Here is an 85,208-nt window from a genome sequence, read left to right as displayed (position 1 = left end):
AGGAGTAAAGCATATACCCTATTTTTTATTTAGATTAACGAATATTTATGCCTAGTCCACAACTTTTAGGGAAGAGCCCTTTTGAGTAGTTTTGAATTAACAGGTCCACAGTTCGATATTCTATCTGCAATTTATCAATTTTCAATTCAGAAGAGAGAAATCATTCAAATAGACCTTTCAAACACAACCGAAATAGATCCGATGACTACTTCGACAATATTACGCAATCTACAAAGAAAAGGCTTAATAACAAGAAGTCGCGGTGTTATTAACACTCGAACTGTAGAGATAGAATTTACTCCCAAAGGATTCGAGTTGTATAAAAAAGCTTCTGTCAAGATTAAATCAATGAATGAGTCTCTTTTTCAAAATATTGATAAAGAACATCTGGTATCCATCTTAGATATACTATTAGAGAGGCTGGTATAGAACAAATTAAATTATTAATTATATGAAGCTCACTAAAATTACAACAGGAATACTTATTCTAGTCCTATTTTCTTCATGCGGGAAGAGGCAAAACCCATTCGGAGAGGAAGCGGAAGTGCGGACATATTCAACTTTAGTTATGCAAAAGCAAGATGCAGAATTATTGTCTGTTTATCCGGCTACAATAAGAGGGCAGGAAGATATTGAGATCCGTCCCCGGATCGATGGTTTTATAGAAGCCATTTACGTTGATGAAGGTTCTGTAGTAAGAAAAGGGCAGTCTTTATTTAAAATTAACTCCCCGCAATCCGAACAGGCTTTAACTACAGCAAAAGCTCAGGTGAGTAGTGCAACTGCTCAGGTAAATACGGCTAAGATAAACGTAAACAGGGTAAGACCTTTAGCCGAAAAGGGGATTGTCGGAACGGTACAGTTAGAGACGGCAGAGAACTCTTATGAGACAGCTTTGGCGGCTTTGGAGCAGGCTAACGCGGCTTTAAAAAATGCACAGGCAACCATTAGCTGGACAAATGTAACAAGCCCTGTAAATGGTATTGTAGAATCTATTCCATTTCGTAATGGAAGTCTGGTAAATCCTGCAAATGTATTGACTACCGTTGCTAATACAGAAAATGTGTATGTCTATTTTTCGCTAAACGAAAAAGCATTGAGTGAGTTTTTGAATACATTGGAGGGAAAGACACAAGCCGAAAAAATCAAAAATGCGCCTAAAGTTATATTAACCTTAGCCAATGGCACTGAGTATGAAGAAAGAGGAAAACTCGAAACCATAACAGGAATTGTAAACATAACTACCGGATCAGCAACATTCAGAGCCGAGTTTCCGAACAAGGATGGGGTGTTAAGAAGTGGGACGAGTGGAAAAATAGGTATTCCCCGAACACTTCAGGATGTGTTTGTAATATCTCAAAAATGCACATTCACCCAACAAGACAAAACTTTGGTATATAAGGTGCTGGGAGACTCCGTTGTGCAAACCATTGTATCGGTTATATCTACACCGGATGGAAAAGATTATGCAGTAACTCAAGGTCTGAATGTAAATGACCGGATTATTGCAGACGGTGTTGCCACCTTAAGCAACAAACAGAAAATAAAGATACAATAATAGCTCATAATATTAAAAAGAAAATATAATGTTAAAAACATTTATAGAAAGGCCTGTATTGTCCACCGTTATTTCTATCATATTTGTAGTATTGGGAATAATAGGATTGGCAACATTGCCGGTAGAACAATATCCGGACATTGCCCCACCCACAGTTCAGGTAGTGACAATATATCCGGGCGCGAATGCAGAGGTTGTAATGAATAGTGTTATTATACCTCTCGAAGAACAGATAAACGGAGTAGAAGGGATGACTTACATGACATCTTCGGCATCGAATAATGGTATGGCAAATATCCGTATCTTTTTCAAGCAAGGTGTAAATCCCGATATTGCAGCTGTAAATGTACAAAACAAGGTAGCCAGAGCAACTCCTGTTTTGCCTCAAGAGGTGAATCAGAATGGGGTTATTGTAGCTAAACAGCAGAATAGTACGATTCTGGGGCTTACCATATCCACCAGCAATAAAGAATATGACGGGCAATTTCTGCAAAATTATGCCAACATCAATATACTGCCTCAAATCAAACGTGTGTATGGGGTGGGGGATGCCGGAGTATATGGTGCGCAAGACTACTCGATGCGTATCTGGCTAAAACCCGATGTTATGGCATCATATAAGCTATCTGTGCAGGAAGTTATCGGAGCGCTACAAGATCAGAATATAGAAGCTGCTCCCGGAGAACTGGGGCAAAACAGCGATCAGTCGTTTCAGTATACCTTGAAATATACAGGCAGGCTAAAGTCACCCGAACAGTTTGGTGATATTATTATCCGTTCCATCAAGGGACAGATATTAAGGGTAAAAGATGTTGCCGACGTCGAACTGGGATCAGAGAATTATACGGTTACTTCCATGGTAAATAAAACAGAAGAAGGTGTTTTTATATCCATTAGTCAAACCGCAGGATCTAATGCTCAGGAGGTTATTGAAAACGTAAAAGCGGTACTCAATGAAGCGGAAAAATCATTTCCGGAGGGAGTAAAGATCAATTATTTTATGGATTCGAGTGAATTCTTAAACGAGTCTATCAAAAAAGTAGTAACCACTTTGCTTGAGGCATTCGTATTGGTTTTCTTGGTTGTCTTTGTTTTCTTGCAGGATTTCCGTTCCACTGTCATTCCGGCTATTGCTGTGCCGGTGGCTATTATCGGCACATTTTTCTTCTTGCAGTTGTTCGGATTCTCCATCAACCTACTCACGTTATTTGCTTTAGTTTTAGCTATCGGTATAGTGGTAGACGATGCCATTGTGGTGGTTGAAGCCGTTCATGCTCAGATGGAAAATGGAGAGACAGATCCTAAGGTTGCAACACTAACCGCAATGAAAGAGATCGCTCCTGCTATTGTATCCATCACGTTGGCAATGGCCGCAGTGTTCATCCCGGTTAGTTTCATCGGTGGGTCGTCCGGTATTTTCTTCAAGCAATTTGGGCTCACCCTTTGTGTGGCTATTCTTATATCGGCGGTTAATGCCCTTACACTAAGCCCGGCTTTGTGTGCGATGTTTCTAAAAGTAAATAATCATGATGATGAGAGGGGAAAGAAAAGTCTTTTCCGCCGTTTCACTTATACATTTAATACCGCATTCAACTTCGGGACTCAAAAATATAAATCGGCATTGCATTTCTTAGGAAAGAGGGGACATCGCTGGATAACTGTTACCATTATCCTCGTGGCTTCAGCAATTTTATTCGGATTGATGAAAGTTATCCCAACAGGATTTGTGCCTCAGGAAGATAGCGGGGTAGTAATGGCTTTCGTAACCTTACCTCCGGGATCATCGCTCGAGAGAACCGATTCTTTAGTTAACGAACTTGTAGATATAGCTAACGAGATTGAAAGTATAGATAACATAACCAATATAACAGGGGTTAATTTTATTGGCGGCCTGGGTAGTTCTTATGGTACTGTTATATTAAAAATGGATCCGTGGAGCGAACGTAAAATATCTACCAATCAGGTGGTTAGTATCTTGGAGGAAAAAACAAAGAATATCAATAATGCAGAATTTTTCTTCATGGCAACTCCTACTCTTCAGGGATTTGGCTTAGGTGCCGGAGTTGAGATGCAGCTTCAGGACAGAATGGGTGGAGACATTCATGCCTTCTATGATGTAACAACTAATTTCATATCCAAATTAGAGGAGAGGGACGAAGTGATGATGGCCATGACCAATTTCAACCCCAACTTTCCTCAAAAAGAAATTGAAGCGGATGTTGCAAAAATAAAAGAAGCGGGACTTACTCTCAATCAGGTGATGGGGACATTGCAAGCCTATATCGGAAGTGCTTATATCTCAAATTTCAACCTGTACGGAAAACAATTTAAGGTGATGTTGCAGTCCAGCCCTGAATATAGGAGTAAGTTAGATGACCTCGATGGTTTGTTTGTCCAGACAGGGTCGGGAGAGATGGCTCCTATCACCGGGTTTATAAATATCAAAGACGTAACAGCACCTCAGATGCTCAATCGCTTCAATATGTTCCAATCGATGAATGTTATCATCGTTCCTAACATGATTGACGGATACAGTTCGGGCGATGTGATGAGGGTCATTGAAGAAATGAGTGAGGATAAAACTATATTCCCAAGCGGATATAGCTATGAATATTCGGGAATGACACGGCAGGAAGCCGAATCGGCTAGTCAGATAATACTCATATTCGGCATTTCGTTGATTTTCGTATACTTACTTTTAGCAGCTCTGTACGAAAGCTATATTCTGCCGTTTGCCGTATTGCTGTCATTGCCTGTCGGTTTGGCCGGAGTATTTATATTCCTCGTACTCTTTGGGGTATCTAACGGTATAGTAAACAATATATATGTACAGATATCGCTGGTTATGCTTATCGGTCTGTTAGCCAAAAATGCAATCTTGATTGTAGAATATGGTATACAACGGCGTCAGCAGGGAATGTCTATTGTGGAAGCTGCTATTAATGGGGCAGTAGCCCGTCTGCGTCCTATTCTGATGACATCTTTTGCATTCATCTTCGGGTTGCTTCCATTGGCTTTTGCCTCGGGAGCAGGAGCAATCGGAAACCAGTCTATCGGGATCAGTGCAATAGGCGGGATGCTTTTCGGAACATTGATAGGTATATTGGTGATACCGACATTATACATTGTATTCCAGAGCTTACAAGAACGATTTAGTGGAAAAATGCAGATGTCAGAAACAAATAAATCAGTAAAGCAATGAAAAGTAGATATGTAAAAATAGTATTACTGGGATTAATCATCCCGGTAATATTAACATCTTGCCAAGTGTTCAATAAATATAAAGCTCCGGAAGTAGATACCGAGAATTTATTTAGAGACAGAGCCGTTGAGGATTCTACTACAATTGCCAATATCCCTTGGCGGGAATATTTTAAAGATCCTATATTACAATCTCTTATAGATGAGGGTCTCGGTAATAATTTCGATTTGCAGATTGCAACTACAAGAATCCGTCAGGCAGAAGCTGCGCTGGGCATGGCAAAGGCGGCATATTTTCCCGATGTGGCATTGGTAGGACAGGTCGACCATAAGCGTCAGAGTGTAGATCAGACAGGCAAGAATAAAGATGTTCTTGGGTATCATCAGGAAGTTTATAGCTTGGGAGTTGCTGTGAGTTGGGAAGCAGACCTTTGGGGTAAGATGAATCGGCAGTCGAAGGCAAGGTATGCACAATTCCTCTCAAGTCAATCGTATCGGAATCTGGTACAAACTTCGCTGATTTCCAACATCGCCACTTCGTATTATTCGTTATTGGCTCTGGACGAACAGCTCAAGGTTACAAACGAAACTATCGCTTTGCTGGAAGAAAGTACCGCAACCATGGAAGCTCTGAAAGAAGCAGGGATGCTCAATGGTGCAGCGGTAGAACAAAGTAAAGCGATGCTATACAATACACAAATAAGTGTTCCTGATTTGGAAATTCAAATCCAGCAATTAGAGAATTCGCTTTGTTTGATGTTGGGAAGGAAGTCGGGTAGTATTCAAAGATCGAGTTTTGCAGAGCAAAGTACCTCAGATATGAGTTATGGTGTTCCTGTACAAATGCTGGCAAAACGTCCTGATGTGCAACAGGCCGAACTGGGATTTAGGAGTGCATTTGAACTGAAAAATGCTGCACAGGCAAGCTTTTATCCGTCTATTACATTAAGTTCGGGAATGATTGGGTATGGCGCGTCGTCTTTGTCTGGCTTTTTCAAGTCTGAGAATATCTTTGCCAATATCATAGGAGGTCTTACTCAACCATTATTTGCAAGAAAACAACTTATCTCAAATCTAAGAATAACGAAGGCGCAACAAGAAGAGGCATTGCTAAACTTCGAAAAAATAGTGCTTTCTGCAAGTAAAGAGGTCTCCGATATCCTTTTCGGCTACGAATCGTCTCTCAAGAAAAATGAAACACGTAAGATGCAGGTAAGATCTTTATTAACAGCTGTTGATTTTACACAGGAATTACTGAAATCCGGTGAAGCAAATTACATAGAAGTGCTTAATGCTGAACAAAACTTACTTCAAGCACAACTTGGACAGGTGGGAGACAAATTAGAACAATTACAATATTGTGTATCTCTTTACAGAGCACTAGGCGGAGGATCTGAGTAAGCCGCTTTTTCAAATTTGTACCTAAATGAGAAACTACAGGTTGTGAAACCTGTAGTTTTTTTGTCTCAACAATGTTATAGATCGGTTGATTATTTACTGATAGTATAGCCTTTCTTGTTTGCAAAAGCAAGGATAGATTCGTTGATAGCTTTGCCCAGATCGTCGCCTGTGGTATTGTCCTTTTTTGCTTGCTGGTCGATATATTCCTGACGTTTTTTTGCAAGGTCGGATATCTCTTTCTGTATCGTGGCGCGTTCGGCTTCTTTCTCTGTGATTGCCTTTTTAATTTCAGCTTTCGATTTGTTTTGTAATTCCTTAGGCAATTCCGATTGCTTGATTTCATTCAATGCATTCTGGTCTTCTTTTACTTTGTCTACCAAGTCCCACGAACTATTGTTATAGACCTGTTTGGATTTGCTAACAGCACGTTCGGCAAAGTTAGATTTAGATATACCCATTGCATTTCTATCCTGACGCATTTGATTCTCTGCATTTGCAGATCCTTGTAATCCATAGCTGATGTATGTTTTATTGAGGCGCTCGTTACATGCGCTGATACGGTCGTCGTAAGGAGTATCGTAGTAACGGACACGTGCATTGTGGTCTATGTTGAAGAATTTTCCCTGACCTTTTACAGCTCCGTCGCGCCACATGCCTCTAATGCCGCTTTCTGCATCTCCGCAGTGAATTGTATTTACGTAAATTCCTTTAGCCAAAGCCCTTTCTATAGCTGTTCTGTATGTCACACGTCCTTGAGTGAACGGTTCATTTCCGGCAATGTATATCAGTTTCATGTCAGATGAATTAGTTCCCCAATTGAGCATCTCCACAGCTTTGCTGATTACCGTACCGCAATATTCGTCTCCTCCGTAAGTGGTTAATGCAAACAGCCTTTCGGAGATATTATCAAGGTTGGTCGTTAATGGGGTAACCTGTCTGATATATCCATCCGACTTGCGCAGATTGTCGTTTCCGTATTCGAAGATGGCTATTTCGATTTTTGGCGAACGTCCGTTATACTTTAGTGTAGTCAGTGTGTTTACAATATTCCATAGGCGCGACTTGGCTTGTTCGATAAGCCCGTCCATACTGCTCGATGTATCCAGAAGGATAGCGACTTGGATTTTTGTCTCGCGGTTCATTTCATCATTGGTTGTGTTAGTGTTGCAAAGTGTAATTGCCGAAAAAGCTAACAACATTGTGGTTAATAGTATAAACTTTTTCATATCATTGTAATTTAGTTGGTTGTGATGTTCAAATGTATAATGTTCAGAAATAGTATTTTGGGCAGAATGGGTGAACTCAGACTTTGAGTTGGTAAAACATAGTCTATAAATGTTTTAAAAGTATTTACTTTACAATCAGAAGTTAAGCAATATAAAAAGGCTGATATGTTTCTAAAATACATCATCATACTACTTTTTGGGTTGTCTACAGTAATCTGTCAGGCACAGACTCCCGTAAGCAAAGAAGTCGAGCAGAAATCAAAAGGGAAGGCTTCGAAAGAACAGGTTTCGGGTAGTTCTGTTCTTATGGAAGTGTCGAAAGCTATAGAAGAAGGCAGATCCGACGAGGAAGTAGCTCAAAGCTATGAAAAGCTAGCAAAGGAATTGGCCGATAAGAAGGAATATGCCAAGGCCGAAGATTACTTGACCCGCGCTAAGAAACTTTATGAAAAAGCAAAGAATAAAGAAAAAATTGCCGCTGTAGATAGAGAGCTGGCAAAAGTACAGGAAGCCCAGAACAAAACAAGTGCGGCTATTTCGAGCTTGAATTTCGCGCGGAGGAACACATCCAGCAAAAAACAACAAAAAATAGATGATCATAATATAAGCAGGCTATCTAATCAGGGCAGCCCTCAGACGCAGGCATACTATATACAGCAAAATCTCGATTTGGTCACAGAGCCGGAAGAAAGAGCGCTTGGTTATCAGCAGTTGGCCGAAGTTAATATGAAAATGGATAATGCCCCCGAGGCTATAAAGAATCTGGAAAGAGCCTTGGTAACGGTCAAAGATCAGCCTGAGGAGGCTTTTAAGATAAAGAAGGGTATAGCCAGTGCCCTCGTTGCGGACAATCAGACTGAGAAGGCGATAGAGGTAAATAAACAACTGGTAGCCGAGGCACGTAATGTGAATACACGTGCAGAGGTACAACAACTGCAAACACTTTCTAATGCCTTGCTCGAAGCCAATAAGAAAGAAGAGGGTATAAAAACATTGAAGGAAGCTTATGAGTTAGCGATAGATAACGGACAAACTATAGATGCTAAAAATAGTCTCGAACTTCTGGTGCAACAGTATAAGAAAGATAAGCAGCCACAAAAAGCATTGGAGGTCTATGCCGACTTTATGAATAAGCTCGAACCGCTGGTAAGAGCAGACAGTACACTGATTGATGAAAAATTCTTTCAAGTGCAGGAAGATAAAATCCTGCAATTGGAAAAAGAGCGTGAACTCAAAGATGCACTTATTGTAAAACAGAATAAATTCAACTATGTCCTTTCGGGCGTCGTGGTGCTTATCTTCATATTCTTACTTTTTATAGCAAAAGCGCTATATTCGATAAAGAAAAAGAACAAGCGCATTGCATTACAGTCGTTGCGAAGGGAAATGAACCCGCATTTTATTTTCAATAGCCTGAATAGTGTGAATCAGTTTATTGCACAAAACAACGAGTTGGAAGCCAACAAATATCTTTCATCCTATTCCAAGCTGATGCGTAATATTATGGAGAACTCCAATAAAGATTTTATTTCCCTCACAACGGAAATAGAGCAAATGAAAGAATATCTCGATCTTGAATATATGCGTTTCCACGATAAATTTGAGTACAAAATAGAGGTGGATGAGGGGATAGACAGTGATGCTCTCTTCATACCAAATATGCTGATACAGCCACAACTCGAAAATGCTATTTGGCACGGTTTGCGTTACAAGGAAGGGATAGGCTTGCTGACCTTGAAGGTCGTACAAGGGAATAACTGCCTTTATGCCATTGTTGAGGATAATGGTATAGGTCTCACAAGGAGCAAAGAACTGAAAACGAAGCATCAGCGGGAACATAATTCGCGTGGATTGACTAATACATATGAGCGTATCAACCTGCTAAACAGCCTCTACAGTACAAATATATCGATAGACATAACCGAAAAAGAAGGGGAGGAGACAGGTGTAATTGTCTCCCTGCGTTTTCCTATAATGAATAAGAATAAGCAATGAATACCTTACAAAAAATAAGAAGTGTAATTGTTGAGGACGAGCCCGCCGCACGTGAAGCCCTGAAAAACTATTTAGGCAAATATTGCCCTCAGGTAGAAATAGTAGGGGAGGCGCATAACGGAAAAGATGCCATTCCTTTGCTGCATGAGTTGGAGCCCCAACTTGTATTTCTGGATGTGGAAATGCCATTCGGAAATGCTTTTGATGTATTGGAGGCTTGTAAGAATTTGTACTTTGAGACAATCTTTGTTACAGCATTTTCCGAATATTCGTTGCGTGCGCTCAATCAGAGTGCCGCGTACTATCTGCTCAAACCGGTGAGTATTGAGGAGCTCATTATTGCCGTAAATAAAGTGCAGCAGCATATTATAAACAAGGAAATATTTAACCGGAACAAAATCCTTGTTGAAAATTTCCGCGAGCCCAAACCCGAAAAACAACAAGTGATCCTGCCCACTCTCGAAGGCTTCGAAGTAGTGAAAATGGAAGATATAATCCGCTTGCAGGGTAATGGTAATTTTACGGATATCTACCTCAACAACAAGACTAAGAAGATGGTATGCCGTTTTCTCAAGCACTTTCATGAGATATTGCCCTACCCATTTATACGTGTGCATAAGTCACACATTATAAACTTCAACTATGTGAAATCTTATCATAAAAATTCAGGTGGATACGTAACTCTTTCGGACGAAACAGAAATAGAAATCTCAACCACTTACAAGGAAGAATTTCTTAGAATATTCAAAGCCTGATGGAGACTAGGGTTTGGGAATTATCTTACAGGTTATTGATTCTGATGTTTTTGTATACTTTTTTTGCTAAATATTACGTTATATTACAACGTAAAACTTAATTTATTGTTCCCATGAAAAAGTATTTATTTTCTATTCTGATTGGTATTTCGTTCCTCATAGCCTGTACTCCTGCTTCTCAACAAAAAGCTGTACTGGAAGCAACAATAGAAAATTCGCCAACCGATACCGTTACTATATACTACCGTACATTAGAAAACAATCAATGGATAAGTTTTTCGGATACATGCCGGATTGTAGACGGGCACTTTTCATTCGATCTGCATATAAATGATCTGACCAAAGCCTATATTAAGTTTGATAACTCTAATGTAATAGAAGTATATGTAGAACCTAAGCAAATGAAGATGGACTTTTTCGGTGTAAGTGTTTTTAATTACAATTTGGAAGGTACAGATTCGGAGAAAATATATAAACCACTGAGAAAACAATTGGCAAACTTCGAAGATAGCATTCAGATACAATTTACCGATATTATAGATCCTCTTATGAAAAAATTCAACCAAAATCAAAATGAGGAGACTTACCGGACTTTAAAAGAAAATATTGACAGACTGAGACCTATTAGTGTACATTTTAGAAATAAGATAAGGAGGCTTAAGATAGATTATATTCAAGATAATCCTAACTCTTTGATAGCTGCGGGACAATTGTTAGATATAATAAGATGGGCTGAGCTTGAATCTTATCCGTTGGACAGTACTAAGATGCTATATACCCACCTTTCCGATGAAGTGAAAAGTTCGCAATTAGGACTACTCGCAAAAAAAATAATACAAGATGTTGATGACGAAAAGGCTCTGGCACAAAAAACAGAAGTTGGGCAAAAAGCGTCGGACTTTTCTACTTATAGCCTTGTTAGTGGCGATACTATAAGGTTGTCAGACTATAAAGGGAAATCTTATGTTCTGCTCGATTTCTGGTCTAGCACATGTGGAAATTGTATCAAAGGTTTTCCATCTCTAAAGGAACTGTATAAAAAGTATAGAGATAAAGGATTCATGATTATCGGTATATCTTCCGATTCGGACAAAAAAAGGTATATGTCTGCTATAGAAAAATATAACCTGAAAGAATGGCCTCAGGTATTGGATGTTCAGGATTTGGAAAAGGCACGGCAAGAAATAGCAAATCAGGAAGATATAAAAAAGAAGTATTATATTGAGGGTGAATCGAAAGATACTAGTTTCTTGGGAGGTGTAAAAAGATTTGGTAAGAATGTTATTACCGGAGGGAAGTCTTCTAAATTGGAGAAGAAGATGGATCGGTTACGATGTCTTTCTGCTTCTTGTTCTGATCTAAAGGAAAATCTAAAAATTTTAGCAGATTTTAACAAGAGATTAAGTGACTATCTGGAAACTGCCAGAATAACATCTTATAGAAACTTATTCCTTGCTAAAGAATTGATTTTTATAGGGAAGAAAAAAGTAGAGGGCAAAAAGCAAGTGGTTCTAGTAGACAAAAGTCACGAAATAGCTGAAGTGATGGATCTTAAAGTAGATAAGGTTGAAGATGTTAATTATCAGTCAGATTTGTTCTTTTCAAATATGGGATTAAGTTTAAGCAATTCTTTGGATAAACTTAATAAATCTATTGAAATTAAGGGCGGAGTCTCTAAAGGGGACTTAACCGATGTAGCGATAGATTTTGCCATAGATGCTCTTTTTCATTCGATAGAACAGATTATTGATGTAAATAAAGAAATGAAAGAGGCATTAATCAAAGCAGAATATGGTATTAATAGTGCTATAAAATATATAGATCAGAGTATTCATGCTATTCTGATATATAAAGCAAGTTTATTAAGGCAGTCAGAGATATTAGTAGCTCTGGTTGTTTGTAACAAAGCCTTTATTGCAGCTTATGAACCACTAAGAGAAAAAATATTTGGGGAACCTAGTCTAAGTAGATATATATTCAAAAATAAAGCAGAGGAAGATTTCATACAATCAATACAATTTAAGGAAGATATTAAACATTTAATGATATTGTGTTCGGAATATAATAAAATCAATCAATCAAAAGTAATAGAATAATATGAGTGACGATTCAAAAAAAAACACTTTAAAAAAGGCGAGCCTTGTAGTTGCTACAAGGTTAGAGAATCATTTAAAAGACAACCCTGATGCTCTAAATAAAATACAAGAAGCTTGGAGAGAACATAATCGAATGTCATTTCAGCTAAAAGCATTAGAAAAGCAGAATGATAAAGAGATTCGATTAATGACAATGAAATATGAACAAACAAGGGAAATACTACAAATGGTATTTGGGGAGCGTCAAACTGCTCTGAATGCACATTATGCTGCTCTTGACGATGCACTAAAGAGTGATGATAGGGAAATAATTTTAGCATCTCTTCGAGGAATAAGTTCCATTGTCTCACAAAATCCATTAGAAAGTTTCTCCGAGTTTTGCAAAGTTTGGGATAATAAAGATGAAACTTTATATCTCGATTTTTAAAAAAACAACACATTCTTCCTTCACTGACAGCTCTTGGCAACAAGGGCTGTTATTTTTGCCATATCATTCATTATAAATAAAAATCAAAAAGCAGAATGTTATGGAAAAAATTAAAGTATCCGAAATTAGAAAAGAATTGGTTTGGAAATTCGAAAAAAATCGGATATCTGTACTCGCAGACAAAGACAACCTTATTATCACAGTATCCCAAAAGACTTTCCTCGCAACTATACCTATTTGCAACATTGTAGAGAAAATAATAGGCGATACAGAACTGTCTGTTACCGAAGCTGGCTCTGCATTTATCCTGACATACAACAACGAGCAAAAGAGTCTGAGTATAAAGGACGACAAAGTCTATCTACTCAACACTACAGATGATTCTGGTATTCAAATAGAGATAGTATAATGGATAAGAAAAATATAGCAAGTTGGATATCCATAGTGATATGCCTTCTATCTTATTCAATCCCATCTATTTTTGCACTCTCAGGTTTAGCCGGATTACGAGAATCGATAGGTCTTATCGGGGCTATATTGGTTGTCGTTATTATCGGATTTACCTTGTTCTATCTTACATATTTAGTTTTAAAATATATTGTTTATTTTATCATAAAATAGAGTCTTATGAAAGGAATTATTACATTTATCATATTTTGCTTAGTATTGACTGGCGGTTCGGCAATTCTTTTTTTTATACCTATGCTTCTATTAATTCTATTAGAAGGGAGTGGTGCAACAACAGCTACAACGCCTCTTGAACTTGAATGGTATTGGATTGTGGGTATTATAATTTATTTTATACTAAGTTTAAAACTGATTTACAAAGCGAGCAAATTATTAACTAATAAGATTTTTGAATTTTTCAAAATAGATTGACTGTATGAACTTTAAATATAAATTCTGCATTTGGTTAATAGATACCTTATTGCTAAACAAACAAGGACTAACCATTGACGAAATTCAACATAAATGGAGAATTTCTTCTTACAATCCTGATGGAGGTTTGTTAACCGAGCGAAGCTTCCACCGTTACAGAAACGAAACAGAATCACTCTTTAACATTGATATTGTATGCGAGAAAAGCAATGGAGGTATCTATAAAATATCTTCAACGGAAGAATTGGATAGAAATACAGCTATTCAATGGATGCTAAGTGGTTTACGCATTTCTAACTTGGGAGAATTATGCCAAAAACATCAGAATCTAATTTTAGAAAATGCTCCTTTGGGATTAGAGCGAATTCAGATCATAATGGATAGCATAGAGCAGAATAAATCTTTAAGTTTGACCTATAAGTCTCACTACAAAGCCTCAAAGAATTATACCTTTCAACCTGTCTTTATCCGTCTGTTTAAGCAACGTTGGTATGTAATTGGTGCAGATATAGAACAGAATAGGTGTACGACATTCGCTCTTGAAAGAATTCTTGACGCGTCTATTATAGAAGATCAACATAAATTACCGAAAGAATTGAAACGAACTCTTAATCCTAATACATATTTTGCTCATTGTTACGGTATAATCCGTCAGTATGATCCTATCTCAATCCGATTTAGGGCTTTCTTTCCTCAGAATTTATACCTAACAGATGTACCAATGCATGAGTCTCAGGAATTGATCAATGAAACAGAAGATTATACTGATTTCGAAATATTTGTCAGACCCACTTATGACCTTAAACAAGAGTTCTTATGGAATAGAGATAAACTAGCTGTATTATCACCTGAGTCGTTCCGTTTAGATATGATTAAGGTTCTAGAAGCAACACTAAACGGATATAAAACAGGAGAGAGCTTTGCGATAGACGAATAAAAGAGGAAAGGTTGTTAGTTTTCAAATATTCCTTTGTGAAAAAACAGAATAGAAAATATAATTTTTACCTTTGTAATCGTTATCTGGCACTATGCAAAGTAACGAAAATTTCAGTCAAAAGAACCGTTGCCAAATCGTTACCTCTCTTAAATCCACTCTTTGTAATCGATTGATAAAGAGTTAGTAAGTCTAATAATGCTGCTATCTAAATGAAATAACCCATATCCCAATTCTCTAAAAACCTCTTGGGAGTTAACACGCGAAGTATGTATTGACTGTCCACATTTACTACAAAACTCACCATAGACTTTATTATTACAGTTGAGACAGTACTTTATTTCTTTATTCATATTCTGAAAATGAGTTACTTTTCAAATATAAAACAGAATTCTTTGCTTATTAGTTCTATTCGACAATCTTAATTTTAATGCAATCCAATAGTAATAGTTTTGTAACCCCTCTTACTTATTTTTGCCAATAAAAAAAGCTTATGAATGTTAGACGCTTAGGAGCAATCGATATCGGCTCCAACTCTGTACGCCTTCTTATTACAGATGTTCTCGACTATAATGGACGTGCAGTATTTAAAAAAGATTCATTAATCCGTATCCCTTTAAAATTGGGAGAGGATACATTTTCCACAGGATATATAAGTGAGCAGAAGAAAGAAAAGCTCGCCATCCTAATGCAATCTTTCCGTGGACTAATACAGGTAAATGATGTAGAAATATGGCGTGCCTGCGCAACGTCTGCCATCAGGGAAGCCTCTAACGCACAAGAAGTATTGGAGTACGTAGTTGCCAAGTCGGGCATCGAAATCGATGTAATTGACAGCAAAGAAGAGGCTCGTTTTATTCTTACAAACAGAATAGACGAATTACTGGAAGAGAACAGAGTGTATATATATACGGATGTAGGTGGAGGAAACACAGAGCTCATTATTTTTTATCAGAACAAAGAGATCGCATCCGAATCGTTCAAGCTAGGCACTATTCGTTCACTACCGTTGGAGGAAGAAAGAGCCGAATGGGACAGAATGAAAAATTGGCTGATAGAACACAGCAAAGATTATATAAAGATATCCCTCATTGGGTCAGGAGGAAACATAAATAAGCTGGATTCACTATTACGTCGTTCCGGACGCATACGCAGAGAAGAGTTAGTGAGCTTTGCGGCTAAAATGAGAAAAATGAGTTACGAAGAAAGGCTGGTGAATCTTAAAATAAACCTCAACCGGGCAGAAGTCATATTACCTGCAATCGGGATATACCTTAAAGTAATGAAACTAGCTCGGGCACTTGTCATCGAAACACCCATAATAGGTGTCGCCGATGGCATTATCAAAGACCTGTACATGACCCACTTCTATCAACCGTCTGCCCCTGCACTTTCTATCGATAAATAAAAAACTACACCATACTGATGAATGGCAAACAGAGAGATATCTACCATCTGTTTGCTCGTCATTTATATTATACATAAAACTTCCGTCTGAATCTTAACCATTTATTCATAAATACTTAACAGTGTTGTCATAATGTATTTATTCTTTTGATATGAAAAAAAGAGAAAAATATGACAAACAAAAAACATCACAAAACCATTGTTCTTTCAGATATCCATCTGGGATCTAAATGGTCGAAAGCGAAAGAAGCAACAAGATATTTAAAAGACAACACATGCGATACTCTTATTTTATGCGGAGACATTATTGATGGGTGGCAATTGATGCGAGGAAGAAAAGCAAAGTGGAAAAAGAGACACAGTAATTTCATTAAACTACTATTGGATATACAACGTAAAACAAAGATAATCTATTTGAGAGGGAATCACGACGACTTCATGGACAGGATACTTCCTTTCAAGTTTCAGAATATAGAAATTGTAAAAGATTATATCTACAAAAGCGGAGACAAACGTTTCTATGTCCTCCACGGAGATGTATTTGACCTTGTTACATCCCGCTACAGCTGGTTATCTAAAATCGGAGATGTTGGTTACTCTCTACTGATGCTGATCAATAGATACTACAACAACAGACGAGAAAAAAAGGGTTTGCCTTATTACTCCCTTTCGCAAGAAGTGAAGAAAAAAGTAAAAGCATCGGTATCATACATTAGCGATTACGAGAAACATATTGTAGATATAGCACGCCACAAAAAGTGTGACGGGGTTATATGCGGTCACATACATCAACCCGAAAAAAGATATTATGGCGATATTCTTTATTTGAATTCGGGCGATTGGGTCGAATCTTTATCTGCTCTAACCGAAGACTATGACGGCAATTGGGAGGTTGAATATTATGTACCTGAGCCACAGGCTAACAATTCGGTATTTGAAGACAAGAAAGATATAAGATTTGCAATATGAGATATTTATTTATTGTTCAAGGAGATGGACGAGGGCACATGACTCAGGCTATAGCCTTGTCTGATATCCTTCGCCGCAATGGTCACGAGGTTGTAGAAGTTTTAGTTGGAAAAAGTAAGGTTCGGGTCATACCCGATTTTTTTTATCAGAAAATCGGAGCTAAAGTAAGAACTTTCGACACCTTGTCTTTTGTATTCAAAAAAGATAAAAAGCGGATTCACTTCTTAAAGACTTTGCTTTTCAACATATCTCCTAAGAGATTAAGAAAATACAAAAAAAGCATAGAAAAAATACACCGGCGTATACAGAAAAACGAACCCGATGTTATTGTCAATTTCTACGAACTGCTTACCGGGCTCACCTATTTGCGATTTAGCACCGATATCCCGATTGTAAATATCGGACATCAATACCTGCTAAAACATCCCGGCTATTTACATGGAAAAGGAGACGAACAAGGAATGATGTTCTTGAGGCTGCACATGCTGCTATGTGGTGTAGGTGCAACCAAAACCTTGGCTTTATCGTTCTACCCACTAAAAGATTATATACCTGAACGTATTGCAGTGGTTCCGCCTCTGCTCCGATCCGAAATATTATCGCTACAGCCTACAAGCGAAGACTATATTTTGGGATACATGCTTAATCATGGGTATGAAAATGAAGTAAGGGCATGGCACGAGCAAAATCCTGACGTAAAATTACATTTCTTCTGGGATAAGCAAAATGTACTGAAGGAACTAATAGTAGACGAAAATTTAACACTCCATACGATCGATGATGAAAAATTCCTTAACTTTATGAGCAGATGCTGCGGATATATTACAACAGCGGGGTTCGAATCGGTTTGTGAAGCTCTCTATTTAGGGAAAGCCATCATGATGATCCCGGCTCATATAGAACAGGAAGTAAACGCAGCTGATGTTATCTCTTTTGGAGGAGGCATTATTGGAAACAATTTTGATATGAGCGTGTTATTAAACTATATGAAAACAAAGCAACAATCGGATGACTCTTTTCGTGAATGGGTAAATTCGGCTGAGCAGACTTTTTTAAGGCATCTAACAACACTGGCATAAATGATAAACAACAGAGATTTAAGCTGGCTAACCTTTAACGAGCGGGTACTGCAGGAAGCTCAGGACAAAAGTGTGCCTCTGATGCAGAGGCTTCGTTTTCTTGGTATCTTCTCAAACAATCAGGACGAGTATATAAAGGTAAGGATAGCCAATATTGTTCGCCTTAGTCAGATTAGAGGAAAGAGCGCACCTCTCCTTTCGGGAGGATACACTGCTAAAGAATTACTGCCCCTTATCAACAGTCAGGTCTCTGAAGGGCAAAAGAAATTTATGCAAACTTATATCGATGTTCTCTCCGAAATGGAGAAACATAATATTTATGTAGTGAATGAGAAAAAACTGAACCAGAAACAAAAACAGTTCTGCCACGAATATTTCTCGAGCGTTGTCAGCCCGCTTCTTGTTCCACTTATAATTCGCAAATCTACTCAATTACCCTTTTTGCGGGATAACAATATCTACCATGCGGTTAAGATGTGCTCCGACAAAAACGATTCCAGATATGCAATTATTCAAATTCCGGTAAGTTCTTCATGTCCGCGCTTTGTCGTATTGCCATCAGTAAAAGGTAGACACGATATCATATTTTTAGATGATATAATTCGCTTATGCTTAGACGAAATATTCTTTATGTTTAACTATAAAAGTATTTCGGCATATACATTCAAACTGATGCGTGATGCTCAACTCACAATAGATGACGACATATCTAAAAGCTTGATAGAGAAGATGGAAACCGGATTGCAAAATCGTCTGCACGGACAGCCTGTTCGCCTCATCTACGACAGAGAAATGCCCGAAGACTTGTTAGATATCATATCATCAAAGCTCCAGCTAAAAAGGCGGGAGGAATTAGATGCGGGAGGGCGATATCATCTTATGAGGGATTTAATGAAATTCCCTAAAGTGCGTCCCGATCTTGAAAGCAAAAGCTTGGCTCCGCTAAACCATCCGCACATAAAGCCTTTTTCGAGCATATTGAAAACCATTGCTCGTAAAGATGTATTACTTAATTATCCATATCATACATTCAACCACTTTATTGATTTCCTTCGGGAAGCAGCGATAGATCCTAAAGTAGAAAGTATCTACATCACTTTATATCGTGTAGCAGAACGTTCGAAAGTTATTAACGCCCTGATCAATGCAGCTAAAAACGGCAAGAGAGTAGTCGTATTAATGGAATTGCTGGCACGTTTCGATGAAGAACAAAATGTAGAATATTCGGAGATACTGCAAAAAGAGGGAGTAAAAGTTATACATGGCGTCACAGGACTAAAGGTACACAGCAAAATCGTTTTGGTAGAACGCAAGAATAAAGATTTTGCATATATCGGAACCGGCAACTTTAATGAAGCAACAGCTCAGATATATGGCGACTTCGGCTTGTTTACATCAAATCCTCAAATAGTAGCTGATACGGCTATAGTATTCGATTTTCTGATCAATACACACAAACACTTCTCGTGCAAGCAACTGCTTGTTTCCCCTTATTATATGCGCAATCAATTCGTCAACCTCATCAAAAAAGAAATAAAAAATGCGCAGAACGGAAAACGGGCTTATATATTTGCTAAGTTTAACAGCCTTACCGATGACGAAATGGTGAAGCTGCTTTACAAAGCAAGCCAGGCTGGTGTCGAGATACGGCTTATCGTGAGAGGTGCATGCTGCTTACAGCCTCAGATGAAAGACCTAAGCGAGAACATATGGGTAATAAGCATTGTAGACCGCTATCTAGAACATGCACGTATAGCTATATTCCACAATGACGGAGACGAGAAAGTTTACATCATGAGTGCAGACTGGATGACACGAAATCTAGACAGAAGAATAGAGGTGGGAGTTCCTATCCTCGACAAAGAAATAAAACAAACATTGAAGAGCTTCTTTGATATACAATGGTCGGATAATGAAAAAGCAAGAGATCTCACTGTCTTTGGGAGCAACAATTATGTAAAGAGAGGAGACAATCCTCCTTGCCGCTCTCAGACAGCTTTATACGATTTTTATAAGAAACTGAATGATAAAAAATGAATACAGATATATTTGCAGCAATAGATATAGGCTCTAATGCTATTCGCCTACTTATAAACAACATCGAAGTAAACGGAACAACACCCGACTTCAAGAAGGTAGCTTATCTCCGTGTACCTATCCGTTTGGGTGACGACGTATTTACCTCTGGAACAATAAGCAAAGATAAGGAGTGGCGGCTTATACATGCAATGCAGGGTTTCTCACATATAATGAAAGCCTATGGTGTGATGAACTACAGAGCATGTGCAACCAGCGCCATGCGTGATGCTACCAACGGAGCTAATATCGTAGAAGACATACGGCGCGAAAGTGGTATAAACATAGACATCATAACCGGCAGGGAAGAAGCCGAAATTATATACGAGGCCGGAGAGTTGGACAACTTTATGGACAAAAGGAAGAACTACCTCTATGTTGACGTTGGAGGAGGCAGCACAGAAGTGATCGTATACAGCAATCAACAAAAAGTAGACTCTAATTCTTTCCAGATGGGAACTGTGCGCTTACTGGTAGATGCCGTAAAAGAAGATGAAGAAAAACGATTTAAGTCTTGGCTAAAAGATATCTCTAAAGACAATAACTCATTCAGTATAATTGCATCGGGTGGAAACATAAATAAGATACACAAAGTATTGGGGAAAAGAGAACGGGAACCTATCAGCTATGACGAACTGAAGAAACTCTATGACAGTCTAAAATCATTGAGTTATGAAGAGCGGATTCAGTCTTATAAGCTTAATACTTACCGTGCTGACGTTATTGTTCCTGCTTTGAAGATATTCTTATCGATTAGTAAGATTTGTAAAGTCAATGAAATATTCGTTCCTAAGATCGGACTTTCGGATGGTATTATATATCATTTATTTCATGAGCATCAAACATCTGGAATCCTTGGTAAGAAATAATATATCTAAATAGCAATGCCCTTGTCTTTAATATGGGTAGCAGCCTCTTCTTTCAAGTCTTTCACCCAGTCAAATCGCAAGTAAGGAATTACTGCTCTGGCAATGTTGATAACAGTATGATAAGAATAGGCATTCTCACGCACATCCTCTTTAATCAGATGCTTATTTTGGTCTAATTCAACAACAAGGTTTATCACAATACTGAATACTACAAGCCATTTAGCACAACAAAATAAAGCTCCGGCCAGCCGGTTGAGAGCACTCATTTTTATGGCTTCCACAAATGACTCGAGTAGCTTCCCCGCAAAGAACAACGCCACTATAATAAGCAGAAAGGCCACAATATAAGATAATGGCCCGATAATGTGAGGAGACGCCTCGGTTAGCTTTATCAACTTGGGAACTATAAAGCCTGACAACTGACCCGCAAAAACCGCTCCTAATATCAATCCGGCTAAAGATGCTATTTGCATAACAAGCCCCGAAAAGAACCCCTTAACAAGGGTTATCGCAATCAATATAACTACAAGCAAGTCGAACCAATTCATACAAAGTGAGGCTTATATAAAAAACAAAAGTAAGAATTATAATAATTCTTACCTTGTATATCTTTAGCAAAATGCCTTTAAAAGATCTTATTTGCTGTATTCGTCAGAGACAGTTAGTTTAGCTCTTCCTTTTGCTCTGCGTGAAGCAAGTACTCTGCGTCCGTTTGCAGTAGCCATTCTAGAGCGAAAACCATGTTTGTTTTTTCTCTTTCTGTTTGATGGTTGAAAAGTTCTTTTCATTGCTATATATTATTTTCTGTTATAATTTCAATTATCTTCCAGATATTCGGGTTGCAAAAATAGGATGTTTATTTAATATAAGCAAGTATATTAACGTTTTATTTTCTCTAAATTGATGAAACTGTATCTGTATTTATGTTTCTCATCTGTATCATGATCTTCTCGCGATAGCTCCTTCCACTCTTCCTGTTTTATTTCGGGGAAGAAGGTGTCCGCTCCTTCAAATTGATGATGAATACGGGTCAGATAAAGCCTGTCTGCAAAATCAATTGCTTTCTTGTATATGGTTCCTCCTCCAATAAAAAAGATCTCTTGTTCGCCTTTACAAAGCTCTATTGCCTTATCGATAGATGAAACCATTTCGCAACGATCGAATTGTAAATCCTTATTATTAGTTATCACGATATTCCTTCTGTTGGGCAATGCGCCTTTAGGCAACGACTCAAACGTTCGACGCCCCATTATAACCGGATAACCCGCTGTGATAGCCTTAAAATGCTTCAGATCGTTAGGCAAATGGCAAAGCAGGTCATTATTTTTACCGATGGCATTTGCTTCGTCAACCACAACTACAATTGATTTTATTGTCATAATTTCTTTATCTATAATTTTAGAACCGGAATCCGTAGCCTAAACGTATGAGACTATAATCCGTATACCACGCATTCTTTTTTTTATCTATCAGATTATATCTATAATCAAAATTCAAGAATCCTTTCTTGCTTACACTATACTCAACCCCTGCACCAAAACTAAGACCAAATCCTGTTTCATTTACATTATTCGGAATTCCTGAGAATGAATGATTAGACATAATACCTCCAGCAAAAGGATATATAGACAAGTTATTACACACATGTAATTGATACTGTAAATTAATTCCGAAATCCAACCCGAAACTACTTTCTTCAGGAAAATAGGCTACGAAATCGGCTGCTGCTCTAAAATTAGCAGGCAAATTATATTTATACTGTAAACCTACGCCCCAATTCGTATAATTAAATTTATTCCGATAAGCGAGATCCATTATTAAAGCTGATTTTTGAGCTTGCACACTCATACAGCAAATTAAAAACACAACGAGCGCAAATAAATTCTTTTTCATATTATTATTTTATTGGTGTCAGTCCTATCTTCTTCGCTTTCTCTATCAAATAATTGTAAGCAGCGTCATATTCATTGGGAATCACCCCATCTAAGATGGCGTCTTTGATGGATGCCTTAAGCCGTCCCACTTCCACTCCGGGCCCAAGACCGAACATTTCCATAATTTCTTCACCTTTGATCGGCGGTTGAAAATTCCGTACCTGATCTTTCTCTTCTATATCTCTTAGTTTCTGACGTACAATCTCAAAATTACGAAGGTAACGACGAACCTTATCGGGATTCTTTGATGTAATATCAGCTTCACACAATGTCATCAGATCATCAATATCGTCACCTGCCTCGAAAAGCAAACGGCGAATGGCTGAATCAGAAATTTCCTCGTCTACCAATACCTGAGGACGCATATGCAAAGTAACCATTTTTTGCACATACTTCATCTTTTCATTCAACGGCAGCCTCATCCGTCTAAAGATTCCCGGAATCATCTTCTCGCCTATGAAGTTATGATTGTGAAAAGTCCAACCGAATTTATTGTCCCAGCGTTTGGTTGCAGGCTTGGCAATATCATGAAGTATAGCCGACCATCGGAGCCACAGATTATCTGTTTTCTTCGAAATATTATCTAAGACGACCAAAGTATGATAAAAATTATCCTTATGCCCGACCCCTTCTTTTGTTTCAGCACCTTTCAAAGCCACTAATTCAGGGAAGATAATAGAGAGTAATCCGGTCTGATCGAGTTGAAGAAAACCAACCGAAGGCTTAGGCGAAAGTACTATTTTATTCACCTCATCGATTATGCGCTCTCTTGATATGATCTCTATACGATCCTTATTTCTGCTGATTGCATCAAAGGTTTTAGGTTCTATATCAAAACCTAGTTGTGAAGAAAAGCGTATTGCCCTGAGCATCCTCAGAGGGTCGTCGCTGAATGTAATATCAGGATCGAGCGGAGTACGAATAGTCAGACTATCCATATCTTTGAGCCCACCGAAAGGGTCTAGCAATTCTCCAAAACGTTCTTTATTAAGACAAATCGCTAACGCATTTATTGTAAAATCTCTACGATTCTGATCATCTTCGAGCGTACCATCCTCTACAATCGGTTTGCGCGAGTCTCTATTATAAGACTCCTTGCGTGCCCCAACAAATTCTATCTCCGTATCTTTGTACTTAATCTGTGCTGTACCAAAGTTCTTAAAAACCGAAAGTTTTGCCTTCCTCCCCAGAGCCTTAGTCACAGCCTCTGCCAGCTCGATACCCTTACCGATAGTAACAATATCTATATCTTTGGATGCACGGCGTAGAAATATATCACGTACATAACCGCCTATAGCATAGCATTCAAGATTCATCTCATCTGCCACACGTGAAATAGTATCAAATATTTCTCCCGAAAATTTCTTCTTTATTATATCGTTAAATTCGTTATTTAACATTTTATGTAGATAACTCTTTATTTCTATCAATCAGGTTACAAAAAGTGACAAAATAAAATATTCACAAATACATAACAATCAAAATATTAAACATTAAAAAGTGACAAAAGTGACACTTCTTAATCTATTTCGAATTGTTACTTTTTCGCTTCTCTTAATTCAAAAGGAATATATTTTTTTAAATCTTTATAAACCTCAATATCTCTATCTGCTGCCTGTCCGTTCAACAAGTTTCCCTCACTATTAAGAATATAGTTAAACTCATTTTCCAATTTCATGCCATCTTTAGCCCTATACAAATCAGTCTTATATTTATATATTTTATTATCAATCTTTACAAGATTATCTATAAAATTATATATGATGTTAGATTGACCTGTCTCTCCATATATGTTTAGTAAACATTTCGCTATTTTCCCCTTTTTATAAGTTACAATAGCCTCAGCTCCTTCGGAACTCAATCCATATATATTATAAGAAATTATTGTATCTTTTTCTTGCAAACTCCCTTTTGAATCATTAAGAATATCCTTATCACCAGATATAACTTCTATTGATATACTATCCTTCAATTTCGAAATTGTATCTTTTATCTCTATCATTGTATGTAATTTTAAATCTTCATCTATAGCTTTAGATGGAGAATTTTTCAAATTACACGAACAGAATAATAATAAAGAAAAAAATAAGTGACTCTTTCTCATCTATTTCGAATTGTTACTTTTTCGCTTCTTCTTTTCAGCCTACTTCTCTCTATATAAGATAATTTGAAGCCAGAATAACGAACCGACTAAAACCCAATCACTCTACATATAATACCAATCCTTTCAGGTATTCGCCTTCAGGATGATAAATATTGATCGGATGATCGGCAGGCTGACTTAACTGGTGCAATATTCTCACACTACGACCCGACAAAGCAGCAGCACTGAATACAGCCAAACGGAAAGCGTCTTTACTGATAACCTGCGAGCAGGAAAAAGTAAACACAATACCTCCGGGTGCTACCTTTTCGAATGCGGCAGCATTTAAACGCTTGTAACCTTGCAATGCATTTTTTATAGCTCCTCTGTGTTTTGCAAAAGCCGGAGGATCAAGAATGATAAGATCATAGTCTCCTTTATTGATACCGCCCAAAAACTTGAATGCATCTTCGGCAAAAGCCTCATGTCGTTTATCATCGGGGAAATTCAGCCCCACATTCCTATTCGTCAACATAATTGCCTTAGATGAGCTATCCACAGAGTGAACCAGATTTGCACCACCACGCAAAGCATAGAAAGAGAACCCTCCTGTATAACAAAACATATTTAGTACAGACCGGCCTTTTGAATACTTTTCGAGCAATGCTCTATTATCTCGCTGATCGACAAAGAAACCAGTCTTCTGCCCTTTTACCCAGTCAGGATAAAACTTCAAACCATTCTCAAGTGCTATTTCGTTGACAGAATCACCTTTGTACAGATATTCATTTTCTGCTCCCAGATTGGCTTTGTATGGCAAGGTGGTTTCCGATTTGTAATATACATTTTTTAGATTATCTCCTAACACGGCCTTCAATGCATCACAGATCATCAGGCGTGACTCGTGCATCCCTACCGAATGAGACTGAATAACAGCCGTTTCGGCATAAACATCTATAATAAGACCGGGAAGAAGATCCCCTTCTCCATGTACAAGACGATATGAATTATTATTATCAGATAATAAGCCTATTGATTTTCTCAATTCCAAAGCTGAAGACAAACGCTTCTTCCAGAAATCAAGATCAATATCTTCTTCTTCAAAAGATAGTACCCGAACCTCTATACTCCCAATCTGATAATGACCGACAGCAATAAATTCATCGTTGATTGTATATACGTTAACGACTTCTCCTTCTGCAAGACTTTCATCTTTAGACTGTACTGCTCCCGAGAATATCCAAGGATGAAAACGCTTAAGCGATTCTTCTTTTTTAGGCTTTAGCTTGACCTTTTTATAATTCATAATTAAATAGCTGTCGAAATGAAGCTACAAAATTACAACTTTATTATCAAAGATGCACCCCAACGCATAGGTTTTCCTTTCTGAGCAAAATATTTACTATCTGATCCAAACAAAAATGTATTGTAATCACGATCGAGAATATTTTTACCCCAGAATTCTAATGAGAATATATTTTTTTCTAAAGTGAGGTTAGCATTTAATGTTCCGTAAAATCCTTGCGACATCACATTATCTTCAGCCCAATAAGTTTTTCCGATTCCTGCAAAATTGGTATCGAAGGTTATTCTATCCAGCAATGTATTCTGTTTGAAATCATACGAAACACTGCCGCCGATGCTGAATGTAGAACCGGGAGCAAAAGGAATATGATTGCCTGTATAGTCTTTTACAACTTCTCCCGCACTATTCCTTACTTTATTATCCTTGAATGTAGCATCAGCCAAGCCATAATTCGCATAAAGATAAAAACCTTTACAAGGGCGGGCCTTCAAGCCTATTTCAAAACCTTTACTTTCTGCTTTACCGGCGTTGCTTACCATACGTCCACCCCGGTTGTTTACAAACTGGGTAATCTGTACATCACGTATATCCATATAATATACGGCAAAGTTTGCCTGCAATGAATTTTCTATAATATCAACTTGTCCGCCAAGTTCATAACTCCAGCTATATTCAGGATTATAAGAGATACGGTTGTTAACTGGTGTACCGGCAGATGCAGAATGACCGCCACCCATACTCGGAGGTAGCATACCCATCATTTTAGCTTCGAGGGCTTCTTGTAGAAGATCGGCAAATATCTGAATATTATGTCCTCCTGCTTTGTAGCCACGCGACGCTGAACCATATACAAATGAGTTTTCATTTATCTGATATTTTAATACGGCTTTAGGCAGAAACTCCAAAAAATCTTTAGAATTAGTACCTACAATGGCTGTATCCGCTGCAAAAGACATTGGAGGCATTGGTGAGTTAGGTATCTTCACATCAAAATTAGCTACAGTTTCGGCATTGTAGTCCAGCTTTGTTTTTTCATAGTCGATACGTAAGCCTAAAGTAAGGGACAGTCCCTTTGCTTTAAACAAATTATTGAATGTTGACTGATGAAAAGCAGCTAAGCCATAAGTCGGACGTTTATATTGTCCATTCAGGTCTATCTGATCATCCGTAAAAGTAATTGGAGCCCCAACAGCCGTTAATGGAGCCTGCAAATACTTCTGAATTCCATCCGACATCATATATACAGGAGGAGTGGTATGCAAGTAGTCATAAAACCCATATCCGCCAAACGACCATTGATAATCAGAAGGCTTAGTAGATTTTATTGTGACCTCCTGGCTTAGTGAATTTTGTCTTTGTTTCTGATTAATTTGAAACATAGATAATCTTGTATAATCCTGATCCATGTTCATATCATCGTTCAGATACTGATAGCCCGTTGTAGAGTTAATCTCATAACCCTGACCCGTATAGCGAAGCGCTAACCCGTTTGTCAATAGTTTTCTTTTGTAATAGCTATCAGAATTATAATCAACCTCTTCTGTCTCTATATTGGCATACGGAAATGCTCCCTGATCTACATAGTCGAAACTTACAGAATAGGTAGCAGACAAACGTGGATTAATATCCCAAACTAACTTGGCACGTCCTCCCGCATTTTTCATATCATCGACCTTCTTACCGGTAAAGAGATTCTTAAAATAACCATCATCTTGTTTGTAGTAACCTCCTACAGAAAATCCCATCTTACTATTTATCCGCTGATAGTGTGAAGCGTTTCCCGAAAACTGGCCGTAATTACCACCCCCTATTTTTATTGTCGTACCCTCATAAGTCAGAGGAGAATAGGTATAAACATTGATAATTCCACCCATCGCATTACGTCCATACAATGTACCTTGTGTTCCCCTTAATACCTCTACACGCTGAATATCAAACAATTCAGAGTCAAACGAAGTTGTATTGAAATAAGGAATATTATCCACATACATACTTACTGTTTGCTCACCCGAACGTGCGCCGACACCTCTTATATAAAGCGGGGCAGTCATTTTAGAACCATAGTCAGCAGCAAAATAATTCGGTACTATCGCACTGAGGTCTTTGATAGAATGCACTTGCAAGCCGTCGAGATTCTTAGGCGAGAAAACCGAGACTGCTGCCGGAAGCGATTTCAAACTATTTGTCTCTTTTGTAGATGAGAGAACAACAATATCATACTTCAATTCTGTATAGAGCGTATCTTTGGGCATTTCACCTTTGCCTAGCACAAATAAGAAAGAGAATAATAAAGATACAGTAAGAAATAATTTTTTAGTAGAGTTATATAATTTCATAGATTCTATTTATAAAAAAAAACAAAGAAACATATTTTTATAATATCCTTCAATCACTACTTCTAGTGATTTGGAAACAAATCCTTATCTTGCACAAAATTTCCAAACCTTCCATTTCGAGAAAGAAATTATAAAAATGAGTACAGCTAAATATTATACACGTGGAGAAGAAATCGCAAATACCGTATCTCACGGATTAGGCATACTAATGGGAATTGCAGCGGGTTTCGTACTACTCTCCGCCGCCATCAACAGTGGGAACAATTGGGCTATCGGTAGTGTTATCGGTTATTTGTTCGGGATGCTGGCATCTTATATCACATCCACTTGCTATCACGGATGCACACATGAAAAGCGAAAAAGTCTACTTCGTAAATTCGATCATAGCGCTATCTATTTACATATAGCGGGCACCTATGTTCCTTTTACACTAATCGTGCTTCGCAATGAAAGCGCATGGGGTTGGAGCCTTTTTGCCTTCATCTGTATTGCCGCTATTACAGGGCTGATCATGAGCTTTACCAACTTAAAGAAACATAGCAACTTAGAAACAGTCTGCTTTGTACTGATGGGTGGTGCTATCCTGGTTGCATTTAAGCCTCTTTACGATGTACTATCTCAAACAGGTCAAATCGATGCGCTATATTGGCTCATTGCGGGAGGCGTATCGTATGTGATAGGAGCATTGTTTTATTCGTGGACAAAGAAAAAATACATGCACACTGTCTTTCATGTATTCGTTCTGATGGGAAGTTTATGTCACATCATTGCCATATACACTATTCTATAGGTCTTATCTACCATCAAGATATTTAATGTAATTAATTACCGCTTTTATATCCAGGTATGAGCATTCTTTGGGTAACTTCTCCTTGATTTCCGACAGAGAGGATTTTACTCCCATCTTTTTGATTACAGGAAGCATATATTGCACTTTGTTATCGGGAACTAACTCTAAAACATCCAACTCTCCGGTAAGGATAAAGCTCACAAGATGCCCTTCTACCGTAGTTGGTGAAAGATTTCTGTCTATGGCAATCTCTTTCACCGATTTTCCTTCGGTAAAGAGAGACAATGAGAGTCGGTGGCTATCCCCTTTTTGAGGCTTCACTTTTTCCGATGAAGCTACATTTTCGGAAGGAACTTCTACCTTCGAGAAGATTAATTCCTCAGTTAGGTTAATATTTCCATAGTTGATATGCTCTATGCGTGATAGCAGCTTGAGCAATGTATTGTATACATCGTTGGCTTTATTTAAGTATGCCTTTACTTTCGACTTCGTTTTGAATCTCTCCAAATGCAGCATCAATGGGGAAATAATACATTCAGAAACATCTTTATGGAAATATACAGCTGCTTTCTGCACTCTATCTTTCAATCTTGTCAGATCAGGATTGGGAGCAGATAATATATAATTCAGCTCTTTTATAAAGCTCTGTGCTATCTCTTGCTCCTCAATCGCTTTACTACACATTTGAGCAATCATAGACTGTACCTCTTCTTTTTCAGGGATCTTCTTTTCAGCAGCCAGCTCATTCAATGAATGAAGGCTTCGAATAAAAGGCGTCCAGTCAAAATATCTGACTAATTGCTTCGCACAGTAACGAGGTTTCTCTTTTTGCAGTATTCCGTCCAGATAGACTATATCCTGTTCTTTTTTTGCAAACTCTATAGCATACGGATCGGTACTTATGCTCTGCTGAGTTATAGGAGAATATAGTACAATACCATCCAAGGACGTACAACGGCTAAGAGCCACATACACCTGTCCGGCTGCAAAAGCCTGTCCGGCATCAATTATTACCCTATCGAAAGTCAACCCCTGGCTTTTATGAATGGTTATCGCCCAAGCCAAACGTATAGGATATTGTGTGAATGAACCTAATTCCTCTTCCTCTATTTCGCCCGACTCCTCATTCAACGAATAACGAACATTCACCCACGAGTCAGGCTCCAGTTCCATTTCGTCTCCATTTTCGAATCTGACAAGGATATAATCTTCTTTCAATTGCGTCACTGTAGCCAGCTTACCATTATAATATCGACGATTTTCGCCAACATCGTTTTTCACAAACATAACCTGAGCTCCTTCTTTCAGAAGAAGTTCACATTCGGTAGGTAAAGAATTTTCAGAAAAATCTCCTTTTATCTCTCCTTTAAAGACATACCCTTTACCCGGTAGCTGTGCCAGTTCTTCATTGTTAATGCGGTCAGTTTTATAGTTATGAGTACATAGTGTAACATAGCTATCACCTTTAGCTGGTCTGAAAGCAGGGTTATATTTTTGGTTTAATATGTGTAAATCTTGCGAAGTGGTACAATTATTCCTCACACGATTGAGGATATCTATAAACCGCTGGTCTTGCTGCCGGTATATCTTTTTTAACTCGATATAAAGTAATGGATAATTATCCAGTACCTGCGCGTGAAAGAAGAAAGGTGATGGATAGTAATGCTTCAATTGTTCCCATTCTGCGGTTTGTACGACAGGAGGAAGCTGAAACATATCTCCGATAAAAAGTATTTGAACCCCTCCGAATGGCTCCTTATTGTTACGGTACCTGCGAAGCATGTAGTCGATAGCATCCAACATATCGGCACGAAGCATACTTACTTCGTCGATAATCAACAGATCGAGTTCTCGCAGCATCTCTATTTTCGATTTGCGAAGCTTGAAGTGATAATCAAGCTTCTTTTTCCCTTCGAAGTTCGGAATAAATGGCTCGAACGGGAGTTGTAGCAATGAATGCAAAGTTACACCTCCCGCATTGATGGCTGCAACACCTGTTGGGGCTGCAACGATCACATTCTTATCTATTGTTTTACGTATATGATGCAAAAAGGTGGTCTTTCCCGTTCCGGCCTTTCCTGTGAGGAAAACCGACTGAGATGTATGTTTGACAATATCACTTGCCAATTCAAAGACCTTGTTGACAGACACATCCATTATTTGGTAATATTTTCAATCGTATTTACAAATATAACTCTTATTTTTGTATCACTAGTTCATAACTTAGACTGCTATGACAAAATATATATTCATCTTTTTTTGTATTATTCTTATTCCCTCTTGCACGGTGACGAACCTTGTTTCAATCGAAGTACGTGAACCTGCACTAATTTCTTTCGAAAACCCTCAACAAAAAAACATTGTGATAGTCAACAATAGTGCTTCACAATCGAGCGAGGGAGTAGAGGCAAACGGAGAGGCTCTTAAAGATTCTTCTGTAATGCCCACAGATACAGCAAAAGCCATATTCACAAACTCTTTGCGGCAATATCTGAGTGAAGAAAATTATTTCTCGAAAGTAGAACTCTATCCATACCCAACCAATGGCGGTGCAGCAAATGAAGTCAGATCATTATCGGCAAGGAAGGTACAAACGATATGCAAAGAACAAAATGCAGATGTTTTACTTTCACTTGATTTATTCATTGCATCGGCATCATTAGAATCGGTGAATGTAGAATACTTTAATAATTACAGCATCTTGAGTTCACAAATCGGAGTATTGCTCAAAGCCTACAGTCTGGATGGCAGTCTACTGGCTCCTCCTATAGCATATGTAGATAGTCTTTTCAGAGAGTCTTCTGTTTCTTGGAATAACATGAAAAACAATATTCCGGAAATTAACGATCTGGTAACCGAGATAACCATGAAAGCGGCCGACGCAGTCACCTCCTCTATTGTTCCTTCGTGGAAAACAGATAACCGTTGGTATTATTCGGATAGCTCTAAAGGGATGAGAGAGGCGACCAACATGGTTTTAGCCGGAAAATGGCAAGAAGCAGCTGACATTTGGAGTGAATTGTATGACAAGGAGAAGAATACGAACAAAAAAATACGACTTGCATCGAATATAGCTCTGGCCAATGAGAACCTCGATGATATAGAAAATGCATTAGCATGGATCAATATAGCCTACGATCTCTTACCCCAAAAAAGCAATTCAGATCTTGCCTCACAAGTCTTTTTTTATAAGGAAACTCTGACAAAAAGAAATTTAGACAAAAACAAGCTGTATAAGCAATTGGGAATAGATCCTCCGGTGAATGAGGATTATGATATAGAAAAAGAGGCTACTGAATAAGTAACCTCTTTTTAGTTTCGTTTTTATCTTGTCAGCTTTACATTCTGTCGGGAACTTCAATACCCAAGAGAGACATTCCACTTTTCACTACACGCCCTACGTTATCGGAAAGTATCAGCCTGAAATTCTTCAAATCTGCATTTTCTTCTTTTAGGATAGTATAGTCATGGTAAAACTGATTGTATTCTTTTACCAAATCATATATATAATTTGCTATCAGAGCCGGATTATATTCATCTCCCGCCTGTTTTACAATTGATGCGTATTCAGCAACTTGTTGCACAAGCCCTTCTTCTTTTACACTTAGCGAGATATCAGCAGAGAGTGTTGTCGGAATAGAGATTCCTTGTTCTGCAGCCTTACGCAGTATCGATTGTATACGAGCATGTGTATATTGAATAAACGGACCTGTATTACCATTAAAATCAATCGATTCTTTTGGATTGAAAGTCATATTCTTTTTAGGGTCTACTTTCAAGATAAAGTATTTCAGAGCACCCATACCCACCATACGGGCAATATTATTAGCCTCTTCTTCACTTACCCCATCAAGCTTACCAAGCTCTTGCGATGTTTCTTTTGCTGTTGCAATCATTTCATCTACCAGATCGTCGGCATCTACAACAGTACCTTCGCGCGATTTCATTTTGCCCTCGGGCAATTCCACCATTCCATAAGAGAAATGCACAAGGCCTTTTCCAAACTCAAAGCCTAATTTATCTAAAAGGATAGACAGTACCTGAAAGTGATAATTTTGCTCATTACCTACAACATATACCATTGTATTGATCGGAAAATCATCGAAGCGCAACTTAGCCGTACCTATATCCTGTGTCATATACACAGAAGTACCATCGCTACGGAGTAGCAACTTGTGATCTAATCCATCTGCGGTAAGATCTGCCCATACAGAACCATCCTCTTTCTTATAAAAGATATTCTTTTGCAAACCTTCAAGTACGGTTTCCTTACCGTCTAGATAAGTTTGAGATTCGTAGTATATCTTATCAAAGTCTACGCCCAGACGCTTATATGTTTCGTCAAATCCGGCATAAACCCAACTATTCATATTTTCCCACAACGAAACTACTTCAAGGTCTCCGGCTTCCCAAAGACGAAGCATATTGCGAGCCTCGGCCATCAATGTAGACTGAGCCTCGGCCTCTTCTTTAGACAGACCTTTAGATTGTAGTTCGGCAAGTTCTGCTTTGTAATGTTTATCGAACATTACATAGTAATCACCAACGAGGTGATCACCCTTCTTGCCTGTGGATTCAGGAGTTTCTCCATTTCCCCATTTCTGCCAAGCGAGCATCGATTTACAGATATGGATTCCCCTGTCATTTACTATATTTGTTTTTACAACTCTGTTTCCATTTGCTTTTAACACTTCGGACAGAGCAAATCCCAACAGGTTGTTTCGTATATGCCCCAGATGTAGAGGTTTGTTTGTATTTGGAGATGAATACTCTACCATTACCAAAGGAGAATTATCATCAGCCTTTGTTATGCCATAATTTTCTGCGGTATGAACTTCATTTAACACATCAATCCAGCAAGTAGTAGCAATGGTAAGATTAAGAAATCCTTTGATCACATTAAAGCTACTTACCTCCGATGCATTCGCTTTAAGCCACTCTCCTATCTCCTGTGCTGTTTGCTCAGGTCCTTTCTTCGACATTTTCAGAAAAGGAAATACAACTAAAGTATAGTGACCTTCAAACTCTTTCTTTGTTTTTTGTAAAGAAAGCTGTCCTACTGTCACCACTTGTCCATAGAGTGAGTCTATGGCATTAATTATTACCTCCTGTAATCTTATCTCTAGCTTCATATATGATTTTGAAAATTACTTATTCAGGTTGCAAAGCTAAGAAAAAAGTACCCTATAAGGTAGTTTTAGGGCATAAAAAAAGTAGGAAAGATTATTCCCTACTTCTTTTTTCTTTTTTTTAATCAATTATAGTGCAGCTAAATCAGCACCAGCTTTAAACTTAACAGTTTTCTTAGCCGGGATATTGATAACAGCTTTAGTTCTAGGGTTAATTCCTTTTCTTGCTGCTTTTTGAGTTACAGAGAATGTACCGAAACCAACTAGGGCTACTTTGCCATCTTTTTTCACTTCTTCTGTTACTGATTCAATAAAGGCTTCAAGAGCTTTTTTAGAATCAACTTTGCTCAATCCTGATTTTTCAGCAATTGCATTGATAAGTTCTGTCTTGTTCATAATAATTGAATGTAAATGATTTAATTAAACATTATATAACCGAATTGTTTTTTGAATACATTTCTAGTTCTGGCACTCAAATATAAGTGTTTTATTTAATAATCATAAAAAAAAATAGGAAAAACTCATTAGAATTCAGAAAATATCTAAACGTAAAGTGATTTTCCTCAAGAAAAACAAAAAATATCTGTAATTTTGGGCTTTTGAAACAAAAAAACAAGATATCAAGATGAATCAAAATAGCTCGGGATTCATGAGTTCGATTCCGGTAGTTACCCGAAACCTTCTCATCATTAATATACTAGTATGGCTAGCTCAGTTTTTATTAGGTAGGGTTATAGAAATAGATAAATATCTGGCGCTACACTTTTTTGAGTCAGATCTTTTTATGCCTCATCAAATAATCACATACATGTTTCTGCATGATCCATCTAGCCCCGCCCATTTATTTTTTAATATGTTTGCTGTTTATATGTTCGGTAGAACACTTGAAATGGTATGGGGGCCGAAGAGATTCCTTGTATACTATTTATTAACTGGAATAGGAGCAGCAGTAGCACAAGAGTTGGTATATGCAATAGAATACAGAGAAATTGTATTTAACTCAGCAATAATAAATGTAAATATAGGAGAACAAATAATTAACAAACAAGATTTCTACAACATACTGCCCCCAACATTAGGAGCTTCCGGCGCAGTATTCGGAATATTGGTTGCTTTTGGTATGTTATTCCCTAACGTTGAGCTGATGATGGTTTTCTTACCTATACCGATAAAAGCAAAATGGTTTGTTATAGGTTATGGTGTGATGGAATTATTCTTAGGTATTGCTGATAGCGCAGGAGATAATGTCGCACACTTTGCGCATTTAGGGGGATTGATCACCGGATTTTTCATAATACTTTACTGGCGTAAGAAAGGAAAAGCAAATGGGCACAATTTTAGAGAATATTAAATATCGATTTAAGCAGAAAGATATACTCATAGAGCTTATAATCATTAATATCGCTGTATTCTTGATTCTTTCTGTTATCGGGATTATAGGTAAGTTATTTAAGATTGAAACATTTAACTTATTACCTTACATTGCGGTAACATCAGACCTCACTCTACTGATAAAACGTCCGTGGACATTATTGACCTATATGATTGTCCACCTCGACTTCTTCCATATACTGTTCAATATGCTTATGCTCTTCTGGTTTGGGCAGATATTCCTGAGTTATTTCAATCCTAAAAATTTGGGAAGCCTGTATTTGCTGGGAGGTTTGGCGGGTGCTATATTGTATATGATATCATTCAACACGATACCATATTATCTGGAAATGAATCATCCCCCAATGATAGGGGCATCGGCTTCAGTCATGGCTATTATTTTTGCTTCTGCCTTTTACAGACCGAATGCCGAAGTAAGCCTTTTCATGGTGTTCCGTGTAAAGATTATCTATATCGCACTTTTCCTTTTCGTTATTGATTTTATATCGCTAGACAGCAATACAAATCCCGGAGGACATATCGCTCATATAGGAGGAGCCCTGATGGGTTATCTATTCGCTAAACAATACCTGAAAGGGAAAGACATAACCCGATGGATAAACAAAATAATCGACTCTGTTGCTAACCTAACCAAACCAAGCTATAAAAAGAAGATGAAGGTTAAATATAAAAGACCTGAAACCGACCAGCAATATAATCAACGTCGCCATAAAGAAACAGAGGAGATAGATCGTATTCTGGACAAAATAAAAGCTTCGGGTTATAGCAGCCTTAGCTCAGACGAAAAAAAACAGCTATTTGATGCGAGTAAAAAATAAATTATCCAAGATTAGAGTTGGTCGATTTATCAAATATACAGTATTCGCTACCAACCTAATCGCTATTATCATACTCATCTTGTCAACTCTTGCATGGTATGTAGTTCCATCTCGAGTTACATTTATTGCTTATCTGGGACTCGGCTTTCCGATTATCCTATTTATCAACATCCTGTATCTGATACTTTGGGTTATTACCTTCCGATGGAAATATGCATTGGTTCAACTTATTGCAATATGTGCATTCTGGCAACCGATATTAACATGCTATCCAATTCATTTTAAAACAAAAGAGAAAGACATTCCCCAAAAACATATAAAAGTTCTCACTTACAATGTGCGTGCTTTCAATTGGGCGAAAGGTGAAGCTGCAAGAAACAATCCTATATTGGAATACTTGGTGAACAGCAATGCAGACATAATTTGTTTGCAGGAATTTGCTGTATCGCCTTCCAACAGTAAGAACAAGAAAAGTATAATATCGGAAGCGGAAATAAAACAAAAGTTGAAAGATTATCCTTATAGCAGGATAATAAAGCTGGGTTCATCGCGAGGAAACCTCATATATGGATTAGCCTGTTTTTCTAAATTCCCGATAGAGAAAGCGGAGTCTCTCCCGTTAGAAAGTTCATACAATGGATCTGCTATGTATGAATTAAAGATCAATAAGAGAAAGGTAACACTTGTAAATAATCATTTGGAGTCGAACCGAATAACATCTGAAGACAAGAAACTATACAAAGAATTCTTCAAAACGAGAGATAGAGAGATGATCGGAGAGGTAGCTATGAATGTACAAACCCGGTTAGGTGCAGCTTATAAGATAAGAGAAACACAAGCTAAAATAATACGCTCGATCATAGACAAACAAGAAACAGATGCGACTATTGTATGCGGAGATTTTAACGACTCACCCATCTCTTACGCTTATTATACAATCAAAGGAGATAACCTTGTAGACTCTTATGCGAACACCGGTTTTGGACAAGGCATCACCTATCATGAAAACAAATTCTGGTTCCGAATAGATTTCATCATGCACTCCATGGCTTTTCAGTCTTATAACTGTACGGTTGACAAGATTAAATATTCCGATCATTATCCGGTTTGGACTTATCTGGCATTTAAAGAAAAATAATTATCGACTTATTCTATTGCGAAACAGAGCATAAAAAAGGTTGATCCGTAAGAACCAACCCCTTGCATTTTATAGAAAATCATATATCTATCTGACTGTCGATACCGGATGTTTATTTCCTTTATAACTCTTTAGAATTGCTCTTGTAGAACCGATATTCAGCTTCGAGTCAAGGCGTACAGGCATACGGTTGTTATCGTTTGTAATATACACCTTCATGGCTTCTTTTTTATCGCTAAAGGCGTCATCCATGATACTTAATACAAGTTTTATACAGCTGTATTTATTTTTATCATTCGCTTCAACGGTTTCTATACCATCGTATTCTATAATCATATTTACTTTTTTCTTTCCCGAGATAAAGTCTGTTTTTGTTGTTTGCCCTTTTCTCATCGAAGAAAAATCTAAAGTTCGAGCATAAAAAACCACACTCATCATATCATATATACACGACGAAGATGTCAAGGTCTCATCAAAACGGAAAGATCCATTTTTGTGGCGCTTTGCTCTTATAATAACATTGTTTCCGGCATATGTATAGCGTACCTCCTCTTTTGTATAATCCTTCCCTTCAAAAGCATCCTTGATATATGCCAACGGCACAAGGTCTTTGGTTGTATAACACGACAAAGTATCGTTTAATGCAAATACTTTACGGACAGTCCCCGTAGACTGAGCCATCAATGTCATTTTGTAAGCATCAGTGCCGTTATACTTTTCCGAAATGGTTTTCAGTGAGGAAGTACCGGCTTTTGTATAAATGATTCCATATTTGAAATAAAGATCATAAGACAAATCCTCTCCTGCCTGAAAAAATGTATTATTTAATTTACATTGAGCATTTGCGTTCAAGCCGAATAAAGCTGAAAGCATAATTATGATTCCTGTAATTTTTTTCACCATAACTGTTATTTTATAGTTTGCCAAGTTTTTAATTAAAAGCTATTCGTATTGTTATAGCTATTATTAGAACTATTCCTATTCCTACCTGTCGCATTTCCTTGCTGGGTAGTAGTATTATTTTGGTTTCTAGTCCGCTGATTTTTAGCGTCTTTTTCTTCTAGTTTTTTCTTGCGCGCTTCTTTATCCTCGGGTTTCTGTTTCGTTATATCCAACGGTTTCTGACTATCCATGCTATTCGGATTAATCCTCCAAGCCGGGTTATTCTCTTCAATCTCAAAGTTAGCCTTTACTTCGATTGCTTTGCCAAGATAGTAAACCTGCTCGGGTTGAAGTTTCATATCATAATCTCCCGTATCCCAAACCCCATTATTATTTCTGTCGAGAACAATACGGGCATAATATGTTCCGGGATCAACGTCTTTAAAAACCGCAACGTTATCTATGACTCTGGATTTACGAATTGGTTTATCCGACTTATCTAAAATTTCCATAAAAGAAGGAATGCTATCTACGCCTTCCACCCATATGGCGAGCTGTCCGTACTGATCTTCATTCTTTACCTTAAAGTTCTGTTCCAACTTATTATTCCACAATCCATATATACTATAAATAGTGGCCGAATCTATCCTCATCTGGTATTCTGAGCCATACGTCCATCTATTCTTGATAGAATATTTTCGTGGATTCACAGAATCTACAACAAGTTGAACAGGAATGTCGCTATATATACTATCTTTCTTCTGGCGAAGTACGATTTTACTTATCAGAGAATCTGTTGTAATAGGCTCATTAAATTCTAACTGAATATTTTTATAGGTATCCCACGAAGAATTCAAATTATTATTAATCGTTAAGAAGGTAATTGGGAGTTCCTCACCTTCTTTAAGCTTTTTCTTCTCTTTCTCCTTTTCTTTTTCTTCTTTCTCTTTATCTTTCTTTCGAGTACGGTCTATAAACTTCAATGTATCCGTTGTTGGGATTAACTGGTTTAAAGAGTCTGTCTTCATATAAGATACACGCAGCATAAGAGTATCATGAGCCATCAGAGCTTTATCTTTCATCCAATAGATTAACGTATCATTCTTGGCTGTTTTTTCTAATATAGCCCAATTTTCTTTGTTAAAATTGAGAGGCTCTACTTCCGGCATTGTTGTTGGTGCACCAAAGAACAGTGAAAGCTGATTTGGTGTACGCTCATGTTTTTGCAGATATTGTCGCTGAAAACCCGATTTAAAAGATCTCAAAACGATATTATCGGGTAAGAAGCGTGTATATTCTACTGTCTTAATAGTATCTATCTCTTTCTTGGGTGCTTGTTTCTGATTCTTTGCCGTTTCAGCTTCATGATCGTGATCATGATCATGCTCTATAAATATAGTATCAGTTCTTAGAGCCCTTTCTGATGTAGGTTCGATTATAGTTTCCATAAAAGCTATCGCTTCAGCAGGATTATCATACATATAATCTCTGTTGGCATCAGCCAAAGCGTATATCTTATATTTCCCCGGCGCTACACCCTTGATAGAAAATACCCCGGCACTATTGGTACGCCCGATACGATCAAATTTCAGCTTGGTAAAAGCTGAATCTTCCAAATTGGCATGTAATCCCACATAAATTCCTTTCACCGGCTCAAGGTTATCTGCGGTTATCACCTTGCCCGAAATTGCTAAAGAATCGACAACATCTCCTGTAGAAAAAGAATATGAAAAGTTTTCTAAAGGATTCTCCTCATTATTATCTACAATGGCATCTGTAAAATCTACTGTGTAAGTAGTATTCGGCATAAGAGTATCCCGCAATTCTACTGTTACTCGCCTGTTTACGGAGTGTATAATAGGAAAAGCTTTTTGCGGAGGGGTGATAATCACATTCTCCGAAGGATTCTTTATTGTTACATTCTCATCGAAATCTATCGTTATTTTTCCTTTCGCCACACGAGTTGCATTAAAACCCGGCGAACTACGTACTACTTTCGGAGGGTCGAGATCAACCGGTCCTCCTGTTGGCGTAGCCATATTTGCACAGGCAACAGCGATCAAAATAGTGACTACTAAAACAAGTGATAATGAGATATATTTCTTTATGGACTGTACCATGTTTTATTTAATTTAACGCAAAAATACGATGTTTTATAGATAAATAGGTAAATAGGGTTATAAAATACTTTAACAGAATGCTTATCTGTGGAAAGAGTTATTCAAAATCAATTGACTTTCATTTCCCATATTAAAAAGCAAATCCACAATACTCATATTTTCCACGAACCCTAGTTTTTGTTCAAAAACCTGATAATAAGGAATTGACACAAAGGAATGATCAAGCGACAAATCTTTCTTTGGGTGAATCACATCCCGCATATCGAATTCATAGTCTTCAAATGCCGTCTTATATTCGGAGGTGTATTCTATCACAGGCAATTCTATATTGAGCAAACCCAGAATAAGACCCCGAAGTTCTTCATTAAAATCGAACAGGAAAGAATATTTCTTATGATAAAACGGATAAAAATCATCCTGATAGTATTCAAAAAAAGGAGTTGAATTGTAAGCCGATACAATCGCATTCCAATGCATATGCTGCCAATTGCCATGATCAGCAATACGAATATCCTTCGTCAATGTTTTTTCGGAAGATGAATGAACGACAGGAATAGATAAAGGAATAGGCCCATTAGCCGAAACAATCATAGAGCGATTGCGATACGACTGTTTTGTGTAATTCTCATTCTGCTCAATAAATATATGGTCTCCCTGCACAAATTTTGCATAATACTGAATAGGCGCTAAATAAGCAGATGAAAGATATATATTCATTACAGGATCAATTTACAGAAGTTAAACAACGTTCTTTTCTTAAGTTTCCATTATGGGTGCTATACCAGATAAAACGAACTTTGCCTATTATATTCTTAAAAGGGATAAAGCCCAACATACGAGAATCTAATGCATCTTTCGCATTGTCTGACAACATCCAATAGTAATCGTCTTGAAACGTATAAGTTGTCTGCTCTTTTCCCCCGATGTATAACTTATCATTAATAACATGGGCATTACCTTCCTGCTCTTGCAGTATTAGCTGCTTATACATATTAATATTCAGACTATTAAGACTTATCACTTTACCCTTCGACGGTACTATCAAATGATAATTTTGAGTTGTATCGATCTTACAACATATAGATCCAGTGGAGTCTTCTATATTTTCATTAATAATAAAAGTCTCTAATTTATTCAGGAGAATACTTATTGTATCTGCTCTATGCTTCAAGCTACGAATAGGAATATTATGCTCTTCCATTATAGCCTGTATATCCTTTAAAGCGAGAATATGCATAGAATATTCATTCATAAGGTCGGGAGAAGCAATATGACTTATACGATTAAGGGATAGAAGTCCTTTTTCTACTGAAACGGTATCGCCGGGCATTGCAATACAACGGCTGACGATGAGATCCCTCTTATCTAAGGGCTTACCAATATCCATCGGATTATTGAACAAGACAATATCGTTTCTTTCAATCTTCTTTTCCAATATTCTTTTGTAAGGAGCTTCTATAGATGTGAGATATGAACGAACTCCAAATATTTTATCAAAAGTAAACGGAATAGTTAATATTGTAATAGGCAAACGAACACCGTATGATGTTTTATCAATAAGTACTTGATCTCCTTCCAGAAGAGAGGTTTGCATTTGAGACGAGGATATAGTATATGACTCTACAAAAAAAGTTCGTATAAATAACACAATGAGCAAAGTAATCAAAATCACTTTGCCCAAATATGTATAGATATTTTTCTTTTTTGAAGACATTTTTCAATCCCCAATTTTAGCTTATTATTTTTTGTTGCCGGATGTGAAAAGTCTGTTCCAGCGTATTCCGTTCTTATCTTTATCCAAAGAGAGCCATATAAACAAAGGTTTACCTACAACATGATCTTCGGGAACAAATCCCCAAACACGCGAATCGGCCGAATTATCTCTGTTGTCTCCCATCATAAAGTAATAATCCAATTTGAATGTATAAGAATCGGCCTGCTGCCCATTAATGTAAACTTTTCCATCACGATAGTCAAAATCGTTTAGTTCATAATTCTTTATACAACGTATATATGTTGCTACCTTACGATCTACATCAGTATCAAACTTAATTGTTTCACCTTTTTTAGGTATCCATAGAGGATGCAAATCTCCGGGTTGTGTTTGCATGTCATAAGTGATAGGATAAATAGTAGGTTGTACAAATTTTTGCCCCATTCTATTAGCCAACTTATAAAACTGGTTTAGAGGAATTACTTTTTCTACAAATGGCTTTTGTTTCATTTCCTCCACCATTTCTTTAGTCATATTTACACCGGTATATAAGAGTCCCGGATTTCCATTTTTAGCCTTAGGGAAAATTGACCTCACATACGAAAGGCTATCCACTTCGCTCAAATCCTGATACATCCCTATTCTCTTTTTGTCTTCCTGGCTTAAGCCCAAATCATCGAAAGCAGCCGAAGATATATCTGTACCATTGGTTTGCACACAATACAACAATTGCATTTTCTCAGGGCTTTGGATTGGTTTTCCGTTGATATAAACAGTATCACCTAAAATAGAGATCGTTTCTCCCGGTAATCCTACACAACGTTTTACATAATTTTCGCGTCTGTCTACAGGGCGATAAAGTATGTCTCCGTATGTATTCTTATTTGTCCAAACTTGGCTTCTTCCAGCTTCTTTGCACAAAACATAGTAATCTACTTCCTGAAATTTTGAAGCCACAGTATCTCCCGATGGATAGTTGAAAACAACTATATCATTACGCTCAATATGTCCTGTTCCCTTGAATCGCTTGTATTCTAGCTGAGGTTTTTCAAGATAGGACTTAAATCCGAAGAAAGGAAAAGTATGCTGCATCAATGGTAACGAAAACGGGGTCATTGGAGAACGTGCCCCATAACTCAGTTTGCTTACACATAGAAAATCACCGACCAAAAGAGATTTCTCTAAGGATGAAGATGGAATCTGATAGTTTTGGAAAAAGAAAGTATTTATAAAATACACCCCTACCAGTGCAAAAAGAATAGCATCGACCCAATCGAGGATACTCTTTACTTGGCGGTTGTTAGATTGTTTCCATCTACCCCAAGGAACAAATTTAGTGATGTATATATCTATAAAAACAGGGATCAGGATCAATACAGCCCAATACCCGGTCCAGATAACAAACGCAACACAGCAAACACTTGCTAGAATGGCATATATCCATTGCTTCATTCCCCGTTTGCGACGTTCTCTTTTATTTTGCTGATTCGAAGAGTTCTTTTCCATATCTTATTTTAAAATTTGAGCATATCATCCATTCCTAAGAATCCTTTTTTACCATTGGTGAATTCGGCAGCCAACACTGCACCAAGAGCAAAACCCACACGGCTTTTAGCATCGTGCTTTATACTTATAATATCTGCTTCAGACTCGTATATTATTTCGTGTATTCCGGGAACTTCTCCTTCACGAATACAATGTATAGGCAAGTCTGTTTGTTTTTCTTCTACTTCCAGGCTCCAACGTTCTTTGCGGTTAACTTCCTTTATAAGATCTTCAGCCAGCGTGATAGCGGTTCCACTCGGTGCATCCAATTTATGGATATGATGCACTTCTTCCATCTTTACTTCATAGCTTGGATAGTTATTCATAATCTTTGCCAAATATTTATTCAGGGCAAAAAAGATATTAACACCAAGACTATAATTAGAAGCATAAAAGAAAGTTTTTCCCTGTTCAGCACAAGCTCTCTTTACTTCGTCCAAATGTTCTAACCACCCTGTTGTTCCTGCAACAACAGCAACACCAACTTCAAAACATTTACGATAATTTTGTATTGCGCTATCAGGTGTAGAAAACTCGATTGCAACATCAGCACTTTTGAATGCGGGAGAATTAAACTCCTCCAGATTGTTCATATCAATGATTGATACAATATTGTGACCTCTTTTCAGGGCTATCTTTTCTATCTCATGCCCCATCTTACCATATCCTATAAGTGCTATATTCATTCCGAGAGTTAATTTAATGAGTAACTAAAGCCTACAAATATACATAAAAACTTATTTCCATGAGATTGGATTTCTAATTTATCCCTGACTATTAGTCTATTTTATGCTAAGGAAATTACAGTTGATAAGAAATATAAACATAAATTATCTATTATTTTCATTTAACTAAATTTCAAGGCGAAAACAATAAACATAATCAAAAAAATAATGTTCTAATAAATATAGAAACTTTATCTGCTTCAACATACTAGGAGCAGGCAATATTGAACTTTACATTTATATATTTTTCTAAAAAGAGGATAACTTTTTTCTAAGGTTATCCTCTTCTTATTTTGGATAACAATTAAGTTCAGTCTTAAATAAAAATTTGGCTTATTCACAAAATCATAAAGTATGTACCAAACTATCTTGACAACTCAACAAAAAAAGACTGTCTAGGTTTATCTAGACAGTCTTTCAGTATTATAAGATTATTATTTTAATCAATAAAATCTACAGTTTCTTCTCCAATCATTTTACGAAGTGTATTTTTCAACTTCACATATTGGATAAACAAATCGTGCTCTGCAATCTTACTTGGTTCATGCATTGGGCTCTTGAAGTAGAAAGACAACCAATCTTGTATTCCGCTCATACCTGCACGTTTCGCCAAATCGGAGAACAATACTAGGTCAAGACATAAAGGAGCAGCAAGGATAGAGTCTTTACAAAGGAAGTCCACTTTCATTTGCATTTTGTAGCCCAACCATCCGAATAGGTCAATGTTATCCCATCCTTCTTTGTCATCATTGCGAGGAGGATAATAATTGATACGTACTTTGTGATAAACATTTCCATAAAGTTCAGGATACAATTCAGGCTGAAGAATATTGTCTATAACTGAAAGTTTCGACTCTTCTTTCGTTTTGAATGAACCCGGATCATCGAGTACTTCTCCGTCACGGTTTCCAAGAATATTGGTTGAGAACCATCCGTTAAGACCCAACATACGAGTTTTGAACATTGGAGACAATACAGTCTTCAACATAGTCTGACCAGTTTTGAAGTCTTTACCACAGATAGGAGTCTGAGTTTTAGCTGCTAGTTCCCACATAGCAGGAATGTCTACTGTAAGGTTTGGCGCCCCATTGATATATGGAATACCCATCGACACTACTGCATAAGCATATACGTTTGAAGGAGCCAAATCTTTATGATTTTCCTTAAGTCCTTTTTCGAATGCTGCTAATGTTTTATGAACTTCACCAAGCGGAGTGAAAACTTCAGTACTTCCGCACCAGATAACTACGATACGATCGCAATTATTTTTTGTTTTAAAATCTTGGATGTCTTGTTTTACTTGTTCAGCCAATTCCCATTTAGTAGGAGCTGATTTTACCCATGTACCGTGTAGACGTTTAACAAAGTCTTGATCGAAAACAGCTTTCATTGGTTTGATTGCTTCCATTTCGTCTTTCACCTTGTTCAGGTCGTCTTTTGTCAACACATCTGCGTGTACTGCAGCTTCGTATGCGTTTTCTTCGAAGATATCCCATCCACCGAAAACAACATCGTTAAGATCTGCCAAAGGCACAGCGTCTTTAATCTTCGGAAAGCGATTTTCTTCCCTTTTTCCCAGACGCATTGTAGCTAACTGTGTAATTGAACCTACAGGAACACCTTGTCCTTTACGTGTTAATAACGTTCCTGCCATGAATGTTGTAGCAACAGCTCCAACACCAATTGTTAGAATACCAAGTTTACCCTTGGCTTCTTTCACTTGTACTTTTTCCATTTTTAATTAATTTTTAAAATACACTGCAACCCGCAGTAATCCTTTAAACCGGAGACTTTATTTCATCAGGATATTATCTCCCGAATTCATAAAATCCTATATAATAGTATAGTTTCAGTGAAGATCTGTTTTACTTTATTCTCCCAACCCGGGCTTTTCTACCATACAAACGGTATCCATTACTAAAGCAGATAGTCAGACTGACTCTATAGTATTATTAATGTATTCAAGTATTGCCTTTCAATCTAATTGAAAGATAGATTTCAACTCCATGAAATCCGTTATAATTATATCAGCCGTAGCATTTTCGTCATCGTCACCCCAGCCCAAGCCTTTGAGCCAAATAGTTTGGCATCCATTTTTTGTAGCTGGAACAATGTCTTTCGTATAAGAATCTCCAATAACGACAATGGAAGAACCAGGAAGACCAAGCTTCTCAACGCCTAATCCAAATATAGCGGGATCGGGTTTTCTTATACCTACAACAGCCGATTCTATAATATCATCAAAATATTTAAGTAAGTCAAAATCTCCTAACACAGACTGTACATTTCCATAGAAATTAGATACCAGAACCATTGGATAACGGTCTTTTAGTGCTGTAAGTATATCAACTTCCTTTCTAATTAAATCTTTTACAAAGTTATAACATTGATCTGAAATTGCAAGGCTATACATCTTTGTCTTATCATTTTCCTCCAAAAAGCCCTTCTCCAAAAGATATTCTATTTGAAGAGTTACTTTCTTTTTCAGTAAAACATGAAAGTTATCTTCGGGTAATATAACAAGGTTAGCAGCCAGATAACGTTCTACATATACAAACGCCTCACGGAACTGTTCTCTGGTTACAGGAACTTTATTATCCAAATATGATTCCCATAAAACTTCAGCCCAATGCTTACCATTGCTATCTATAGTACCTCCGTAATCGAAGATAATCCCTTTTACTTTTGACAAATCAAACATGCTAAAACTTATTTTAATTGTATTTTCCACTCTTTATATCCAGAACAAAGCCTTTGCTTATCTTCTCATGCCTTGTTACCATATATACAAGCAGTATATTCAATACAGTTAATTCAAATACAAAATACAACCAAGGCCACCCCAACAATATAGACACAAACAATGCGATAGATCGTGTATTGAAAGAAAGAATATTGGTATATTTCATCAAGGGGAGGCTTTTCTCTCTGAAATCGTTGCGGAAACTTTCAGGAGCAACATCTCCAAATCTTTCTCTGAGTAATCGAAATAAAACCTGAAGTCTTGGAGATCGATTTTCCTGATCGGTGGTATAATTACGATAGAAAAACAATACGATTTTTGCTCCGAAGTTTTTACTCCAAGTTAGTTCCTTAAATTTGGCAGTAAGCTCAGTCGAATTATCTAATTCACTCCCTGCTTTCCCTTTAAGGAAGAGTAGATGCACATTACGGTAATAATCCGCCATCTCCGCTTGTTTGGAATGAAAATAACCTGTAACACAAGCTAAAACCCATATCCATCCGCCCCATTCAGGATAAAGACGTAAGCAAATACCTACATAAATGGAAGCGAACCACAGATTACCGGCAAAACCATCCAAGACACGACCCAAAGCAGAAAACTGCTTTGTCATGCGAGCCAACTGTCCATCTGCACTATCATAAGAGTTTGCCCATACAAGTAAAAATATCCCTAACAGAGATATCCATATATTGTCAAAATAAAAACATATCCCAGACCCTATACCCAAGAAGATACTTGCTATGGTGACAGCATTAGGAGTAACACCTAATTTCTGAAACAATAGAGCCCAACGATAACCGATCGGACGATAGAAATGAATATCTATAAACTCTTCTGTATCCGTTGATTTTAGAGTAGATTCAAGTGTCGGTTGTTTATTATCCATTTAATTTATTGATACTACTTTTATTACAAACTACTTTTCGTATAATGCAAATATAACCTTATTATAATTATCCTTGCAAATCTCTCTGAATCTGCTTATGAACACATTCTGCAATCTTAGGTGCTGCATCACTTCTACAAGGAGCAAAGCTCGGCCAATCGTTAAAGTCAATAATTTTAAAAGAGCCATCCTCGTCTACAACGCAGTCTCCTCCATATACTTTAACATCTAATATCTCACCGGCCTTATCACATGCTTTCTTCAATGCCTCTACATCAAACGGAAACTCATGCGCTTCACCATTTATTGCTTCAAGTCCGAATTTACTATGGCTTAAATCGTAAGGATAAAACCAATAGAAGAAATCAGTATCTGCCACCCCATAAAACTTTACAAGATCTCCGACAAGATGTTCGTTGATCACAGCATTTGGAATATCACGCAAAGCGAACTCTTTTAATATTGATTTCACTTCGGGTATATTACGTGCATAGGTTACATCTTCTCTATGAATGGCATGCGAATCACCTCGTTTGATCCAATATGCATCCGCTGTCATTTTCTTCAGTTCTTGACTCGGATCATCGGTTACATCTACGATAAGGCTGGTTGGATATGGTATGTCGTTTTCCAACAACAAGCGAGTCATTGCCTCTCGTGTGCAGTTTTCAATACCGGTTCCCGGATTTATTATAACAGCTCCATCCTCTTCTCTTTTCTTTAGTTTGCGGATGGTTGTTTTATCACGAGCCATATTGAAGATATACCGCTCATTCTCTTCACTTAAAATAAATTCGTCTTCTGTATATTCTCTTACATCATATCCCATATTTCTTAAACATTCGGCTGTCTCACTGAATATCATGCCATCATTGCCTATATGATTGGGAGAGAATTTTGTTTTCCTTTTGATTCCTGCTACTTTTATCTTTGACATAGTGTTTATAATGTCCCTATCTCTATTTATATTAATTGTTTAAGAATTTCTCTGCTTTAACAATATCGCCTGCATGATCCACATCTACTATTTTCTCAAAAGGATATGCTTTTAATTGTAAATTGTCAGCAACTAATTGTCTCTGAAAGTTGCGCATACGAGCTTGCCCGGAGTCTAAACAGGCCTCAAGCGTATCAATCGCCTTTGGTGTCAAACCGTAAATACCTCCGGAGATGTATTTACAATTATCAGAATGATCGAGAAAGCCTTTTATTGCCATACGATCATTTACATCCACATAAAGCGGTTTTTCGTCATCTATGAAGTCTGTCACAGCCATCATACCATCACTATCCGAATCATTTATGAATGTTTGAATATATTTAGAAAACTCGTCTTCTTTAAAAATCGTGTCTACTGTTGTTAAGCAGAATTTTCCGTCTCGAAGAAAATCTCTTAACTCAAAAAAGCTATGCATTGAGCTGGGTGTCGACTTAATCACAACATTAAAAGGAATACCCAATTCGAGATTAGTCAGATAGTCTTGTACTTGAGTCATTTCTTCATTCACAATAATACTTATTGAAGAAGCATTATTTTTGAGAAATATATCAATCAGCCGACGAATCATTTCCACCCCATTTAGCTTTACTAATGGTTTTGGCAAAGTAACACCTTCCTGGACAAGCCTAGAACCTTCTCCCGCAGCAATTATAGCGTAATTCATTTTTATTAACTAAATTTTAACTAAGAGGTAAATATACTATTCTTCTGCTTCTTTTATCAGGTCAACACTATCATCACCGCCTTTATCCACATATAACTTTCTCAGTGGATTAGCATAAGCTTTATCATATTCTATACGATTGCCATAAGTATCAATAGCCATATATATTGCCTGACGGAACGACTCTTCTGAAGCTTTATTTTGCCCTGCAATACTGTATGCAGTACCATGAGCAGGTGATGTGCGCACAATAGACAGACCGGCAGTAAAATTAACGCCGTCTTCCATCGCTAAGGTTTTGAATGGAGCTAATCCCTGATCGTGGTACATAGCCAATATACCATCAAAATGAGTATAATCGCCCGAACCAAAAAATCCATCAGCCGGATATGGTCCAAAGCAAAGTATCTTTTTATCTTGCAACTCATTCAGAGCAGGAATTATAATCTCGTTTTCTTCATTTCCTAACAATCCATTTTCTCCGGCATGAGGATTCAGTGACAAAACAGCAATACGAGGTCGCCCCACTCTAAAGTCTCTTTTAAGACTTCGTTCGAAGCGAGTAGCTGTTTCCACTATCTTTTCCTTTGTCAATGTATTAGGAACCTCCGACAATGGGATATGCCCTGTAACAAGAGCTATCCGAAGAGAGTCTTTTACCAGAATCATTAAACTTTTATCCTGATCTTTCCCAAAACGTTCTTCCAGATATTCTGTATGTCCCGGGAATTTAAAGTCTTCTCGTTGTATGTTATGCTTATTGATAGGAGCTGTTACAAGAACATCTATTGCGCCATCCCGAAGGTCGGCAACAGCTCTTTCGAGCGATTGGTATGCAGCTTCACCTGCAACAGGAGTAGCTTGCCCTAGCTCTACTTTAGTCTCTTCATTGATACAATTGATGATATTAACCTTATTTACAACAGCGTCTTTTACATCACTTATCTGATTGAAAGCAACTGTCTGCAACTCCATCGCCTTACGATGATAAGCGGCAACTTTGGCTGATCCGTATATTACGGGAATACAGATTTCAGCCATACGGATATCTGCGAAGGTCTTTAATATAACCTCATAGCCTATTCCGTTTATATCACCTTGTGTTATTCCTACTTTAATCATAGCTTTATATTTAGGCCTCTCAACTTCCATAAAGGAAGACTACACGAGGGTCATTTTTTTATTTTGCCTGATAGATTATTCTAAATTCTTTTTAGGAGCAGCTAAAGCATCCCCTTTTATTGTCGACAACATACCACAAGCCGCAAAAATATCTTCTCCTCGAGATGCACGAATCGTACTGGTTACTCCCTTTTTAGTCAAATAATCGCGGAATGCCTCCATTTTCTCTTTAGTAGAAGTTTTCAAGTCGACATTAGGTATCGCATGAAAGCGGATAAGATTTACCCTACATTCAATTCCCCTAAGTATCTGTGCCAACTCTTTTGCATGAATTAAAGAATCGTTGAAGTTGTCAAACATTATATATTCGAAAGACAATCGTCTCTGTTTTGTCCAATCGTATTGCCGCAATAAATCCATTACCCCTGTAATAGGAAATGCTTTTTCGGCAGGCATTATCGATAATCTTTGTTCTTTTTCAGGACTATGTATACTGATAGCCAGATGAGCGTTACTCTCGTCCAAGAAACGTTTCAACTTGGGTGTTACACCTGTTGTAGAAACCGTTATACGCTTCGGACTCCAAGCCATTCCATAATCAGCAGTCATTATCTCGAGTGTCTTTTTCAGTTCTTCATAATTATCCAAAGGCTCACCCATTCCCATAAAAACCACATTCGTTAAGCTCTCTGCCTCGCGAACAGAATAGAGCTGATTCAATATCTCGTTTGCTGTTAGATTTCCATTAAACCCTTGTTTTCCAGTCATGCAAAACAAGCAATTCATTTTACAACCAACCTGAGAAGACACACAAAGCGTTGCCCGATCGTCCTCAGGTATCATAACGGCTTCTATCAGCTTTTCTTTTTCCGTTCTGAATAAATATTTTACAGTACCATCTACAGATTGCTGAAATTCGAGAGAATTATACCGCCCTATATCATATTTCTCTGACAGCAAAGCTCTGTTTGCGACAGAGAGATTCGTCATTTCATCGATAGATGTTATCCTTTTTTTGTAAACCCAGTCTGCTATTTGTTTGGCAGAAAATCTGGGTAAACCACACTCACCCACTACACCATAGAAATCTTCCATAGTCATACCCAGTAAGTGCCTTTTATTTTCCATATTCTAGTATTTAGCTTTTAGCAAACAGCCCTTAGCAAATTGCTAAAGGCTATCGGCTAACAGCTTAATTTTATAATCTTTTCTTAATTGCTTCGCTTTCCTTTTCAAAACCCGGTTTATCGAGAAGAGCAAACATATTCTTCTTATACGCCTCTACTCCCGGCTGATCGAATGGATTTACGCCAAGAATATAACCGCTTATACCACATGCTTTTTCGAAGAAATAAAGTAACTGTCCGATACTATATTCATCCAGTTTAGGCAACTCTACTTTTATATTCGGAACACCTCCGTCAACGTGAGCAATCTGAGTACCCAACTCTGCCATCTTGTTTACAAAGTCTATTCTTTTACCTGCAAGGAAGTTCAACCCATCAAGGTTTTCCTCATCAGTCGGTACTGTCAAAGTTTCGTTTGGCTGAGCCACAGAAACAACAGTTTCGAAAATAGAACGCTCACCTTCCTGAATCCATTGACCCATCGAGTGAAGGTCGGCAGTAAAGTCTACAGCAGCATTAAATATACCTTTATTTTCTTTGCCTTCACTTTCTCCGTAAAGCTGCTTCCACCATTCTGCGATGTAGTGCAATTTAGGATTGAAGTTTGCAAGGATTTCTATCTTTTTGCCTTTTTTATACAGCTCATTACGAGTAACGGCATATATTTCAGCGATATTCTTCTCGAATGACACACTTGGTGCTGTTTCTTTCTCCATATAAACCGCACCCGCCACTAACTGACGAATATCAATACCAGCCAATGCTATCGGAAGTAACCCAACCGGAGTCAATACAGAGTAACGTCCTCCTACATTGTCAGGAATTACGTATTTCTTGTAACCTTCTTTTGTTGCCAACGTATACAAAGCTCCGCGAGCCGCATCTGTGATTGCAACAATACGGTTTTTAGCTTCTTCTTTACCTACAGCTTTTTCTAATTCTGCCTTCAGTATACGGAAAGCCAAAGCTGGTTCTGTAGTTGTTCCCGATTTGGAAATATTGATAATTCCAAAAGCTTTACCTTTCAGGTAGGCTAAAAGCTCAACTAAGTAATCTTCACCTATATTATTTCCTGCATACAAAATAACAGGATTTTCACGATCTTTCTGTAACCAGTCAAATGCATTTGATAAAGAATCGATAACTGCCCTTGATCCAAGATAGCTACCACCAATACCCACCAATACAATGACTTCACATTTGGCTTTCAACGCAGCTGCTGTATCTTCAATATCTTTCAATTCTGCATCTGTAATAGCAGATGGCAAATTGAGCCAGCCTAGAAAATCATTTCCTTTGCCTGACCCATCGTGAAGAGCCTCATTGCATTTTTTAGCAAGAGCTGCCTGACTGTTGATATCAGCTTGGCTTATAAAGCCTAATGTTTTGCTAATGTCTAATTTGATAACCTTATCCATATTGTTTCTTTATTTTAGTATCTGTTCTCTTAATGTTTTCACTTCTAAATGTGCAGGAGAATTTTCATACAATATACGATAAACCATATCTGCAACAGGAATATCCACATTATATTTTTCATTGATCTCTCTTACACACTTTGTGCCATAATAACCTTCCGCTATCATTTCCATCTCTACCTGAGCAGCTTTTACCGAATAACCCTTGCCAATCATTGCACCGAAGGTACGATTGCGGCTAAAGCTAGAATAACAAGTTACAAGAAGATCTCCTAAATAAGCAGAATCCTGTATCCTTCTTTCGATAGGAGAAACGATATCAACAAAGCGCTCCATCTCTGATATAGCATTGGAAACCAACACCGCCTGAAAATTATCGCCATACTTCAGCCCGTGGCAAATACCGGAAGCTATTGCATATACATTCTTCAGTACTGCGGCAAGTTCAATCCCCGCAACGTCATTCGACACCGAAGCCCGTACAAATCTATTATTGAAGACTTGAGCAATCGCATTTGCCTTCTGAATATCGGCACAAGCGATAGTAGGGTAAGTCAATCGTTCCAAAGCTATTTCCTCGGCATGACAAGGCCCTCCCACAATCGCCATATTTTGAGGCGATACATTATAGTATTGCTCCAGATAATCTGTCACAAGCAAATTTTCCGGAGGGACGATACCTTTAATCGCTGAAATAATAAATTTATTCGCCAAACTTGTATTCAACTTTTCAAGATGACTTTTCAAGAAAGGAGAAGGTACAGCAAGAACTATTGTATCCGAATCTTCCACTGCTTGTGTAATATCCGAATAAAATGTAATTCTATCCAGATTGAACTCAACATTTGAAAGATAAGAAGGATTATGTCCTGTTTTCTTAAAATCCTCTATTTGTTCAGGGCGGCGCATATACCAGTTTATATGCTTTTCGTGATTAAGCATAATTTTGGCAAGGGCTGTAGCCCATGTACCACCTCCAAATATTGTTATTTTACCGGGAAAACTCATTCATTCATACTTTAATTAGACACAAGGGGATTAGCTAAGCTTTTTCACCCATCCTTCTACTTCGTCCACAGAAGGTAGTGCTAAATCCAGTTTATATTTTTTATTGACTTCGCCTATATCTTGTCTTATCTTCTGTGAATTGACATCTTTCATGCTTTCGACAGTAAAATATCCTGCTTTTTGTAGTACAGGGACAAGATCTTCAGCTATTCCTAATTCTTTATATTTTGATACAACATCTTTCTTTGGTGCTTTTTCGGGACGCATCTGAGGGAAGAACATCACTTCTTGTATGCTTTCCTGACCGGTCATAAACATCACTAAACGATCCATACCGATACCGATACCACTTGTAGGAGGCATACCATACTCTAATGCACGCAAGAAATCCTGATCGATAAACATTGCCTCATCGTCTCCTTTTTCAGACAATTTGAGCTGATCTTCGAAACGAGCACGCTGATCAATCGGATCATTCAGCTCAGAATATGCATTCGCCAATTCCTTGCCATTAACCATCAGCTCGAAACGCTCTGTTAGTTCCGGATTATTGCGATGCTTCTTTGTAAGCGGAGACATCTCTACCGGATAGTCTATTATAAATGTAGGTTGTATATAGTTTCCTTCACACTTTTCACCGAAGATAGCATCTATCAACTTCCCTTTGCCCATAGTTGCATCTTGCTCTATATCTAACTGTTTACAAACATCACGTAGCTGATCTTCATCCATGCCACTAATGTCAAAACCTGTAAAATGTTTAATAGAGTCAATCATCGTAACACGAGGATATGGAGCCTTATAGTCTATCTCCTTATCGCCCATCTTCACCTTAGTTGTACCATGAACATCTGTACAGATCTTCTCCAACATCCTCTCGGTGAAGTCCATCATCCAGTTATAATCCTTATAGGCGGCATAGAATTCCATTACTGTAAATTCAGGATTATGCGTACGGTCCATACCTTCGTTGCGGAAATTACGAGAAAACTCATATACTCCATCAAACCCGCCTACAATAAGGCGTTTTAAATATAGCTCGTTTGCAATACGCAGATATAGAGGAATGTCTAGTGCATTATGATGTGTGATGAAAGGACGAGCTGTAGCTCCTCCGGGAATGCTTTGCAGCACAGGCGTATCAACTTCTATATATCCATGTCCATTAAGGAATTCACGCATAGAGTTGAACACTTTTGTTCTTTTAAGGAATACATCTTTAACGTTGTCGTTAACAACCAAATCAACATAGCGTTGACGATAACGTTGCTCAGGATCGGTAAAACCATCATAGGTAACACCATCTTTTACTTTTACGACAGGAAGAGGACGAAGCGATTTCCCCAAAACCGTTAATTCTTCGGCATGTACGGATATTTCGCCCATCTGAGTGCGAAAAACAAATCCTTTAACACCAACGAAATCGCCAATATCGAGCAATTTCTTGAAGACAGTGTTATAAAGCTCTTTATTTTCATCCGGACAAAGATCATCTCGAGAAATATAAACCTGTATACGTCCTTCCGAGTCTTGCAATTCCATAAAGGAAGCTTTACCCATAATACGACGCCCCATTATACGTCCGGCTAAAGACACATAACGCTTATCTGCATCATCCTGAAAGCTCTCTTTGATCTCTTTCGAATATGCATTTACCTCATACAATACAGCCGGATAGGGTTCTACTCCCAATGCTCTTAGTTCATCTAAACTTTGTCTGCGAATTATCTCCTGTTCGCTTAATTCCAATATATTCATTATTAATCTATCCTCAGATTTTTATTATTTTAATAATATTTTCGCACACGAATAACCCCGCAAAGTTAAGAAATATAATGGAAAACAAACATCTTATTTTTCACTTAAATTTGAGAGACAACACATTCCAATTCAAAATTTAACAAGGATATAAAAATCAAGAGACAAAACACGGGAAAAGAAAATTATATTTTGTTTCTTTATTCTTTCTAATTTTTACACATAAAAACCTGAAAGAATGTACAACAAAAAGATATTATTTTCTCTGCTTCTATTGTTCTGTGCCATATCGTTGACAAATACTGCATTTTCTCAAAACCGGAAAATTGTCATTTTAAAGCTAGATGATGTAACTGCAGGAGGCACAGAAGGAGTTGTTACCTCTCGTTGGCAACGTGTCGCAGATTATATAGAAAACAAAAAGATAAAAGCAGGTTTTGGTATAATTGGATTTTCTCTTGCCGAGGACAACCCGGCTTACTTCAAATGGATTACCGACCGTGCAGAAAGAGGTTTCATTGAATTCTGGAATCATGGTTATTATAACCGCACCAAAGGCGATACAATAGGCGAATTTGAAGGCACTTACGAGCAACAGTTCAAAGCTCTACAGTTGACAGACAGCCTTGCAAAAGCCAAACTCGGACTTCAGCTTCGGGTATGGGGGCCTCACTGGAGCAGTACAAACACGAACACAGATAAGGCCTTAGCTCAACTTCCTCAAATAAAAATGACATTAGGCAGTCCTATATCTCCCGTCTACTACAAAGGATATGTATTACCCAACACCCTAGATATGGAATACCCGGTACACAACCCGAATTATGATGAATTTCTTAAAGCTTATCGCGAAAAATCGAAAGATTTAAACTACTTCTACCTACAGGGGCATCCAAATAGTTGGAACGAAAACCAATGGCAAAATTTTGTAAAAATAGTAGAGTTTTTAGAATCGGAGAATGTAAAATTCGTCACCCCATCAGAATTTCTAGAAATAATAAAAGGTAAATAAACACTAGATAGGCTTAACCTCAAATTAACAAAGTTAAATACTTAATTATGTAAAAAACAATACCGATGGTAGTGTTTTTTGTACCTTTGCTCGCTCAAAAGATGGGAGGAATCACTCCTTAACAGTTAAATGCTTTTTAGATGTCAAAAACAGCTAACATTGATGAATTACAAAACAAAAAAATAAGTAAACTTCTTTGGCAGTACGCATTGCCGGCCATAGTAGGAACTATGGTGAATGCCTTGTATAATATTATTGACCGTATTTACATCGGACACGGGCCCAATCTGGGAGACCATGCCATTGGCGGACTTGGTATTGTTTTGCCGATAATGAATCTTACCGCCGCCGTGGGTATGCTTGTAGGTGCAGGTTCAGCCAGCCGTATTTCAATATGCTTGGGTAGCGGAGATAAAGAAACCGCAGAAAAGATAATAGGAAATTCGTTCCTTATGACTCTTTTATTCACAGGAGTACTTGTTACTACGTTATTTATTTTTCTCGATCCTATATTATTAAGAATTGGAGCCACAAAAGAAACGTTTCCGTATGCGAAAGAATTCTTACTCTATTACCTGCCCGGCAATATATTTCTGACCATGTGCTTCAATTTCAACAGCATGATGCGCGCTTCGGGCTATCCTCAGAAGGCAATGTATACAATGCTGATCGGCGTTATAGCCAACATTATAATAGCTCCAATTTTCATCTTCTGGTTCGAATGGGGAATAAAAGGAGCTGCGATAGCTACTATCATTTCAATGTTTATAGGGCTATGTTTTGTCATGTACCACTTCATGAACAAAAATAGCATGTTGCGTTTGCGCAGAAAACATATTGGCTTAAACAAAAAAATAGTATGGGCGGTGGCAAGCATAGGTATGTCTCCGTTTTTCATACAAGTTGCAGCGTCTATTGTCGTATTCTTCATCAACAATAATCTGAAAACCTACGGGGGAAACATTGCTATCGAAGCTTATGCCATAGCAAACACCCTGATAATGATTATCGTAATGATTATGGTCGGACTTACTCAGGGAATGCAGCCTATTGTAGGATACAATTATGGAGCCAAAAGAATACAGAGAGTTAAAGAAACCTTGTTTTACACAATAAAAGTCGGCGTGGCTATTGGCTGCATAGGTTTAGCTATAGGCGTGTTGTTGCCGGACATGATAGTTAAACCGTTCAATCCTTCGCCACCTTTAGCTGCCGAAACAGCAAAAGCCTTACGGATTGTAACAATTATGCTACCACTAGTCGGATTCCAGATTGTGGTTACAAATTTTTTCCAATGTATAGGTATGGCAGGAAAATCAATTCTATTGAGCCTTACCCGCCAGTTCCTATTATTATTACCAGCCTTGTTTATATTACCGCAGTTTTTCGGAGTAAACGGAGTATGGTATTCATTGCCAACAGCTGACTTTTCGGCAACTTTACTGACCGCAGCTTTGTTTATATGGCAGATAAATAAATTTAAGAAAATAGAATCCGCAGAGAGATTATAATATGATAGATCATTTGAACAAACAAAATATATTAGATCATTTCTCCATAACGGAGAATAACTTGCTTAAAGTAATAAACGAAGCTCTAGGTAAAGGTGCTGACTATGCCGACATATTTTTTGAGCACACTTTCAGCAACAGCATATCACTCCGTGATGGAGAAGTAAATCGTGCTGCCTCGAATATAGATTTTGGGGTAGGAATACGAGTTGTCTCGGGAGATCAGACAGGGTATGCTTATGTAGAAAATACCGAAATAGCAGAACTACTGAAAGCTGCAAAAACAGCCGCAGGAATAGCCTCTATACCATCAAAAGGAATAACTCCGATAGAGATAACAGAAAAACATTTCCGAAACCACTATAAAATAGAAAGGCCGTGGCTTGACATTTCTGTAGCAGACAAAAAATCATTTGTTCAAAAATTGAATGATCGAATTTTCGAGTTAGACGCTCGGGTCATCAAAGCGTCTGTCAGCCTGAACGATTCTACGTCTTATATTCTATTCTTTAACTCAGAGGGTATCCTTACCTGGGATTATCGCCCAATGAGCCTTATGTCTGGATCTTGTACAATGGAACAGGGTGGCAAGATAGAAAACGGATATGCTTCACGTGCCTACCGAAAAGGTTTTGAGTATTTAAACAATGATCTGATAGAGACTTTAGCAAAAGAAGCCGTTGCACAAACCTCTCTGATGTTTGAGGCCATAAAACCCAAAGGCGGTGAGATGCCTGTAGTGATGGGTGCAGGAAGTTCGGGAATCTTATTGCATGAAGCGATAGGCCATACATTCGAGGCGGACTTTAACAGAAAGAATATCTCTATATTTTCCGATCAACTTGGAAAACAAATCTGTTCATCCGACATAAATGTTGTGGATGACGGCACCATAGACAATGCCCGAGGCACAATCAATTTTGATGATGAAGGAGTGGAAACTCAAAAAACGTATATTGTGAAAGATGGTGTCTTGGAAAGCTATCTTCACGACCGAATAAGTGCCAAGCATTACAACGTATCACCAACAGGAAACGGACGAAGACAATCGTTCCGTTATGCTCCCCTACCCCGTATGCGGGTAACATATATGGAAAACGGAAGCATTCCCGAAGCTGACATTATAGCGTCAGTTAAACAAGGTGTATATGTAGATAATTTCACCAATGGACAGGTACAAATCGGAGCAGGAGATTTTACCTTTTTCGTAAAAACAGGTTATCTGATTGAGAACGGTAAACTTACTCAACCGATAAAAGATATAAACATCATTGGAAACGGAGCCAAAGTCCTCACCGACATTACAATGGTGGGCAATAATCTGAAGATAGATGAAGGCACATGGACTTGTGGAAAAGACGGACAGAGTGTACCTGTAGGACAAGGGCTACCTTCGGTTTTAGTACGCAAGCTGACTGTAGGTGGAGAATAATATCAGAAATTTACAGCATAAAAAAACAGGATCGATATTCACGAAGAAATCGATCCTGTTTTATTTTAAATATCAGCTACTGCAAATTATTCATTGATAATACTGAAAAGCTCTTCAGCCGCTTCACGTGGCCCTTCTTTGCTTTTACCATCAATCGCCAGAGAAGTATGCATCTCTCCTATTTTTGCATCACTTTCGTCTAAAGCCAAGAAGAATTTACGCACAAGCTTTTCGGCTTTATCTCTTTCTTGCACAGGGCCAAAAGGATTTGCGAAATAAGACTTAACAAGCCCTTTCTCGGTAGTTGTTCCTTTTGCCTTTCTTGCTCCGTCTTCAAAAACCTCTATTGCTTTATCGACATCCTCAAAGAAACTGATCTTTGTTTCCGATTCGGCATAATTATTAGCATATAGCATATAGTCAATCGTATACCCTCTCGATATAACCTCATAAGTAGATATCGGAATGGTTACTCGTGCATTTATTCTATCGGGGTTGGTGTAGATACCTCTATCAAGCTGAGCGAAAGCATAAGCAGGATCTAAGTCGTCGGTACGGACAAAGGCTCCTATCTCAGTTCCATATCCTTTTATCTGTCCATCAGCTTCAAATTGCAAATATCCCATATCATCGAATATTACACGCATGTGACGTATATATTTTTCGTTGAGCGTGCGGAAAGCTTCAAGACTTTCGGATTTACCGGCTCCACTATCTCCCATTATGATAATATTTGCTTCTTTACCATTCTTCAGAGCAATATTCACCATAGCCCCATGAATAGGCAGATTGCCTCTTTCCATTTGCTTGATATTATGCAGCGTAAGAAGCATCTTCTTCATATAACCAAAATAGTCGATATCATCGCAATAATTAGCATAACCGATCAATATATCATTCTTCTTATCCTTATGATAGAAAGTACGTTTTTCTTCATAGCCGTCAGGATATCCAAATACGTAAATCAAATCGGGTTTTTTACCTACATAATCATTGCCTTTAGCCAGCTCAAACAAGTTAGCAAGACCTAAACCATGACACATAAAATCTTTATGGAAATAGACAAAAGCTAACAAGTTACCAACTTTTGCAGGGTACAAAAACCACTCATCCTCATTCAGGATCAAATTAGCCAATGGATTTGTTTGATGTTCCTGGAAGATACCATCTCTGGTGTTCTTCTTCGTATATGAAATATAAGGAGGGTTGATAACTACTGTTCCTATAAATGGTATAGATGCAAGCCCCTTATACTCAATCGGGCAATTCCATTGCATATCGTTAAGCATCAAGCCTGCATTCGCCCCTGCGATAGTCTGACGGTATACGCTATGACTGTATCCCATTACGGTTTCTTCTGTACGTCTGTAGATAGATAGTATCAACTCATTAAGAAGTTGGTTTGCTTGCACAAATCGCACATTTTGAAGACCATCACCCATGCGATTGTTGTGAACAACAGTAACCCTTTCCAGCCTTCTCCAATAGTTATACAGCATTTCTATAAGTTCTATAAACAAGCCTTTATCCTTAAAGAATGGAGCAAATTTATTATTTACCACCAAAAGCTCATCTATTTCACATACAGTCAAAAGCTTCATAACCTCTATCAAAGACAAGGTTAGCTCTTCATCAGTTTTGAAATCTTTAATAAAATAATCGTAAATAATCTGGTTATCTTTCTTTATTCTGAAAATAAAGGATTCAACCACCCGATGAAACGCGTAACTACTTAAAATTTTCTGTCTGTTATCACAATACTTCAAAGAGAAATTGATGATAGCACGACCCCTGTTTAATGTAAATTCTTGCAGCATCTTTGTTATTAATTAGTTAATATATTAGTATCAAAATATTTTTATCCCTAAATCTTTTATCTTCTTTATTTTCTTTACACTCTTTTTCCGAAACAATAATGCGGCAATACATATACCGATTGCCAGAGAAAAGAGTAAAGAAGATGTCAATATAAAATTGTAAACCGTGTCATGCAATAAAAATGCTGTTTTTGCACCGGTCGTTCCCTCTTCATATATTCGTATACATCCCAGCATCGTCTTGTAGGCATATAAGCCCGGTATCATGGTTATACAAGCCGGCAATGTAAATACAACCGGAGGAGTGTGTATCTTATGAGCACAGTAGATACCCAAAAGCCCTATCACAACAGTGCCACTCAACGTAGCTGAGATCAAGCCAAAGTCGAAATACAACAACGTAAAACGAATAGCATGACCAAGCCCTCCCAGCAAACCGGCAACCAACAATCCCTTCTTTGGCGTTTCGAACAATAGTGCAAAGCCTATAGCAACAAAAAAACTAAGAAGAGCGTCTTTTAATATATCTATTAGCATAATCAAAAGTTATTTATTCCTATTATTGTCATACTAATAAACATCCCCACAGCGATACATAAAAGAATAAATCCGCCGAATGCTCCACGGGCTATACCTGTAGGAATATACCCTTCAAGCAAATCGATTATACTATTTATCAGAGGAACTCCCGGAATAAGAAACAATACAGAAGTAGCAATAGATGTTTGAGGCGAATAACCAAATCCAGATAAGATATTCAATCCTGATATGGTTGTTGTCACAAACGCTGAGCAGATTACAATAACCATCAGGTTAAACTTTCTCTTAATCATCTCCTGACGCACCGCAAGCCCGACAAAAGAGGCTACAAAAGCAAAAGCCCCATCTATTAAATTCCCTCCGGCCAGTAGGCATAACGATCCGCAAGCTATTCCAATAAACAGGCGAACAAGCCAAACGGAATAACGAGAGGTATCCTTCAACCTTTTTATACGCTGGTGCAACTCCTGCAAAGAAATCCGATCTTCGGCAAGTTCCCATGTCAGCAAACTGGTATTGGTGAGTATTCCAAAGTGTACCCCATGATGTATTATCTTTTTATTGGCCGTTACTATGTTTTCCTCATTACCCATATCGGTTACTGATACCGATACAGCAGTAAATGATATCAGCATTTCTACTTTATAGTTTGTCTTCTGTGCTATACGTTGTACATTCCTATTAATTCTTTCACAGTGGGCTCCCGATTCAAGCAACAGGGTACTGACCTCCAATATGATGTCTACAAATTCTTTCAACGACAACTCTTTGTCTGAACGTGTGTTTTCTACATCTGCACATCGATCATCAACATGCGAATAATCAAGAACGTTTGCGCGCATTTCTTTCTAAACTTTTTACGATTAAACATAAATGTAAAAAGCTCTTTTGAACTTCACAATGCTGCAATAAGAACACACCTGGATAATAACATCTCCTCCGACAAGAGGGATGAATGAAATTATTAGACATAACACTTTTATCGCGAAGCATTGTCAATCCGATTTAAGGCAGGTATCCTGGCTTTCACCATTTCTATTTTCCTTCCCATCTCTGCACGAAACAGTGGATTTTTAAATAGAAACTTTCGCGGTGATTACAGTTGCGCGACAGCTCAGGACTTTCACCTGATTCCCTATTCTCCTCAATATCTGAGGCACCTTAGCGGTTGAAGAATAATGATAAAGAACTTTCGGGAGGCAAAGGTATAGGAAAAAATAATAAATAGCACATCTTTTTTATTTTTTCCTATACAAAAAGATATAAAAGAAAACAAAAAGAGAAGAGTCTCAATCAATAAGCATTTTTGCATTAAATGTTTATTTTTATGCTTAAAAACATATAACTTTGTCACAGGTTTTGGTGTCATTTACTATATCCATAGAAAATGATGAAAAGGGAATCAGGTGAAAATCCTGGACAGACCCGCTGCTGTAAGCTCCTCCAAAGACTTTGAACAATACTCTATCCACTGTTCTTACACTGAATGGGAAGGATGCTCAAAGATAAAGTAAGTCAGAAGACCTGCCAAGACCATATAGTTGGAAGCTTTCGAGGAATAAAGCTGAAGATTTAGGATGGGATTTTTTCAAATAGAAAAAGCCTTCTCTATTTTATTTTTATTCTGTTACATTTATTTAAATACGTCTGTATTTATTTCTTATTCTATTCCACGTAAGCTCTGAAAATTGAGTACTTAGAAATTTATTTTATAATCAAATGGAAGCATATAAAAACTTTAAAGGCACACGGTGGCAAGAGGAAATCAATGTAAATGATTTTATACTCCAAAACTATAAAGAATACACAGGAGACGAATCTTTTCTACAAAACCCTACTGAAGCAACAATCAAGCTATGGGAAAAGTTAAGCACAATGTTTATTGAAGAAAAAGAGAAAGGCATATATGATGCCGAGACTCGAATACCTTCTCAAATTGATGCTTATGGACCCGGATATATAGACCAAGAGCTGGAAAAAATTGTAGGGGTTCAAACAGACAAACCGCTAAAAAGAGCAATATTCCCTAACGGAGGTCTCCGTATGGTGAAACAGAGTTTGGCCGAATATGGTTATAAACTCGACAAAGGGACAGAAGAAATATTCTCAAAATACAGACGCACACACAACGAAGGTGTATTCGCTGCTTATACCGACAGCATCCGCAGAGCCAGAAGCAATGGATTGTTAACGGGCCTACCCGATGCTTACGGACGTGGACGTATTATCGGCGATTACCGCAGAGTAGCTCTTTACGGTGTAGATCGATTAATCTCAGAGCGAGAAAAACGTTTCCAAGAATGTGACCCAATTGTGATGACAGACGATCTGATTCGTCTTCGTGAAGAGCTAAGTTCGCAAATAGAAGCATTACTAGCCTTGAAACGTATGGCTGCTTCGTATGGCTTCGACATTTCTCAACCGGCGAATACAGCCCAAGAAGCTATCCAATGGACATACTTTGGATACCTGGGTGCTATCAAAGACCAAAATGGTGCAGCGATGAGCCTCGGACGTGTAACTACTTTCCTCGATATATATATCGAAAGAGATTTACAAGCAGGCTTAATAACCGAGATAGACGCACAAGAGCTTATTGATCATTTTGTAATGAAGTTACGCATAGTCCGTTATCTTCGCACCAATGAATATAATGAACTATTTTCGGGAGATCCTGTATGGGTAACCGAATCGATCGGAGGTATGACAAACAACGGAAAGTCGATGGTTACGAAAAATAGCTACCGTATGCTTCATACACTATACAACCTAGGGCCTGCACCCGAACCTAATCTAACAATATTATGGAGCGACCGTTTACCCGAAAGCTGGAAGCATTATTGTGCCAAAGTTTCTATCGACACGTCATCACTCCAGTACGAGAATGACGACCTGATGCGTCCTCAACTAGGCGATGATTACGGTATCGCATGTTGTGTATCGCCGATGCGAATAGGGCACCAGATGCAATTCTTCGGGGCAAGAGCGAACTTACCAAAGGCTCTACTATATACAATCAACGGAGGTAAAGACGAAATAACCAAAGCGCAAGTATTACCAAAGCACTGGGTAGAAAAGGTATCAGGAGAGTATCTTGACTTTGAAGAAGTGTGGGAGAAATTTGACCGCACCTTAGATTGGGTTGCCGAAACTTACGTAAAGGCATTAAATATCATCCATTATATGCACGATAAATATTCATACGAGGCTTTAGAAATGGCTTTGCATGATGTTGATATCGTCCGGACACAAGCTTTCGGCGTTTCGGGGCTGTCCATTATCGCCGACTCTTTTGCTGCTATCAAGTATGGAAAAGTACGCATCGTAAGAAATGAAGAAGGTGACGCAGTCGACTATATTATAGAAAAAGATTACGTTCCGTTTGGAAACAACGACGACAAGACCGACAGGTTTGCTGTGGAAATAGTAGAAAAGTTCATGAGCAAAATCCGTAAACGTAAGATGTATAAAGATGCGATACCTACACAGTCGGTATTGACCATCACTTCAAATGTTGTTTACGGAAAGAAAACAGGAAACACCCCTGATGGACGACGTGGAGGAACACCTTTTGCTCCGGGAGCCAACCCTATGCATGGGCGTGATACCAGAGGAGCTGTAGCATCACTTTCATCTGTAGCGAAGCTTCCGTTTGCTCATGCAAATGATGGCATTTCATATACTTTCGCTATCACACCAAATACATTGGGTAAAAACAGAAAAGAAGAAGCTCAAAACCTCAGCGGACTTCTTGATGGCTACTTCTTACAAACAGGTCACCACCTCAACGTTAATGTATTTGACAGGAATCTGCTTATCGATGCGATGGAACATCCTGAAAAATATCCTCAGTTGACAATACGTGTATCAGGTTATGCTGTTAATTTCGTAAAACTTACAAAAGAGCAGCAATTGGATGTTATAAACAGAACGATTACTACATCATTCTGATACTCCGTTAATAAATAAAAAGTTGCTCCAAAACAAAAAAAACACTTTTGGGGCAACTTCACTTAGCTGGAAGAAAATAAATAATGAAAGGTTTAATTCATTCTTTCGAATCTTTTGGAACTAAAGACGGCCCGGGTATAAGATTTGTATTTTTTATGCAAGGCTGCCCTCTTCGTTGCCTCTATTGCCATAACCCAGACACATGGAATATGAACGATAAGAAGTACGAACTAGCTCCGGAAGAGGCTTTTGAAGAAGTAAAGAAGGTAAAAAACTTCATACGCAATGGGGGCATAACCATTTCGGGAGGAGAACCCCTGCTACAACCTCAGTTTATTATCGAACTATTTAAGATGTGTAAAAATGAAGGTTTACATACAGCTATAGACACATCAGGATATATATTAAATGATAAGGTAAAGGAAGTTTTAGAGCACACAGATCTTGTACTACTGGATATTAAACATATCAATCCTGATAAATATAAAAACCTCACAGCAAAACCTCTGGAGCCAACACTTCGCTTCATGCAGTACCTCACAGAAATTGAAAAACCTGCCTGGCTAAGATATGTGCTCGTTCCGGGCTTCACCGACGATGAAAAAGACCTGAATGACTGGGCAAAACAAGTTTCTGAATATAAAAATGTACAGCGAGTAGATATTCTACCTTTTCATCAAATGGGATTACATAAATGGGAGCAATTAACTGAAGACTACAAGCTTAAAGACATTGCACCTCCCGAACAGTCGGAAATAGAAAAGGCTGAAAATATTTTCCGAAATTATGGACTTAAGGTCTGACATATAGATTATTCATAAAGCATTTCTCTTTACAAAAACAAAAAAAGATCATCGATAAGAATATAAAATTTTATTTTTAGAAAACTTTTCAACAATAGCAAAATCACAACAAACTCATAAAAAGCTAATTAACAATAAACAGAGAAAACTTAAATCAGAAAACACTTAAATAAAATATCCAATCAAGTCTTTTATTAAGTAAAATCATATAACTTTGTTAACATATACGGTTCCGAATATAATCGGATGAAAAGGGAATCAGGTGAAAGACCTGAACTATCCCCGTAGCTGTAAATTTCAGAAAGGTAGTTGGACTCTCACACCACTGTCAACGAATACTGATGGGAAGGTTACCAACTGCGAAATAAGTCAGAAGACCTGCCGTATATACATTCTAGCTTTCGGGAGAAAAGCAGCAGAATTATACAACATATTAACTCCAAATAAGTCTGTGTACTTCCCTGCTCCTGTCAGTTATATTTTAATTGATACAATAAAAGTATAAACGATAACGAATATGATTCAGACAGTTGTAAAAAGAGACGGACGTATCGTCGGTTTTAATGAGGAAAAAATCATGGCAGCAGTTCGCAAAGCCATGCTACACACCGAACAAGGAGAAGATTCCACTTTAATCAGACGCATTACAGACTATGTATCCTGTCAGGGAAATGAGCAGATGACAGTGGAGCAAATACAAGACATGGTAGAAATGGAGTTGATGAAAAGCCCCCGCAAAGAGGTGGCAAAAAAATACATTGCCTATCGTGACAAACGCAGCATTGCCCGCAAAGCAAAAACGCGAGACATGTTTCTGGAAATTATAGATACTAAATCGAACGATATCACGCGAGAAAATGCAAACATGAACGCCGATACACCTGCCGGTATGATGATGAAGTTTGCTAGCGAAACCACTAAGCCTTTTGTTGATGATTATTTATTATTGCCGGAGGTAAAAGAAGCTGTTCGTCTCAACTATCTGCATATACACGACAAAGATTATTATCCGACTAAAAGTCTTACTTGCGTACAACATCCTTTAGATAAAATATTACAAAACGGTTTTTTTGCAGGACATGGAGAATCTCGTCCCGCAAAACGCATTGAGACTGCCAGTATGCTAGGTTGTATCTCTCTGGAAACAGCGCAAAATGAGATGCATGGCGGACAGGCTATTCCTGCTTTCGATTTTTATTTAGCTCCATTTGTACGTAAGAGCTTTATTGAAGAAATAAAAGTTCTCGAACAAGCTACAGGAATAGAATACAAACATTTGTACGAAACAGAAATAGAAGATTATATCCCTTGTTCAGTCAAAGATTTAGCAGGAGACAAACGAATTATACAGCATGCTATAAACAGAACAGTGAGCAGAGTTCACCAATCGATGGAGGCCTTTATTCACAATATGAACACAATCCATTCTCGTGGAGGAAATCAGGTCGTATTCAGTTCGGTCAATTACGGAACGGACACCTCCGCTGAAGGGCGCTGTATTATTCGCGAATTACTCCACAGTACATACGAAGGAGTAGGAAGTGGCGTAACGGCTATTTTCCCTATACAAATATGGAAAAAGAAGCGAGGCGTAAACTATTTGCCGGACGACAAAAACTATGATCTTTATATACTAGCAAGCAAGGTGAGTGCCCGCCGTTTCTTCCCTAACTTTTTGAATCTGGATGCGACATTCAATCAACATGAAGACTGGAAAGCAGACAATCCTCGCCGATTTGAATACGAAGTAGCTACAATGGGTTGTCGGACACGCGTATTCGAAAATCGCTTTGGGAAAAAGACATCTATCGGACGGGGGAATCTCTCTTTCTCCACTATCAATCTTGTACGCATTGCCTTAGAATGCAGAAATATAGAAAATGAAAAAGAAAGAATAGATTGCTTCTACAGCAAACTAAACCAGATACTCGACCTGACCGCATTACAATTGCATCGCAGGTTCGAATTTCAGAAAACTGCCGCTCCCAAACAATTTCCATTACTAATGTCTGTATTATGGGAAGGATGCGAGCAGGTAAAAGATGAGAACACGATAGAGAAGGTAATTAATCAAGGCACATTGGGCATTGGTTTTATAGGACTTGCCGAAGCTCTTGTTGCACTTGTAGGTAAACATCATGGAGAAGATGAGCAAGCTCAAAAACTCGGACTGGAGATAGTAACTTATATGAAAGATCGAGTAAATGAATTCTCAGAAAAATATCAGCATAATTACAGTGTACTTGCAACTCCTGCCGAAGGGCTCGCCGGACGTTTTACACGTCGAGACAAAAAAGACTTTGGGCTAATCAAGGGCATAACCGATCGTGAATATTACACCAATTCCAATCACGTACCCGTATATTACCAATGCAGTGCACATAAGAAAGCAAAGACAGAAGCTCCTTATCATGACCTAACTCGAGGAGGACATATCTTTTATGTAGAGATAGACGGTGATGCCACACACAACCCCGATGCTATATTGACAGTAGTAGATATGATGGATAAATATAATATGGGGTATGCATCAGTCAATCACAATCGCAATCGTTGTTTGAAATGCGGCTATGAAAATTCGGATACAAAGCTCACCCGATGCCCAAAATGCGGTAGCGACGAAATAGATCGCCTGCAACGCATAACAGGTTACCTGGTAGGGACAACAGACCGATGGAACAGCGCAAAACTGGCAGAGTTAAACGACCGCATTATTCATGAATAAGCTATCAATACTAAATATTATACATGACACCACCGTAGATGGTCCCGGATTCAGAACGGCCATCTACGCTGCGGGTTGTGCACACAGATGTCCGGGATGCCATAACCCACAATCGTGGGATATAAAAAATGGCACACCACACACCATTGATCAGCTATTAGAGATAATAAAAGAAGATGAATTTGCAAACGTTACTTTTTCGGGTGGAGATCCCCTGTTTCAAGTAGAAGGTTTCACACAGCTTGCACAACGAATAAAAGCAGAAACAGACAAAAACATCTGGTGCTATACCGGATTTTTGTATGAAAACATTCTAAAATCGGAAAGGCTTTCTCAAATTCTTCCTTTTATCGATTTTTTGGTAGACGGCAGATATATTGAAGCACTGCAAAGCGAAGAGCTACGATTCAGAGGCAGCAGCAATCAAAGAATCATAAATGTGCAAACTTTGGATGAATACGGGGATTCACCTCAACGATAAGAGCTTTCAAAAAAAAGTGATAAAATAACACATTCTTGAATAAAATCCATACCAATTTTTAAAATAAATATAATAAATTTATGCGATAAAAAAAGATTTACTAAAACTTAGATTAAAGTTAACCACTAAACATATCTCAATCTCAATAAATGTAAGTCTATGATGAATAAAGAGGTTGTAAACAACTTGGTGTATAGAATCAAATCTGCACTTCCCGAAAATGTCAAAATAGCCCATTACCTGATGGATTTGTTATCGTTAGGCCGAGAAGCTGTATATCGCAGACTAAGAGGAGAGATAACATTCAATCTGGATGAGCTTATACTAATATCCAAAGACTTGGACATATCTTTAGATAGTATTGTAAATCCTGAAAAAATGGAAAAATATGGCATTTTGTTTGAAACAAAAATGCTGATAAAAGATACTTCTTTAAAACATCTTATGGAGAACCTCAAACAGACATTAAATGGACATGTCGAATTGTGCAAACTCGCAAACAGACACCCTGAAGCTAAAATGTCTATCGCAACAAACACGATGCCCTATCAGTTTTTTCTCAATTACAGAAATCTGGCGAGAATTCCATCTTACAAATGGTTGTATCAAACTCAACCAGTTGAAAATATGATGTCCTTTAGTGACTATAAGGTATCGGATGAAATAATCAGCCTTGCTCATGAATTTGTAAAAGAATATAATACCATTGACTCTGATTTTATATTTGATCCCAACACCTTTAATTCTATAGTTGAAGACATTGTTTTTCTTTACAAATTAAATTTAATAACTAACGAAGAGGTCAACTTATTGAAAGAAGAATTTTTGAACTTGATTGACGACCTCGAAATAAAAACTGCTTCGGGTAAATTTAGCCCAACCTCAAAAATATCGGTTTATATATCTAATATTAGCATAGATACAACTTACACATTTCTAGAATGGGATAATAATCAGGTTACACATTTCCGCATATATGGCCTTTGCAGTATAAACACTGAAGATCCGACTATATGTAAAGTACATAAAACTTGGATTAATTCATTAAAACGATACTCTACATTAATAACACGCAGTGCGGATTTAGTTCGAATCGAATATTTTAACAAGCAAAGAGAATTTATAATGCAAAAATTATAACTATTTCCTATACCGCATTTTCAATAACAGGCACGGTTAAACTTTTTCCTTAATTTGTGCTGACATACCTTATCACACTTTATAGAAAAACACGAATAAAGACACAGAATAAACACTGTTGTCGAATCAGCCTATTGTCTAATACAGATTAATATTTCACTTTTACACTTCGTTTTTTCAATCTTATCATATAAACTGTTTCCACCCATAACTGTCTAAAAAATAGGACAAACGATATTCATTCGTTATATCGAATACAGAAAAGTTTAGACTTAAGGGCTCTACAAATATACTTATGCAAGGCCATGGGCTGAACAATAAACTCTCTAATATTAAGTCCATAAAAGAGCTTTTTCTTTTATAAAAAGTATATCTACGAAGTAGAAAATATAATATATGCAACAAAACAATAAAGCTATAAAAAGACTAGTTACATTAATAAAATTGGCAATTCCTGACAATGTCAAGATTTTATATTACTTAATGAATTTGCTTTCCTTGGGAAGAGAAGCTGTATATCGCAGATTGAGAGGAGAAGTAATGTTCAATATGGATGAACTCATTAAAATATCTAACGACCTAAACATTTCATTGGATGACATTATCAATCATCAGAAAAAAGACGCTAAGAATGCATCTTTTGAAACAAAGATGATTATAAGTGATAACCTTGAAAATACACTCAAAAAAGTTGCGGAATCATATATAGAACTTCATAAAGTAGCACGGCAGTCAACAAATGCAAAACTTATCATTGCCTCCAACATGATCCCTTTTCAGCTTTTTCTGGAATATAAAACTTTAGCGAAAGTCGCATCTTACAAATGGCTATACCAAACAAAAGCAATAGAACATAAACTGCCTTTTTCGGAGTATAAAATTTCGGATGAAATTGCGAACCTGGTTCATGAATTTATAAAAGAGAGTAAGACTATTGATACTGAATACATCTTCGACTGCAATACTTTTACTTCATACATTAAGGATATAGTTTTCTTCTCCAAGCTTAAATTGATAACAAAACCGGAAGTCATACTACTAAAAAAAGACCTCCTCGACTTAATAAACAATCTCGAAACAAAAGCTGCGAAAGGCAGTTTGGGTACATCATCAAAGATATCTGTTTATATCTCGAGCATCAATATAGAATCTTCTTGTTCTTTAATCAAGTCAGACAATAGTCAAATAGCTCATTTTAGAATTTATGGGATAGGTGGTATTACGAGCTTCGACTCCCAACTACTGGAAGTTCATCAAATCTGGATTGAATCGATGAAACGATATTCTATTCTTATAACGGGAAGTGCCGATCTAATAAGAAAAGAATATTTTAATGAACAAAGAAAAGCAGTCGAAATAATGTTGGGAGAGGGTACAACTTCTGACGATTAAAAATTTAACAACTACAAGTTTACCTGCAATTCAATGTATATTCAACTTTTTTTTCACGTCAATACATCGAATATCCTCCCTAACCTTATCAACAAGCTCTAAAATAGATACATTATTAACAGCGATGTCGATATAGCTTATTGTTTACACAAAATAAATCTCTCAATTTTGTCAAAAATTCCCGAACAGACAAACAGCATGAAGGTAATATAAAGATATAAGATAAAAATATCGTAGCACATATATCTAGACATATCATTAAGACGAATTACTCTATCACCCTAATTATAAATAAGTTTTGCATTTGTAACTATCGTTACCTGAGGTATTATTTATGCTGTCCTGTTTTTTACAAAACAAAATATGATTGTAGCACAAATTAATAGAAATAAACTAAAAGAGAACTCATGAATCGAAACAAATCAGTAACAACATTTCTCGTTTTTATAATGTTGTTCTTGCCCTTATCTACACTACAAGCGCAAGTCTCAATCGGCTCGGGTGAAGAGCCTATATCCGGATCTATCTTACAACTAAAAGAGAAAGATGCGGTGACCGATGCCAGCTCTAATGCGCATAGGGGTTTAGCCTTACCACGAGTAACCTTATCAGAAAAAAAAGCTCTTTATCCCATGTTCTTGGCAGACCCGGATGATCCGGCTTCGGGACCGAATACTGCCTATAGCGGAGCAGCCAATAAGGAGGCTTTAGATAAGGCTCATACGGGCTTGATCGTTTACAACCTGACAGAGAATGATGATAAAGAATTATGCTTAGGTTTAAATCAGTGGGATGGAGAGCAATGGAATTGTTTCCAGAGCAAAATGGGAAATGCTAAGTTCGATGCGGTGAATTGTTCCGATATAGAGATTAATGGAGTCTACGTGGAAGGCACACCTACTACTTCAGCTAATTATCTAAGTATAAATCTGAATGTAACAAAAGTAGGAGCTTTCTCTATTACTATAACTACCGGGAATGGCTACAGTTTTTATCAGTCGGGGGTTGCATTGAGTATTGGGAAGATGACTGTGAATATCCCGTGTCAGGGCACTCCTGTGAATGCGCAAACGGATAAACTTTCCTTTAATGGCATAGGGCTTATTCCGGGCTGTGAACCTCAAATAGAAGTATCTTCTGCTATAGCAAATTACTCTCTAAACTGCTCCAGCATAGTGGTAAACGGAAGATACCTGAAAGGAACACCTTTAACAGCTTCAAATACGATAGCTTTAAACGTAACCGTGACCACTGCCGGTTCATATAACATCAATACTCCTTTGACGAATGGTATCCGTTTTTCTGCCAGTGGTGATTTAACTATCGGGACACACACTATCACTCTTATTGGTTCGGGGACACCTACCGTCAATTCTGATTTCCCGATAACGATTAATGCAAATACGCCACAGGGGAATAACACCTGTAATACAACAATACCTTTGACTTTGCCGGCTATGACTTATGCCGTTATTGGCTCGGGAAGTACTTATTCTTGGAACTCTACTGCCAGGAGCCAGGCATTGACCAATGGAGGTATAAGTTTTGGACCTAATGGAATTGTAAAAATAGTAAGTTTCACCGAATTATGGAGTACCTCAACTGTAAATACAGCTGCGAAGTATCTTAATGATGGTTATAGCAATGGTACTATGCCCGATGTTGTATTGTACTTTGCTTACGGTGCTGCCCCTACGACAGCTCTCACTACGGCGTTAAGGGATTACATTAATAAAGGTGGCTGTGTAATTTATGGGTCGGCTGATGGGACTAGTAGCGATGTGAATACGCTTATGAGCGGATTGTTTGGTATAAGCCCCGCTATTGCTCAATCCGGAGGGCAAACAGACGACGATGTATATGTGATATCAAACTTACCAAGTGATCCTGTTATTAATGGTCCTTTTGGAAATCTTTCGGACAGGCATTGGGGGGAAGATAATGGGACAACCGGCTCTGTGATAATGACCGAGCTACCTCCTAACTCTGTGCAAATTTGTACGGCGCGTTCTGCATCCAAAACGTTACAAGATCCACAATACTCGATCGTATGGTATAACGACAGCAAGAACTTTCTTTATTTCGGAGACAGTGTAGGTTCTTCCACAACTGATAACAGTACAGGCGCTTATCCGTCAAGATATAACAGCCAGGGATTACCATTGTCGAAAAATTATGGACCGGGCACAGCGTGGAATCAGTTTATATATAACTCTGCTTTGGAGCTCAATGCTGTGGCCTGGGCTTTGAAGAAGGCTGCAATCAGTGGAATTAATCCTCACTAAATAAAAGATAACTCAAGGGGATTGGCTTAACTAGTTATTAAATTAAAGATAGTAATCTCTAGAGCTTTTGGGACTTTTCAATCTTAGGCAGGCTTTCCTAAAAAGGCCTGATTAACAAAGCTATGCGTAGGAAAGGGAGATCTCTGTATCTCCCTTTTTAATAAAAACCGGTTAGGAATAAATAAACGGGTAAAATTTATATTAAACATTTTATTGTCGAAAGAAGATTATATGCCAAACCTTAACAATTTTAGAAATATTCATATCGGAAAGTTAATTCAAAAACGCATGTCGGAATGCAATGTGGATATTGACCGGGCATGTAATTTCCTGAAAGTATCAGAGGAAGACATTAAAGATATGTTTGATCGAAAGTCTTTAGAGAGTGAACTCTTATTGCATTGGAGTAAATTGCTGGAATATGATTTTTTTCGAATCTATAGTCAACATCTTATTCTTTATGCTCCGCAGGATATCAATAAAACAAATAGGGAAAAGAACACATCTCTACCTGTATTTAAGAAGAACATCTATACTCACGAGGTAATTATGTACCTACTAGAACTAATAGAAAGTGGGCGCAAAAACAAACGTGACGTACAGCAAGAATACAATATTCCTTCAACAACAATTAACCGCTGGATGAGAAAATATGGAAATAACACAAACAAACCGAATGGAGAGGAAGAAAAAACAAAAATTGAACAACAAAGAGAATAGACCCTTATACCATAAGATATATGCCGACATGATTCGTGATAAGTATCCCGATAGGGAGGCGAATTGCATCAATTACTTAAATAAAAGGAATTGGACTGCTTTAGACGTAATACGGGTTAATATGATTTTATTCTCAAATAAACAAGGGCGCAAAGAAATACTTTTGGGACAACGTCACCGTGCTTACGACCAAAAAAGTATAAAGCAAATACTCCAAGATCAGAAAGAGAACATGCTAAATAACAAAGAACTAGCCACAAAATACAAACTTAGTCGCAATACTGTCGCCAAGTGGAAAAAACTGTTCGGAGAAGAAGTAAGCGAGTAGACAGCCATTCTTTTCTCAAACCGATTTCTTGACGTTTTAAACCTTATTTATTAATATTGCCTTGTTATTAATATCAACATGCTGCTAAAATGAAAATAAAAAAAATAACAGAGGGGAAAGACCGGTTTATGAACCTGCTGCTATTGGGGGATGAACAGGAAAGCATGATCTACAGATATTTAGAAAGAGGAGAACTATTTGCTTTATACGACACTGATCTAAAAACCGTTAGTGTCGTTACTCAAGAAGACGAGAATACTTTCGAAATCAAAAATATTGCAACTTACCAAAAAGAACAAGGGAAAGGATACGGGAGTTTAATGATGATATATATAATTGAAAACTATAAAGATAAATGTGACATATTATTGGTTGGTACAGGCGACGATCCTACTATATTGTCATTTTACAAAAAATTTGGCTTTGTATATTCACACACCGTAAAAAACTTTTTCATAGACAATTACGACCATCAAATATTTGAAAATGGCAAGCAACTAATAGACATGGTTTATCTAAAGAATGAAATAAAAAAATCCTGACAGATTTCTCTATCAGGATTGCTGTGCACCCTTAACAGTTCTATTCTCAAACCTGTATTTTGGAATTTGATCGCTTTATTGCCTTTTGTCACATAAAGGAACAATATCCCGTAAGGTTTTTAGATAGTGGATAAATTCAAGAGTATCTTTATGCGTGCTAATTATAGCATCAGACTGACATTGTATAAATAGAACGACATAGTTATATAAAAATTCATCCAATAGTTTAGCAAAGTCTTTAGGAGAAATGTCTTCTTTAAAGAATGTATACATCGGTTCCAGATTTATATCCCCTCTTTCTAATTTTTCCATAAATGTTTGTATTAGGCTTACTGCACTTTTGTAAGGGTTGCTATATTTGAGTTTGTATAATTCACAATTGCAAAGTAAATGGCACAGCGTCTTATATCCTATTAATTGAGACAATAAGATATCAGAAACACAAATAATATATTAATATCCTAACTGTTAAAATATTATCCTCACAAATAAATTATTATTTGCTCTAAATGCTTATTTTTGCATATAAACAAATTCACAAATAGAAAGACATGGAAGAAACAAGCATAAAAAAGAGCAATCATGGTCCAAACGTCCGCCGATGGAGAGAATGGCGAAATATTAATCAAGATGTTCTGGCAGAGCAAATAGGAGTATCACAAGCTACTCTTTCGAGCTATGAGAAAAAGGATAAGCTCGAACAGGATATTTTAGAAAAGATTGCTAAGGTTTTGGATATTCCTGTTGAAGCTATTACTGAGCTTGAACAAGGAGCTTCCATCAATATTGTAAATGCTTATGATAATTCAGGTTCTATAAACTACTCCCCGACATTTAACCCGTTAGATAAAATAGTTGAGCTTTACGATGAAAAGATCGCTTTATACGAAAGAATGTTGAAGGATAAAGAAGAGGCTATTTCTTTGTTGCATGAGGTGTTGAAGGAGAGGAAGTAATAATTCTTAGAGTATATAATATCAATGAAGACAGAACTCTTTACGGTTTCGAGAATTTTCACAGAAGCATTATATAGAATCCCAGATTATCAAAGAGGATACTCGTGGGGGATAGATCAGTTAAATGATTTTTGGTTAGACCTTGAACAAATTCAAGAAAATTCTAAACATTATCTCGGTGTACTCACATTGGAAGAAGTAGATGAAGAAAAGTGGAGCAATTGGGAAGAAGATTCCTGGATAATAAAATCTCGAAATTTCAAACCATACTATGTTGTTGATGGACAGCAACGTTTAACAACTATTGTTCTTTTAATCATAGCAATATTAGAACATAAAAATGTGAAATATCTCAACTATAGCAATAAAGAAGATATTAGAAGAAAATATATTTTTGATTCAAAGCCAGAAGAGATATCAAGGTCTTATATATTCGGTTATGAAAAAGATAATCCAAGCTATGAGTTTCTTAAGACAGATATCTTTTGCGAAAAGTCAGACATACATCACCCTAAAGAAGAAACTATTTATACAAAGAATTTATTTTCAGCTAAACATTTTTTTTCTAGTAAAATATTAGAGATGACTGAAAATGAAGTCAATGTTATATTTACAAAAGCAACTCAACAATTTGTATTCAATGCTTATGAGATATCGAGTGATATAGATGTTTTTGTGACTTTTGAAACAATGAATAACAGAGGAAAGCCACTAACTACCTTAGAGTTACTCAAGAACAGACTTATCTTTATCTCTACTAAATTATCATCAGACTCAAAAAAAGATAATAAATTAAGAAGAGTCATAAATGATGCTTGGAAGACTGCATACCATTATTTAGGAAAAAATCCAAAAGTTAGAATTGGTGATGATGAATTTTTAAGGATCTTTTTATCTTGTTTTTATTTAGATAGAATAGATAAAATACCAGATGATGAAAATGAGAATACTATTGAGGCAATAAACAGGTTTGAAATGTTTATGCGAAATTATAATCGTTTTTTGTTAAATGAATTATTTTCTCAGAAAAGAATATATGGAAGTAATCAAAAAGTACTAAAACTTCAATTACCTGAAATTTCAGAACCTTTTATCTATGATTTTTCAACTCAATTAAAAGAATCAATTGAATTGTATTACTATTTATCAACACCAATAGACTCTAATTTTAGTTTGGAAGAAAAGATAATATTAGAAAGAATTAATAGATTATGTAATAATAAACCAACCTTATCTATATTTTCGATATTCCAAAAAGAAAAAGATTTGAACCTGAGAATACGTTTACTAAATGAATTTGAAAAATTCTATTTTGTTCAATCCTTTTTTTCATCCTTATATGAAATTCATAGAGGCGAATTTTCAAACCATTGTATATCCGAGCATATGGATGCAAAAAAATTACTTGAAAAAATAAAAAAAATAATTGAAAGTTTTTTCTTAAAGAATGATTTCGCTGATATTCTGAGCGATAGACTAAAAGATGGGGGTTATTACAGAATGCCTTTTATAAAATACCTCTTATTTGAATATGAAATGTATCTTCAGTCTATGTCAAAAACTGAGAGAGTAAAGATTGAATGGAATTCTTTTATAAACGAAAATTATGAAAAAGATTACTTCTCAGTAGAACATATTTATCCCCAAACTGCTAAAGAGAAATATTGGATTGAGAGATTTTCAGAATATTCACCCCTGCAAAAAAAGATTTTAAAAAATTCATTAGGAAATCTACTAGCTCTCTCAAGGCCAAAGAATTCATCATTAGGCAATAAGCCTTTCCCTATGAAAAGAGATGCAAATATGACAGGGTATAGATTTGGTTCTTACAGTGAAAATGAAGTCGCTTTAAATGAGGAATGGACAGCTAACGAAATTCTTGAAAGAGGGATAAAAATGCTTGATTTTTTTGAAAAAAGATGGAATTTAAAAATTGGAGATAGAGAGAAGAAAATTAAAGCTTTGGGGCTATCATTTTTAACAAAAAATAAATAAGGTATTTCTTCTCCCCTAAATAGTAAAAGCCTGACAGATTTCTCTATCAGGTTTTCTTTGTACCCTTAACCGTTCTGTTCTCGAACCAATTTCTTGAAGATTTAGACTTGATTTATGAGTTGAGGGATAGGATTCCGAGGCCGCAGAAAATAGAATATATTACATTTGTAATACCTTCAAATATAAAAACTATGAAGTTGTTAAATAATAATATTACTTTTTTAGAATGGGATATACTTCCTATCTCCGAAAAACGAGAGATTTGGAACCATTATTGGAATCCATACGAACCCCAAATAGGAGCTTTTACAAAAAGAGAAATAGTTGATAATCTTATTAAATCGATTCCTATAAATGCGCTGCAATGTGGGATAAAAAGTTTTGGCTGGGGAGTTTACATGCTGTTTATTATTGTTGATAATTCAAAAATAAGAGTTCCAAAACAATTTTCAGACTTATCTGTCAATAAAGGGGTTATTAAAGATTGGGTAAATAAAGATGAAGCTAAAATAACATTCAATTAGGAGGGACGTTGATAACTAACATGAACGAGAAAATCGTTATCGGATAAGTCTAAGAACCTATATTATATATTGCCCTATAAAACACAAACCAAAAATTTTGTACTTGATTAATATCTTATAAAAAAACAAATTGCGAGACAAAAAATAAAAAAGCGGAGATAGTTTTTCAACTTTCTCCGCCTGAGTACCCAGAGCCGGTACAATACCTATCAAATAAAGTAAATTAAAAACAAATAAAATTCTATATATCAGTATTTTATATTTATTGATATTTTAGCTAATTATGGCTATTTTCTTATTTTTTTCAACTTTTTGTCCCTATTTTGTCCCCCGATTAAAATCTTTTATTACCTTTGAAACCAAGCACTAGAAGCGTATAATAAACACAGAAAAAGGCAATAAAACAAATAATATGAGAAAAGGGACAAAAAAGAACAATGTTACGTTAAGGGAGAAAGCCTTATCGAATGGCAATATATCCCTTTATTTGGATATTTATCGGGATGGTGTAAGGGTTAAGGAATACCTTAAACTCTACATTGTGGATAAACCAAAGAACACTTTTGAAAGACAACAGAATAAAGAAACACTCCAATTAGCAGAAGAAATAAGAACAGCTAGAGAGACAGAATTAAATCATTCTGCTTTTGGCTTAGTAAGTCCGGTAAAGAAAAGAATTAATTTCCTTGAATTCTTTCAAAACTATGTAGATACTTATACAAAGAAAGATTTGAGAATGATGCAAGGCAGTTTACAGCGGTTTAAGAACTTCTTAGCTGAATCATACCCGACAATGAAGAATTATATTAAACCTGAGCAGATGGATAAAGATATGATGGTTAAATTTGTCGAATATCTGCAAAACCGTTCGATTGGAGAGGGTGCAAGAGGATATTTCCAGCGTTTTAAAAAAGTTGTCAAATATGCCACTGAAAAAGATATATTCCATAAAAATCCGACTAATGGTGTTTCTTGTATTGTCGATGATACTGCTTTGACTAAGGATGTACTGACATTGGAAGAAATACAAGAGCTTGCGAAAACACCATATCAGAATGGAGATATAAAGAAAGCTTTCCTATTCTGTCTATATGCAGGTTTAAGATATTGCGATGTGGTAGATCTGAAATATAGCAATGTGGATTATTCAGGCAAAAGAATAAAATTCGAACAAGCTAAAACGAAAGGACATTCAAAAAACTCTATTGTTATCATTCCTCTTAGTCAAACCTTATTCAGTCTTATTGGAGAGAAGCCAACGAAAGATGATTATATATTCAAATTGCCGAGTCATACAGGGTGTTTAAAAGCTCTTAGAACATGGGTCGCGCGTGCAGGGATAGACAAACACATAACATGGCATTGTGCCCGACACTCTTTTGCTGTTAATCTTTTAGGTGAATGCCAGACTGATATAAAAACCGTTGCATCACTTTTAGGGCATAGCGGATTGAAACACACCGAGAAATATACTCGTGCGGTAGATTCATTAAAAGAAAAAGCCGTAAATTCATTGCCTGAAATTAGTTTAGAATAATTAGATGAAAATTCAGTTAGTTCCATTTTGGAACATACTGCTTCCGACGGAAAAATATACAATAGAAATAATTAGTAAACTTACCCAATGGCTGTTTTCAATAAACATCTTGAACTTAAAGGGATTGCTGATATAAAAGATTTCTTCATAAAGAAGGGCATTTTATCTGAATATAAAAGGAATGATTTGTATGTACGGCAAGGAGAAGCTCATAATCATGTAGGCTTCATTTTGAAAGGTGGGTTTAGGTATTTGGGATATACTTCGGATGGAAAAGATCAAATTGTAGGTTATAGTTTTGAGAATGATTTTGTTGTTGATTATGGCTCTTTCCAGATAAAAAAGACATCTACAGTTGATGCCCAAGCAATTAAAGATTCCACGGTCTTAAACCTTACACATAATGAGCTCAATATTTTTTACGATCATTTTCACAATAAAAATCTTCGAGCAGAACTAGCCGAAACTTTATTGGAGGATATCTACAGCAGATTAGTTTCGTTATATTGCGATTCACCAAAAGAACGCTATTTGAAACTGATAGAGCGTTATCCCGAAATTTTGAATTTAGTCAGTTTAAGAGAAATAGCCTCATTTATAAAAATTACGCCGGAGACTTTGAGCCGAATTCGAAAAAATGTTATTCACGAACAAACCTTGATTTGAATCAAGGGTATTTTCATTCCATTGGTCTATTTTTGTATAATTTTTAACGAGAAACAAAATGAAAACAAAATTAGCCTTATTGACAGTGATCGTATTACTTCTTTCATCATGTAATGATGATAGTTCAAGCCCAACTCCCGAACCTATTAAGCCGACAATATATGAATATGCATATACAGGGAAGCATGAAATAAAAGATTTTAACGTATATGTTGGACCTAAAGGGGAAAAGCAAGGTGTAGGCAACGAGTTTATAAGTGATTTTTGGAAACATTCCATTGGAGAAAGCCCTTGCGACACATTAGTTATTGATCTGGTGAAGGACAGTCTGTATCTTAAGTATAATAAGACAGTTCGTGATTTTCCTTTAAAATTATCTAATGATACCTTGTGGTATACAGGCAATCAATATTGGGGTGTATTTCTTAATGAAGAAGATTTTTTGATAAATAAGGCCTTCTATTTCATTAACCATAAAGGAAAAGAAATAGAAGGCAGTGACTTATGGAGTGGTGGACATAGCGGAAATTGGCAGGCTTATGAAATAGCAAAAATAGACAGATTCTTTTATGACAACTCAACCTTTCAGTCTTTGTCTGATATGGTTGCGGAATCCGATACTATAGCATGGCTTACTCAATATTATGAATTTAAATTGGTGAAAAAGCATTAGATATATTTATAGATTAGATTGATGGTGAAATAATAATAGCTCCATAACTTACTTGGGATCAAATGGAGTTGTGTCCATATATTGTCCAGAGACAGTTCCATGTATCGCATTTGAATTGTCAAAAATACTGGTTTCAGAAGAAGAAATGACTGTAATAAAAAAGCTATCGGGTTTGTCAAGGATAAAAGAGAATGATTAGGTAAATACCAATAAATGACCATTTCATAATTTTGGCGCATACATATGAGAACACGAAATATTATATTATTAATTGTATTGTTGGTTATAATAGATCAAGCAGCTAAATTAATTATCTATCATTCATTTATGGATATTAATTGCGAGATTATACCTCAATTATTAGATTTCAAACCGACATTTAACAGTAAGTATAGTTTCGTGAATGATTCAATCTATAAGAAAACAGGTATGGATGCAGGATTAACATTTCATATTATTTTATTTCCATTGATCTGGTTTGTATTATTTCTATTCTATCGTTTTTTTAAAGGAATTGCTCCGAACAATAAAATGCTTGATATTTCTTTTTGTTTTCTTACAGCAGGGTATATATGTGGATACTTGGGTATATTAGTTTGGGAAAAAGGAGTACTTGATTTTCTGTATTTTAAACTACTGGGAGGTGTTATCTTCGACCTAAAGGATATGTATATTGACTGTTACATTGTTTTTTTCATTATTAGTACGATGAGAATAGAGAAAGAACATAAAATTGAATTAAAACATATGGCATCTTATTTAAAAGATTTATTCAAATAAGATACACTACGTTATAGACAATAATTTGTAATACACAGATAAATCAACCAACCATTTTGCTGTACCTCTTCTTTTTATTAGTTTTGTTATGAATGTAAAAAAAACATTACATGAATAAACTAGCTTATATAAAATACTCTCAAAGAGAAGCCAATCAAAAGATATGGAATTCTTTGATGAATAAATATGAGCTATTGAAAAAGAAAAACACATTCTTAGCCCATCTTTGGTTTCCATTAGCTTGTATTCTCTTTGGCTTTGTAGCTATATTCAGTTGGTTTAGTTTTCTTACTTTACTATTCAAAGATATTCAGTTTACTCCTCATTATATGAGAACAGTGATTAAATATAATAATATGAATAAAGAAGAGGAAAAAGAATATCTTGACAATCAGTTTTCAGAGTATAAGAATCGAGTATCTTATGGGAATCTATCCACAGAAAAACAAAGTCAAATAGATACAACATTCGATTTGCTGTTTAAAGTCAATACTGATAAGTTTGATAAAGTACCTGAACCTGAATTACAAGCACCACAACCGGAAATTATAATAAAAGATTTTAAATCAACCCTTAATGAAAAACAGATAGAAACTCTTGTAGAGTGTGTAAATAAAATAAAGATATTAGATACTGCAATGACTATTGATATTATGCAGCAAATCCTATCCTGTACAACAAAACAGCCATTGAGAATTGCCAGTAAGAAAAACAAACTCCTTATCTATCTATTTAACGAATTAAATAAACGCTGCTATATAACAAGCAGTTGGCAAGCTGTATGTGCACAGAACAAGATATTTCTTACGTCCGAAAAAGGTGTATTTCTAAATCAGGACAATATCTCCAGTACTGTTAGTACAAACCAAGACTACCCGCCAAAAG

Annotated in this window: 74 protein-coding genes, 1 pseudogene and 3 riboswitches; of the genes and pseudogenes, 43 read left to right on the top strand and 32 right to left on the bottom strand. The window is 37.0% G+C overall.

All coding sequences use genetic code 11. The annotated features are described in order from the left end of the window. Nucleotides 1-81: 81 nt before the first annotated feature. From BGO84_RS18740 to BGO84_RS12805, 4 genes are read left to right on the top strand one after another with little or no spacing between them, the layout of a single operon-like run. Nucleotides 82-429 (top strand): MarR family winged helix-turn-helix transcriptional regulator, encoded by a 348-nt coding sequence (locus BGO84_RS18740; RefSeq protein WP_366246704.1) that lies wholly within the window; start codon nt 82-84, stop codon nt 427-429. Nucleotides 430-451: 22 nt separating this feature from the next. Further along, the gene (locus BGO84_RS12815; RefSeq protein WP_283686678.1) at nt 452-1,558 is read left to right on the top strand and encodes an efflux RND transporter periplasmic adaptor subunit; all 1,107 of its coding nucleotides are present in this window, start codon (nt 452-454) and stop codon (nt 1,556-1,558) included. Nucleotides 1,559-1,586: 28 nt separating this feature from the next. Further along, nucleotides 1,587-4,760 carry an efflux RND transporter permease subunit gene (locus tag BGO84_RS12810; RefSeq protein WP_283686677.1) on the top strand — a complete coding sequence of 1,058 codons (3,174 nt, stop codon included), beginning with the start codon at nt 1,587-1,589 and terminating at the stop codon, nt 4,758-4,760. Further along, a complete protein-coding gene (locus BGO84_RS12805) occupies nt 4,757-6,160 on the top strand; it encodes an efflux transporter outer membrane subunit (protein ID WP_283686676.1) in 1,404 nt (467 codons plus the stop codon). Before BGO84_RS12810 ends, BGO84_RS12805 begins: the two co-directional genes overlap by 4 nt. Before the next feature lie 89 nt (nt 6,161-6,249). Here the strand turns inward: BGO84_RS12805 and BGO84_RS12800 are convergent, their stop codons facing one another. After that, nucleotides 6,250-7,386 carry a VWA domain-containing protein gene (locus BGO84_RS12800; protein ID WP_283686675.1) on the bottom strand — a complete coding sequence of 379 codons (1,137 nt, stop codon included), beginning with the start codon at nt 7,384-7,386 and terminating at the stop codon, nt 6,250-6,252. Nucleotides 7,387-7,551: 165 nt separating this feature from the next. Between BGO84_RS12800 and BGO84_RS12795 the strand changes: the two genes are divergently transcribed. The 13 genes from BGO84_RS12795 (at nt 7,552) to BGO84_RS12735 (ending at nt 20,872) form a co-directional block, all read left to right on the top strand. After that, nucleotides 7,552-9,381 (top strand): histidine kinase, encoded by a 1,830-nt coding sequence (locus tag BGO84_RS12795; protein ID WP_283686674.1) that lies wholly within the window; start codon nt 7,552-7,554, stop codon nt 9,379-9,381. Beyond that, nucleotides 9,378-10,136, top strand: coding sequence for a LytTR family DNA-binding domain-containing protein (locus BGO84_RS12790; protein ID WP_283686673.1), 759 nt, complete (start codon nt 9,378-9,380; stop codon nt 10,134-10,136). The genes BGO84_RS12795 and BGO84_RS12790 overlap by 4 nt, the downstream gene beginning before the upstream one ends. A 113-nt stretch (nt 10,137-10,249) precedes the next feature. After that, nucleotides 10,250-12,232 (top strand): TlpA disulfide reductase family protein, encoded by a 1,983-nt coding sequence (locus tag BGO84_RS12785; protein WP_291029690.1) that lies wholly within the window; start codon nt 10,250-10,252, stop codon nt 12,230-12,232. Between the two features lies 1 nt (nt 12,233). Next, nucleotides 12,234-12,659, top strand: a complete 426-nt coding sequence (locus BGO84_RS12780) for a hypothetical protein (protein WP_252639158.1) — start codon at nt 12,234-12,236, stop codon at nt 12,657-12,659. A 100-nt stretch (nt 12,660-12,759) separates the two neighbouring features. Then, entirely contained in the window at nt 12,760-13,068 is a 309-nt protein-coding gene (locus BGO84_RS12775) for a hypothetical protein (RefSeq protein ID WP_283686670.1), read from the top strand. Further along, complete coding sequence (locus BGO84_RS12770) at nt 13,068-13,280, top strand: hypothetical protein (RefSeq protein ID WP_283686669.1); 213 nt, start codon at nt 13,068-13,070, stop codon at nt 13,278-13,280. The genes BGO84_RS12775 and BGO84_RS12770 overlap by 1 nt, the downstream gene beginning before the upstream one ends. Nucleotides 13,281-13,286: 6 nt before the next feature. Continuing rightward, nucleotides 13,287-13,538: a hypothetical protein gene (locus tag BGO84_RS12765; RefSeq protein WP_283686668.1), complete on the top strand. Its 252-nt coding sequence runs from the start codon at nt 13,287-13,289 to the stop codon at nt 13,536-13,538. Between the two features lie 4 nt (nt 13,539-13,542). Beyond that, the gene (locus tag BGO84_RS12760; RefSeq protein ID WP_283686667.1) at nt 13,543-14,475 is read left to right on the top strand and encodes a WYL domain-containing protein; all 933 of its coding nucleotides are present in this window, start codon (nt 13,543-13,545) and stop codon (nt 14,473-14,475) included. Between the two features lie 490 nt (nt 14,476-14,965). Next, nucleotides 14,966-15,880, top strand: a complete 915-nt coding sequence (locus BGO84_RS12755) for a hypothetical protein (protein WP_291029688.1) — start codon at nt 14,966-14,968, stop codon at nt 15,878-15,880. A 170-nt stretch (nt 15,881-16,050) separates the two neighbouring features. After that, nucleotides 16,051-16,848, top strand: coding sequence for a UDP-2,3-diacylglucosamine diphosphatase (locus BGO84_RS12750; RefSeq protein ID WP_252639563.1), 798 nt, complete (start codon nt 16,051-16,053; stop codon nt 16,846-16,848). Then, entirely contained in the window at nt 16,845-17,927 is a 1,083-nt protein-coding gene (locus BGO84_RS12745; protein WP_291029686.1) for a glycosyltransferase family protein, read from the top strand. Before BGO84_RS12750 ends, BGO84_RS12745 begins: the two co-directional genes overlap by 4 nt. Then, complete coding sequence (gene ppk1, locus BGO84_RS12740) at nt 17,928-19,964, top strand: polyphosphate kinase 1 (protein WP_291029684.1); 2,037 nt, start codon at nt 17,928-17,930, stop codon at nt 19,962-19,964. Then, nucleotides 19,961-20,872 carry a hypothetical protein gene (locus tag BGO84_RS12735; protein WP_291029682.1) on the top strand — a complete coding sequence of 304 codons (912 nt, stop codon included), beginning with the start codon at nt 19,961-19,963 and terminating at the stop codon, nt 20,870-20,872. Before ppk1 ends, BGO84_RS12735 begins: the two co-directional genes overlap by 4 nt. Nucleotides 20,873-20,877: 5 nt before the next feature. Here BGO84_RS12735 and BGO84_RS12730 read toward each other — a convergent pair whose 3' ends face one another. From BGO84_RS12730 to BGO84_RS12695, 8 genes are all read right to left on the bottom strand, one after another. Then, nucleotides 20,878-21,420, bottom strand: coding sequence for a CvpA family protein (locus tag BGO84_RS12730; RefSeq protein WP_291029680.1), 543 nt, complete (start codon nt 21,418-21,420; stop codon nt 20,878-20,880). Nucleotides 21,421-21,507: 87 nt separating this feature from the next. Then, on the bottom strand, nt 21,508-21,660 hold the full coding sequence (gene rpmH / locus BGO84_RS12725; protein WP_006841928.1) for a 50S ribosomal protein L34: 153 nt from the start codon (nt 21,658-21,660) through the stop codon (nt 21,508-21,510). A gap of 90 nt (nt 21,661-21,750) precedes the next feature. Beyond that, nucleotides 21,751-22,251, bottom strand: a complete 501-nt coding sequence (locus tag BGO84_RS12720; RefSeq protein ID WP_291029678.1) for a dihydrofolate reductase — start codon at nt 22,249-22,251, stop codon at nt 21,751-21,753. Nucleotides 22,252-22,270: 19 nt separating this feature from the next. Beyond that, nucleotides 22,271-22,765, bottom strand: a complete 495-nt coding sequence (locus BGO84_RS12715; RefSeq protein WP_291029676.1) for an outer membrane beta-barrel protein — start codon at nt 22,763-22,765, stop codon at nt 22,271-22,273. 4 nt (nt 22,766-22,769) lie between these two features. Beyond that, nucleotides 22,770-24,206, bottom strand: coding sequence for an HD domain-containing protein (locus BGO84_RS12710; protein WP_291029674.1), 1,437 nt, complete (start codon nt 24,204-24,206; stop codon nt 22,770-22,772). Nucleotides 24,207-24,343: 137 nt separating this feature from the next. After that, on the bottom strand, nt 24,344-24,910 hold the full coding sequence (locus BGO84_RS12705; protein ID WP_291029672.1) for a hypothetical protein: 567 nt from the start codon (nt 24,908-24,910) through the stop codon (nt 24,344-24,346). Between the two features lie 97 nt (nt 24,911-25,007). After that, nucleotides 25,008-26,195, bottom strand: a complete 1,188-nt coding sequence (locus BGO84_RS12700; RefSeq protein ID WP_283685314.1) for a class I SAM-dependent rRNA methyltransferase — start codon at nt 26,193-26,195, stop codon at nt 25,008-25,010. Nucleotides 26,196-26,227: 32 nt separating this feature from the next. Further along, entirely contained in the window at nt 26,228-28,531 is a 2,304-nt protein-coding gene (locus BGO84_RS12695) for a TonB-dependent receptor (RefSeq protein ID WP_291029670.1), read from the bottom strand. Nucleotides 28,532-28,667: 136 nt separating this feature from the next. Between BGO84_RS12695 and BGO84_RS12690 the strand changes: the two genes are divergently transcribed. After that, on the top strand, nt 28,668-29,321 hold the full coding sequence (locus tag BGO84_RS12690; RefSeq protein ID WP_135105737.1) for a hemolysin III family protein: 654 nt from the start codon (nt 28,668-28,670) through the stop codon (nt 29,319-29,321). Nucleotides 29,322-29,324: 3 nt separating this feature from the next. Here the strand turns inward: BGO84_RS12690 and BGO84_RS12685 are convergent, their stop codons facing one another. Beyond that, nucleotides 29,325-31,478: a helix-turn-helix domain-containing protein gene (locus BGO84_RS12685; RefSeq protein WP_291029668.1), complete on the bottom strand. Its 2,154-nt coding sequence runs from the start codon at nt 31,476-31,478 to the stop codon at nt 29,325-29,327. A 76-nt stretch (nt 31,479-31,554) separates the two neighbouring features. Between BGO84_RS12685 and BGO84_RS12680 the strand changes: the two genes are divergently transcribed. Further along, nucleotides 31,555-32,622 carry a DUF6340 family protein gene (locus tag BGO84_RS12680; RefSeq protein ID WP_291029666.1) on the top strand — a complete coding sequence of 356 codons (1,068 nt, stop codon included), beginning with the start codon at nt 31,555-31,557 and terminating at the stop codon, nt 32,620-32,622. A gap of 37 nt (nt 32,623-32,659) precedes the next feature. Here the strand turns inward: BGO84_RS12680 and argS are convergent, their stop codons facing one another. Together argS and BGO84_RS12670 are read right to left on the bottom strand one after the other, a co-directional pair. After that, complete coding sequence (argS, locus tag BGO84_RS12675; protein ID WP_291029664.1) at nt 32,660-34,453, bottom strand: arginine--tRNA ligase; 1,794 nt, start codon at nt 34,451-34,453, stop codon at nt 32,660-32,662. A gap of 126 nt (nt 34,454-34,579) precedes the next feature. Next, nucleotides 34,580-34,846 carry an HU family DNA-binding protein gene (locus BGO84_RS12670; protein ID WP_006841918.1) on the bottom strand — a complete coding sequence of 89 codons (267 nt, stop codon included), beginning with the start codon at nt 34,844-34,846 and terminating at the stop codon, nt 34,580-34,582. A gap of 253 nt (nt 34,847-35,099) precedes the next feature. On the opposite strand from BGO84_RS12670, the gene BGO84_RS12665 reads away from it, so the two are divergent. The 3 genes from BGO84_RS12665 to BGO84_RS12655 are packed head-to-tail and all read left to right on the top strand — an operon-like array spanning nt 35,100 to nt 37,798. Continuing rightward, nucleotides 35,100-35,801, top strand: coding sequence for a rhomboid family intramembrane serine protease (locus BGO84_RS12665; protein WP_291029692.1), 702 nt, complete (start codon nt 35,100-35,102; stop codon nt 35,799-35,801). Beyond that, nucleotides 35,776-36,660 (top strand): rhomboid family intramembrane serine protease, encoded by an 885-nt coding sequence (locus BGO84_RS12660; protein ID WP_291029662.1) that lies wholly within the window; start codon nt 35,776-35,778, stop codon nt 36,658-36,660. Before BGO84_RS12665 ends, BGO84_RS12660 begins: the two co-directional genes overlap by 26 nt. Then, nucleotides 36,644-37,798: an endonuclease/exonuclease/phosphatase family protein gene (locus BGO84_RS12655; RefSeq protein ID WP_291029660.1), complete on the top strand. Its 1,155-nt coding sequence runs from the start codon at nt 36,644-36,646 to the stop codon at nt 37,796-37,798. Before BGO84_RS12660 ends, BGO84_RS12655 begins: the two co-directional genes overlap by 17 nt. A gap of 87 nt (nt 37,799-37,885) precedes the next feature. Here the strand turns inward: BGO84_RS12655 and BGO84_RS12650 are convergent, their stop codons facing one another. The 16 genes from BGO84_RS12650 to lysS all read right to left on the bottom strand — a co-directional run bounded on the left by BGO84_RS12650 (nt 37,886) and on the right by lysS (nt 56,513). Then, nucleotides 37,886-38,701, bottom strand: coding sequence for a DUF3108 domain-containing protein (locus BGO84_RS12650; RefSeq protein ID WP_135105724.1), 816 nt, complete (start codon nt 38,699-38,701; stop codon nt 37,886-37,888). A 32-nt stretch (nt 38,702-38,733) separates the two neighbouring features. Beyond that, the gene (locus BGO84_RS12645) at nt 38,734-40,800 is read right to left on the bottom strand and encodes an Ig-like domain-containing domain (protein ID WP_291029658.1); all 2,067 of its coding nucleotides are present in this window, start codon (nt 40,798-40,800) and stop codon (nt 38,734-38,736) included. Between the two features lie 81 nt (nt 40,801-40,881). Next, on the bottom strand, nt 40,882-41,517 hold the full coding sequence (locus tag BGO84_RS12640; protein WP_291029655.1) for a WbqC family protein: 636 nt from the start codon (nt 41,515-41,517) through the stop codon (nt 40,882-40,884). Nucleotides 41,518-41,524: 7 nt separating this feature from the next. Continuing rightward, nucleotides 41,525-42,514, bottom strand: a complete 990-nt coding sequence (lepB, locus tag BGO84_RS12635) for a signal peptidase I (protein ID WP_291029652.1) — start codon at nt 42,512-42,514, stop codon at nt 41,525-41,527. A gap of 24 nt (nt 42,515-42,538) precedes the next feature. Beyond that, nucleotides 42,539-44,020 (bottom strand): signal peptidase I, encoded by a 1,482-nt coding sequence (gene lepB / locus BGO84_RS12630; protein ID WP_291029650.1) that lies wholly within the window; start codon nt 44,018-44,020, stop codon nt 42,539-42,541. 8 nt (nt 44,021-44,028) lie between these two features. Then, nucleotides 44,029-44,745 (bottom strand): 4-hydroxy-tetrahydrodipicolinate reductase, encoded by a 717-nt coding sequence (gene dapB, locus BGO84_RS12625; protein ID WP_291029647.1) that lies wholly within the window; start codon nt 44,743-44,745, stop codon nt 44,029-44,031. Between the two features lie 478 nt (nt 44,746-45,223). Continuing rightward, a complete protein-coding gene (locus BGO84_RS12620) occupies nt 45,224-46,519 on the bottom strand; it encodes an inositol-3-phosphate synthase (RefSeq protein WP_135105713.1) in 1,296 nt (431 codons plus the stop codon). 240 nt (nt 46,520-46,759) lie between these two features. Next, nucleotides 46,760-47,485, bottom strand: coding sequence for an HAD family hydrolase (locus tag BGO84_RS12615; protein WP_291029644.1), 726 nt, complete (start codon nt 47,483-47,485; stop codon nt 46,760-46,762). A gap of 13 nt (nt 47,486-47,498) precedes the next feature. Further along, entirely contained in the window at nt 47,499-48,416 is a 918-nt protein-coding gene (locus BGO84_RS12610) for a CDP-alcohol phosphatidyltransferase family protein (RefSeq protein ID WP_291029642.1), read from the bottom strand. 67 nt (nt 48,417-48,483) lie between these two features. Further along, complete coding sequence (locus tag BGO84_RS12605) at nt 48,484-49,353, bottom strand: hypothetical protein (RefSeq protein ID WP_135105708.1); 870 nt, start codon at nt 49,351-49,353, stop codon at nt 48,484-48,486. A 31-nt stretch (nt 49,354-49,384) separates the two neighbouring features. Next, nucleotides 49,385-50,080, bottom strand: a complete 696-nt coding sequence (locus tag BGO84_RS12600; protein ID WP_252637887.1) for a sugar phosphate nucleotidyltransferase — start codon at nt 50,078-50,080, stop codon at nt 49,385-49,387. 36 nt (nt 50,081-50,116) lie between these two features. Beyond that, entirely contained in the window at nt 50,117-51,202 is a 1,086-nt protein-coding gene (gene pdxA, locus BGO84_RS12595; protein WP_283685333.1) for a 4-hydroxythreonine-4-phosphate dehydrogenase PdxA, read from the bottom strand. Between the two features lie 75 nt (nt 51,203-51,277). Further along, on the bottom strand, nt 51,278-52,330 hold the full coding sequence (gene rlmN, locus BGO84_RS12590; RefSeq protein WP_291029640.1) for a 23S rRNA (adenine(2503)-C(2))-methyltransferase RlmN: 1,053 nt from the start codon (nt 52,328-52,330) through the stop codon (nt 51,278-51,280). 70 nt (nt 52,331-52,400) lie between these two features. After that, complete coding sequence (locus BGO84_RS12585) at nt 52,401-53,747, bottom strand: glucose-6-phosphate isomerase (protein ID WP_291029638.1); 1,347 nt, start codon at nt 53,745-53,747, stop codon at nt 52,401-52,403. A gap of 9 nt (nt 53,748-53,756) precedes the next feature. Further along, on the bottom strand, nt 53,757-54,755 hold the full coding sequence (locus BGO84_RS12580; protein ID WP_006841900.1) for an NAD(P)H-dependent glycerol-3-phosphate dehydrogenase: 999 nt from the start codon (nt 54,753-54,755) through the stop codon (nt 53,757-53,759). Between the two features lie 30 nt (nt 54,756-54,785). Beyond that, nucleotides 54,786-56,513: a lysine--tRNA ligase gene (lysS, locus tag BGO84_RS12575; RefSeq protein WP_291029636.1), complete on the bottom strand. Its 1,728-nt coding sequence runs from the start codon at nt 56,511-56,513 to the stop codon at nt 54,786-54,788. A 238-nt stretch (nt 56,514-56,751) separates the two neighbouring features. Between lysS and BGO84_RS12570 the strand changes: the two genes are divergently transcribed. The 3 genes from BGO84_RS12570 to BGO84_RS12560 all read left to right on the top strand — a co-directional run bounded on the left by BGO84_RS12570 (nt 56,752) and on the right by BGO84_RS12560 (nt 60,468). Next, entirely contained in the window at nt 56,752-57,525 is a 774-nt protein-coding gene (locus tag BGO84_RS12570; RefSeq protein ID WP_291029634.1) for a DUF2334 domain-containing protein, read from the top strand. 140 nt (nt 57,526-57,665) lie between these two features. After that, nucleotides 57,666-59,036 carry an MATE family efflux transporter gene (locus BGO84_RS12565; RefSeq protein WP_291029632.1) on the top strand — a complete coding sequence of 457 codons (1,371 nt, stop codon included), beginning with the start codon at nt 57,666-57,668 and terminating at the stop codon, nt 59,034-59,036. 1 nt (nt 59,037) lies between these two features. Continuing rightward, a complete protein-coding gene (locus BGO84_RS12560; protein ID WP_291029629.1) occupies nt 59,038-60,468 on the top strand; it encodes a TldD/PmbA family protein in 1,431 nt (476 codons plus the stop codon). A gap of 86 nt (nt 60,469-60,554) precedes the next feature. Here BGO84_RS12560 and BGO84_RS12555 read toward each other — a convergent pair whose 3' ends face one another. From BGO84_RS12555 to BGO84_RS12545, 3 genes are read right to left on the bottom strand one after another with little or no spacing between them, the layout of a single operon-like run. Beyond that, entirely contained in the window at nt 60,555-62,285 is a 1,731-nt protein-coding gene (locus BGO84_RS12555; protein ID WP_135105689.1) for a phosphoenolpyruvate carboxykinase, read from the bottom strand. A gap of 30 nt (nt 62,286-62,315) precedes the next feature. Beyond that, entirely contained in the window at nt 62,316-62,822 is a 507-nt protein-coding gene (locus tag BGO84_RS12550) for a threonine/serine exporter family protein (RefSeq protein ID WP_291029627.1), read from the bottom strand. A gap of 2 nt (nt 62,823-62,824) precedes the next feature. Continuing rightward, entirely contained in the window at nt 62,825-63,667 is an 843-nt protein-coding gene (locus BGO84_RS12545) for a threonine/serine exporter family protein (RefSeq protein ID WP_291029624.1), read from the bottom strand. A 149-nt stretch (nt 63,668-63,816) separates the two neighbouring features. Next, a riboswitch (cobalamin riboswitch) is annotated at nt 63,817-64,004 on the bottom strand. 164 nt (nt 64,005-64,168) lie between these two features. After that, a riboswitch (cobalamin riboswitch) is annotated at nt 64,169-64,372 on the top strand. A 172-nt stretch (nt 64,373-64,544) separates the two neighbouring features. Between BGO84_RS12545 and pflB the strand changes: the two genes are divergently transcribed. The 10 genes from pflB (at nt 64,545) to BGO84_RS12495 (ending at nt 77,192) form a co-directional block, all read left to right on the top strand. Next, nucleotides 64,545-66,776: a formate C-acetyltransferase gene (gene pflB / locus BGO84_RS12540; RefSeq protein ID WP_135105682.1), complete on the top strand. Its 2,232-nt coding sequence runs from the start codon at nt 64,545-64,547 to the stop codon at nt 66,774-66,776. Between the two features lie 83 nt (nt 66,777-66,859). Further along, nucleotides 66,860-67,579, top strand: coding sequence for a pyruvate formate-lyase-activating protein (pflA, locus tag BGO84_RS12535; RefSeq protein ID WP_291029622.1), 720 nt, complete (start codon nt 66,860-66,862; stop codon nt 67,577-67,579). A gap of 210 nt (nt 67,580-67,789) precedes the next feature. After that, nucleotides 67,790-67,980, top strand: a riboswitch (cobalamin riboswitch). A 116-nt stretch (nt 67,981-68,096) separates the two neighbouring features. Continuing rightward, nucleotides 68,097-70,304, top strand: a complete 2,208-nt coding sequence (locus tag BGO84_RS12530; protein WP_291029620.1) for an anaerobic ribonucleoside triphosphate reductase — start codon at nt 68,097-68,099, stop codon at nt 70,302-70,304. After that, nucleotides 70,297-70,785 (top strand): anaerobic ribonucleoside-triphosphate reductase activating protein, encoded by a 489-nt coding sequence (nrdG, locus tag BGO84_RS12525; RefSeq protein WP_291029619.1) that lies wholly within the window; start codon nt 70,297-70,299, stop codon nt 70,783-70,785. The genes BGO84_RS12530 and nrdG overlap by 8 nt, the downstream gene beginning before the upstream one ends. A gap of 159 nt (nt 70,786-70,944) precedes the next feature. Continuing rightward, nucleotides 70,945-71,925, top strand: a complete 981-nt coding sequence (locus BGO84_RS12520; RefSeq protein WP_283685346.1) for a hypothetical protein — start codon at nt 70,945-70,947, stop codon at nt 71,923-71,925. Nucleotides 71,926-72,408: 483 nt separating this feature from the next. Continuing rightward, nucleotides 72,409-73,317, top strand: a complete 909-nt coding sequence (locus BGO84_RS12515) for a hypothetical protein (protein ID WP_291029617.1) — start codon at nt 72,409-72,411, stop codon at nt 73,315-73,317. A 407-nt stretch (nt 73,318-73,724) separates the two neighbouring features. After that, complete coding sequence (locus BGO84_RS12510; RefSeq protein ID WP_283685348.1) at nt 73,725-75,602, top strand: hypothetical protein; 1,878 nt, start codon at nt 73,725-73,727, stop codon at nt 75,600-75,602. A gap of 288 nt (nt 75,603-75,890) precedes the next feature. Continuing rightward, nucleotides 75,891-76,322, top strand: a complete 432-nt coding sequence (locus tag BGO84_RS12505) for a hypothetical protein (protein ID WP_291029615.1) — start codon at nt 75,891-75,893, stop codon at nt 76,320-76,322. After that, nucleotides 76,279-76,650: a hypothetical protein gene (locus BGO84_RS12500; RefSeq protein WP_283685350.1), complete on the top strand. Its 372-nt coding sequence runs from the start codon at nt 76,279-76,281 to the stop codon at nt 76,648-76,650. The genes BGO84_RS12505 and BGO84_RS12500 overlap by 44 nt, the downstream gene beginning before the upstream one ends. 89 nt (nt 76,651-76,739) lie before the next feature. Next, nucleotides 76,740-77,192 (top strand): GNAT family N-acetyltransferase, encoded by a 453-nt coding sequence (locus tag BGO84_RS12495; RefSeq protein ID WP_291029613.1) that lies wholly within the window; start codon nt 76,740-76,742, stop codon nt 77,190-77,192. A gap of 75 nt (nt 77,193-77,267) precedes the next feature. Here the strand turns inward: BGO84_RS12495 and BGO84_RS12490 are convergent, their stop codons facing one another. Continuing rightward, nucleotides 77,268-77,504, bottom strand: a complete 237-nt coding sequence (locus BGO84_RS12490) for a hypothetical protein (RefSeq protein WP_291029611.1) — start codon at nt 77,502-77,504, stop codon at nt 77,268-77,270. 239 nt (nt 77,505-77,743) lie between these two features. On the opposite strand from BGO84_RS12490, the gene BGO84_RS12485 reads away from it, so the two are divergent. The 8 genes and pseudogenes from BGO84_RS12485 to BGO84_RS12450 form a co-directional block, all read left to right on the top strand. Beyond that, the gene (locus tag BGO84_RS12485; RefSeq protein WP_291029609.1) at nt 77,744-78,148 is read left to right on the top strand and encodes a helix-turn-helix transcriptional regulator; all 405 of its coding nucleotides are present in this window, start codon (nt 77,744-77,746) and stop codon (nt 78,146-78,148) included. 24 nt (nt 78,149-78,172) lie between these two features. Then, nucleotides 78,173-80,143 (top strand): DUF262 domain-containing HNH endonuclease family protein, encoded by a 1,971-nt coding sequence (locus tag BGO84_RS12480; protein WP_291029607.1) that lies wholly within the window; start codon nt 78,173-78,175, stop codon nt 80,141-80,143. Nucleotides 80,144-80,334: 191 nt separating this feature from the next. After that, entirely contained in the window at nt 80,335-80,667 is a 333-nt protein-coding gene (locus BGO84_RS12475) for a hypothetical protein (RefSeq protein ID WP_291029605.1), read from the top strand. A 412-nt stretch (nt 80,668-81,079) separates the two neighbouring features. Further along, on the top strand, nt 81,080-82,204 hold the full coding sequence (locus BGO84_RS12470) for a site-specific integrase (RefSeq protein ID WP_291029602.1): 1,125 nt from the start codon (nt 81,080-81,082) through the stop codon (nt 82,202-82,204). A gap of 87 nt (nt 82,205-82,291) precedes the next feature. Further along, nucleotides 82,292-82,870: a Crp/Fnr family transcriptional regulator gene (locus BGO84_RS12465; RefSeq protein WP_291029599.1), complete on the top strand. Its 579-nt coding sequence runs from the start codon at nt 82,292-82,294 to the stop codon at nt 82,868-82,870. Between the two features lie 58 nt (nt 82,871-82,928). Next, nucleotides 82,929-83,543 (top strand): hypothetical protein, encoded by a 615-nt coding sequence (locus tag BGO84_RS12460; RefSeq protein WP_291029597.1) that lies wholly within the window; start codon nt 82,929-82,931, stop codon nt 83,541-83,543. 243 nt (nt 83,544-83,786) lie between these two features. Further along, complete coding sequence (locus BGO84_RS12455; RefSeq protein WP_291029595.1) at nt 83,787-84,323, top strand: signal peptidase II; 537 nt, start codon at nt 83,787-83,789, stop codon at nt 84,321-84,323. A 110-nt stretch (nt 84,324-84,433) separates the two neighbouring features. Next, a pseudogene (locus BGO84_RS12450) lies at nt 84,434-85,208 on the top strand (hypothetical protein); the annotation flags it as partial.

This window comes from Dysgonomonas sp. 37-18, assembly GCF_001899125.1.
Taxonomy (GTDB): domain Bacteria; phylum Bacteroidota; class Bacteroidia; order Bacteroidales; family Dysgonomonadaceae; genus Dysgonomonas.
This window is presented reverse-complemented; position numbering and strand designations above follow the sequence as displayed.

Bases quoted from the DNA above. Each gene is read 5' to 3' on its own strand.
- dapB (WP_291029647.1), bottom strand. From the start codon at position 44,745: ATGAATATAGCACTTATAGGATATGGTAAGATGGGGCATGAGATAGAA.
- BGO84_RS12815 (WP_283686678.1), top strand. From the start codon at position 452: ATGAAGCTCACTAAAATTACAACAGGAATACTTATTCTAGTCCTATTT.
- BGO84_RS12520 (WP_283685346.1), top strand. From the start codon at position 70,945: ATGATGAATAAAGAGGTTGTAAACAACTTGGTGTATAGAATCAAATCT.
- BGO84_RS12500 (WP_283685350.1), top strand. From the start codon at position 76,279: ATGGAGAGGAAGAAAAAACAAAAATTGAACAACAAAGAGAATAGACCC.
- BGO84_RS12615 (WP_291029644.1), bottom strand. From the start codon at position 47,485: ATGTTTGATTTGTCAAAAGTAAAAGGGATTATCTTCGATTACGGAGGT.
- pflB (WP_135105682.1), top strand. From the start codon at position 64,545: ATGGAAGCATATAAAAACTTTAAAGGCACACGGTGGCAAGAGGAAATC.
- lepB (WP_291029652.1), bottom strand. From the start codon at position 42,514: ATGTCTTCAAAAAAGAAAAATATCTATACATATTTGGGCAAAGTGATT.
- BGO84_RS12610 (WP_291029642.1), bottom strand. From the start codon at position 48,416: ATGGATAATAAACAACCGACACTTGAATCTACTCTAAAATCAACGGAT.
- BGO84_RS12810 (WP_283686677.1), top strand. From the start codon at position 1,587: ATGTTAAAAACATTTATAGAAAGGCCTGTATTGTCCACCGTTATTTCT.
- BGO84_RS12605 (WP_135105708.1), bottom strand. From the start codon at position 49,353: ATGTCAAAGATAAAAGTAGCAGGAATCAAAAGGAAAACAAAATTCTCT.
- BGO84_RS12750 (WP_252639563.1), top strand. From the start codon at position 16,051: ATGACAAACAAAAAACATCACAAAACCATTGTTCTTTCAGATATCCAT.
- BGO84_RS12670 (WP_006841918.1), bottom strand. From the start codon at position 34,846: ATGAACAAGACAGAACTTATCAATGCAATTGCTGAAAAATCAGGATTG.
- BGO84_RS12495 (WP_291029613.1), top strand. From the start codon at position 76,740: ATGAAAATAAAAAAAATAACAGAGGGGAAAGACCGGTTTATGAACCTG.
- BGO84_RS12475 (WP_291029605.1), top strand. From the start codon at position 80,335: ATGAAGTTGTTAAATAATAATATTACTTTTTTAGAATGGGATATACTT.
- BGO84_RS12600 (WP_252637887.1), bottom strand. From the start codon at position 50,080: ATGAATTACGCTATAATTGCTGCGGGAGAAGGTTCTAGGCTTGTCCAG.
- BGO84_RS12570 (WP_291029634.1), top strand. From the start codon at position 56,752: ATGTACAACAAAAAGATATTATTTTCTCTGCTTCTATTGTTCTGTGCC.
- BGO84_RS12565 (WP_291029632.1), top strand. From the start codon at position 57,666: ATGTCAAAAACAGCTAACATTGATGAATTACAAAACAAAAAAATAAGT.
- BGO84_RS12805 (WP_283686676.1), top strand. From the start codon at position 4,757: ATGAAAAGTAGATATGTAAAAATAGTATTACTGGGATTAATCATCCCG.
- BGO84_RS12470 (WP_291029602.1), top strand. From the start codon at position 81,080: ATGAGAAAAGGGACAAAAAAGAACAATGTTACGTTAAGGGAGAAAGCC.
- BGO84_RS12690 (WP_135105737.1), top strand. From the start codon at position 28,668: ATGAGTACAGCTAAATATTATACACGTGGAGAAGAAATCGCAAATACC.
- argS (WP_291029664.1), bottom strand. From the start codon at position 34,453: ATGAAGCTAGAGATAAGATTACAGGAGGTAATAATTAATGCCATAGAC.
- BGO84_RS12510 (WP_283685348.1), top strand. From the start codon at position 73,725: ATGAATCGAAACAAATCAGTAACAACATTTCTCGTTTTTATAATGTTG.
- BGO84_RS12555 (WP_135105689.1), bottom strand. From the start codon at position 62,285: ATGCTGCAAGAATTTACATTAAACAGGGGTCGTGCTATCATCAATTTC.
- BGO84_RS12660 (WP_291029662.1), top strand. From the start codon at position 35,776: ATGGGCACAATTTTAGAGAATATTAAATATCGATTTAAGCAGAAAGAT.
- rpmH (WP_006841928.1), bottom strand. From the start codon at position 21,660: ATGAAAAGAACTTTTCAACCATCAAACAGAAAGAGAAAAAACAAACAT.
- BGO84_RS12580 (WP_006841900.1), bottom strand. From the start codon at position 54,755: ATGAGTTTTCCCGGTAAAATAACAATATTTGGAGGTGGTACATGGGCT.
- rlmN (WP_291029640.1), bottom strand. From the start codon at position 52,330: ATGGAAAATAAAAGGCACTTACTGGGTATGACTATGGAAGATTTCTAT.
- BGO84_RS12710 (WP_291029674.1), bottom strand. From the start codon at position 24,206: ATGTTAAATAACGAATTTAACGATATAATAAAGAAGAAATTTTCGGGA.
- BGO84_RS12760 (WP_283686667.1), top strand. From the start codon at position 13,543: ATGAACTTTAAATATAAATTCTGCATTTGGTTAATAGATACCTTATTG.
- BGO84_RS12705 (WP_291029672.1), bottom strand. From the start codon at position 24,910: ATGAGAAAGAGTCACTTATTTTTTTCTTTATTATTATTCTGTTCGTGT.
- BGO84_RS12780 (WP_252639158.1), top strand. From the start codon at position 12,234: ATGAGTGACGATTCAAAAAAAAACACTTTAAAAAAGGCGAGCCTTGTA.
- BGO84_RS12460 (WP_291029597.1), top strand. From the start codon at position 82,929: ATGAAAACAAAATTAGCCTTATTGACAGTGATCGTATTACTTCTTTCA.
- BGO84_RS12795 (WP_283686674.1), top strand. From the start codon at position 7,552: ATGTTTCTAAAATACATCATCATACTACTTTTTGGGTTGTCTACAGTA.
- BGO84_RS12785 (WP_291029690.1), top strand. From the start codon at position 10,250: ATGAAAAAGTATTTATTTTCTATTCTGATTGGTATTTCGTTCCTCATA.
- BGO84_RS12560 (WP_291029629.1), top strand. From the start codon at position 59,038: ATGATAGATCATTTGAACAAACAAAATATATTAGATCATTTCTCCATA.
- BGO84_RS12800 (WP_283686675.1), bottom strand. From the start codon at position 7,386: ATGAAAAAGTTTATACTATTAACCACAATGTTGTTAGCTTTTTCGGCA.
- BGO84_RS12730 (WP_291029680.1), bottom strand. From the start codon at position 21,420: ATGAATTGGTTCGACTTGCTTGTAGTTATATTGATTGCGATAACCCTT.
- ppk1 (WP_291029684.1), top strand. From the start codon at position 17,928: ATGATAAACAACAGAGATTTAAGCTGGCTAACCTTTAACGAGCGGGTA.
- BGO84_RS12645 (WP_291029658.1), bottom strand. From the start codon at position 40,800: ATGGTACAGTCCATAAAGAAATATATCTCATTATCACTTGTTTTAGTA.
- pflA (WP_291029622.1), top strand. From the start codon at position 66,860: ATGAAAGGTTTAATTCATTCTTTCGAATCTTTTGGAACTAAAGACGGC.
- BGO84_RS12770 (WP_283686669.1), top strand. From the start codon at position 13,068: ATGGATAAGAAAAATATAGCAAGTTGGATATCCATAGTGATATGCCTT.
- BGO84_RS12585 (WP_291029638.1), bottom strand. From the start codon at position 53,747: ATGGATAAGGTTATCAAATTAGACATTAGCAAAACATTAGGCTTTATA.
- BGO84_RS12775 (WP_283686670.1), top strand. From the start codon at position 12,760: ATGGAAAAAATTAAAGTATCCGAAATTAGAAAAGAATTGGTTTGGAAA.
- BGO84_RS12480 (WP_291029607.1), top strand. From the start codon at position 78,173: ATGAAGACAGAACTCTTTACGGTTTCGAGAATTTTCACAGAAGCATTA.
- BGO84_RS12545 (WP_291029624.1), bottom strand. From the start codon at position 63,667: ATGCGCGCAAACGTTCTTGATTATTCGCATGTTGATGATCGATGTGCA.
- BGO84_RS12700 (WP_283685314.1), bottom strand. From the start codon at position 26,195: ATGAATTATAAAAAGGTCAAGCTAAAGCCTAAAAAAGAAGAATCGCTT.
- BGO84_RS12790 (WP_283686673.1), top strand. From the start codon at position 9,378: ATGAATACCTTACAAAAAATAAGAAGTGTAATTGTTGAGGACGAGCCC.
- BGO84_RS12515 (WP_291029617.1), top strand. From the start codon at position 72,409: ATGAATTTGCTTTCCTTGGGAAGAGAAGCTGTATATCGCAGATTGAGA.
- lepB (WP_291029650.1), bottom strand. From the start codon at position 44,020: ATGGAAAAGAACTCTTCGAATCAGCAAAATAAAAGAGAACGTCGCAAA.
- BGO84_RS12680 (WP_291029666.1), top strand. From the start codon at position 31,555: ATGACAAAATATATATTCATCTTTTTTTGTATTATTCTTATTCCCTCT.
- BGO84_RS12530 (WP_291029620.1), top strand. From the start codon at position 68,097: ATGATTCAGACAGTTGTAAAAAGAGACGGACGTATCGTCGGTTTTAAT.
- BGO84_RS12695 (WP_291029670.1), bottom strand. From the start codon at position 28,531: ATGAAATTATATAACTCTACTAAAAAATTATTTCTTACTGTATCTTTA.
- BGO84_RS12665 (WP_291029692.1), top strand. From the start codon at position 35,100: ATGAGTTCGATTCCGGTAGTTACCCGAAACCTTCTCATCATTAATATA.
- BGO84_RS12765 (WP_283686668.1), top strand. From the start codon at position 13,287: ATGAAAGGAATTATTACATTTATCATATTTTGCTTAGTATTGACTGGC.
- BGO84_RS12465 (WP_291029599.1), top strand. From the start codon at position 82,292: ATGGCTGTTTTCAATAAACATCTTGAACTTAAAGGGATTGCTGATATA.
- BGO84_RS12650 (WP_135105724.1), bottom strand. From the start codon at position 38,701: ATGGTGAAAAAAATTACAGGAATCATAATTATGCTTTCAGCTTTATTC.
- BGO84_RS12485 (WP_291029609.1), top strand. From the start codon at position 77,744: ATGGAAGAAACAAGCATAAAAAAGAGCAATCATGGTCCAAACGTCCGC.
- BGO84_RS12490 (WP_291029611.1), bottom strand. From the start codon at position 77,504: ATGGAAAAATTAGAAAGAGGGGATATAAATCTGGAACCGATGTATACA.
- BGO84_RS12505 (WP_291029615.1), top strand. From the start codon at position 75,891: ATGTCGGAATGCAATGTGGATATTGACCGGGCATGTAATTTCCTGAAA.
- pdxA (WP_283685333.1), bottom strand. From the start codon at position 51,202: ATGATTAAAGTAGGAATAACACAAGGTGATATAAACGGAATAGGCTAT.
- BGO84_RS12655 (WP_291029660.1), top strand. From the start codon at position 36,644: ATGCGAGTAAAAAATAAATTATCCAAGATTAGAGTTGGTCGATTTATC.
- BGO84_RS12640 (WP_291029655.1), bottom strand. From the start codon at position 41,517: ATGAATATATATCTTTCATCTGCTTATTTAGCGCCTATTCAGTATTAT.
- BGO84_RS12715 (WP_291029676.1), bottom strand. From the start codon at position 22,765: ATGAAAAAGAATTTATTTGCGCTCGTTGTGTTTTTAATTTGCTGTATG.
- lysS (WP_291029636.1), bottom strand. From the start codon at position 56,513: ATGAATATATTGGAATTAAGCGAACAGGAGATAATTCGCAGACAAAGT.
- BGO84_RS12720 (WP_291029678.1), bottom strand. From the start codon at position 22,251: ATGACAATAAAATCAATTGTAGTTGTGGTTGACGAAGCAAATGCCATC.
- BGO84_RS12685 (WP_291029668.1), bottom strand. From the start codon at position 31,478: ATGGATGTGTCTGTCAACAAGGTCTTTGAATTGGCAAGTGATATTGTC.
- BGO84_RS12735 (WP_291029682.1), top strand. From the start codon at position 19,961: ATGAATACAGATATATTTGCAGCAATAGATATAGGCTCTAATGCTATT.
- nrdG (WP_291029619.1), top strand. From the start codon at position 70,297: ATGAATAAGCTATCAATACTAAATATTATACATGACACCACCGTAGAT.
- BGO84_RS12745 (WP_291029686.1), top strand. From the start codon at position 16,845: ATGAGATATTTATTTATTGTTCAAGGAGATGGACGAGGGCACATGACT.
- BGO84_RS12455 (WP_291029595.1), top strand. From the start codon at position 83,787: ATGAGAACACGAAATATTATATTATTAATTGTATTGTTGGTTATAATA.
- BGO84_RS12620 (WP_135105713.1), bottom strand. From the start codon at position 46,519: ATGGAAAAAGTACAAGTGAAAGAAGCCAAGGGTAAACTTGGTATTCTA.
- BGO84_RS12550 (WP_291029627.1), bottom strand. From the start codon at position 62,822: ATGCTAATAGATATATTAAAAGACGCTCTTCTTAGTTTTTTTGTTGCT.
- BGO84_RS12755 (WP_291029688.1), top strand. From the start codon at position 14,966: ATGAATGTTAGACGCTTAGGAGCAATCGATATCGGCTCCAACTCTGTA.